The sequence below is a fragment of the Sphingopyxis macrogoltabida genome (assembly GCF_001307295.1).
Classification (GTDB): Bacteria; Pseudomonadota; Alphaproteobacteria; order Sphingomonadales; family Sphingomonadaceae; genus Sphingopyxis; species Sphingopyxis macrogoltabida_B.
Genome location: NZ_CP012701.1, coordinates 1 through 115,343, shown reverse-complemented (window position 1 = coordinate 115,343; position 115,343 = coordinate 1). Strand labels below are relative to the sequence as shown.

The window sequence follows — 115,343 nt, the reverse complement described above, 5'->3', positions numbered from 1 at the left end:
TCGTAGTCGCTATTCTCAGCTGGTAGCCGATTGGGATGATCGAGCGCTCAGACAATCAACGCTGATCTTTGTCATAGAAGCGTTGATTGAAGCGATCGTCGGCACCGCCCTCACCTTTTCGATCCTGCTGAAAATCCTGACGGCGCTGGCCGGATCGCGTGACATTGGTCTCATAACGCTGTCCGAGAGACTGACCGCCTTCCTCAATTCGATTGCCGATCGCGCTGTCTGACGACCCCTCGACAAGATTGCGCGGCGATACGGCTGAACGACGGGGACCCTGTCCGCGTAAGTCTGTCTCCGTAAATGCGCCCGGGCCCGAGACATTGCCAACAAGCGAACCGGGCTGCGGGATCAGATCATTGAATGGCGCCACGCGCTGATCATAATAGTCGGCGATGATAGCCCGCGCGACCACTTCAGCAGTCGCCTGCTCTTGGGGGCTAAGATCTGTGCGTGCCAGACTCGGTGCCGTCAGCCCCAGTTCAGCGGCCTTTTCCTGATACCGGCTTGCGATAATCTGGCTGAGGTCAAAGGAGAGATTGGACCCATAGCCATCCCTGCTCGAGGTATTGCTGCTGAGGGATTTCGAGACCTCGTCGATCGCCGCAATGCGCTTATCAATCCGCCGAACGTCCTCAAGAGCCTGTTCCCGGGAAAAGGCCGCCTCAGAGTACCCCTCGCTCCGGCTGAAGCTGCCGCTCTGCGAATAGCTGCCGCTGTCCTGCGTGGCGTTGGATCCATTCGAACGATTGTCAGATGTCGATGAGTCGAAGCCCTGGCTCTGATTGGCTTCAGTTCCTCGGGTGACCGTATCTAGCCGCGCACGAGCGCCAGTAATGCCAGCTTGAACACTACCACCAAGCGCACCATTGGCCCCACTGCCGCCTTCACCATTCGCAGCGCGCTTCCCGCCGCGCCCCGCTGAACCACCAACGCTCAGCGAGCCACCCTTGGTTGTTTCGAGCCGATCCGTATTGCTTTGCTGGGCACCCTGCGAGGAACTCACACGATCGCTCTCCGAGACGGTGTCGCGTGCATCAAGCGACTGGTTGTCAAACCGCTGCAGGTTCTCGCCCGACCGGAACCCTGCAGAACTCTCGGAACCGCTGGAATTGCGGGTGCCGGTCGTTTGCCGGCTCGACGTTCGATCAGCCAATGATAGCGCGCGGGAACGCTCTTCGCTCAGCGTATTGCGTGCAGTTTCCAGTTCGGACAGCGTCTGCTGGCGCTCAGCATTCGCGAATTGGCTGACAGAGGATGCAAACGCGAGGCGGCTCATCGCAGGTGAGGTATCGTAAACCGTCGACCCATCTGATGTTGTTCGGGTGATCGCGGCATTCGCACCTACGCTCGACATGATCGGCGCGCCCCCCGAGAAAGATGGCGCCGTGTTCCACTGGTCAGACTGCCGGTTAGAGCTCGAGAGGTTCATGTAGCTCTCGTTGCCGTAGGCATAATTCCCGGTCGTGCGCTCCACTGCGGCAGCCTCGGCCGCAGACTGGGCAGGAGCCAACATCGAAGTTGCCTGAGACGAAACCGCCATCGCGCCTTTGGCCATGCCCGCAGCCAGGAACGGGATCGACATCATCAGGAAGCCAGCAATCGTTGCCGTATCCGTGTTGACGGCATCGATGCCTGCCATCCCGGCCATCGTCACCCCGCCAGGCGAGGTCGCGTTCATCGCATCAGCCGTCCGGTCCATGATGAACATGTGCAGGACCACGTAGAGCGGTCCCCAGGCGGCCAGATAGAAGAAGCCGGTAAAGTATCCCTTCAACGCAGGCGTGCCGCTGCGCGGGATGAGGAAGAGCGGGAAGATCACCGGGAACATCGCATAAAAGACGACCGTCAGGACGATGTTGAGGAGCGGGACCCAGGTCATCGCCTGCTCCGCTATCGACGTATAGGTGTTGCGGGCCTGCTCCTCGGCACGCAGGACAGCGAAGGTGTCACCATCGGCCGCGCCGAGGTTGGCGCGCGCCTGAAGGAAGGCGTTGACGAGCGAGCGCTGTTGGAAAATCTGCTGTGCGGTCTGCGAACTGCCATGGAAATGGTTGGCGACAATCGGAAGGTCCGCAATCAGCTTCGAGCGCGCGAGCGCAGGGGTTAACCCTGGAAAATCTTGCGACCTTCTTCCTCAAGTGCCGTGTCGGAATAGGTCGTAACGCCGGTGGCGATCGCCGTATAGCCGGCCTGACATGTGATGATGGTGGGAGCACCGCTTTCGGGGATGAACTTCATCCCCCGCGCAGGCGAGCCCGGTCCCATCTCCGTCAGAATATCGTTGGAGTTCGCGATCGTATCGAAGGATTTGAAGCCGAGCAGAATGTCGTAGAACAGGCACTGCTTCATGTACTCTTCAAGATTGGCGCTGATGCGGGGATCGCGGATCCGGAAGTCCTGGGTGCGGTCCCAAAGGCGCGCGCCGTAGATCATGCCATTGCTCGACATCTGCAGCGAACCTGGCATCACAAAAACCGTCTCAGCCGTGCGCGTGAGCCAATCACCAGCAGTCGAACTGACCGAGGCTATCATTGCCAGCCCCAGAGGGACGTTTGCGACCGTAGCGGGTGCCAGGGATGGATTGAGGCGGTCGGTAACCCTCACCGTCATCGTAGGTACGATGAGGGCGCCGTACATAAGTGTCGCCCCCAGAAACCAGTTGAACCAGGCACGCCAGTTGAGGCTGAACGCCACCACCAGCAGCGTGTAGATCAAGCCCATGACCATCACGACGCGCAGCAGCGAACGAAAACCCCCACCCCCAGTCCAAGCGGATACCGCGTTGAAGACATTGACGATGTATTCGCCCCCGCCGATCGTGAAGATCTCCATCATGGCACGCGGTCCCTACTGGATGCCCTGACGCGAAAGCGACGTGCTGAATGACAGCGCGGCCGACATCTGCGGCGACAAATTGTTCCTGAGCGTGCCCTCAAGGAACACCGCGCGCTGAACCACATGCTGGGTCCGGTCGAGGCGCAGCTTCATGCCTTGCGAGTATGTGTCGAGGACCTGTCGGACCGAATTGATCTGATCGCGCCACTGCGAAAGAGCTTCCTCATTGGCGTTCTGGAAGGTCCCTACCCCGCGCGAGGCATAGCCATAATATTGCTGCGCAAGCGCATCGAGGAGATCCATCGCCACGATTTCGGCGAGGTCATTCATGTCGTTGCTGGTCATGCCGCCGAGGGTTGCGGCAGCGTTGACCGTCATGATCTTGTAGAGCGGAATCGTGGTCGCCCCGAGCAAGCCAATCTCGTCACTGGTGAGCGCGGCATTGCTGCGAACCTTCGCGTTCATGCTTTCGATCATCGCCCGGACCCTGGGTTTCAACGCCTGTGATGCCGAAATCGACATGGCCTGCGTGGTCGGGTTGAGGCACTTGTCGTTGGTATCGCAATTCAGCATCGTGACCGAGCTGGTACCGTCCAGAAGCGCAGTCAAAAGGGCGCGGTCGCCCTGCCCCACGAACTGGAACCCGCGTTTGCCGCTGGCATCCCCATCCTGGTAGAAGATCACCGTTCCGACGAAAGTCATGAGGTACTCACGAAACTCGGTCGAGAAACTGGGGTAGCTTTGCTTGAGCATCTCCCACGTGAAGTTGTAACTCTGTGCAGGAATGTCGGGATCGCTGTTGGCCGCGATCGTCGAGGCACGCTGCCCCCCTGTCCCGCATTCATGGCGGCTCTTGGCCCAATCGGAGAACAACCCCTGGCTGTTGCCGACCGACTTGCAAATCTCCGAGGACATCCGATCGGACTTGCCCCACAAGCCGCCGACGAGGTTCTGCGCCACTTCGCAGCTGTTCATGTTGAACTGGTTCATCTGCTGAACCTTCTGTGCCATCTCCTCGATGGTCGAGGCGATCTGCGGGCTGATCGACTTGATCGCGAGCTGGAAGGCAAAGCCCAGCGCGTTGTTGGCAGTCGCTTTGAGCATCGCCACGATCTCATCGGTGTTGATGAAGGAGAAGCTGCCGGAGAAGACGTCGATGCCCCCGCATCCGGCCTTGACCCCGGGCAACTGGAGATTGACCGGGGTCACGTTCTTTTGCGGAAAGCGGGTCCAGATGTTGCCGCCCGAGTAATAGCCTGCCGACTGGCCCTGATAGGCGACGGGGCCGGTGGCATTGGCAGCGGCGCCCATATCGTCGAAGAAGTTATTGAGCTCCGAGCCGACGTTGGCACTGACGGGGGCTGCAGCGAAACTCGCTGCGGCAAGTACGGCAAGTGCCGTCCCCGACGAGCGGAAGAGGCGGGCGGCAACGCCGCGTTTGGTCTGGCGGGCCATCAGTAGTCACTCCCGGGCTCAATCTGGGTGAGGTAGAAAATGCGCTGCATCACATCGTCGGCCGCCATCACGCCGTAGCCGATCGGAATCGGCTTGCGTGTCTGGGTGTCGAAAAGGACCAGGGCTGGAACAGCGCCGCCCTGAAGGCCCATGCGCTGGTATTGGCCGCTATCGACGACATAATTGGGGAACGCTTCGTTGGGCCCGCCATCCATCGAGACCGCGAGCACCTCTAGCCCGTATGTGTCGGACAGTGCCCGCATTACCGGCGAAAAGGTTCGGCAAGCCGAGCAGGACGAGGAGTAGAAATAGAAGACCCCGTAGCGCTCGGTGAGCGCCGCCATCGAGCCTTCACGCTGGGCTTTGCGATCTTCTGCCCAAGTCTGCTTTGCGAGAGTCGAAACAGGCCGTTCGAGCGTATAGTCGAGATCGGGGTTCTGCCAGATCGAGCGACCCCACACATCCGCGAATGTCGAAGCGCGGTCGAGCTGCTCGCGCTGGAACCGGATATAGCTGACGATGTTTTCTGACGTTGGCTCAAGAATGGCCCGTGCTTTGAGCTCATCGAGCTTCGCCGTAATCTGAGCCATGCGCTCGGTCGCAGGAATGGCTGGCGATGCGGGCCTTGCCTGCTCGCGTGCCTTGCGCTTTGCCTCCTCGGAGTTGCAGTAAAACCAGCTCCCAAGCTTGCGCTCGTCGCAGTAGAACGCATCGCGATTGGCATCTGCCGGTGGCTGGGCGAGCAAGGGGACAGCCACCGCCCCGAGGGCTGATGCAAGGCTCAGGAGCGCTAATCTCGTCATGGGCATTTTCCTTTTTCAAGGTCGAGCATCTGCAAGAGGAAGGCAGTCTTGAAATAACCGCGGCCCCGGTCGATCATCCGGATCATTCCCCCCGACAGGGTGGTGGTCGCCTCCACACCTGCTGGCGTGAGGCAAAAGTCGAAATCACCATCACTCATCCGACTGATGGAGCCGCGATCAAGAAGACGCTTGATCGATGCTGCGAGCTCACCGACCGTCGCAGGCCGCAAGAACCAGTCTTTGATGAGTGCGAACATCTCGGTCTCGCTGCGCGCCAGATCACGACCGATGGCGACGCTGACCGCGAGATCGAGCACCTGCGCGGGCGGAAACGGCTCGCTATGCGGGAAGGCAAGAATTTCAGCACTGCTCATGGGTCAGGTCCCACCGTTCGTGTTGTAGTAGCTTTGGATTTTCTGCTGGATCTGGATCGACATATCGATCTCGTCAGGCAGCTTTGCCGCATCAACGAACTCGGCATAAACTTCCCGAAAATCCATGCGGCTCAAGTCAAGCTGCTGGAACTGGGCGATCAAGAAACCTTCGCAGTCAGGGCGCTGCGGCGTCCCCCACCGCATCCCAAGCTGCGCCTTGCCTTGCTCATTCAGAATCCGGACGAGCTTACTGCCGTAGCAGCAGTATGACTGCTTGCGGGTCACGCAGACGCCGAGCACGCGGGATGAGCAATAGGTCCCGATAAAGCGGCACAGACCTGCATCATCCCGCTTGTCGACTTCACGGTCCTCGCGGTCGCACAGGAACGGCGTGAGAAGCGGCACGCCCTTGCCGCTGCAGCAGTTCGAAAGGCCAAAGACCTTGCGGGTGCAGCGCAAATGCTCGCCGCTGAAGATCTTCAGCCGATCAGGATCAAACCCGTCCCGCAGCTCGCCCATGACGTTCATGGCGACCATAGCGTCCTTGAACTCAGGTGATGCCTCGCGCTCGACCTGAGTGCATTCTCCATTGATGCAATAGAGATCCCCTGCACAGACATAGGCGGGCGGCGGCTGCGATCCCGCGCCGGGAATGGCGCACTGATACCAGCGATCATGGACGTTGCAGGTCACACCATCTGCGTCAAAGCTCAGGCACTCGTCATGGCTGAACCTGCAATCGCCACGCGCCTCAAGGGCACCACAGTCATTGGCAGGAGCCACCCCTTCACACTGATAGGTACGCTGCCACTCCCAGCAGCTGCGCGTCACCGAAAGACCATTGATGACCCGCGTCTCTCCAGGCGCAGTGCAGACCTCGCTTGCAAGCGTGCAGGTGGCACCATTCGTGGCGCTCTGGCAGGCGGCCTCGTCGACGGTCTCGCCAACGATCCGCGAGGTGTTGCGTTCAATCCCGCCCGGTACGCCGCTTAGCCGAGAGGGGCATTGCCAGACCTGGTGAAAGATTGGCTCGCCTGGCTCAGCACACCACCTGCGACCGAATTCCTCTTCCACCCACTGCAGGCACCTTTGCCCTACCCGAACGCTGCGCTCGAGCGTGCATGAGCTGGAGCCCTGCGCTTGGGCAAGCATCGGACACATCTCATTGCGATCAGCAAACTCTTCGGTTTCGCAAGAATACTGCCAGGTGCGTCGTCCCTCGGTCTGGATCTGCAACGACGCATTACAGCTGCGCGCCTCCGCAAAGGGCTGCGAGCCGGCATTGCAGCTTTCGAGATAAGTCGTGGTACCCGTCCCTCCCGGAGGCAAGGGATTGCAGGCTCCTGCAGTTCCTCCGGGCCCACCACCGGCGCCGAGATAGGCGTCGGGGTCAGCTTCGATCAGGCGACCGGCAGACAGGTCGACAGGGTCGGAATCGAACCGGGTCCTGTAGGGATCAACGATCACGCGGTACTCATCGCGATACCGCTGCGCTTCCCCCGCCGCCGTCAGCCCAACAGGATCGTCGACATAATCACGCGATGGAATATCAGTACCCTGGAAGCCGGGGACGTTTGCCGTCGAACCATTGCCAAGAATGCCCGATGACGTGGTGTCACGGACACCCTTTGCGATTGCTTCGCCTTCTACCCTCGCATCACTGGCCGCCATCTGGGCGTGCGCAAGATGACCGCATGCCGCAAGCGCAAGGGAGACAGCAAGGGTGCGCAGGCCATTCACCTTTTCCCCCTCAGATTGGCAAGAGCGAGACGGGCAACTGGCGCGCCCGGCCCGTTTGCCCCGGCGAAAGTCTCGAGCACATAAGCCACACTGGTATTGCCTGAGATGCGATCATGCGGCGGCGGCGTGGTTACACAATCGAGCTGATCGCAGGGCTCGAAATCGGTCGCGAGAGCCACATAGGTGGGAACCCGGTCGACCCCGAAGGATCGAAACAGCCGGGGATCGATTGCCACATTGCTTGCGCCAGACTGGTCGACAACCTTGCGGATACCGGTGATGAAGGTCTGCGGATTTCCGGTAGAGAAGCCGCGGAAAACGACAACGCCGCCTGCTCTGGTCGTGTCGGCGATCATCTGTGCAAGCGCCTCTTCGGGCATCGACAGGCTGGCGAATGCCACAAACAGCGGCGCACCCTTGGGGCGGGCCATGCCAGCCCTGGCGCCAGCCACCATTTCGTCGAAGTCGACTGGGCCATCTTTCCCGGCGATCTGCGAGACATCCAGGCCTTCAACGGCCTCATAGCCTTGCGCGACAACCGTCTGCGCCTCTTCGCCTTGGGTTTGCGCGTTCGCGGTCGCATAGTCGAAGAGCGCCTGGGCGTCGGCCTTGAGTGTATCGGCCCGCGCCTCGATCGCTTTCGGGTCGAAGTCCGTCAAATCCTGAGCAACGACGGCGGTCACACCAAGCAGCAGGCTGGCGGCGAGAGCGGGGAAGAGTCCTCTGCGGTTCATTGGCGCGACCTCACAGCATGCAACAATTGCGTTTGCGCCAGAGGAGGAAGCCGACATCCTCGCCTTTGACGGGATAGACCTGCCCAGATTTGGGCAAGATCGTGGTCGCTCCAATCGGAGAACAGGCTTCGCGGCCACTCACCATGGGCGTCGGATTTACCTGCTGCATCCGGTACTGGCTCTTCTTGAGGATCGGCATGATGTACTTGGAACACAGCGCTTTCGATCCACTGGTGCCCCAGGCGAGCCCCTGACGGTGGAGCTTGTAGACCATGCGCTCGGCCGCGAGCCGCGCTGACTGCTTGATGCCGATATTGGCACCAACATTGCCGTTCATCGGATACATCGAACCTTGGCAACCAGAGCACCAGAACAGCTCGTCCATTGGCAATCTGGTCGTTGCCGAGATGCAATCGGCCGAGCACGCGGCCTGTGCGATGACTGAGGTGAAAAGGGCGGCCTCGGGATTGAGGAGAGATGCCAGCTCGTCGTCCTGCCAAAGCGGATCGATCTCGCTCATATAGGCAACGTCGAACGAGCTCGCCTCGAGACACAGGAAATCGGTCACCACTTCGAGCCAGTACAGGAGCGGGTAGATGTAATAGTGCACGTGGTATTTGGCGGTGCGCTGGGACTGGCCCCCTAGCTGCGCGCCGTCCGAGGCATAACCGTTACCGATCGGAAAGCCGGGGTCGAGCTTGATGCCGCCAAGGTTCGGAAAGCACCAAGGCTTGGTCGAGACATCAATCAGCCGGACCGGTTCCCAGAACCCGATCGCCAGGCCGATGCGCGGCACCGGCGTGCCGCAGGCGCAGATCGGAAGATCCGGATTGTCGGTGTCAGCACGCGATGATGGCCAAATCTTGAGCGACCCCAGCGATAAGGGGAACATGCAGCCCCAGCACACATCGGTCACCGGATTGACGAAGCTGCCTGAGCACCGACCAGGCCCGCTCGGAAGACCCTGAGCCAGAACCGGAGGGGCGAGCACGGTTGCCGCCATAAACAGGGACGCAAAGCCCAAGAGGAGCGCAAGGAGCCTAGAGCGCATCGTCTCTCTCCCTCATCAGCCAGGCATCATCCGCCGCGTTCTTGGCCCGGACCCAAAGGACCCCCTGAACCAGAGCGAAGGTCGTAGCGCCTGCGAACAATGCGAGAGCAAAGATGCCGATTAGCGCCCGAAGTGCCCCGAACGAAACAACGAGGGCAGCGACCAGAAAGAGCCCTGTCATCGTGCGCAAACGTGCCGCCTTGAGCCCGCGCGTTTCGGGGGCAGCAAGGGGAGCCGGAACCAGATTGCGCCAGGAGTTCATGCCCCCCTCCCCTTGCGCGCAATGGCTTGCTCAGTGACTATAAGGACGTCGCCGCGCTGCTCGACCAGCGCCGGGGTCCGGCGTATCCCGAAATAGCTGGTAAGACGGCCGTCCTGATCAAAGTAGAACCGTCGCTGGTGAACCTTCATGAGCTCGAAGGGAGAGCCATCAACGAAGATGATCTTGGCGCGCGCATCGCCCCCGTGCTTCATCGCCCATTCGACTTCTGCCGGGTCATCACCATCAACAAAGAGAAGTTTCTTGCTAAGCGCAGCGGCGGCAAGAGGATTGACGCGCTGACCCGCCACAGCAATCAGGTTCCCCTTGTGATCACGGATGTCCTTGTCGATCCGGATCGAAGGATCGAACTCCCAACTCCGGGTCTCCTCCGCAGGCGAAATCCCGGAGACCGGGACCGGGCGCATCACCCTCGCCTTCACCTTCTCGGCGAACTGGCGATTCATCTGATCGAGTTTTCCGGTCGCAGCCGCATGGTCGAGCCGCGCCTTGATAACGCTCAGGAGATCTGGCTCAGCAATGGACCATGTCTGGCCCATCTGCCCGTGGTCGACGCTTTGCCCCGACACTGCCCCGCCGCTCGAAGCCGTCGCTGACACCGCAAGTCCGCCAGCAACGAGGAAGGAGAAAGCGACCCTCACAGGATTGGCTGCCCGGTGCCGACAAGCCGATCGCGGCACACAAAGCCGATATGCGCATAGCGGCTGTCGAACCCGTCCTTGTGCGGAGTTCCTGCAAAAATGCAGCCTTCCGGCACAACCCCGAGCGGGCCGGCGACAAGACGGTCGCCGCGCTTCGTCATAGGTTTGATGGTCGCCACGCGCTTGCCGTTGACGTGCACATCATTGCCGATGCGCGTCACCGTGTCGCCTGGCAGACCAAGAGCGATCTTGGTGAAAGCCGCCGGCTTCGCCCCAAAATACTTCACCGTAATGGGATCATGACCGGGATGGAAAACCACATAGTCCCCGCGCACCGGAAAACGCCTGGCTTCGACCATGAACGCCCAGTTCGGGAGCGAGTCCGTCACGTTGATCATCAGCGCGTGGTTCTCGCTCCACTTCGAAGCTGCGCTGAGGGCACCTGCAACGAGACAGACAGCAGCGATCGCCATAAGCCTGCCGCCGGTCGAAAGGCGTCTGGTCCTGCCTGTCGTCGCAGGAGGCTCGCCGTCCGACAAAAGCCGAGCAAACCCCTTGCGCTGAGCCGAACGAAGGAGCGGATCAGGGTTTGCCATCGCGCTGACGTCCCTGATTGGCAGCCATAAAGGCCTGCATCTCTTGTTCAACGCGGGCCGCCTGCCCCTGAGGAGCAGCGCCGAGCGCCTGGGCGGGTTGGGGGCGCGGAACCTTTGCGTAAACGGCAGTCTTCACGCTCTGCGTAACGTCGGGAACTTCGCCCCCCACAATCGCCTCATGAACGAGCACGACTTTCCCGGATCTCGACAGGCCGGAGACGGTCTCATCCAGCGCTGCCATGAAAACTGCAGTTTGCCGTGCTGCGGTCTGCTCGTCAGCGTTCGAGCGTGCCTGTGCCTGAAGATACTCCCCAATGATGCCCTGCAGCTGAAGCTGGACGAATTCCTGCTGCCCTGACCCCTGTGCAGCAACGCTCTTGGTCACCCAGGCCCCCCAGACAAAGGTCGTCGCAGCGCCAGCGAACAGGAGGATTTCGCGAGCCGACAGCGCGGCAAAGCGGCTACGATCTCTGACCTGCGAGGCCTTGGCAGAGGCGGGTGTGGCGGGCGCCGCCATATGGTCGAAAAGGTCCGTCATTGGTCATCTCCGGCTACAAGGAAGGCTGAAATCAGGCTCGCGCGGCGGAAGAAGGCGATCAGCACAAAGCCCGTGAGCATGACGCCGAAGCTGATGACCGCGAACTGGCCGCGTCTCGAAGCGTCTGCTGCAACGAAGCGCGACGCGAGATTGTCCAGTTGGAGCATCAGGCCCTCGAAAGTGAAGCCGCCAAGGACAAGGAAGAACAGCGTGGCGATGCCGAGGGTCGCAAGCGCGCTGGTGGCAAGCCAACCGCTGAACCGAAGGGCAATAACGAGAAGATCCTGAGCGGCCTGCTTGCGGCGCGCACTGGCCGAGTGACGCATCAAGGAACGGCCAAGGGGACGGGCCAAAGGACGAGAAGGCGTGCTCATTCCGCAGCCTCCCTCATCGGAAGACCTTCAGGCTCTCGATGATCTTCAGGGAAAGCCACCGCCTCGATCGCTTCGGGCATCCGGTAGCCACGATGCACATAGTCCTCGATCTGGGCGAAGACATGCGGGCTCGATGAATAGAGCGTGCCCGAGAACCGGTCGAGGACGAGCCGAGCGACGCATTCGGTCTCTGGACCCCGGATGAAGATGTCCGAATAGTCGGTGCCGTTGCGCTTCAGTGACCGCAGCAAAGCCTCGGTCATGTTGTCCATCTCAAACCGATCCGAATTGCGGAAATCCGAGATGGTCTCGCCCTTCTGCTGGAGGATGAGGAACCAGTCGGAGTTTTCGAGAGCCGCCCGCGAGCCTTCGGACTTGTAGTAATCGTGGATCGACTGCGTCGCGGTGATCAGCGCACCGCCATATTTGCGGCAGGTGCGCGAATAGGTCTCGACGAAGTCGGCCATCGCCCCGCCCTTTAGCATTTGCCAGGCCTCATCGATGATCAGCGGTTTCGGGATCGCGCGGTCCATCCGGCGCATAACCTGAGAGGCAATGAACATGATCGAGGTCAGAACAACGCCGCGAAGCTCCACCCGGGTCGCAAGGTCCGAGAGCTCAAACACGGTAAGATCGGCCGACAGATCAAGGTTGGCATCGCCAAGGAAGAACTTCCCGTAGGTTCCCTTTGCAGCGAACGGCAGCAGCGAGGTCGCCAGATCATAGGCGAAGGGATGCTCGTGGCCCTTGAGGGCCTGCATCACGTGATCGATTGTGCCGTCCCGCCCATGGGTGTCCCACACAAGATTGACTGCTTGGTCGATAAGCCCGCGTTCGGTGTCATTGAGCCGGGTCTCGTTGCGCGCCATCTGCGACACGATGGATTTGAGCATCGCAAGGCAGTCGACCAGATAGTCGCCGTCCCCTTCGGCAAGGGCCTCGTCGATCATGCGAAACGGGTTGATCGAAATGCCCGACGACAGCTTGAACTCGGTGAATGTCCCGCCAAGCGCCTTGGCCATATGCTCGAAGCTGCGGCCATCATCGATCACGATGGTCTTGGCCCCAACCCCTGCAAAGCTTGCCGTGAGGTCCTGCAGCAGCACCGACTTGCCCGAGCCGGACTTGCCGGAGATCGCGACATTGTGGTTGCCGGCACTGTTCTGGAAGGGTGACCAGAATTGTGGCTGACCCCGGCGTCCGATGAAGAGCAGGTGCGGGATGTTGCCGCCGATGTATTCGCCCTGGATCGGCGCAATCGCGGCAAGGTTCGCCGAGCGCATGGTGCGCATGCGCTTCATCCGCTTGAGGTCGCTGTCGAGCCCGTCAGCCAGCAGCAGCGGAAAGTGCGCCATGAAAGCGGGCAGCTGGATATGGGTCTCGTCAATCAGATCCCACCCGCTCGCCTTGTAGAGAGCCTTCAGGGTCCGCTCGCAGGGCTCGCCCCGGCCCTTCGGGGCGATGATCGTGACAACGTAGTAGCAGGACACGAGCTTCTCGCCCTGCTTGACCCGGTCGGCCACGAACTGCCACTCAGCCGCTTCGGTACGCAGCTTGGGCACAAGCTTCACGCCCTTGCCTTCCGCGAGCGAGCTGGTGCGCACGAACTTGTAGCCGGCCTTCGCTTCGGAAGACTCTTGGTTGGGGATCACCCCACAAGCTGTCTGCAAGACGGGACAGGGCAGGGAGAGCTTGGGGTTGAAGATGTCCCCAATCACCTTCTGGCTATCCCAGGGTGCCCAGCGATCCGGAAAATTGCGCACCGCCATGGTGCGCACATCGAAGCGCTCAGGCACGTAGTCCTTCAACTCGGGCACGCCATCGACTGATGAGCCGGTTGGCCGCAACGACTGTGCCTCAAGCACGAGGCGGTCACGCCCGACATGGGTGACAAGATCCCGCCTGATGCATTGCTCATTGATGGGATCGAACCGGTTGTATCCCGGCACTTCATCTCCAGCGCCAGTGGACGGGGCGAGGACCTCATCGAAGAAGCGGATGAGGTCGGTCGGAGCGAATTCCTTGACCGGGACATCGATGGAATCGAGGGCAGAAATGATCCCCTCGCGCATGGTCAGGAGGTCATCGGTCGAGAGGCCCGAACCGTCACTTATCCCGACTGCCAGCAACACGCGAAAGCTCCGCACAAAGAACGGGCCATCGCTGGCAAGCGTGGACCATGCTCCATTGCGCAACTTGTCGACGCGGTGGCGGGCGAGCGTCTGGAAAACCCCCGCAGCCTTGTAGCGCGGCAACGCCCAGGTCTGCAGTTTCTCGGCAACGCGCGGGCTCGAATAGTTCGTGACCGAGAACTTGGTGCCGGGCAGAAGAATGTCGGAAAACAGCGACCCGATCACATCATTGACCCGGTCGTTTGCACCGACAAGCGGGGCGAGCTCGATGATGAAACCCTTCGAGCGGACCTGATGAAAGATACGCTTGTCCTCATCGAACGAGCGATATCCGAGGAAATGCGACAGCATTGGCACACTGGCAGGCCGGGCGTTCTGCTCAGGCTTGCGAGCATCGCCGGTTACCAGATCGATGATGTTGGTGAGGGCCTGCAGCATGGCGCGTTACTCCGGCGTTGCAGGGAATGAGGCAGCCTCGCGCCTCGGCAATCGCTGCTGTGATGCAAGACGCTCGGAGACCTTCGCCTCGATCTCAGCGATCGGGTTGGCAGGCTGGGAAGCCGCTTGCTGGGCCGGGGCCTGCTGGATAGGCGCTGGGGTCTTTGAAAGATTGGACGCCATGGCAGTCTCAGCGCCCACAGAACCCGGCTGACCGTCATCCAAGATGCCAGGGGCAATCGCCATAAACTGCGGTGCGCTCTCGGCGGCCGCCAACAGCCCCTGAGCACGCGCAGGCTTTGCACCTCGTAGCGCAATTGTCTCGAGAGCATCCCCCCGGCCCGGGAGCATCGCCTTAACTGGCACCGCGATGCGGGCATGGGCTGTGCCTGCGGCATCCGTGTAGCCCGGAAACACGACCGACAGCTCGTAACTCGGCGACGAACGCGCAACGAGTGCTTCGGAACCGAGCAACGGGCCGCGCACAGGAGCGGAGATCCCGTCGTCCATCCGGAATGGACCCGCAGGGTTGAGAAGATCCGCCGAGGTCGTTTCCTCGATCCGCGCAATTGCGCTGTCATCGATCACCAGCGAAGGCGCGCAGATACCGTCTGCAGCCTCGCAGCGAAACTTGCCGCTGACGTTGGTACCGAGCGTCGTACAGGCCGACAGGGAGAACGTCACAGCCACGATTGCCATTGCGCCTTTGGTGTTCATGACACCTTCTCCTTCAGCCAGGTTTCGAGGAATTCGCGAGGGCGGAAGCCGTGAAGGACAGCGCCATCGTCGCGCACAATGACAGGGGTACCGGTGAAACCATGCTTCCTCGCAAAGGCCTCATTGGCATCAAGGCCCGAGGTGTCGCAGCGCCGACCGCTCGTGATCGCGCCTCCGTCATAGGCTTCGTTCACCGCGCGGCGCTTGTCGCTCGCACAGATGACCGCCTCTGAGATTGGACGGGTGCCGAGCACCGAAATCGGTCGCTCAACGACCTTGACGTCGAGCGTCGCGAGGGTTTCGTGGAGGCGTTTGCAGTACCCGCACCGAAAATCGCTGAAGACGGTGAGTGTCCGGCCACCCTTGCCCATCACGACGCTGCCGCTCGAGGGCAGAGCTGCCAGCGCTGCGGGATCAATACGTGGCAGTGGCCCCGCGTCGCCCGCCCCTGCCTGACGTGCCTGTGTTGGTTCGGCCGCGCCCTCCTGACTCTCGCCAGCGCCCCCCGCCCCAACCAGCATGTCCGGGTTCATCTCGAGCAACCGGGCAGCTGTGAGATCCTGCTTCGTCTCCATGTCGTAGACACGGCCAATGATGAGGTAGCGCGCCGAGCGGTCGATGTAGAAGAGGTTCTGGCGTGCCAGAACTTCACAAACGCCCTCGATCTTGTCGCAGTCGATCGTGGTGATCTCGGTCTTGGGGAGACGTTTGACCAGCGCTGCCTTGATCGTCGCAGCGTCGTCTGCCGCCGCGGCATGAGCGGCTGCTGCAATTGCAGCGAGGGAGCCAGTGAGCGCGAGGGCGGCCCCTGCCACCTTCCATGTGGTCCATTTGAATTCCATGACGGGCCTCAATTCCTGATGAAGGTGCCGTCGAGGAACACGACCTCGACCGCAGCACCGGTGGGCATCTCGACGACCGGCTGATATTGCTCGGCCCGTTCGATCAGATAATCGGAGAGAGTGTTCCCGGCGTTCGCCGCGCCGCCGCCAATCGCCTGAATGCCGACATCGGAAGCTGACGGGAGCACGGGATCTTGGGAAATCCGGGGGATCTGGTTGGCACCCTGAAAGGCGTTGCCCACCCCGCTCACCAGCCCTGCGAGAAACGCTTGCGTGGTCAGCGAACCTTCACGGCTGACAACCCGTCCGCGAACGCCGACTTTGCCGCCGAAGGCAATAAAGCCCTTGACCTCTGACACCGCAAAGCGCCCGCCGGGCTGCGCACAGGTCATGCGCTGCAGCTTCACATAGACCTTCTCGCTGGAGAGATCGCCATAGGCCGCACCATTGACCATGCAGCCCTGCACGCGGGTCGCGAGCAGCTTGCCGTCACCATAGACCGAGCGCGCCGGCCCCGTGATACGCAGAAGAACCGGCAGCGGGTCACTCTGGCTGCGGGTATTCGTCGTCGCATCAACACCGACCACCACGGTGGCATTCGCGATCGAGTTGGGCGGGAGGTAGTTCGGGGAGTCGGTGTAAACCGCAGGGGCCTTGGCCGGATCAATGCGCGAGCCCGTCCCGCCCGCTTGCGCGAAAGACACCATCTGCACGTCGTTGCCGCGGCGGGGCAATGTGGCGGAAGGTACGCCGGACGCAGCTGGCGAAGGCACGCCCATCTCACGGGCAGCCGCGACCGGCCCGGGGGCAGTCGGTCGGGGGTTGCCCCTGGTGACCTGCTGGCGCAGTTGCTGGTTCTCACGCTCATAGGCCTCGAGCACCTGCTGCCCGTCGCGCGCCATCGCGGCATTTTCACCGCGCAGAGCCTGAATCTCGCTTTGCAACTGCGCAACTTGGCCAGCCTGCGCTTCGACGCCCTTGAGACGCTGATCCTGGGAGTTAACCTGACCCTCGTAGATGGCCATCCACTCCTGATCGACGCGCTGGCGGTTCATCAGGGCATCGGTTGACACCTCGGTCTCGTGCCCAGGCTTGGTTGCCTCTTCGACCACGGTTTCGGTCCGCAAGACATACATGGTCGAAGCCACGACAGCGACACCACCGAGCCCGAAAAACAGCATTCTCTGCCGCTTCTGTGCCTTGTCATTGTCGATGATCGAGCCCGTTTCATCGACCGCATCGCGGCCATCGGCCTCGGCGCCATCCAGATCCTTGGGCTTGCGCTTGAGAAAATCCATGAGGCTTACCTTCCTGCAGGCACGACCACGTAAGCAGCAGTCGCCTGCCCGCTTGCGAGGTTGGGGTTGGAAATTGTGACGGCGATTGCACCGTCCCCGGCGATGAGTTCTTCGCGAAGCGCGATCGGTGAGGAGCTGGCATTCTCGATGCGCAGGACCTTCCCGGTCATCGTCGGGCTGCGGTACTCGGTGAGGAGCTGGACCTTCATATCGCCGACGTTGACCGGGGCACGGGCCGCATCGCGGATCTCGAAGCCGGTCACCGGGCGCTGTTCGAACATCGCCCTGACGAGCCCGACAGCGCGATCCTGCAACGAACCCGATGCTGTAAGGACCTCAGGCTTGGCGGAAGGATTTTCGATATCGGCATTCGCCACAAAAACCTGCACCGCACTGTCACCGCCAATCTGGCAGTCGAACTTGTAGACAAGGCCCTTTTGCGTTGTCCCGAAGAAGGAGATGTTCGGCTTCGAATAAGCTTCGGGGACCGAGATGTAGATATCGCCGCGGGTCGGTTCATGGACGATCGAGAAGTCTTGACCCTCGACGCCAGTTTGCACTCGGGATACCGACACGAACCGGTCATCCTTCAGCGAAATGCGCGTCAGGTCGGCCTTGGATGCCCGGCAGCGAACCTCTCCATTATCGACGGCGAGGATGTTTTCGTCAGCAAAAGCTGGCGTGGCCGCCATGACGAATCCGACAGTTAAAAGTGCAGCGCCAAGCCCGCGAAGAAGATGGCTGTCGATGCGGAAAAGCAGCGGCGCGCCCGAGGCAAGGCAAAGCGTCGAGACAGAGAAGGTCATTGGTTGGCTCCTTCCTTCTTAACGACGACACCAAACCCCTTCAGGCGCAGCGACACGCCGGTGTAGGTCCAGTGAAATTCGAAGATCTTGTGCTCGCGGCGCACGTCCTTGGATCCGACGATGGTATGAAGGACTCCGCCCACCTGGCTGGTGAGGTTTTCCGGATCGGTGCGGATCCAGTTGATCGTGACAAACTGGGTCACCTGCGACCCCTCCTGCTCAGCCACGATCCGCAGGAGCTTGGCCTTGAGAGCCCCGCGCGCCTCCGGCGCGGAAATGGCAACAATGCCATCAAGCCAGTACTGGAGTGTTTCGGGCGAGCGGTTGAGCGCGAGCTGCGCGGTATCGCGCGTCACGGCCTCAAGATATTCAGGCGTGAGCGCCGCAGAGCTCAGCGTCATCTGGCTGGGCAGGATGGGCTGCAGCACGACCTCGCGGTCCCGCGTCGATGCCGCGGTGAACATAACCACCACGAGAATGCCGAGCACGACACAGATGAGCGCAAGCAGGTTGCGCTGCTTGAGGGTCCGCTGCGACGCCTCATGAGCAAAAGAGATTTCCATATCAGCCCGCCATCACACGAAGATGAGATGGCGGAGCGACCTTCAGACCGAAGAATTCTCCCGGCAAATGCCAATAGGCAAAATGCAGGACCCAATGCATCGACCGCCCAGCTTTGACTTTGCGATAGCCGAACCACGCAGCCAGGGCCAAAAGGAGCCCGATGACAACGTGCTGAGCGAGGATGCCCCAGGTGAAGGGTATGACCATCACCAGGAATTCATCGAGGGTCCAGAACCCGATCAGTTCTGGATCGTCGAGATGTTTTGGGATCGAATACTGGTCCAAGGATCAACTCCGCCAAAGGGAGGACAAGGAGCGGCAGCCCAAAAGGTGAACTGCGGTACCCTTGCCATCATGAAGCGAGGGCGCAGCGTTCAGACCGTGCCGGTAACCGAGGCGGTGACGATCGGAATGCCGGTCCCGGCGCCGACGCCGACGCCCACAGGGATTGCGACCTGACCGAGCGAGAAGCGGCCCGACGCAAGCGCCACGATCCCGCCGGCGAGCGAGAGCACGGTGATGATCCGGCCCCCGGAGCCTTCAAGGAAGCCGGTGAACTGGGCGAGAGCGGTGTTGAAGGTCGTGTCGGCCCCCGCCATTGCGGCATCAGCGCCGAACACGCTGGCGGCCGCGAGCGCCGCAATCGCAACAGCAAGCGTGCCGCTGCGATTCTTCAGATCGAGACTTGTCATTGAGATTTCCCTTTCGGTTGGATGCTGGCGTCTGCCGCCACAGCCAAAGTCCGCCCGGGAGGAACCATTTCTCAACACCGAAGTGTCAGGATTTCTAAGGAAATGAGAGATTGGGGCAGAATTGAACCCCGCCCAGGATTCGATTCGCTCCCAGACTGGGAATGAGAATTTCCCACCGTGGTCCAATTTGCGACCCACACCGGGGATGTTTGTGCCCCACAGCGGGCGAAAATCAGCCCCAAGGTGGAGACGAATCCGCCCCACGGGTAAAAATGCGCAAAAAGGATGACCCGGAAACCGCGCAGTTGCAGGATGACAAGTTCAGACGCTGCCACATCGAGAGAAAGGAGATCGAATTGAGCAAGAACACGTATGTAGCCCACGAGATTTCCATCAGCGCACACGCCTTCGAAGATATCGTCAGGGCCATCGCAGCACTCAGCCTCGAGCAGACGCGCTTTGTGACGTTCAAAGACGTCATTCTCCATGCGCTGGAGCGGTACCCAGCTCTCAAAGATGGACATTCCGCAGCGCTGGAGACCCTGCTTCCTGTGGACGGACCCGTTCGGATCTATGTCCGTCTCAATTCCAAGGACAATGCGGCGGTCGAGCGGCTGAAAGGCGAGCTGAACGCCGCTACCAAGGCTCATTGCGGGGTGCGCGAAACACTGATTTTCTGCGCAATGTTAGTAGCAGAAGGCGAATTTTCCGCTTGCAAAATGCAAATGGACAAAGTCAAACTATGAAACTGCATGGAGTGGAATACATGGGATCGTGGAGGCACGCATGTGCGAAGGGACAGAAGATGGAGTCGCCAGCAGAGCTCACAGCGTAAACCAACTGTATGCAGCGCTCATCAAGGAACAGATGAGGTTGCAGAACACAAGCTTGCGCAAACTGACCGATGAAGGCGTGATCAAAGAGAGTCGGCGGAAGAAGTTCTTCGACAAGGTCGAAGATGGAAATCTTACAATCGACGAATTCCAACGCGTCCTGCTCCACCTCAAAATCGACCCTATCCGCGCAGGCCTCGTTCTGCTGTGCTATGAAAGCGCCAGCTCCTACGAAGACCCATGCTGCGAGACGACCGCCTTGGTTGCTGTCGCACTGGCCGCCCGGCTACCAAGCGAACTCGCAGCCTGCGAAGGGCAGTTCGAGACCATTCGTCAAAGCCTGTGTGACACGATCGCCCGTAAGACATCGTCGGCCATCGCCAAACACCACATGTCACTTGAAAGCCGGCATAACGGCGGCGGTTTTGAACATGCGTATGCTTGAGCCTTGTACGGCGAAACGAGCCCGCGCTGCATGACGAACCGCGTGACTGGTCACGGGCAGACGTCCTGTACCGCACAGCGAAGCGCAAATATGGCGCAGCACCGGAAAGCAGAGCAAAGACGCAGACGCCGCCAGGATGGTTTGCGCCCCCTCGAAATCTGGCTGCCAGCAGCCATGATCGAAATGATCGACGAGCTCAAAAGGGATGATCTGTTGTCCCGGGAGGCGATCATCGCGGCGATCGTGGCGCAAACGCTGAGCGTCAGGCCACCTGAAACATCAGAAGGACAACCGATGATGCTCTGAAATTGAAAGGGGCCCCGCGCCAACGGGACCCCCTTTAACGCATCCTGTTGCCAGAGCGCCAAGTTCACCTCGCTTTCTAGCAACAGACCGAATGGCAAACAAGCGCTTCTGCGCGCGATGAAACGCGCCCGAACGCTGCCAGGGATCGCCGCACCACCTGGTGCATATGAAAGGGAGGTCAGCGACGCAGACATGAAAAACCCGGGCAGCGCCCGGGCCTTTCGAAGGAAGCTGTAATTTGCCGCGCCAAAGCGTGGCGGGAGACACCGGCAAGCTACCTGCTCCCTGACAACTTACAAGCATTTTTCGCAAATTTTGCGGGCAATGTTCTTTGTCTGTGCCGCACCTCAGGACTGAGGGAGCGAAGGGATGACTATTGTCCAGAATCAGGCAGCCTGGGAGGTGAATAGCCGACGCCGGGGAGGGCCAGCAGCGATCGGCGCCTGTCTGCCAAAACTGGGGATGCTCGAGACTGAACAGCTGACCATGATCACTTTCATGGAAGACCCGGCAGATCGGGCAAGACATGCAGCGCGCGTCAACAAGATGATGCGAGGGTTCGAACATACCGGGACCGAAAACGCAGGCAGGCAGCGTCGGCGCAAACTGCTCGATACCATCGAGACCTTCGCGAGAATGCCGCCCGTGACGATCGATGTTCCGAGAATCGTCTGGCGCGATCTTTACGATGCCGCCGCGAGCATCGCGGCCATGAATATCGACTGGGACAGCCGCTGCGGCCCGCTCATTGCCGCCTCGAACGACCATCTCAAATGCCGGATCGGATGGACCGCCGCGCGCAAGAACATCAGGCGCCTTGCCGAATACGGCCTGATCATCCCCCATTGCCTCGCCGGCAACGGCAAGCGATTTCTTGGGTCACGAGACAGCCAGGATCGCTCCGACGCATCAGGATGGTCGCTGGCGCCGCTACTCCTCCTTGAGGATTACCTCACACAACTGGCCGCCACCGAGAAGGCTTTAGCCGAGCAGAACCTGATCCTGCCCAACCAAATTCGAAAGGCAACAAGCAGCGCCTACCGGCTGCTGCGGCCGTTCGAGCAGGGCCACCTCTGGGCTGACAAGGCCAGAAAGAAGCTCGATGCGATCGCTGCGGCGCGGCGCACATACCAGAGGCGGAAAGGATCCATGGACGCGATCGCAGTGCTCGGCCGCCTCGCCGAGGTCGCGACCCGGCTGCTTGATCGGTTGTCAGAGCGCATATCGCTCGACGACATTGCGTCGCTGACACCTTCCGGGGACACTAGGGTGCGCCGGGATGGCCACCATCAATACAGCCCTGAAGAAGCTCTTGAATCTGTATACGGCTTGGCAGAGAGCGCTTGCCGACGGGAACCTGATGACGTTCGAACCACGCCTGATGCCGACAGGGTGAAGCAAGAAACAGCCGATGCTTGTCAGAACGCGCAGGTCTCGGCCGACGCGAATGATGTCTACGGCATCCATCGATCGGGTTTCGTTTGGGCCGAAGCTCCTGCCCTATTGGCGTCACCTCAAGGTTTGTGCGCCAGACAACGATTTGGCGGACATAATGAGAACACTGGCTATGCCACGAGTTTGAGGCGGGCCATGGGATCGTTGAGGGTGCGGAACTCGCCAGGGGAGAGCCGGTTTGCCCTTTGCCACAGATAGTCGCCGGTCAAACTGATATGCACCCAGCCCATCGGCGAGAGATGGGCAAGCAGCGCATCATCGAAGGTGCCGCCGGATGATTGGAGATGCTGGGCGGCCCTGTCCATATAGACGGTGTTCCAGTAAGAAATCGCCGCGATCAGCAGATTGAGGCCCGATGCCCGATATTCCTGATTCTCGATCGAGCGATCGGTGAACCGCCCCTGTCGGTTGGTGTAGATCGCGGCGGCAAGGGTATGACGTGCTTCGCCTTTATTGAGGCCGGCCTGGCAGGCGCGACGCAAGTCGGGCTGTTCAAGCCAGTCGAGCGCAAATAGCGTCCGCTCGATGCGGCCGAGTTCGGCCAGCGCAAAATCCAGCCTGTTCTGGCGCTTGTAGGCGGCCAGCTTGCGCAGGATCGCGGAGGGCGCAACGGCTCCTTCCTTAATGGAGGCGACGATCCTGACGATGTCATCCCAATCGGCTTCGATCGCCGCCGTCTTGATCGTGCGGCCCATGAGGCTTTCGATGCCTTTGTAGGTCGAAGGCGCGGCGATCGAGCCGAGTTTCCGGTCGGCGATGTCGCGCAGACGGGGCACGAACCGGAAGCCGAGAAGATGGCAAAGGGCAAAGACATGGTCCGTCGCGCCGCCGGTATCAGTGTAATGCTCATGCAGCGGTAGCGCGCCGGCGCCGAGCATCAGGCCATCCAGCACGTAGGGGGCCTCGCCGGCGGTGGCCGACATGATCCGCGATCCGAACGAGGCAAAATGATCGGACAGGTGGGAGTAGATCTTCAGGCCCGGCTCGCTGCCATATTTCGCATTGATGTCGGCCGCCGCCGATCGGTTGCGGCCCGAGCGGAAGAACTGCCCATCGGAGGATGAACTAGTGCCGGCTCCCCAATGGCGCGTGAAAGGAAGATCATGGTGCGCGGCAACGATCATCCCCAACGCGGCCTGATAGTTTTCGGGCGACAAATACCAGTTGTGGGTCCAGGCAAGCTGGGCGTAGCTCACCCCGTCGCTGGCGTTGGCCATGCGCTCTAGACCCAGATTCGATCCATCAGCGAGAATGGCGGCGAGGATCGCGTGCGGGTTGTCATGCTCCTTGCCGGACCGAAGATCGCGAAATGCGCTCAGGAACCCGGTGCGCTCGGCCACCTCGACCAGGAGTTCGGTGATCCGCACGCGCGGAAGCAAGGCGTCGAGCCTGCGATCGAGAGCCTCCGCCTCGGGTGGAGTGATCGCCGGCATGGGTTGCAGCTTGAGCCGGTCGCGTTCGAGCGCCACGCCCGCGAGCCTGTTCGCCTTGAGTTGCTTGGCGAAACGGCGCAGCCGCCAGTCGAGCGTCCTTGCCCGCTCCTCCAGATAGGCGGCCGCATCGGTCTGGAATGGCAGGCTGTCGGCCACCTTATCGGCATCGCGTCGACTCAGCAAATAGGTGTCGAAGCGGCGATAATTGCGGGTTCCTTCGACCCATATGTCGCCGGCGCGCAACCGATCGCGCAGCGTGGCCATGATGGCCGTCTCGTATCGCCGGCGATCGACCTGGCCACCTTCGGTGATGAGGCGCTTCCACTGCCGGTTGGCGAATGGGAGCGGAACGCCCTCGGGCAGGCTGCGGGCCTTGCGGGCATTGGTATCGCGGATGACCTCGATGGCCTTGACCAGTTGCGATCCGCTCCCCGATGCCTTGAACGTGAATGTATCGAGGAAAGCCGGGCTGAACCGCCGCAGCGTCGCATAGCGACCAGTCGCCGCGACAAGCGCATCTTCGCCCGCCAGCTCGGCCAGCGCATCGACCTGCGATTTGGCTGCGACCAGTCTGTGCCAGCCTACCGCTTCGTCGATCAGTTCGAGCGGATTACCGCCATGTTCGACCGCCTCTCCCAGCGCGGCGATCGTCGCGCCGAACAGCCGCATAAGTTCGCCGACCGAGCGGATGCTGTCCTGATAGCGCCTTTCCCGCCCGCGCCGCGCCCGTGTGAACAGGCTTCCGACAAGCCTGTCGAACATCTGGATCGCACCATCGGCGAGCCTGGCATCGAGGTCGATGACCGCCGCGATCAGCGTCGCGCGGCGCCTGTTAAGGCTATAATCGGAGAGCAGGAACGCCGGCGCAACGCCACCTTCGCGCATGAACTGCGCGAACCGGAAGTCGGGGATTTTCGCGCCGATCGCCGGGTCGATGCCGATTCCGCGCACATAGCGTAGCCGTTCCAGCAGCCCGTTGATGTTCGCCGTGGTGGGCGCTTCCTCGAAATTGCGCAGCCAGGCCAGCGGCGTCATGCCGAAGTCGCTGTTGTTGACGATCAGATCATCGATCCGCGCCAGTTCGGCATGACCCAGGCTTTCGACAATGAGCGCCGCCGCGGCTTTGCGGGCGCGTGCCCTGCCGGCGAGGCCCGCACGTTCGAGCGTGTCTGCCGATGGAAGAATGAAGCGTTCCTGCTTCAGCCCCTCCATCAATGCGCGGACAATAGGTTCGCCCCGATCGGTCCGCTCCGCAGCTCTTGCGGCGAGATCGAGCGCGAGCGGTATATCCCCTCGCCGAAAAGGGTGTAGCCCCAGATGCCGTGCCGCAATGTCGGCATGATCGTTACGTGTTTGCGCGCGCTGGCCATAGTCGGCGAACGCATCAACATCGACGAAGAGCTGGGCGGCGAGATAGTGAAGGACCGCATCGGGGACGTCGACGTCGGGCTGCAAACCGAAGCCGGGATGCCGCATAAGCGCGATCTGCGTTGCCAGACCGAGGCGGTTGGCAGGGCGATAGCGGCGACCGACCAGTTCGAGATCCTCGGCGGCAAGGGTATAGTGGCCGACGATCGCGGTTTCGTCATGGGGGATATCGAACAGGCGACGCCTTTCTTCTCCGGTCAATAATCGCCGCCGCGCCATCCTGCCTCCATCCCGAGTCGAGAGCGACAGGCTAGCGTCAATCTGGAGTATAGCCTAACCGGACGTCAGGATGCAGCGGCGGTTTCTGTCAGGATAGGGTTATGGCAAGCATTTATTGACGCATGTTCCGCCGTGTCATAGAATTCAACCTGACATTTTGACCGGAGGCGGCGATGAAAGGCCAGAGGATCGGTTACGTCCGGGTGAGCACATTCGATCAGAATGTCGATCGCCAGTTGGACGGGCAGTCGCTCGACCGGATTTTCACCGACAAGGCATCGGGCAAGGACATCAACCGCCCCGAACTCGATGCCATGCTCGCCTTCGCCCGCGAGGGTGACACCGTCGTGGTCCACAGCATGGATCGATTGGCGCGTAATCTCGACGATCTGCGCAAACTGGTTCAGTCCCTCACCAAAAGAGGCGTCCGGATCGAGTTCGTGAAGGAAAGCCTGGCCTTCTCGGGCGAGGATTCCCCGATGGCCAACCTGATGCTCTCGGTCATGGGTGCGTTCGCCGAATTCGAGCGCGCCCTGATCCGGGAGCGGCAGCGCGAAGGCATTGCGGTCGCCAGACAACGCGGTGCTTATCGCGGGCGGAAACGTTCCCTCTCCGACGAAATGGTCGCCGAGCTGCACCGCCGTGTTGATGACGGCGAGCGCAAGGCCGTCATCGCCCGTGACCTGGGGATCAGTCGCGAAACCCTCTACCAGTATCTCCGCGCTGCCACCTGAGCCGGTTTCACCCAGCCTCGCTCACCCTTAGGCTTGTCTGATTGATACGACCAATGTCACGTCTCTTGAATTGCTTGAATCATATCAATGAGGATTGGAGGTATCCTTCGTCAAACGAATGGCAAGAGCGCGACCGATTGCCGCTGCGGCGACTGGCTGGACGGCGCTTGGCGGAAATGGTGCAACCGAACTAGCATTGATCTCGCAAAGCGCATAGGAGCCATCGCTGATGGCTTCACCAGGGCGAAATAGGAAGTCGGCGTCCCAAAGAAGCGGAAGATCGTGGTCGACGATCGACAGCAACCTTTGCATCTCTGGAATCCAGCGATCCTCCATCGCTTTCCGTAAGGCTGCGAAGCGCGTCACCTCCGGTCCGAACATGGCGCGGCCCATCGGCTGTGGGGTTGACGACGTTGTATCAATGGCCGTTGGCGTCATCAGCGCAGTGATCAGGTTGTGCCCAAAGCCAACCACTCGGTGCCCGCACACGTAGCAGCGGACCATGCCCTCGGACGACTGCGGCTGATAAGCCTGATCGATCAGCACGCCGCCGTCGTTTAGAAACGGCACCCACCTTTCCAAGCACTCGGCTAGGCTGATGCGCTCCGATTTGCTTCCTTGGCGGGCCTCTTGAACTTTCACCGACGTTTTCAAAGCCGGAGCGTTTCCCGCTTCGTCTAGTTGGACACGCCATACATTCCTGCCGCCGTTGCCGTAGTTCGGCTTCAGCACGCGCGGGCCTGCGGCAAGATGTTCGGGGAAACGAGCGCGAAGGCCTTCAGCGTCCACGTATCGATCGACATCGCTGCCCCATTCCATGGATCGCGTTGTGTAGAGCACTTCCTTGACGCCGATTTTGGCGATCACGTCAGGATGCGCGCTGACGACAACGCCGCACCCCGCGACTTCGCGCAGCATTGGATCGAGCTGCGAGCGGTCGCCTGAAATGTCCAACGGATTCACCCAGACCAGCACTGCGTCGCACGACAGCAGCTCGTCCCGAATCTCGCGAACCGCCTCGTCCCTGTACAGTACAGGCCTTGCGGTCGCCCCGAGCGCCCGCAAGGCCTGCATTATCGGCCACTGCCGGGCTTCATGAAAGCGATGCGTCCACTCGGCTGCTTGCCCACGCCAAAGAAGAGCGATGTTCGGGCCGGATGTCATTGTTGCATCTCCCCATCGGACCTGTCCCCTTTGTGGTCGCGAACTCAGGTGTCGCGCAGCAGTGGGTGTTAAGCCACGGCGGTCGGGTTCAGCCGCCGCCGCGCAAAGCCGCGGCATAGCGCCGGTCGACCACTTCCCAGTCGATGTTGCGGAAGAAGGCGTCGACATATTTGGCGGCGGCGGTGCCGTAATCCATGTGGAAACTGTGCTCGTACATATCGAGCGCGAGCAGCGGCACGCCGGCAATCGCACCGTGCATATGATCCCACGCCCAATGGTTGTGCAGCGAGCGCGTGTGGAGATTGTAGACGAGCACGCACCAGCCCGATCCGCCGGCAAGGCTCATCCCGGTACGGCGGAAGTCGGCTTCCCAGCGGTCGAACGAGCCGAACGCCGCGCCCAGCGCGTCGCGGATGGAACCGGCTGCCTGGCCGTTGCCGCCGAGCCCGTCGAAATAGACCTCATGGAGCACGACCGAGCCGGTGCGGTGCAGCTCCTCGCGCTTCAATCCGCCATAGACCACCGGCGGCAGGTCCGTGTCAGCGAGCGCGGCGGCAAGTCGTGTCTCGATCATATTCAGGGCCTTGACCGAGCCCGCATAATTGTTCTCGTGGTGCGATGTGATCAGCCTTTCGGAGAGGCCGTGAAGCCTGGCGGGATTGAACCTGAGCGGCTTGACCTGATGATTTCCGGCAAAGGCGGGGACAGCCGCCGGCGCTGCGGCCGGCGTCTGCGCAGAGGCTTCGTTGATAGTCATGGCGGCGGCTCCGATGCCAAGAGTTGCGATTGCACTGCGTCGGGAAAGATGGTCGATCGTCACGCGTCACTCCTTCAGATGATCATTACATATGCGGCCCCGAGGACCGAGCAGACGCCGAGCACCGGCAGCATGCCGGCCTTGAACCGGAACATGGCGAGTATCGCACCCACCGCGAGCGCCAGCGCCGGCCAGTTGACGGACGTTAGGACTGGGAGATCGATGGTGCCGGCTGCGAACGGCACTTCGCGGACTTGCTCGAACAGAGTGTGGATACCAAACCAGACCGCCAGATTGAGGATCACGCCGACCACTGCGGCGGTGATCGCCGAAAGCGCGGCCGACAATGCGCGGTTGCCGCGCAGCCGCTCGATGAATGGCGCGCCGGCGAAGATCCACAGGAAGCATGGCAGGAAGGTAACCCAGGTGGTGAGGATTGCGCCGAAGGTCGCGGCGACGAGCGGCGGCAGCCCGGTCGCTTCGCGGAAGGCCGCGAGGAAGCCGACGAACTGCGTCACCATGATCAGCGGCCCGGGCGTGGTCTCGGCCATGCCGAGCCCGTCGAGCATCTCGCCGGGCTGGAGCCAGCCATAGGTCTCGACTGCCTCCTGCGCGACATAGGCGAGCACCGCATAGGCGCCGCCGAAGGTCACCACCGCCATCTGGCTGAAGAAGGTGGCGATGCGGCTGAACACGTCGTCGGGGCCGAACGCGAACAGCAGCGCTGCGACCGGCCCGAGCCAGAGCAGCAGCAGGACGCCGGAGATGCGCAGCGACCAAGAGAGGTTCGGCCGGGCATGGTCGGGAAGGCCCTCGCCAAGAGCGGTGTCGCGGTCGTGGATTATCTCAGCGCCGGCGGGACCATGACCGCCGCCGCCCTTGAATGCGGCGTAACCAGCGCGGCCACCGAAGAAGCCGATCAGCGCGGCGGCAAGCACGATCAGCGGGAAGGGCACGTCGAGCACGAAGATCGCGACGAACGCCAGCGCGGCAAAACCGCGCATGACGTTGTTCTTCAAGGCACGCGAACCCACCCGGACCACCGCCTGTAGCACCACCGCCAGCACGGCGGCCTTCAATCCGAAGAACAATCCCTCGACCAGCGCCACTTCGCCGAGCAGCACATAGACATAGCTGAGCCCTAAAATCGCGAGGAAGCCGGGCAGCACGAATAGCGCGCCCGCGACCAGGCCGCCCTTGGTCTTATGGAGCAACCAGCCAATATAGACAGCTAGCTGTTGCGCTTCAGGGCCGGGCAGCAGCATGCAATAGTTGAGCGCGTGGAGGAACCGCTCCTCGCCGATCCAGCGCTTCTCCTCGACCAGGATGCGATGCATCACCGCTATCTGGCCCGCCGGTCCGCCGAAGCTGAGCAGCGCGACCCTGATCCAGACGCGCACCGCCTCGCCAAAGCTGATGCCGTGCTCGTGCAGCGTCTCGACTGCGATTTCAGCGCGTGCGCTGGCCTCCATCTTTAGTCCTCTTTTCGCCGGGTGAAGTGAGCATAGAATCCGTCGAGCGCGGTCGATCCGCGCGCGATCCGCTCCTCGTCGTCGTCGGTGCCGGCACAGATGCCGGCGATAAGCGCGCTCACTCCCGGAGTTTCCGGGCGCTCGAACCGAGCATCGGCAATATCAAGGTCGTGAACAATTTCGCCGAGCGCCCGCAGCGCGGGGTCGGTCTCGAGACCGGTGAGGAACACCAAGGTCTCGAAGGAGCAGCGGTCGCCTTCGTGGGTGAACTCAGCGTCCGCCATGTCGAACCTCAGTTCGTCAGGCTCCGGCACATATCCTTTGCCCTCGACGAACTTGAAGCTCGCCTCGGGGTCGATGAAGCGGCGAATGAGCCAGGCGGACGCGATGCGATCGACATGGACATGGCGGCGCGTCACCCAAACGCGGCGCTTTAGCTCCGCCGGGGTCAGCTCGGGCGCACCGGGGCCGCTCACATCGGGATGTTGGTGAGAGCGGCGGTCCGCCTCGGTGATGGCGGCCTGTGCCGCCTGCCGACCATGCGCACCGAAAAAGTCGATCGCGGCGACCTCGTTCAGGCGTTTGCGCAGGCGGCCCACATCCGCCGCCGCGACATACTCGCCCTCACACAGCGCGCGCGCCTCGCGTGCCAACTCCTCATAGTCGGCGTCACGCGCAGCGTCGAACACTCCGCGCAGCTCCGCATCGCCCATGCCGCCGACAAGGCGCGCTTCGAGGATCAGCGCCTCGCCGCCATTTTCGGTGATCTCGCGATGCAGTTCTTCGAACAGCGCGCGCGTGTCCTCGCGATTGGGGAGCGCATGGACGGCGTTCTTGAGCGGCGCGGCCCCGATCGCCTGCAAACGCCGCCAGACCTTCACCCGCAAATAGGCAGGCTTAGCCGGAAGCTGCGGGATCAGGAGCAACCAAGGGGAAGCTTGTGTGTTTGTCATAGTTGTATCGTCACTAGCCTACAAGTGTAAGGGTTGCATCACAAGCCTCATGAGCATAGGACTGCTTATCCCGAAGAAAGAAACCGGAGCGCAATGTCGCGGCTCGCCGGCGGCGCGCTCGCATGACGTGAGGCTTTCCGTGTCGAGTGCGCTGATGAAGGATCAATTATGCTGAAAAAGACCATCGCCTTGGGATTCGCCAGCCTCCTGCTGGCAAGCCCGGCATGGGCAGCGCCGGACTGGTCGGCTGTCGACCGGGCGATAGGACGAGCGGGGGCCGAACAGCCGGGGGGCGTTCACCGCTACAGCTTCCCGCGTTCGGACCTGAGCGTCACGCTGGATGGGGTGACGATCAAGCCCTCCCTCGCGCTCGGCTCTTGGGCGGCGTTTCAGCCGATGGGCGACGAGGCGATGGTGATGGGCGATCTCGTGCTGACCCACGACGAGGTGAACCCCGTTTTGAGCCGCCTGCTCGCAAGCGGTTTTACGATCACCGCGCTCCACAATCACCTGCTCCGCTCTTCGCCTGCGACCATGTACATGCACATTGCCGGCCACGGCGACCCGGTGAAGCTCGCGGCCGCGCTCCGGCAAGCGCTATCAGCCAGTCGGACCCCGCTCGCCGCGCCGCAATCGCCTTCGGCCAGCGCAGCCGCATCGCGGCTCGACCTCGATGTGGCCGCGCTCAACCGGTTGATGGGCGGTGAGGGCAAGACGGCCGGTGGCATCCTCCAATACAGCTTTCCGCGCGCCGAGCGGCTGATGGACGGCGATATGGAGACTCCGCCGACGATGGGCACGGCGACCGCGATCAACTTTCAGCCAACCGGGGACGGCCGAGCCGCCATCACCGGCGATTTCGTACTTGTCGCAAACGAGGTCGATCCGGTCCTGCGCGTGCTGCGGACGAACGGGATCGAGGTCACGGCGCTGCATAATCATATGCTAAACGACGAGCCGCGGCTGTTCTTCATGCACTTCTGGGCCAACGACGACGCAGCCAAGCTCGCCCGTGGGCTGCGCGCGGCGCTCGACAGGATGAACAATCAGAGGAGTTGAACTCGGACGACGGCTCATTGGGCCGTAACCGCCGCCCGCCCGACCCCACGGCCCTTATGCAGGAAGTGGAATGGAACATGGCTAGCAAACGAACTCTCACTGTTGTCGCAGGCGTGGGCGCGGCCGCGCTGGCGATCGCGGGCGTGGCGATCGCGCAAAACCACGAGGCGAACGAAAACCGGATAATCGGCAAGCACAGCGAACGAGACATCCCGCTTGCTCAGGTGCCCGAGGCCGCGATGAACGCGGCACGCGCGCAACTCGCGTCAATAAGCAAAGCGGAGCAAGTCACCCGAAAGGCGGACGGAAGCACGCTCTATGAAATCAAGGGCAAGAACAGCGACGGAAAGACGATCGAACTGTTCGTCACGCCCGAAGGCCAGGTGCTCGGCCGCGAATGATGGATCAGCACGGGGCGCCGGCCGTCGAGGGCCGTGCGCCCCTTCCGAAATGATACTGCGGAATAGGAGACGAAAATGCGGCCAAGGCGATGGATATTGTTATGCGCCGCTTTGGCCGCCCTGCCTGATAGTGCGATCGGCCAAACCGAACCCGCGTCGGCGACGGGCTCGGCGTTGTTCGTAAGCTGTCAAGCGAATGAGCCGCGATGCGGCGCTTACCTCCAAGGCGTGCTCGACATGATGATCGTCGCGCGAAAAGCGGAATGCCGCGCTCCACGCTATGACCGATCGGCGCTGCGCGCGGCATATTTACGCTGGGCGGAGCAGAATAGCTATTTTATGAGTGTTCATATGGTGGCCGGAGCTGAACGCTCGTTAGCGAAGGCTTGGCCATGTCAGTAGCATCGTACCCCGCGGCGTAGCCTGCCCGGCGGCTGCCTTTGAGGGCAGGCGGAGCGTCCGCCTGGCGGTGAATTCCGCCAGCTCAACGATCCCATGTCGCGCCTCAAGCTCGCTAATTAGCCGATGTTCGCATTATGTCTGCCAAATCGTTGTCTGGCGCACAAACCTTGAGGTGACGCCAGATAGCGTTCGAGGATCTCGTCCTTGGTCAGCCACGCTTCGAGCCAGAAGGCGATCAGCGCCTCGCGCGCCTTGCGGCCAAGGGTGCGTTTCGGGGTCAGGAAGGTGAATTTGGCCAGCTGCTGGGTGATCGTGCTGCCGCCCTGCGTCCGCCCGCCCGTGACATTGCTCCACACCGCGCGCGCGATGCTGCGCGGATCGACCCCCCAATGGCTGTAAAAGCGACGGTCCTCGATCGCGAGGAAGGCGCCGGTGACATGTTTCGGCAGGTCCGCGGCCTTCACCGGCGCATCGACGATCGCGCCCGACCGCGCGATCGGGGTGCCGTCCGACGCGAGCAGCGTAACCTGCGGCGGAGCAATTGGTTCGAGCGACTTTGACAGGGGCGCGGTGAGCGCCAGCCAGCCGACGAGCAGAAGCAGCAGGATACAGAAGACCGCAAAGCCGCGCGATATGCGGCGCAGCCATTTGCGGCGGCGGCTTTCCGGAACAACCGGCGGCGGCGCATCGAAACCGGGGGTGTCCGGCATCGCGAACGATGGCGCAGCGGGCGCTGGTTCGGGCGTTTTGGATTTACGAAACCACGTCATGCTCACCCGCCGTATTACAATCGCAATACAGCATAAGCAAATGGCTTATGCGGCCTGCCAGCTATCGCAACCCGCCGATTGCGCGCGAATGAACGGGAGAGTGGTGCGCTTACAGGACTCGGCGTCGCGCCAACAATGGCTGTTTTTCGACCATGTGATGAAGCGGTGTGGCGAGTGGCCCCCAAAAAAGCCCCCAGCGCGTCCCCGCATATACCTGCCCTCATTCATTTTCAGCCAAAACTTCTGCGATGCTGTTAGAGATCACGCGATCGGTAAATTCGGTTACGCGTGATCTTATGAGGCCTTTGGCCGCAAGAGCCCGTTCACTTCGATCGCGTGAAACAAAGAAGTCCCAAGAGCATCCAGCCAGTATTTCTACGGAAGGCGTCTCGCTGGCATGGTGCTCGCTGTGGGTGCCCATCAACGCCCGATCGTGAGATATCGGCAGATACATCGACTTGAGTTGGTCTAGGTCGGCCAAGATTACCGGCATCCATTCGTTTTGATGATCCTGCGCCAATCCCACACAATCGGGTAGCACCAAATCGCAACCTTCCAGCACACTCCAACGGAGGGTCTTGAGCTTTTCGAATCGAGCGGGCGGCACAAGGTGCCTCGAGAGCGCGCTGCGCTGTGCATCCGTTGCAATCTGAGCCACGCCTAAGCTTCCTTGCTTTAGTGCTTGCCCCATCAGTTTCGATGCGTCTGCGAAAAACATTTCGCCGTTCTGCTCGAAGTAGCGCTGGACAATATCCAGCATCGAGTTCTGATCGATACCGATAGCTTCGAATTTCTGGCGATTGAAGCTCCACTCCTCCGCTAACTGCTCGCGCATAAGCTTAGACAAAGATTTGCGATCGCTTGATAGTGCGAACGCCGCCGGATCGGACTGGAGCAGATTGTCGATCGCTCCAAGCATTTGAGAGCCAGCTCCAGCTGCAAATCGACGAAAATGCGCCGTTCTGATCGTGAGATGTGTTGCGATTTCGGCCGCAACCTCCGGGATAGGAATTGTGTCAGCGTCGGCCGCCCGTAACTGGTTGAGCCCGACAGCAAGAAAGTTTTCGTAGTCGGTTATCCCAGCATCAGCAAGTAAGGCGACCAAGTCCAGCACAGCACCGCCAGGGCAAGAGAAAGTTACGCTCTTGCTGTGGTCGAACCGGCAGGCACAGTCCAGAGAAATGAGTCTTATAAGTCGTGGGCTGATTAGTCTCATCGATTGATCATCAGCGCCATGGACGCGCGCACTCGAATTGGCTGGAACCTGAAGCGGTTACGCAAGGAGCGTGAGATCAGCCAAGAAGATTTTGCCACCGACAGCGGCTTTGACCGCGGCTATATTAGCGGTGTTGAACGCGGCGTGCGCAACCCATCGATCTTGGTTCTCGAGAGAATTGCGACCGCGCTTGAGGTTGATGTGGCTGAACTCGTCAATGCCGAGAAGGCAGCGGCCTTTGTGAGAGAAACGAGAGGCTAATGCGGTCGGCGGAAGCCATTGCGGATGAAGTCGAATACATGAACTTGGAGTCGATCTTCATTTCTTCGCAAACGCGTAGAAGTTCGCCGCTCCATCAGTCTCCTCCGGCAAGTGCTTATTGAACGAGGTGTTGTCAGAGTAAATCCCTCATAGTGCGCTTAGGCAAGATTAGGGCAGTTGGAGTAGAGCCTCAGGCGAGCAACGACTGCCACTCGGCCCATGCGGCAGTTCGGGCCCGTTTGTAGGTCTGGCGATCGACGAGGTGGCGTTCGAGATAAAAATGACTGTGGACGTTGCCATGGACGGAAGCAAATTTCTGCAAGGACTTCACCTGCCTAAATCTAAGCATCGCCCGCTCCCTTCGCCTGAAGGGAAGATGGCTGTTCTCCACTCTATTGTTTGCCCAGCGGCCGATCTTTTGTTTGTGGCGATTGCCGAGCTTGTCCATTGCGGCACCGTAAGAACGTAGCCCGTCAGTAGTGATGGTTTCGACCGGGCCGTGGCGTTTCAGCGCCTTTTTGATGAAGGCTAAGGCTGCCTTCTTGTCCCTGTTCTTAGTGACGAAACTCTCGAGTATTTCGCCCTCATGATCGACCGCACGCCAGAGATAGACCATCTTTCCGTTCAACCTGACGTACATTTCGTCGAGGTGCCAGTTCCAGTGGCGGAAGCCCTTCATTCGCGACACCCGTCGCCTGCGGAGTTCAGCGGCAAACATTGGTCCAAACCTGTTCCACCAGAAGCGCACCGTCTCGTGGCTGATATCGAGCCCGCGCTCGACCATCATATCCTCGACGTTCCGCAGACTCAGAGGAAACCGCATATACATCATCACCACCAAACGGATCACCTCGGGTGACGAGTTGAAATAGCGGAACGGACTGGCTGGCTTGCGCGGTTTTGGCATGCCAGACATCTAGCCGCGCTGTACAATGTTGCACAGGTGGTGCATTTGCTCTGACAGGACCGCGCCGACGCTTAGTTCGTCGAATTACCGCGCTCTGAGCGTCGCCATGTGCCGGGCGCAACCCCCTGCAGCCTCTTGAAGGAGCGGACAAAACTCGCCGACTCCGAGAAGCCGACGCGCTCGGCGATCTCGTCGATCGTCATGGACGTGGAGATTAGCATCTCGCGCGCGAACGCATGAAGAACCTCTGCGCGTATGGTTCGAAAGGTCGTGCCTTCGGCACGCAGGCGCCGGCGCAACGTGCTGCTTGGAACTCGCAGTTCTCTCGCGATCTCTTCCTCCGAACGTATGGCGCCCGGCGCACCCATAATCAAGCTGCGCACGCGATTGCGCGTCGTCGATGCGCGCCGCTGCGCCACTTGCTCGAGTTGGAGTTCGCACCAAGTACGTGTCCAGTGGTCGGCGAACCGCAACGGCTCCACGAACAGCGACGCCTCGAACTCGATCCGGTTCGCTTTCGCGCCGTACAGAATGTTCGTCCCAAAGTGCCGTTCGAACGGCGCAGCACTTGCGGGACGGTCGAACTTGAACGTGGTCGAGAGCGGCAAGATTTCGCGGCCGAGCATCGCGCTCATCCACTCCTGCAACGACGACAGACCGCGCGCGACGCAGAACGGCCGGCATGCCATGGGCAGCACGTGATCGAGCACCGTGAACACGCCGACCTTGGCGTCCAAATCGAAGTCGAGCTTGCAGAACCATAGCGAGATCGACTGAAAGCGGCTGGCCATCCAAAGCGCATCGACGATGCTTCGGCTCGACAGCATCGCGAAGCCCAACACACCCAGCGTTGTGATGTGGAGGCGCCGTCCGACCTCGAGTCCGAGCCCCACATCGTCGTTGAACAGCCTAAGATTGCGTATGGCGAGCAGCTCTTGCCAAGCCTCGATTTCGAGATCGCTCTTGTCTAGCTGGTCCGCCGTCAAATTCGTGCCCGAAAGCAGCCGTGGCGCGGACATCCCGCTCTCGTTCGCGACCTCGACCAGCACGCGCAAGGCCGCTGGATCACGCTTGGCTCTCGCTTCCAACATGATCAGAACTTGGCGTTTGTGGTCGAACTAGTCAAGAAATGAGCGACGCTATCATGTCGATTGTCAGTCCGCGAAGCGAAGATCAACCATGCCGTCGATTGCTGTGCCGCGTGCGACGTAGTGCGCGTGAGGCATAGTTGTGCCGAGTGGCATGAGAAAAATGAGGAGACACGAATGAATCGCAGCCTCAAACCCAAGCCGGTGCTGGCGCAGATTCCGCGAGTCGCTTTGGAAGATCTGCCGCACCGTATCAGCCACTTTGTGTCGAACGCGGCAGCGCGCGCGCCCGAGGCCGTCGCGCTCGTGCAGCCTGGCGGCGAAAGCTGGACCTATGCACGCTTTTGGCAGACGATACGCGCAACGTCCGGCGCATTGCACCGGTTCGGCGTTCGCCCCGGCGACCGCGTCGTGATCGTCTGCGAGAACGGCGTCGAGGCGCTGGCCCTGCTCTTCGCCGCGTCCGAGCTTGACGCGTGGGCCGTGATACTCAACGCACGCCAAAGCGCGCACGAGATCGACAAAGTCGCCGCGCATTGCGATCCGCGTGCACTGTTCTTCACTGACCGCGACTCTGCGGAGGCCGGGGCGCACGCGGCGCGCCATGGCGCAACCCGCTTGACGCTGGATGGATCTCTCACCGTCCTGGCGTCGCCGGTGAATAGCGGCGCGGCGCCGGAACCCGTCGCGACGAGCGGCGCGGATCAGGTCGCTGTGCTGCTCTACACGACCGGCACGACCGGGACTCCCAAGGGCGTGATGCTGACGCATCGCAATCTGGCCTTCACCACAGAGTCTGGCGCGCGCGACGCCTGGCTCTCGTCCGGCGACACGGCGCTCGGCGCACTCCCGATTTCACACTCTTACGGCCTCGGCGTCGTGTTGGCGATGCTGTGGTCGGGGACGCTTACGTACCTGCAGTCGCGCTTCTCGGTTGCGCAAGCAGTGGACATGATCGTCGACGGACGCCTGACGCGTCTGCATGTAGTACCCAGCATGTTGGGTCTGATCCTGCGCCACGCCAAGGACAGCGGTGTCGCGCTGTCGCCCAACCGCCTAGTCGGCGTGATGAGCGCTGCTGCCCCGCTCGATCGGGAGATGAAACTCGAGTTTGAAGCACTCACCGGCGTCGTGATGCACAACAACTACGGCCTCACCGAAACTGCGCCGGCCATCAGCCGAACGTCACATCAGTCATTCGGCGAGGGCGCGCATGTCGGCGAGCCGATCGAAGGCGTGGAAATCCAGGTGCGCACGGCGACGGGCGCGACAGCGCAGCCTGGCGAGACCGGCGAACTCCACGTGCGCGGCCCCAACATCATGAAGGGCTATTACCGCGCGCCAGGTGAGACAGCGGCGGTGATGGATGCCGACGGCTGGCTCAACACGGGTGACATCGTCCGCGTCGATGAGAAAAATCGCATATGGATCGAAAGCCGCAGCAAGGAACTGATCATCCGGTCCGGCTTTAATGTTTATCCGCCGGAAGTGGAGGCGGCCATCAACGCACATCCGGACGTTCAGCAATCGGCCGTCGTCGGTCGCGCGGTCGCCGGTAACGAGGAAGTCGTCGCCTTCGTCGAGGTGCGCCCCGGCGCGACGATTTCGGCAGCCGACATCAGCGCTTACGTTGCCGATCGCCTCGCGCCCTACAAGCGACCCCAAGACATCATCATCGTTAGCGAATTGCCGGTTGCGCCGAACGGCAAAATTCTGAAAGCCAAGCTGGCGGATATCGCCAAGCGCGGAGCTAATTGAAAGACCACACATGCCGCTGAAACAAATCTCCGGATCGCTGCGCCACGCCCTCGCGCTCTCGCGCGGCTATCTGGAGTCGCTTCTGAAGTCTCGCGCGCCGGTCACCCCAGACGCCTTCCAGCCCGCGACCTTCGCCACGAAGTGCGCCTATGGTCTGGGCCAAGCCTCTGAAGGGATGAAAACAAACGCGTTCAGCCTCTTCACGCTCTTCTACTACAATCAGATTTTGGGCCTCGATGGTGCGCTCACCGGCATGGCGCTCGGGATAGCGCTCGTCATCGATGCGATCGTCGATCCGCTGGTCGGCTGGCTGTCAGACTCATGGCGTTCTCGTTTTGGAAGGCGGCATCCCTTCATGTACGCCTCAATCCTGCCGCTCGCGCTCGGCTTCTCACTGCTCTTCAATCCGATTGTGACGAGCCAGGAGGGACTGTTCATCTGGCTGATCGTCTTCGCTTGTATCTCGCGGGTGTCGATCTCGATGTTCTTCATCCCGCATGTCGCGCTCGGAGCCGAACTTTCGGTCGACTTTCAAGAGCGCACGTCCATAGTCGGCTATCGCCAAGTCTTCTCCATTCTGGGCGGCGCGACCGTGGTCTTGCTCGGCTTCGGTGTGTTCCTCGCTGACCAAGAGATCCGTTCGGGCGCGCTGGATCACACATCCTATGGCGCGATGGGAATCACCCTCGCCGTGGTCATGGCGAGCTGCATGCTGATCTCCGCGCTCGGCACGCAAAACCGTGTACCCTACCTCTACCAGGTTCCCGATGGCGCTCCGCGCCACACCGCTTGGGGCATACTGGGGTCGATGTATCAGCAATTCCGTGGCATCCTTGGAAACCGCTCGTTCTGCGCGTTGTTCTTCGGCGTGCTTATCCTCTACGTCATGGTCGGCGTTGACGCCGCGCTTTACCTCCACGTCACGACGTTCTTCTGGCAGATCACGAGCACCGAGCAGATGTATTTCTGGGCGATCTTTTCGCTCGGTTCTATTCTCGGCGGCTTGTCCACAACCAAACTGTCGGAATGGTTCGAAAAGCGCACGTTGCTCATCTTTGGCACGGTCGGCTGGGCGTTCTTTCAGATGTTGCCGACCGTGCTGCGCTTACTTGAAGCATTGCCGGAGAACCGAGACTCCGCGCTGTTCCCTTTTCTCGCGGCAGTCTCGTTCGCCAAAGGTCTGGTCGTCGTGCAAGCGTGGATCATGTACGGCTCGATGATGGCCGATGTCGCCGACGAATATGACCTTGAAACCGGTCGGCGCAGCGAGGGTATCCTTTTCGCCGCCGTCTCCTTTTCGAATCAGGCGATGACTGGCCTCGGTACGATCATCGCGGGGTTCATTCTTTCATTCCTGGAGTGGCCGACCGGAGCACATGTCGATGTCAGCACGATCGATCCGAGCAAAGTCGCGTTGATGGGCCTTTTCTACGGTCCGGCCATCGGTGGCTTCGCGCTTTTCAGCATGTTGTTCTTTCTGGCGTACGGCATCGACAAGCGGCGCCACACGGAAATCCGCGCCATGCTGCAGTCGCGCTGAACCGCAACGATTTGACCCGGGGGCGCGTGCCAAGCACGTTGAGGCTGGCCGCGACTGTCAAGGAATGAGCGAAACGGTCATTGTCGACACCCCTCTGAACCAACCATCGTAGAGGCCGCGAAAATAGCGAAGAAAGCGGACGTACGATGGGGCAGTTAGAGGCCGTTGGCCACCGGCGAAACTCGTGGGCATGGAGCTACGAGGATCAAGGCCCGACGCCCGCCGAGACCCAGGCGATGTGCCATCGGATGGCAACCCGCCAGACATCGTCGCTCATCCGGGCAGCGAAGCCGACGTTGCGGCGCTCCTCGACTGGTGCGACGGCAATTCCTATGCTGCCATTCCATTCGGCGGCAGTTCGACCGTCACCGGCGGCGTCGAGCCGCTTCACGACCCGCGCTATTGCGGTATCGTCGCCATTGACATCTCGCGCCTCAATAAAATTGCCGAAGTCGACCGAGTCTCTCGGGCCGCGCGCATCCAAGGCGGCGCTTTTGGTCCTGAAATCGAAGATTTGACATCGAAAATCACTAAGGAGAAACGCTGTGGCGAAGGAAAAGAGTGGCTACTACGGCCCGAGAAGGAAATTCTGGTCGTGGGGATATGAAGGTGAAGAAATATCTCAAGAAGAAATCAACATCATGCGGGTCCGCGTGGAGCAGCGGCTCGGAATTAAGGACATTAAAGTTCTATCTGATCCGACTCTGGACGAGATTGACCTGTATTCGTCGCGCATACAGATCCCGCGAACGCTAGAGGACTTTTGCACCTCGGAAAAGTGGGACAGAGTTTCTCATACGTACGGTAAGAGTTTCAAGGACATGACCCTTACATACCGACGCGATTTCAAGAAGGCACCGGACGTCGTGGCCTATCCGCGCGACGAAGAAGACATCGCCGCAATCTTCGACTGGTGTGGGGAAAATGGTTACGCATGCATCCCGTATGGCGGCGGATCGAGCGTCACCGGTGGCTTCTGGGGTCCCGAGCGCGACGCCTTTCCCGGGGTCGTCGTAGTCGACCTGGGCAACATCAATAAGATCCTCGAAGTCGATCCCGTGTCACGTTGCGCGCGGATCCAGGCTGGCATTCTCGGTCCGGCACTGGAAGAGCAACTCAAGCCGTATGACCTCACCCTGCGCCACATCCCGCAATCGTGGGAATTCTCATCGCTGGGTGGTTGGATCGCAACCCGATCGTCCGGCCACTATGCCACCCATCTCACGCATATTGACGAAATGGTGGAATGCCTGCGCGTGGTCACTCCGGCGGGAACGATCCAGAACCGGCGGTTGCCAGGCTCGGGCGCCGGACCCAATCCAGATCGGCTGTTCATCGGGTCTGAAGGCTCGCTGGGCATCATCACCGAAGCATGGATGCGTCTACAAGGGCGCGTTAGATTCCGTGCGAATGCGTCGATCTCTTTCAAGACGTTCTATCAGGGTGCCAAGGCCATCCGTCAGATCACCCAAGCAGGACTGTTCCCGGCGAACTGTCGCTATTTGGATGAGCAAGACGCCATGTTCTACGGCGCTGGAGACGGCACCGAGTCAGTTTTGTTGCTCGGCTTCGAATCCGCCGACCATCCAGTAGATCCGTGGCTGGAGCGTAGTCTCGAAATCTGCAGAGACTTCGGTGGCGTCGTGACGCAAAAGGCGGGAACTGCGGACAACGCGTTGGAGACGAGCCGTAGCGGGCCGCAGGGTAACTGGCGGAACCAGTTCAGATATCTGCCTCGGTTTATGCATACGCGTGCGGCGATGGGAATCGTCAGCTTCACGTTCGAAACTGCCTACACTTGGGATCGGTTCGAAGAAGTCGATACCGAGATCGTGCGTCGCATGCGGAAGGCCCAGGAAGAAAATCTTGGTAGCGGCGGCATCGTCTGCCGCAGATTCTCCTTCCTGTATCCGGACGGCCCGGCTCCTTACTATTCGATCATGGCTCCTTCGACGCATGCCAACAGCCTTGAAGCCTATGAGATGCTCCACGACGTTGCGTCGGACGCGCTAATCGAGCTCGGCGCAACCATCACGCACCATCATGCTGTCGGCAAATCGTTCCGTCCCTGGTACGACAAGGAAGTCGATCCGCTGTTCCGCCGTGTGCTAGCAGCCGCCAAGACCGAGCTGGACCCGAACTGGATGTTGAACCCTGGGCTGTTCGTTGACAAGCCGGCAGGGCTTAAGATCGTTGGATAGGGTTCTTCAGCGATGATTGATCTATACTTCTGGCCGACCCCAAACGGATACAAAGCAGCCATAATGCTGGCAGAGTCGGGCTTGGATTATCGTGTGATTCCGGTTGATATAACGGCAGGCGAGCAGTTTCATCCGGAATTTCTGAAGATCAATCCAAACAACAAAGTGCCGGCCATCGTGGATCACGATGGCCCGCACAACAAGCCCTATGCAGTTTTTGAATCCGCAGTCGTTCTGATCTATCTCGCGGAAAAGTCCGGTAGATTCCTCCCTCAGGATCCTGAAAAGCGCTACGATACGCTGAAGTGGCTTGTCTTTCAGAATACGACGATGGGTCCAATGCTGGGGCAAGCGCACCACTTCATGGTGTATGCGACTGAGAAGATTGACTACGCGATCGAACGTTATGATCGGGAAGTTGGTCGAATATACAACATTCTCGAGAAGCGCCTTGGCGAATCTGAATACCTCGCCGGCGACTATTCTATCGCTGACATCAGCGCATTCCCCTGGGTTCGTACACGAAAGTTGCATCGGCGCAACTTGTCGGAGTACCCCAACATTGATCGGTGGTACCAAGCGATCAAAGACCGTCCGGGGGTTCGGGCGGGCATAGATACGTTATCCGGCAGCAAACAATGGGAAGCGAAGCCGGGCACCGAGGCCTGGAATAACATGTTCGGAAAGAACTGAAATACGTAACTATTGCATAGAATCGTACGCAAGCGGTGACAGCCGCCTTGCCGAGTGAGGCGTGGCATTAAGAACTGTCCTCATAGGGTGACCTTGGGGGTACCCGGCTTTAGACGCACTTGCCGATATTGCAAACTGGGGCGCAGTCAAAACGCTGACGGCTGATGACTACACGCTCCTAGTGGAAGAAGTGCTGTAGCTACGACGAAGCGCTGCAGGACGGCAGCCATCGTCGAAGCGCGCGCGCGAGCCTGCCCATACAGTCAATTGGCTAACCAGTTCGATCATCGTTTGGGCGCAGCCGCAGCATAGTCTGTGAGACCAAAGAGGGCGCAGGGTGCCGATGCCTAACGGCTCGGCACCTGCGGATCGAGCGGAGATAAGCCGCCGATGAGAGTAGGGGAAAGGCAATGCGTTTTTTGCTGTCGGCGAGTGTCGCCGCAATTGGAATCTCTTTCGCGCTCGGTTCAGCCGCGATGGCCCAGGACGCAGCGCAACAGCCCGCTCCCGACACCGCGGAGACAGACTCGCCGGCCGCCGAACAGCCGAGGGGCGAAGGCGAGAAAGAAATAATCATCGTCACTGCCCGCCGTCGTTCCGAGCAATTGCAGAGCACACCCATCGCGGTCACGCCGTTCGACCAGCGCAAGCTCGACGAGCGCCAGATCAGTACCTTCGGCGATCTGCAGTTTAACGTCCCGAATCTAACCTTCACCAAGACGAATTTTTCTGGTTCCAGCATTTCGATCCGCGCCATCGGCACCACTGTCATCACGTCGTCGGGCGATTCAGGCGTGGCCATCCATGTGAACGAAGCGCCGATCGTCTTTGCGAACATTTTCTCGACCGAGCTCTACGACGTCCAGGCGTTCGAAGTTCTGCGCGGGCCCCAGGGCACGCTCTTTGGCCGCAACGCGACCGGGGGCACAGTCAATCTCATTACTTCGCGCCCCGTGAACGACTTGACGGGTTATATCGAGGCCCGCGTCGGCGACTACAACGATGAAATGTTTCGCGGCGCGCTCAACGTACCAATCACCGACAATTTCTGGGTGCGCGGCGCATTCATCAAGCTCTCGCGGGACGGCTACACAGAGAATCTCCATAAGGGCGAGCGGATCGATGGTCGCGATCAGTGGTCGGCGCGCTTGTCGTTGCGTTACTCGCCGACTGAAAGCACGGACATCAACTTGATGTACCAGCGCTTCAAGGAGGATTCGAACCGGTCGCGCGTCTACAAGCAGATGTGCCACAAGGATCCAGACGGCGTTTACGGCTGCTTGCCCGACCGCCTGGGCTTCGACACGATCCACACCGGCGGGAGCAACAGCCATCTGCAAGCCGTGGCGCTCGGTCTGCTGCCGTGGACGAGAAACACGCCGTCCAACATCCGTGCTGCAGCGAACGGCCGTTACAGCTACACGCCTGTCGACGCTTTCGCCGGCGTCGGCGTCCCCACGGACTTGCGGCAGGTGCGCACCGATTTCACGCCGGTCTACAAGGCCGACGAGGACATCCTGACGCTGAACGTCGAGCAAGACGTCGGCGCTGTGGCGCTCTCGTTCGTCGGCAGCTACCAGAAGTCGGACCTGCTTGCACAGACGGACTTCGACTGGGATGTGCCGAGCGCGCCGTTCAGCTTCGGCCGTACCGCATATTATCCGTTCGCCAACGGGTTCCCGCTCGATCAATACTACAACGGTAACGCTTATGGCGGCAGCTTCGCTTCCGTCGCAAACTACATCGCGCGCATGCAGACGCTGTTTCCCGGCGGCAACATCCCGACTTCGGCGCTCGACACCGGCGCCTATGTCGGATCACTGCCGCTCTATACGCCCTCGCTCGGCACGCCGTCCGTCTACAACATCACCAACGTGCCGTTCGGTTATGACGAAATCAGCGGCCGCGCCTACCAGTACTCGGGCGAACTGCGCGTTGCGACCAATAGTGACGGTCCGCTGCAAGCGCAGGGCGGCGTCTTGTACATGGAGGTGACGAACAATGGTCAGTATTTTGTCGGTTTGAACACACTCGACGCGCTTTCGATTTTCGACAACGACCTGCGCAAGCAGCCTCCGGGCTTCTTCGGTCCGAACTCGTTCTACTCAACCGACTGCTTCGCCAACATCAATCCCGGCACGTGCGGCCAGCCGCCGTACTCCGTTTCCGAACTCTATGACTACAAGATGAAGTCACTTAGTTTCTTCGGCGAGGCTAATTACGCCGTCCGCGACAACCTGAACCTCACCTTCGGCTTGCGCTACACTAGCGACAAGAAGGAGTCTCGTCAGCGCGTTCTGCAGCTCAGCGGTGTTTTCCCGTTCGAGACGCTGAAAAAATCGTTCCCCGGCTGGACAGGTCGCGTGGGAATCGACTGGACACCTCAGTGGGCCTTCGCAGACGAGACTCTTCTATACGGCTTCTACTCGCGTGGCTTCAAGAGCGGCGGGTTCAACACTGCGACGTCGCAGCGTCAGCTAGTCGACCCCACGTTGTCGCGCCAGTTCGACTCGGAGAAGGTCAACGCGTTCGAGCTCGGCATGAAAAACACGTTCGCCGACAACAAATTGCGCCTGAACCTTGCGGCGTTCCTATATGACTACAATGGCCTCCAGGTCTCCACGATCCAGCGCCAATCGTCCGTCAACGTGAATGTCGACGCGAAAGTCTGGGGCTTGGAGGCTGAAGTCTACTATGCGCCTACATCCTCATGGCAGTTCGACATAAACGCCTCTTATCTCGGTACCAAGATCGGCGATCGATCGATCATCGACCCACGCGATCCGACCGACGGCCGCCAAGACGTCATGCTGATCAAGGACGTACTCTACGGCGACCTGTGCGTTGCGCCGCGCGGTGCCAACGATCCGCGCGCCGTTCACGGCAATTGTCCGCGCCCCGGCCGCGATGGTCCATATTTCGGCCCTGTCGTGGGCGGCGTGGTGACGCAGATGTATCGCGGTCTGCCGATCGGGGCGACGGCGACAACATCGGACGGCGTCGTCTACTCGGGCTTCGGCGTGCCCCGCAACCTGAAGGGAAACGAGCTGCAGAACGCGCCGAACTGGCAGATCAAGGTCGGTGCGCAACATAGGCGCAATCTCGGTTTCGCCTATTTGACCTTGCGCGCCGACTATTTCATCCAGGGCGAGTCTTGGGGCCGCATCTTCAATCGCGACCCGATCGACAAGCTCAAAGGCTGGGATCAGCTCAATCTTTCGGCGGCGCTTTCGAGCATGAAGCCGATGCCGTGGGAGCTCAAGTTTTGGATGCGCAACGTGTCCGACAAAGACAATCTGACGGGCATGTACGTCGCCGACGCCGGCAACGGCCTTTTCACCAACGTCTTCCTCAACGAGCCGCGCCTCTATGGCGTTACGTTGAGGACAGGCTTCTAACTCCCACCGACTCCGGCGATCTTCAAACGGGGATCGCCGGCTTCGTTGTTGCGCAAAATGCGTTCTCGCAGAGTTGAGTTGTCAACTCCGTGGGCAGACCTGCCCCAATCCCTAAGGTGCATGTTTTCGATGCGTGCCGCGACGATGATAAGCATGAGGCTTAGCGTTCTCTGATGGAATTGACCGCCATCCTTACCCTGCCCCGTCTGCACGAAATTGCGGCTCCGCTCTATATCATGTTTCTGCTGGGCGAGTTCTTGTTGGTACGTCGGGGCGTGCTCAAGGGGCACTTCCTGCGCGAGGACACCCAGGCGAGTTTGATCATAGGGACGGGCAGTATCGTGTCTAATATGCTGCTCGTGCTGCTCGGGGGGTCGTTGGTGTGGACCGCCTATGAGAACCGAATTTCCACAATCGGGTTTGAGTGGTGGGCTTTCTTGCTTTGCTTTGTGCTCGACGACCTCAGATTCTATGTGAGCCATCGCCTTGCGCACCGGTCGCGCTGGTTCTGGGCGGCTCATGTCGTGCACCACTCGAGCGAATATTACAATTTTTCGACTGCATTGCGGCAATCATGGACGGGCGCGATCACCGGGCTCGTTCTGTTGGCGGCGCCGATCGCCTATCTTGGGTTTCATCCCGCGTTGATCGGGTTCTGCGCGTCGTTGAACCTTTTCTATCAGTTCTTTCTGCACACGGAGTCGGTGGGCCGCCTGCATCCGTGGATCGAAGCGGTGTTCAACACACCGTCGCATCATCGCGTGCATCATGCGAACAATCCGCGTTATCTCGATGCGAACTACGCAGGAACGCTGATCATTTGGGACAAGATGTTCGAGTCATTCGTGCCGGAGCTCGATCACGACAAACCGGTGTTCGGACTCGTCGAGAACATCAAGACGTACAATCCGTTCGTGGCGGCGCTTGGCGAATATTGGGGTATCGCCAGGGATGTCGCCGGGCCTAAGCGGTCGCTATTCGATCGGCTGCGGTGCGTGTTTGCGCCGCCGGGGTGGTGTCATGACGGCAGCCGTAAGGACTCGCACATGATAAAGGAGAATTATCTGCAAACGTATCCGGCGGAAACGGGTACGCCCGGGCTGCCCGCTAGCGGCTGAAATCCGGCAGAAACTTTGCCCGAGCCGATCTAGCGTTTGGGCGGGATCTATGTGCAACCATCCTAACTCATCGGTTTGCGATTATGGCCGCGACAGCGTTCTACAAACTCGAACGCGCCGACCAAGAAAGCCATCTACTCTAGGGCTTCGCCTTCGTCATCGGCGGCGCGCCAGAGGTCCAAATTCTGGCGCGCGCGCGAGCCTGCCCATACTGTCAATTGGCTAACCGATTCGATCATTGTTTGGCTGAAGCCGCAGCATAGGCTCTGGGACCTAAAGGGCGCAGGTTGCCGATGGCCAACAGCTCGGCACCTGCGGAAGTTCTGGCGAAGAAGATTGGGCCCGCCATGGAAGTGGACTATTTGACTAGCCTGCCGCGACGCATCCACCTCATTGTGGATGAGGGGGCAAAAGCAGGGGCATCCCGGCCGGCCCTTACCGACGAGCGGGGCATTATTTGGTCCTACCGGGGACTGATCGATACGATCGAGGCCGTCGCAGGTGACTTGGAGCGCCTAGGCATCCGTCCAGGTGATCGGGTCATGGTGGTGGGCGAGAACTCAATCGGCGCCATCGTCCTGATGTATGCGGCGAGCCGGCTTGATGCATGGTCAGTGATGACGAGCGCCCGGCTCGGCTCGCACGAACTGGACGCTATTGAGAGTGATTGCAAGCCCAGACGCGTATTCTACACGCATGGAATATCGGCGGAAGCAGATGCTGAGGCCTGCCGGCGCGGCGCGGAATCCGAAATGTTCTCCGGGATTGGAGCGATCAAGGTCGGTAAGTTGGAGGCGAGCGCCGTTCCCGAGGAAGTTCATGCGGATCCCGCCCGTCAGGTTGCAGTTCTCATTTACACTACAGGCACTACCGGTCGTCCGAAGGGAGTGATGCTCAGTCACCGCAATCTCGCTTATGTGGCCGGCCGGGGCAAAGTAACTAAAACGCTTTTTCCCGAAGACGTCACGCTCTGCGTTATGCCGATCTCTCATTCATACGGGTTGGCGTTGCTGCAAACGATGTTGTTTGTCGGCGCGCACCTTCGGATCATGCCGAAGTTCTCCGTCTCGGAAGCAATCGACGCCATCGTGGATGGTTCGTTGACCTCCTTCAATGCTGTACCTGCAATGTTGTCGCGGATCATCGCTTACGTCGATCAGAATAATATCAAGCTGACGCCCAATAACCTTCGTTATGTCTATACCGGAACGGCTCCGCTCGATCTGTCACTGCGACAGAGCGTCGAGCGAGTATTCGGCGTGGTGCTTCATAACGGTTACGGGCTGACCGAGACGTCTCCGACCATCAGTCGGACGCTGTATGCCGTGGGAAGCAATGAAATCAACATCGGACCGCCAATCGCAGGGATTGAAATCAAGATCGTTGGACTTGATGGGCGCGAAGTGCCCGATGGCGAAGCGGGCGAATTGCTCGTTCGCGGGCCCAACGTGATGTTGGGGTACTATGGTCAACCGGACAAGACCGCGGAAGCGATTGATGGCGATGGATTTTTGAAAACCGGAGACATCGTCAGCCGGTCGCCGGGCGGCGAACTGGTGGTCCAGGGGCGGTCGAAGGAGTTAATAATCAGGTCCGGCTTCAACGTCTATCCGCCTGAAATCGAGGCTGTCCTCAATTCTCATCCGTCGGTTCTCAATTCGGCGGTAGTCGGGCGATCTATCGAGGGCAACGAAGAAATCATCGCCTTCGTTGAGCCGACGCCTGGAAGCACCATCGAAGTGGCCGAACTGCTGGCGCTCGTTGAGCAGCAACTAGCGCCATACAAGAAACCGCAGCAGATCATTGTCTTGCCGCAACTTCCGGTGGCTCCGAACGGAAAGATCAGAAAGCACGACCTAAAAAAGCGCGCCGGGGAGTCGCTGTCGGCGGCTGCCTCCGTCTAATGAACTATGAACCGGGACGGATCGAAATGGTGACACTGTTCGCCGAAATCACAAGCCGAACGCCGACTTTGACAACAGGGGACGGAGGATGAAGGGCTCAAAATTCGATTATGTCGTTGTCGGAGCAGGATCGGCGGGCTGCGTGCTCGCTGCTCGCTTGAGCGAAGATCCCAACTTTAAGGTGTTGCTGCTCGAAGCCGGACCTCCCTCTTCTTCAATCTTCGTTCGCATGCCAGCAGGCATTCGCGTGCTCTATACGAGTCCAAGGCATAACTGGATGTATTGGACCGAACCGCAAACCGAACTCAACAACCGCATGATCTATATTCCGCGCGGCAAGGTGGTGGGAGGATCGTCCGCCATCAACTCCATGATTGCGATCCGGGGAAATCCTCAGGATTACGATTCTTGGGAAGCGCAAGGCTGTCAAGGATGGGGATATGAAAACCTCCGTCCCTACTTTAGAAGAATCGAGAACGCCACTCAGGTCACATCCGAGCCCGATCAGGACCGAGGTTATTCGGGTCCGATCCAACTTTCTTATGGCGTTTTGCAGCATCCAATCTCGAAGGCACTTGTTGAGAGCGCCAAGTCGGCAGGCCTCCCCGAGAATAACGGCTTCAATGGTCGGTCTCAGATGGGCGCGGGCTTCTACGAGCTTACGATTTCAGACGGCAAGCGTTCGGGGGCCTACAAATTTCTCGACCAGGGAAAAGGACGAAGCAATCTGACGATCATGGCCAACACCCTTGTTCGGCGCCTCGCGATCGAGGGCACGCGCGTTCGTGGTGTTGTCATTGAGAAGAACGGGCGTGAGGTCACCATTTCGGCCGAACGAGAAGTTTTGCTGACGTCCGGGGCCATTGGCTCACCGCAGCTACTGATGCTCTCAGGAATTGGGCCCGCCGGTCACCTACGTTCGCTCGGCATCAAGCCAGTGCTCGATTCCGCCGGTGTTGGAAGCAACCTACAAGATCATTTGGACTGCCCTATCCGATTGGAGGCGTCGCAGCCGAACACACTGACGCCATACCTTGGATTGATCAGAGGTGGCTTGGCTGGCGCACAATATATGCTCCTAGGCTCGGGGGTTGGTACCTCGCAGGGCGTCGAAGCCGGAGCCTTCTGGGGACCCGACGAAACCTCATCTTGGCCTGAGTGGCAGGCTCATCTCATCGTCGCGCTCAGAAACCCACCCGGCGAGCGCATCCCGCACGGCTTTGCCATTCGTGTATGTCAGCTTCGCCCGAAGAGTCGTGGAACGCTGCGCCTGCGATCGGCCGATCCTTTTGAAGCGCCAGTGATCGACCCCCGCTTTCTATCTGATGAAAGTGATTTCGTCAGCATGCAAGAAGGCGTTCGGCAGATGTGCGAGATCATCGATCAGCCGGCCCTTCGACAACATGTTAAGCGGACACTCGATGCCGATGCGTTTACCAGCACGGAATCCCGCAAAAAATGGATACGGGCCCACGCAGAAACGATTTACCACCCGGTCGGAACATGTCGCATGGGGGAAGACAGCGGCTCCGTTGTCGACAGCCAACTGCGCGTGCGGGGCATCGATGGTCTAAGGGTCATTGACGGTTCGGTTATGCCGACCTTGATCAGCGGAAACACCAATCTACCCATCATGGCCATGGCGGAGAAAGCTGCAGAGTTGATCGCAGGGAAATGAGGCAATGTTCAACCGACATTTCCCAGATAGGCGGCCCTTGTGGTCTCTTGCGGAGCCCCGACAATGATCACGCTCACCGTCAACGGAGCGGCCCTCACGCTCGATGCGCAACCGGAGGGTGCCTGGGCGCCGTTTGAACGCTCGGGCCTGCGCCGCGCTTTCTTCCGCCGAGGGTCGTAGAGATGAGTACTTACCGACTGGTCGCGTTCAACACCGCGACCGACAACGACAACAAGATCCACGACGATGCGACCGCGCGGCGCTTCGGTTTCAGCGGCGGCCTTGTGCCAGGCGTCGAGGTCTTCGCTTATATGAGCCATGTGCCGGCCGCACTTTGGGGCTACGACTTCCTGCGCCGCGGCTTCATGAGCGCGCGCTTCCTGAAGCCTGTCTATGACGGCGACGAGGCGATCGCGGAAGGTTCGCCGCAAGGGCGGGGGCTCGTGCTGACGCTCTCAAGCCGCGATATTCTATGTGCGCAGGGTGGGGCGCATCTCGTTGATCCGCCCAATGTCACGCTCGACGACATCCCCTTTCGCACACCCTTTGCGGCGGCCGCCCGCCCGGACGCCTCGCCGGAAAGCCTCGCTGAAGGTACGGTGCTCGGGACCTGTGACACTGCCTTCGATGAACGCTACGGCGCTGCCTATCTGAGCGACACGCGCGAGACGCTGGCCGTTTACGAAGGCGGTGCGGTCACGTCGCCGGGCTGGCTACTGCATCACGCGAATTTCGTGCTGGCCAAGCACGTCAAGCTCGGCCCCTGGATCCATGTCGGCAGCGACGTTCACTTTCATGGCGTCTTGCGCGGCCCGGGCACGCTGCAGACCCGCGCGCGTGTGACGCGCCATTTCGAGACCAACGGTCACCTCTTCACTGTACTGGACGTGCGCGTCGCGCATGATGGACGCGTGCTGATGTCCGGTGCGCACACGGCGATCTACCGCCCGCGCCAGGTGCGCGCAGTCGTTGAGACAACTCTGAGACGGGGGCCTGACTGATGCTGCAGGCGGCCACCGGGCAGTGGATCACAGAAGGTCGAAAAGCCGCTATCGTCGCCTCGTGCGAGCTCGCATGCTCGGTATTGAGTAAAGCAGTGCCGCCCTTCAGCTTTGCTCGGCTCCGCCTGCGGCCAACACTGGCCAAGGGCATGACTAAACTCCAACAATCAATGCGGACCAATCAACTTGGGCCGGTCATAGAGCTCCCCGCGTGAAGGAACCCAGACGATGACTAACGACGATCTCAGCATGACTATCAACGGTCAGGCGGTCAATTCGCAAAGCTCTATCGAGGTGATCAATCCCGCCACTGGGACGGTCATTGGCTCAGTTCCGGATGCCGGTGCGGCAGAACTTGAAGCGGCTATCACCGCTGCCCGCGGCGCCTTTCCGGCGTGGCGCAACACTCCCTGGGCTGAACGCGCGGCGATCGTCAATCGAATCGGCGAGACCATCGCGGCCAATGCCGCAGAGCTGGCGGCGATGCTCACTCGTGAACAAGGCAAGCCTCGCGAGCAAGCTCAATTCGAAGTCATGGCTGCTGTGCAGTGGTGCGAGGCTACGGCGACATTGACCCTGCCGGACCGCGAGATGGAGGCTGGCCCTGGGCGCAAGCAGATCACCCGATATGTGCCGATCGGGGTGGTAGCGGGCATTTCTACGTGGAACTTTCCGGTCGTGCTTTCGATTTGGAAGATTGCTCCGGCGCTGCTGACGGGCAACACGCTTGTGCTCAAACCCTCGCCATTCACGCCAATGACGGTGCTTCGGATTGGTGAACTGGTTCGCGACCTTGTGCCCGCCGGCGTGCTTAACATCATCACGGGCGGTGATGCCCTTGGGCCAATGATGACCGCTCACCCCGGCGTGGACAAAGTCAGCTTTACGGGTTCGACTGCCACCGGGCGGCGTGTGATGCAGAGCGCCTCGCCCACACTCAAGCGCTTAACGCTCGAACTAGGTGGGAATGACGCGGCGATCGTGCTGCCCGACGTCGATATTGCAGAGACTGCTCAAAGGCTGCTCTGGTCGGCCTTCGCGAATAGCGGTCAGGTCTGCGTCGCCACGAAGCGTGCCTATGTGCACGAAACCATATACGACCAGTTCCGCGACGCCCTGGCCGAACTTGTCAAGGCGATGCCAATGGGTGACGGCAGCCAGCAGGGTATCGCCCTCGGTCCGATCCAGAACCGGCCACAATTTGATCGTGTGAACGGTCTGTTGGAGGATTGCAAAGCCAATGGTCACCGCCTGATCCAGGGTGCTGCTCCCGACGGAAAGGGGCTGTTCGTGCCCGCAACGCTGGTCGACAATCCGCCAGAAGATAGTCGCATTGTTCAAGAAGAGCAGTTTGGTCCCGTCCTGCCGCTTTTGAAGTATACGACGGTCGAGGAAGCGATTGAACGAGCCAATGCGTCTGAAATGGGCTTGGCAGGCACAGTCTGGTCGAAGAACATGGACGCGGCGCTGCACGTGGCCGAAAGAATGGAGACCGGCAACGTATGGATCAACGAAGGATTGGCGTTGTCACCTTTTGCGGCCTTCGGTGGGCGCAAGCAATCAGGCATCGGGGTTGAGAATGGGATCGATGGGCTGATGGCCTATACTGAACCCAAGACTTTCGTGATTGCTGAGTAGCATTCGCTGGCGGATGCTCGCCCACATGGCTTTTTCAGATCGATGCGAAGCTTCGTGCGTCAGGATCGGTGGTGCTCCCCAACTGGTCTAGATCGACCCGTTCCTTGGCACAATCAGTGTGGCGTCTTTTGGCTGGACCACAGTGCGGGAACAAGCGCACGCAGGGTGGCGCTGCCCATCGCGCCAAGCCCGATAACGATCACATCATAGGATGTCGCCATCATATCAGAAGGCGGCCAGTGTACCGGCGTCTTGTGTCTCGGCCGCTCGCAAAATGTGGTCGCAGGCGATCAGATCCTCTGCAACCATGCCGAGCGACTTGAACAGCGTGATATCGTCGGCGCTCTCGCGGCCCGAGCAAGTGCCTGCGATGACCGCGCCGACGCTACCGAGAATATGTTCAGGCGTGATCGCGCCAGCCTCCAACGCGCGGCGCAGATCGCCTCCCAGCGCCAGCGCGCTGTCCCGGAAATCGACGAAGACGCGGGAACGCACCAGCGTCTCGTGGTCAATCTCTGAGGTGGTTGGGATGCTCGATCCTACCACGTTGACGTGTTGGCCGGGTCGCAGCCAGCGCCCTTCAAAATAGGGCTCTTTCGCCGCTGTGGTGAGGCACAGGATGTCGGCGCTGGCAGCGTCCTCGGGCGTGGCGACGGCCCGTGCGCCTTCGCCAAGGCTCGCTGCGAAAGCTTGTGCCCGCGCCAAGTCGCGGCCCCAGACGAGCACCTCCCTGATCGAACGCACCGCGCGGATCGCGGCGACATGGGTTTGGGCCTGTTCGCCGTACCCGAACACTCCGAGGCTCGATGCGTCGGCATTGGCGAGCGCATCCGTGGCCGCCGCCGAGGCGCCGGCGGTGCGGATCGCCGTCACCTCGCGCCCGTCGATCATCGCCAGGAGGCGGCCATTGTCGGGATCGAACAGCAGGATCGGTCCCTGATGCGAGCCCAGCTCCGTGCCGAAATTGCCCGGAAAAACAGAGATGACCTTGATGCCAAGCCAGTCGGGATCGCTAACCACCCCCGGCATCATCGACAAGAGCCCTTTGCCATTTGGTATCAATATCGCCTGACGGATTGGCTGAAGCGCGCGCCCTTCCGCTTCGGCGAGGAAGGCGCGGCGCATCAGCGGGATAGCGGCGTTGCTAGACCGGGTAGCCGCCACTGACGCAATGATGCAAACGGGCGGCATCAGTGCCTGGATCGCCGACGACGAGCCACTGCCTGAACGCGTCGGTCCTTATCGAATCACTGGTTTGCTTGGACGCGGCGGCATGGGATTGGTAGCGCGTGGCGAACGCGACGATGGCGTATTCGAACAAGCAGTGGCCATCAAACTGATGCGCGGTAGTCTGACGTCGGTCGGCGCGCTGGAGCGCTTTCTGATTGAACGACGTATTCTCGGGCGGCTGGTCGATCCGGGCATAGCTCGGATCTTGGATGGCGGCAGTCTAAACGGAACACCTTGGCTGGCGATGGACTTGATTGAGGGCAGGTCTATCACCGAATATGCTAACGCCGCTGCGCTGAACCTCGATGCGCGGCTGGCGCTATTTCAACAGGCTTGCGCCGCAGTGGTCTTTGCGCACCGCAACCTCGTCATTCACGCTGACATTAAACCTTCAAACATCATGGTCGATGCCGACGGCAAGGTGAAGCTGCTCGACTTTGGCATTGCGCGGCTGATCGACAGCAGCGACAATAGCGAAGATCCGGGATCAGGCGCGCTCACCCGCCAATATGCTGCGCCTGAACGCATATCCGGGGTACCAGCCAGTGTTGCCAGCGATGTATATGGCCTTGGCATGGTGCTGCGGGAACTGGTCGGGCCGGTCGTAGAAGACGATCTTGGCGCTATCATCGCCCACGCAACGGCTGCTAACCCGCTGGAACGCTATCCAGATGTTCCGTCTTTGCTGGCTGACTTGGATGCGCGAGCGGGGCATCGACCCATTAGCGCCAGACCGACCCCATGGCACCAACGCACCGTGAAGTTCTTCAAGCGTCAGCGGATTGCAGCAGCAGTCGGCGCCTTGCTAATCGCAGCGGCGGCGATCAGCACTGTCCAATATGTCCGCGCCGAACGTGCGCGCGATGCCGCAGAGTCGCGCTTCTACGAAGTACGCGACCTCGCCCGGTTCATGCTGTTCCCGCATTATGATCGGCTGGCCGATGCGCCCGGCACAACAGCAGCGCGGGCCGAGTTAGCCGAGACAGCGGGGCGATATCTGGACCGATTGGCGCAAATGCGTGACGCGCCCGAGGATTTGCGGCTTGATACAGCTCGCGGCTTTCGTCGCCTTGCTACCGTGATGGGGGCTGCCGGCGAATCCAATCTGGGCCGTACCGAGGAAGCCAAGGCGCTGCTTGACCGCGCCGACGCGACGTTGGCGACAATCAGCGGGGAAGGAGCAGCGATCGCTGAGGAGCGCGGTTGGGTTAATGTGGTGCGCTGGAACACACTTGCTGACGATACCGAGTCGCAGCGGGTCAGCAATGCCGCCGAACAACATTTCGGTGCCGCATTGGCGACGGACCCAACACGCATGGGCGCGCGGCTAGGGCTGCTTCAGGTCGAAAAGAACCGTGGCTATATGACGTTGTGGAACGCCGACCGCCCTGCTGATGCGGCTAAGATGCTCGAAGCGACGCTGGGGCGGCTGCGCGCGCGCGCTTGGACCGGTGAATGGACCCGCCCGGCGCGTGCTCTGGAATATGTGCTCCTCGCTCAAATCGGCGATTCCTACTATTATGCGGAAGATGTCCCGGCATCGCTGACTTGGTTCCGGCGGGCCGAAGCGCTGGTCGATGCCGAACTTGCGCGCAACCCCACCCAAGTCTGGTGGGACCGTTATGGCGACGCGCAATACAACCTGAGCGGAAGCCTAATGGAGATTCCTGCCGAACGCGGAGCGGCGTTGGCGGCAGCGAGGCGAGGCCGCGAAGCGATGGATGCGCATTTCGTAAAAACGGGACAGTCGTTTCGCTAATTCGCGGACAGCGGTTTCGCTAATTCCGGGACAGCGTGAGGTGGCCCTTCGATTGCCTGGTTAATATCAGTTTTAGCTGATCTCGCTGTTTTGGTTTTCAGTCAAGTTCTGGGGCGATTTTTGTCGGCGCATGCTGTCGCCTTCGAGCGTGATGCGGTGGGCGTTGTGGATAATCCGGTCGAGAATGGCATCAGCGATAGTTGGTTCGCCGATCATGTCGTGCCAGGCGGCCACCGGGAGTTGTGCGGTAATCAGGGTGGATTTCCGCCGATAACGCTCCTCGAAGATTTCGAGCAAGTCGAGGCGCTGCTGATCGGTCAGGCCATGGGTGCCCCAGTCGTCCAGAATGAGCAGATCGACCCTGGCTAGCTTGTCGACGAGCCGCGGGAAGCGGCCATCCAGGCGGGCGAGCGCCAGATCCTCGAACAGGCGCGGCATGCGCAGGTAGAGGACCGAGTGATCGAGCCGGGCCGCCTGCTGCCCAAAGGCGCACCCCAACCAGGTTTTTCCGGTGCCGGTCTGACCGGTGATGATCACATTTTCATGCGCCTTGAGCCACGCCCCTTGGGCAAGCGAGAAAATATTGCGTCGGTCGAGCCCGCGATGGGCGGCAAAGTCAATATTTTCGATACAGGCATCAGCAAAGCGCAACCGTGCGATTTTCAGCCGATTGACGAGGCGCTTGTCGGCGCGCACCGCGATTTCGCGATCGAGCATCAACCCGAGCCATTCCTCGCGAGTAAGATCGCCCGCATGGTCCTGCGCGGTCATGTCCCGCCAGGCGGCCACCATTCCAGTCAGGCCAAGCGCCTGCATCTGATCAAGGGTGGGGTGGTTCAACATGGATTTTCCTTTCTTCATTGATAATAGGTGCCGCCACGGATGTTGCCGTGCGCCGGCGTGGGCCGCATTGGCTCGGCCGCCGGCGCTGCCCGATCGAGGCCCGATTTGAGGATGGCGCTCACCGACGAGTAGGAGACGGCGTTGATGAGGAGCGCCCGCTCGCAGGCGGCTTCCACCCGGCCCCCCTCATAGCGCCGCGCGAGCGCGATGACGCCCATGGCCGAACGATAGCCCTGCTCGGGATGGGGCCGGTTACGCATCAGCCGTTCGACCAGGATCGCGGCATTGCCGCCGATCCGGGCGGCTTTTGTGATCAGGCTGGCGGGTGTCATGTTGGCGTAACGCTGATGCGCCTTGGGCATATGCTCATTGACCGTCACATGGCCGCGGCGCTGCGAGCTTCGGACATGGCTGGCCACCCGATTATGATCGTGGAAAATCTCTACTACCCGATGGGTAAGCCGGACATCGATCCGCCGACCGATCAGCCGGTGCGGCACCGAGTAGAAGGTCTTGTCGACCTCGACATGATAATCTGGATGGACCTTGGCCCTTTTCCACTCGGCATATTCGAACGGCTGGGCCGGCAGCTGCGAGAGCGCCGGGCGTTCGATCTCCTCGAACAGTTCCCGGCGGGATTTGCCGACATGTCGCATGGGTCGGTTGTTGATATCCTCCAACAGCACGGAAATGGCACCATTGAGCTCGGGCAGGCTGAAGAAACGCCGATTACGCAGCCGCGCTAAAATCCAGCGTTCGACGATCAGTACCGCGCCTTCAACCTTGCCCTTGTCGCGCGGTCGGCGACTGCGGGTGGGAAGAACCGTCGTGTCATAATACTCCGCCATCGCGGCGAAGGTCTCATTGAGCGTCGGCTCGAACCACAAGGCCTTCGCCACTCCGGCTTTCAGATTGTCGCAGACAATCGCTTTGGGTGCCCCGCCAAAATAGGCGAGCGCCCGGCATTGCCCTTCAATCCAGTCGGGCAGCTTCTGGCTCAGACTTGCCGTCGCAAAAGTCAGCGACGATGCTCCCAATACCGCCACAAAGATCTGTGCCTGGTGGATCTCACCGGTCGACGGATCAATCAATGGCACAGTATGGCCGGCATAATCGGTCTGCATCACCGCGCCTGCTTCATGCCGGTTGCGGAAGCTGGCCTGAATGCGCTTCTGGAAGGTCCCGAACCGCTCGCAAAACCAGGTATAGCCGTAGCCATGGGGATGCGCGGTCCGATATTCCTGCCACAGCAGCGTCAACGTCACGCCCTTGCGCTTGATCTCCCGCGCAATCAGCGGCCAGTCCGGTTCGCTCAAATCCTGCGGCGGACGACCAACGCGCCTAAAAAGCAACCGCTCAAGCGCCGCGTCATCGTCATAGCCCGGCGGCAACGGCCAAGCCGTCAGGCCCGCTTCGCGCGCCCGCAGAACATAGGTCGACACCGTCGTCTTGCTCAGCTTCAGCCGTTCCGACACGGCTCGCACTGACAGTCCCTGACCGTAGGTCAGGCGCAGGATTGATCGCATATCTTTCACGTTCGTTCGTCTCGCTTGCTTCCGTCTTGGCATCACCACTCCCATCCCATCGATGAAAGGGCACAATGCCAGTCCGGCGCTCCCGAAAAACAAACCTCATTCCCGCCCCGGTCACTGTCCGGGAATTAGCGGAATCACTGTCCCGTATTTACTGAAATCACTGTCCGCGATTTACCGAAATCACTGTCCGGGAATTACCGAAACACGCAAGCGGCTTGCCGCGGCGCTTCGCCCAGGCAAGGAACTGGCCCGTGGCGATGACCTCGTCCAATGCGAACGGGATCATGATCAGCATGGCGAGCGCCGCGATCAGCGCCAGCGTGCTCCACGTGCCGATGACGATCGGCTGACTGATGATGAAATAGATGCTGATTACGCCGAGCGGGATGACGAGGATGCCGAAGAAGGTCACCATCCACGGCATCGTCCGCCAGCGGTCGCGGGTGCCCATGACCGCCATCAGGATCTCGAGCACGTAGCTAATCGTGCCGAGACCACCGTCGGGGATCGGCCACGCCTTCGACATGTCGGAAGTGATGATTTCCTCGGTCCCGTTGCGCGGATCGGCCAGCGATCCGGCGAAGAACGGCTCCCAGGCGGTGTCGATGTGGCCCAGCTGGTAGGCCGTGAGGATGCGCGAGGTGAGAAGGCCGATAAGGCCCATGGCGACGATCGGCAGCCTCTGCGCGTCGGTGGACGGCGAATAGGTCCAGCCGGGCGGGATGTTCTTGGGGTCCATCATGCCTGCCATGCTCATGCCCGGCATCATTGGCACGAGCACCGACAGGGCGATCACGGCCGAGCCGATGAGCAGATTGTTGTTGTACTGCGCGGCGCTCGGGCTCCAGAAGATCAGCGGCGCGAAGAACAGCCAGATGCCGACGAACGCGACAGCCCACTGCGCCCATGTCTTGGTGCGCGGGGCGAGCGACAGCGCGCCGAACAGCGCGATGGCGAGCCCGCTGACGACATCGCTGATAGCCAGTGCGCTGGCCCGCCATTCGATCGAAGGCAGCCCGCGATCGACGGTTACGAAACGCGCGGCTTCGCCGACGCTCTGCGTGGTCATGGAATCATAGATGAGCGGGCTGGAGGCGAGCCACAGACCGAGACCGATGTTGGCGTAAAGCGCCCAGCGTGCGCGGCGCTCATCGCGGTCCATCAAGGCCATGTGATCGCCGTGCCCGCCGTGGTCCGACATGGCCGCGACCGCGGCGCCGGACCCGTGCCCCATCGCCGCGTGGTCCATTTTGCTGTGATCCATCCCGCCGTGATCTATGCCGCCCGTTCCGGCGGCCGCTGCGGGCTGGTGGTGGCCAGACCCCGCAAGCTCGGCCTCTGGCTCTTCATCCCACGCGACCAGGTTCTCGTTGAGCTTGTTGTTCCGGTACCAGGCCCGCGGATGCCGCTTGAGCGCAGCGACGATCGCCGGGAGCGTGTCGCGAAGGCTGTGCTTCGGTTCCCACCCGAGCAGCGACCGTGCGCGCGAGATGTCGAGGATATAGTGGTCGTTGCTGCTGTCGATCATCCAGGGCTGGATAAAGTCGTCGCTGCCGAGCGCTTCGTTCTGCAGGATGATCCCGGCCTTCGCGAGCGGCTGCGGGATGCGGATCGTCTTCCAGCCCTCGCCGTGGAGCGCCTCCCCGACGATGTCCTGGATCTCGGCATAGCCGGGCGGGTCGGGTTCGCCGACGAGCAGCGGCAGTTCTGACGGCAATTCGTGCCGCCGATCGACGAGGCGCACCACGGCGTCGGCCAAGTCCTCGCGGTGCACCGATGACTGCGCCGCGCACAGCATGCCTGGATAGAAATGTGAGATCAGCCGGTGCTCGTAAATCTGCGATATCTGCTGCGCGAGAAACGCGGAGCGTCCGTCATCGTCGTAAACTCCCGCGCCGCGGAGGAAGACGACAGGGATCTGCCCCCGCCGAGCATGCAGCAGTGCTTCGGCGTCGACCTTCGACTGCGGGTACGCCCAGCTCGCGCCAATCGGCGAGTCTTCGCTGATGCGCTCCTCCGGAGTCGGGGTCGGCTTATGGACCAGCATCGTGCTGGCGAAGACAAATTGCTCGACCTCGAACGGCTGCAGCCCGTCGATCAGGCGCCGCGTGCCCTGCACCGTGACCTTGTCGTAAAGCGGGTTGGGATCGCCCGTGATGTCATAATAGGCGGCGAGGTGGATCACCGAGGCGATGCGGTTGCCGTACCGCGCGCGCACCTCGTCGAGCGCGGCACGGACGGCATCGTCCGAACCGAGATCGATGTCCACCTCAACCGCTGGCGGCGGCGGATCTGGTGGACCGGCACGATCGAGGCCGACAACCGTGTAGCGCTCCCCTAGCCTGGCGATGAGCGCGGCGGCTATGAAACCGCTCGCACCGGTGATGAGCACGACTTCGCGGGCGTCCTTGCCGCTCTCAGGCTCGCTGCGGTCAATGTCGGTCATGGTTCTCGCCACCTCGCTCGTCGGTGCTGGGAAACGCGGATGGGGCCGCTGCACTTATGATCGCGAGGCGGGCGCGTGCGGATCAACGCACAATCCTTTTACGCGCCCGCGCCGCAAAGCCCTCGCGCAAAATCGGACTTTATTGCGTGACCGAGAAACCGGCCTTCTCGATGGCCTGCTTGAGCTGCTGTACATCGGCTGTCGAATTCACCGACACTCTCTTGCTTGGCAGGTCGACGTTGACGATGGCATCGGCATCGACGCGGTGAAGCGCGTTCGTCACACCCCGAACGCAGCCGCCGCAAGTCATTCCCTCGACTTTGAAATCGATCATCTTCGTTCTCCCATAAGGTGAATGAAGCTGATGTGGGGCTTGACACTGTGTCAGGGTCAAGAGGTAAATTTAGGTGTTGACCCTGACACGATGTGAAGGACGATAAGGAAGTCGACTCAGTAAAGGAGACGACTATGAACGCCCCGGCGCGGTTGCCAGTGAAGACCTATGCAGAGAGCGACGACGGGCTATCCCTGGCCATCGAAGGCATGACCTGCGCCACGTGCGTGGGGCGGGTCGAGCGCGCCATCGCCGGGGCGCCAGGCGTTGCCCGCGTCTCGGTCAATCTCGCAACCGAGCGGGCAAATGTCGAGTTCGCCGACGGACGATACGATGTCGGTGCCGTGGCCGATGCGGTTCTATCGGCGGGCTACACGCCGGTGACGCAAACGACCGAGCTGACGATCACCGGCATGACCTGCGGGTCGTGCGTCGGCCGCGTTGAGAAGGCACTGCTGAAAGTGCCCGGAGTCCGCTCCGCGAGCGTCAACCTGGCGACCGAGACGGCCAGGATCGAAGCGGTGGGGAACGTCCCTGCTTATGTCCTGGTCGATGCTGTCGAAAGCGCCGGCTACACTGCATCTGCGCGCACCGGCTCGGCGGAGGCGGAGCGGGACGCCGAGGACGCCCGCCGCGACACGGCGGCGACACGGGAGCTCCGCCATGTGCTGATCGCCGCGGCGCTGTCGCTGCCGCTGGTCGTGCCGATGCTGCTGGCGCCGTTCGGCATTGAGGTTGCCGTGCCGGGCTGGGTCCAGCTGTTGCTGGCGACGCCGGTGCAGTTCTGGCTGGGCGCGCGCTTCTACCGCGCGGGTTGGAAGGCGGTACGTGCCCGCACCGGCAACATGGACCTTCTGGTCGCGATCGGCACATCGGCCGCCTACGGGCTCAGCCTCTACCAGCTGCTGTTCGCGCCGATGCACGCCATGGCCGCGCACTATTATTTCGAGGCTTCGGCCGTTGTTATCACGCTTATCCTGCTCGGTAAGTGGCTTGAAGGTCGCGCCAAGCGCCAGACCGGCGAGGCGATCCGCGCGCTGATGGCGCTGCGGCCCGACCAGGCACGCGTCGTCGGCGTCGACGGCACGGAACGAGAGGTTGCGCTGGCGGAGGTACGCACAGGTGACCGCGTGCGCGTCCGGCCCGGCGAGCGCATTCCCGTTGATGGGCGGCTGATCGAGGGAGCGACCCATGTCGACGAGTCGATGCTCACGGGAGAGAGCCTTCCGGTCATTAAGGGTCCGGGTGACAAGGTGACCGGCGGGTCCATCAACGCCGACGGGCTCATCCTGGTCGAGACGACCGCGGTGGGTGCCGAGACCACCCTCGCCCGAATCGTGCGTCTGGTCGAAAGCGCGCAAGGTGCCAAAGCCCCGATCCAGCGGCTCGTCGACCGGGTTAGCGCCGTGTTCGTTCCGATCGTCCTTTTCATCGCGGCGCTTACCTTTGCCAGCTGGCTGAGCGCTGGTGCCGGAGTGGCGGTCGCGATCCTGAACGCCGTCGCGGTGCTCGTCATCGCCTGCCCGTGCGCGCTCGGCTTGGCCACGCCGACCGCCATCATGGCCGGCACGGGGGTCGCGGCGCGTGCCGGCGTGCTCATCAAGGACGCGGAGGCGCTCGAGACCGCCCACCGCATCAACGTCGTCGCGTTCGACAAGACCGGCACGCTGACCGAAGGCAAGCCCTCGCTGCTGGCGGGGCTGCCCGCCGATGGAGTTGAGCGTACCGAGCTCATCGCGCTCGCCGCGGCGCTTCAGGCCGGCAGCGAGCATCCGCTCGCGCGGGCCGTCATGGCTTGGGCTACGTGCGAAGGCATCGAACCCGCCAGCGCTGAAGGCATGCGCGGTCTGCCGGGCCGAGGTGTCGCTGCGGCGGTGAATGGACGCGAGTTGCTCCTCGGCAGCACGCGCTTGATGGAGGACGAGGGCATTGCTCTGACGGCGCTGTCCGTCGAAGCGGCCCGGCTGGAAGCGGAGGGACGAACGGTCTCCTGGGTCGCCGAACGCGCACCCGAGCGCCGCCTCCTCGGCCTCCTGGCGTTCGGCGACGAGGTCAAGGCCTCGGCCCTGGCTGCGGTAACGGCGCTGCATTACCGCGGCATACGCAGCGTGATGCTGACCGGAGACAATGCGGGAAGTGCCCGCGCAGCGGCCGCCAAGCTCGCCATTGACGACTTCATTGCCAACGTCCTGCCGGAAGGAAAGTCGGATGCGGTGGCGGCCTTGAAGGGAGAGGGCCGCACGGTCGCCATGGTCGGCGACGGGGTCAACGACGCCCCTGCCCTTGCGGCGGCGGACGTGGGCATCGCCATGTCGACGGGAACGGACGTCGCCATGCACGCGGCAGGCATCACCCTGATGCGGGGCGACCCGCGCCTGGTCGCCGATGCGATCGACATCTCGAAGCGGACCTATGCCAAAATCCGCCAGGGGCTGTTCTGGGCGTTCATCTACAATCTGATCGGCATCCCGTTGGCAGCCTTGGGTTATCTGAGCCCGGTGATCGCCGGTGCGGCCATGGCGCTGTCGAGCGTCAGCGTCGTCGCCAATGCTCTGACGCTCCGCCGTTGGCGTCCCACGGCGACCTGAGGAGAGGACAAGTGAACATAGGACAGGCCGCGAAGGCTTCGGGGGTCAGCCAGCGGATGATCCGCCATTATGAGGCGATCGGCCTCATCCCGAAGGCCGTCCGGCGCGATTCCGGGGTTCTCGTGACCAAGGTGCAAAGAGTGCCGCTAAGTAAGATATTGATATTATTGGGTGAATAACAGCTTTGATTCGGTATCACATTGAATTTGCGCGATTTTCAGACATTTGATCCTCGTACCTGCTCCAACCCGAGGGCTCTATACAGCGTGGCATGATGGCATTTGAGCAGTTTGGCCGCCTCTCGCACTGATGTGCCTTCGCTGACCAACCGACTTCCCAGACCAATTTGATCAGCTGTCAGTTTTGGAGGTCTACCAAAACGAACCCCGCGTGCCTTTGCCGCCGCACGCCCAGAGCTGGTGCGCTGGTGGATGAGCGCGCGCTCGAATTCTGCAATCCCGGCAAACACTGTCAGCACCATGCGGCCAGCGGGGGAAGTGGTGTCGGCCCACGGCTCCGCCAATGATCTCAGGCCAGTTCCCCGTTCATTCAATCGCTCTGCGATTTCGAGTAGGTCACGGGTCGAGCGCGCAAGACGATCAAGCCTGGTGACAACAACCACGTCTTCGGCACGAATGTTATCGAGCAGACGAGCCAATTCTGGCCGATCCCGGCGTGCACCAGAGATCTTCTCTTCATAGATTCGTGTGCAGTCGACGCCTAGGAGCGCTACCCGCTGAAGCGAGAGATCCTGATCGTCCGTCGAGACGCGTGCATAGCCTATCAACATGTCGCACATATGTATCGAAACGTGCAACTTTAGCAACAGACTTTTGCGACACAGTCAAATGCAGAAAACTCGGCATCGGACTTATTGTCGCAAAACTTAGGAGTTACGCAACACGACAGCCTGGTTCACCGGTGAGCAATCTTACCCACCGGGTCGGACAAGCGGCCCCACAATCCCCTAACCCACTATGTCGTAAATCTCTTCGCAAGGCGCATCGACAAGCCTTGCCGACATTTCGGCCTTCAGAACCTCTAAGCGCTCGTCTTCATCTTTTGTCCTGTTGGCCTTATGCTCCAGAGTGACGAATTCCTCACGAACAAGACCTTCCCTGATCTGAAGGGCCACGCTCCGTCCACGATAAGAAAAAACGAAATAGTACCGCGCCAGAACACTGCCTCGTTCAGTGCGTTCCAAGCCGGAATCCACATGGTAACGATTACCTGACGTCGCGCGAGTAACAAGCTCGAAGGCATCGCGACCGCCGAGACCGCGAAACGCCGTATGGATTTCAATCTCGCGGCGCTCAGGTGGACGCCCATCGTGGCCCTGTCGGCTCGAAGCTGGGATTTTGGCCAAGTTGAAGAACGAACCTAGAACGCCAGTTATCGGCAGGGCAATCTGCATGCGACCATGGGGTCGCTTGGTCTTGTGTCCGCAAGAGGATCGGTCAACGGACACGCTTTCCGCTCCATCTCGAAAAGCCGAAAACCCTTGCTGCGCCTGATAAGGGGTTCTAGGGATTTTCCGTCCAAAAACGACAAAGTGCTCTGGAGGCCTCTCTGGCCGTGGCCTCCAGAGGGGTATTACTTTTCCCTGACAGGTAAATATCCCTCGATTGAGCGCATAAGCTCCTCCAGTTCTGGCAATTTTTCGCTCAATTCGAAATGGTAAGTCCCCTTGAGGTTAATGTTGTGCCAAGCCACAGGGGAGGCCTGTTTGACGATTCCTATTCTATGGGCGTCTCCATGGTATTCGAAGCTGGTCAGCAGCTGACTGAGTATCCTGGAGTTGAAATAGATGATGGCATTGGTGACTAGACGAGCGCACTCATTCCATAGCTGGATTTCTTCGTCTGAACTGCCCCGGAACTGATCCCCATTTACGCTGCTCACTGCCCTACGCAGTTGGTGATAGGCCTCTCCACGATTCAGCGCGCGCTGAACATAGTTTCTTAAACTGGCATCATCGATGTAGCACAGTAGATAATTCGCTTTCACCAGGCGGTTGTATTCAGTCAGGGCTTCCAGCAACGGGTGATTGTGCTTGTATCCCGAGAGCTTTCTCACCAAGGTGGCTTGTGTTGTTTTCCGTTGTTTAAGCGATACTGCGATCCGTTGGATGGTATCCCAGTGCTGCGCAATTCGATGCGTGTTAATGGGCTTTTTCAAGCGTAGCTGTATTCTATGGTCTTTGTCTTCCTTGACATCAAACATGTCATTGATCACTTTACCGACCTGGGCATAGCGCGGGGCAAACTGGTATCCGAACAGATCGAGCAACGCGAAATTCACATGGTTCACACCATGGGTGTCGGTTGAGAGCACATCCGGAATAATGTCTGACGTATTGCTCATCAACAAATCAAAGATGTAGTGAGATTCATGCTCGTTGGCACCAATTACCCTGGCATTAATGGCCGTATGATTGGCGATTAGGCTCATAGCAGAAACGCCTTTTTGTGTACCGAAGTATTTCGACGAGTAACGGGTTTTGAACGTCTCGCGCCGGGCTCCGAACTTTTGGCCGTCGGCACTTGCGTGTAAAACATCCTCCTGGATGTTGTAGTGCCTGAAGATGGGCAGCTTGGCGGTCGCGTTATTGATGTTGTCGTTGGCATCATTCAAGGTTTCCAAACGTAGGTAGTTTGCCTGGATGGTGCTGAGCTGATCATAGGTACGATCAGAGATCTGTGCCATACCGTAAATGCCTTGATTGGTTGCATTGCCGACCAGAATTGCCAACAGATCATATTCATGGGAACGGCTTCTGGATTGGGAACCCAGCACATGCGCGAAGCAGTCTATGAAGCCGGTGTCACGATCCACCATGCGCAGTACATCCGCGACACCCGTTGTAGGGATTTGCTGGAAGAAGGGATTGTTGACCAGATGATGTTTGCTGGCCGAAGGTAAGCGCCAGAAGTGTTTACCCTGCGGATTGCGCAAGATGATATTCCGGTTGTCTTCCTGTTCAAGATATTCACCGACCTCGAATAAACGGGTATCCAATTCAGTGGCCATCTGCTTTATCAGTTTCTCAGGCTCTTTGGCCAAATCGGTTAGCTGGCTCTGTTGCAGCAGCGTATATTTATGTTTTCGCCAATGCTCCCCGTCGATCAGATCAGCATCAAGCGCCCGGTATTTAATGATTTCAGGCAGTGTTAGTTGGCCATTCAGGCGATCAGGAATCTGCTGATAGAGGAACCACTCATAACGATCTAACAGGATGTTACCGTCACGATCCAGCAGGTATTCGTGTACTTTTTTCGGTAGAAACCGGGTATCGGCGGTTTGCAATTGGGCCAGGGTGTCGATTTCGCCTTGTGCTTTCGCCAAGGCAGTCGCTAAGTGCTGAGTGCCATCGCTGCCTTCAAAGCGCAGACATCGAAATAACTCTCGCAGTAAACCTTTACGCAGGCTTTCTTTCTCGTCGTAGTATTGCCACATGGCTTCATCGACTGATCGCCGCTGCTCGTTCAAGAAGAGACATACCGATTCCAGATCCTTTTTGGCCAGGAGGTTCAGTGCTTTTTGTCTTACTGTTGCAAACGGTAGTTGCAGATCAATTTCGTCATCAATGAATAGATGGAGCACTTCGGCCGCCTTGCTGACATTTTTGGCCGCTTTTTGCCAATCCTGATACACCGCTTCTTTTGCGTACTCCTTTGCCTTCTGTTTGGTCTGCCTGACATGATGCACAAAACCATCGGCAATACGTTCGAGTGCTTGTTGCCATCGCGTTTGCAAATAGCACAACAAATACAGCCGTTGGTTGCTTATGGTTTGCCGTTTCAGTTTGGCGCCGTAGTAGTCGACTTTCTCCGCCAGGTGTTGTTGATTTTTCTGCGACAGTGAAAGCAGGCTCAAGAGCAGGTCCACTTCTGACATCCAATGCTGGATGTTGCGATAGACAACCAGCTCTTTCTCAAGTTCGGTTCCAGTGAAGTTACGAGCCGATTGTCGCAACTGCCGGAACGGTAGTGCACCTTCGCCGTTTACGAGATCCGCCAGTGCATGCTTAAGATCTTGTGACATTGCACGCTCAAGGCGGTTGGCCATGTCTTCCTGTTCATCTCCCACCACTTGACTGATGATCTTTTGCAGCGTGCTGGTTAGCGTCCGCGCTCGTGGTGTAATTTCCGGTGTAGGCGATGGTGTATTCCGGGGTGGGGCATGCCCCACCCCGGAATGCGGCGTCGCTGGTGGCCACCGGGTTCATCGTTATGGTGGAGTTTGCACACTTCAACCGTGACGAAGAGGAGTTCCCGATGACCGAGGACAGATTACTGATCGAAGAGCTGGCTGCAAAGGGCGGCCAACCGGATTTTTTGCGCACCATCGCCGAGAACGTGCTGCAGCTGATCATGGAGGCCGACGTTGATGGCCTGATCGGCGCGGGTCGCCACGAACGCAGCAGCGAGCGCGCGACCTGGCGCAACGGCTATCGCGACCGTTCGCTGGATACCCGGGTAGGCACGCTGAACCTGAAAATCCCCAAGCTGCGTGCTGGGTCCTATTTTCCGGGCTTCCTTGAGCCCCGCAAGATGGTCGAGAAAGCGCTGGTTGCGGTGATCCAGGAAGCGTGGATCGGCGGGGTCAGCACCCGGCGGGTCGATGAACTCGTCCAGGCCATGGGCATGACCGGCATCTCCAAGTCCACCGTCTCCAAGCTTTGCAAGGACATTGACGAGCGCGTCCATGCCTTTCTGAAACGCCCGCTCACCGGCGAATGGCCGTATCTCTGGCTCGATGCCACCTATCTCAAGGTACGCGAAGGCGGGCGGATCATCAGCGTTGCCGCAATAATCGCCATGGCCGTCAACACCGAGGGCCGGCGCGAGATCGTCGGCCTGCATATCGGCCCCTCGGAAGCGGAGGTCTTCTGGTCCGACTTCCTGAAGGACCTTGTTCGGCGCGGTCTTACCGGCGTGAAGCTGGTCATCTCCGATGCTCACGAGGGCCTCAAGGGCGCGATCACCCGCGTCATGGGCGCCACCTGGCAGCGCTGCCGGGTGCACTTCATGCGCAATGCCCTGTCCTATGTGCCCAAGGGCCAGAACACTGTCGTCGCCGCCGCGATCCGCCAGGTCTTCCTGCAGCCCGATCAGAAAAGCGCAACGCAGGTCTGGCGACAGGTCGCCGACCAGTTGCGCACCCGTTGGCCCAAGCTCGGCGCCTGCATGGACGAGGCCGAAACCGACGTGCTCGCCTACACCGGCTTCCCCACCCAGCACCGCACGAAGTTACACTCAACCAATCCGCTCGAGCGGCTCAACAAGGAGGTCAAGCGCCGCGCCGACGTCGTCGGAATCTTCCCGAACGAAGACAGCATCATCCGCCTCGTCGGGGCTGTGCTGATGGAGCAGAACGACGAGTGGCAGCTCCAGCACCGATACATGCAGATCGAAGGCATGGCCGAACTCAACCAACCCATGATCGAGGAGGAAAATCAGCCCCTACACATCACCGCCAAAGCCGCCTGACGATGGCCCACGGCCACAGCCGAAATTACACCACCTTGACGGACGCGACCGCGTGCTGTAGGCAGGGATCGCTATCTTCTGTCTCGAACAATACTCAATGGCCGCATCGAAGAGGTGTCTTGGAGCCGTCCAGGCTCTGGCTTGCTGGGATAAGTAGGCGCTCAACGCAGCTCCGTGGTCTTTGGCATTCCAGCGCTGGTAGTTGCAGAGTTGGAAAATACGTTGGTAAATCCGTTCGTTCTCTTTTGGCGTGAGATTAAAGGGTCTACAGCCCGGCCCTGGTAGAATGGTTTGATAAACGTATTTGAGATCCTGCTTGATCTGGTGGAAACCGGGATGAAGCACCGCCGGCTTGGCCTTGAAATAGCCCAGCAGTACAACCAGCATGTAGCGCTGACCCCGGTGACGTAGGCTTGTAGCGATAGCCAGTTCCTTATCGTTCAGCGAGAAAAAGAAGCGTTGGTCTGCTGAGGTGAAAGCGGGAGGTCCATAAAACTGTTCTTGTTCCGCCTCGGACAAGATTTGAACACGTTCATCGAATGCCATGGATTTAGCCTAAAAAGGCCAAATCTTACCCAATCAGAGCCAAAATAGGGATATGGAAAAAGTAATACCCCTCTAGAGGCCATAGATGGCGGGGCTTCCAGAGCACTTTGTCGTTTTTGGACGGAAAATCCCTAGAACCCCGATTCCGGTTACCGCAACTATGACGACCGTGACGTGCATATGCTACGCTTCATCCGGCGCGCGCGCGATCTCGGCTTTCCCATTGCCGAGATCGCGCAGCTCGTCGCGCTCTGGCAGAACAGCGATCGTGCGCGCGGTGAGGTCAAGGCGCTCGCGCTCGCGCGGGCGAAGGAAATGGAAGTCAAGGAGCGCGAGCTCCGCGCCATGCGTAAGTCGCTCGAAGATCTCGCGCGTCGTTGCGCGGGCGGGGATCGGCCGGATTGCCCGATCCTGGACGATCTTGCGATCGGAGTGCCCTAATACCAATGCGCATTGATCATGACCCATGCGCCCACCTTCGTAGGCCGATCGACATAATTCGCCATGGCTGATCGACGAGTTTGTTCCATGCGAAGCAGCAGTGGTCGACGATGTCGTCGTATGATTGGTAGATGCGGTTCGACAACCAGTTGTCGCGCATAAACTGCCACACATTCTCCACCGGATTGAGTTCCGGGCACCTGGGCGGCAGAGGCATGAGGGTGATATTGGATGGTATGACCAGTTCGGCCGAGCCGTGCCATCCGGCCTGATCGAGCAGCAGCACCGCATGCGCGCCTGGCGCGATGTGGAAGGCGATTTCCTCGAGATGCATGCTCATCGCCTCGCTGTTGCATTTGGGCATGACGATGCCGGCTGCCTTTCCTCCAGCGGGGCATATCGCACCAAACAGCCATGCAGAGGAGCGTCGTTGATCCTTGGGCGCTGATGGGCGGGTCCCGCGTCTGGCCCAACGCCGGGTGAGCTTGGTCTGCTGGCCGATGCGTGCTTCGTCCTGCCACCAAAGCTCTATTGGCGTTCCTCTCGGGAGCTTTCGTTTGATCTGCTCCAGACGGGAGGCGAAGTTTTTTTAAAATCGACAATGTCATCGGGCTTCTGCCCGTGGTGCCGTGGTCGCGCCGAGAGTTTGCGATATCCCATCGCGCGAAGCTCGCGCCCCAGGGTATGGCGGGTCACGGAAAGCGCGAACTCATCCCAGACCCATTGCGCCAGATCAGCAAGCCGCCAGCGCACAACGCCATGGGCAGCAGGGATCGGCCCAGCCTCGACCTGCTCCGCCAGCCGGGCGCGTTGCTCATCATTCAGGATCGAAGCTCGCCCCGGTGCCTTGCGTGTTGCCAGGCCATCAGGACCGCCCTCGTTGAACCGCAACACCCAGTCGCGCACGATCTGCAGGGTGACACCGGCAAACCTGGCTGCATCGCTCCGCCTTCCGCCGTCAACGATCAACGCCAGCGCCAGTAGCCGGCGAACCTGATCCGGGTCACTGCACCGTCGGGCAAATCCCCGTAAATCCGACGATGTGTAATCGGTCCGAACCCCAATCGCTGCCGCCATTGCAAGCCTCCATACGCCTGCCGCAACGAATCATAATTTCAGCCGGTTGGGAATCCCTCGCGTGAGTCACCCTCAGTGCGCCTTGGTATAAGCGCGACCACGAGCATTCCGAGATGATGGGCAAACCGCGCGTCACGCGCCCGCAGATCGCCGCGATGGCGTTGCTGACCCTCCTGGCGCTCGGTGCCGGGATCATCGTCGTAACCCTATTCGTGCGCTGACCATGGGACCCGTTGTGCGAAAGAACAGGGTTGACCTTGAACTATGGTCCAAGCCGTAAAAGCGGCGAGGCCCCCGACGCCGGCGAGGTATGCCGCCAAGAACCGCGTATCTCCGAGAGGAGCAGGGCTCATATGAAAGGAAAGACAATGCATCAAATCGATCCTGAGATGAAGGCGTGTATGGACGCCTGTCACGAGTGCCACATCACCTGCCTCCACATGGCGATTAACCACTGCCTCGAGGCGGGCGGGCGACACTCCGAACCGCAACATATCAAGCTGATGCTGGACTGCGCGCAGATCTGCAGCGTCGCGATCGACTGCATAGCGCGCAAATCCGAGCGCCACGCCAACATCTGCCGCGAGTGCGCCGATATTTGTCGCGCGTGCGCGGCAAGCTGCGAAGGGCTAGACGGGATGGAGGATTGCGTCGCAGCCTGTAACCGTTGCGCCGAGGAATGCGAGAAGATGGCCGCCTAGCGCGACCAGGGCGGGTGATTGGAACGCCCGCCCCTCACATGGCGGACGCAGGCGGTTCGAGCGTCCCAAGCCAGGCGACCAGCGCCAGGATCGAGACGATGCGGGCGGTTTCGACGCCCCGGCTCAGCCGCAGCGCGCGCAGCGCGCCGGCATGATCGCCCGCGCTGATCGAGTACTCGAGTGCCGGAGTGAGGCGGAAGCGGTCAAACGAGGCGAGGCCCAGCATGGCGACGAACAACGCCTGCTTGCTGAGGAGGAACCGGCCGTAAGAGACGAGTGCGTTGCGGCTCCTACCAGCAGTCAGGCACAGACCGGGCCATTTGCGATGACAAAGCCCACGACGATCGTCCCAATCGCCTCGTACCCGTGCAGCGCCCGATGCTTCAGAGCAAGATGCGCCCCTCCTCATTCAGCATCGGCGTCCGACGCTCCCCCGCGGTCGCCAACGGCACCTGGGGTCTGACAGGCTAGGGCAAGAGCGGGATCCGCATGGTGAAAGTTCGACCCTTCCGCCGCACGAGCTCGAGGGAGAATCCTATCCGCTTCCAACCCGCCTTGCGAAACGCGCGAAGAGATGCGGTGTGGTTCCACCAGATGAATGCGATCGCACGGACAAAAGGATCTGGCACCAGCTCTGCGGTGGCCTCCTTAATGAGTTGGGAGGCATAACCGCGAGATCGATATTGCGGTAATGTGATTATGTTGACCAGCGCGACTTCATGATCGGCGAGAGGCCAGGTTGCTGCATGTTCGTAATGGGCGCTGTCGGTGAAATGAACGACGCATACCGGCTCTTGATCGAGGAGCAGCGCGAATCCTTTATAGCCCGCGTTTTCGAAGCTGAGGGCACTCCTGACGCGCTCGTCAGGATGATTCCGAAGCACTCGCCGCACATGATCCGACATGGCAGCGGTCCTTAGGCGTTCACCTGGCTGCGCTGTTGCGACCTTGTGGTCTTGAGTGAGGATCCAGTTGACCCGGTATTCAACCAATCGCTTCAGCATAGAGCGGTCCATTGCTTCTTCCTTTGCGCCCCTCGTCGCGGCATCTCTCGCTGTTGGCACGGATTGGACACTTGTGCAGGTGCGGCGGAGCCGCTGTCGGATGCATTTATATCCCATTCTCATTACGCGCGGGATTCGCTTATCCCTCAGCGGAAGACTTAACGGGATGGAGAAATGGTTCTGGTGTGGACTTGTAACGGTTTTGTGCCGGTCACCTAAGCGTTTAGAGCTCGCAACAGGAGACCGACGAGATGATGAAGCATTTCGAAGAGTTCGAGCAGGAGGCGGTGCGGATTGCGCTGACCAGTGGGCTTTCGCGTGAGCGTGTGGCCAAGGATTTGCGCATTGGTAAGTCGACGCTGGGCGAATGGCTTGCGCAGTATCGGCCATCTGATCTGGTATCAGCGCCGCAGGCAGATCTGGCCCGCGAGAACGAACGGCTTCGCCTTGAGAACCGCATGCTCAAGGAAGAGAGGGACATCCTAAAGTAGGCCACGCAGTTCTTCGCGAGCCAGCGGCCGTGAGGTTTGCATTCGTGGAGAGCTGGCGTCATGTCTGGCCGGTCGAGACGATCTGCCGGGTGATGCAGATCAGCACGCGTGGCTATCGTTAATGGCACACGCGACCGATGAGCGTTCCCGCACGACATGGCAGTGCTGGCCCATATCCGGGAGCAATACAGGCTGAGCCTAGGTGTCCGTCGTCAGAACATTTGGCACAGGTCGCGGCGTAAATTAGCGGAGTGCGGGCCTCGTCTGTTGTTGGGTTTTAGGCGGCGAGCTTACGGTGTTGCAAGCGCCGATGTTCAATGGTCTGTCGCTTGATCCTTTCGCGTTGTTTGATGATGGCTGGTGCCCTGCCGAAGTAGGCGTCTGCGGGCGTCACGTTGTTTAGGCTCTCGTGGTATCGGCGGTGGTTGTAGTGCTCGACGAAGGTCTCGATCTGGGCCTCAAGGTCGCCGGGCAGGAAGTAGTTCTCGAGCAGGATGCGGTTTTTAAGGGTCTGGTGCCAGCGCTCGATCTTGCCCTGGGTCTGGGGGTGCATCGGGGCGCCGCGCACGTGGCTCATCTTGTTGGCCTCGATGTATTCAGCCAGTTCGCCCGCGATGTAGCTGGGACCATTGTCGCTGAGCAGCCGGGGCTTGTGCAACACCGTGGCGCTGTCGCATCCGGATGCGACCAACGCTACATCCAGCGTGTCGGTCACATCCTCGGCCCGCATGTTGGTGCACAACTTCCAGGCGATGATGTAGCGCGAGAAGTCGTCGAGCACGGTGGAGAGATACATCCAGCCCCACCCGATGATCTTGAAGTAGGTAAAATCGGTCTGCCACATCTCGTTCGGCCGGGTCGTCTTGGTATGGAACGCATCAGCCGCTTTCACCACGACGTATGCCGGGCTGGTGATCAGATCGTGGGCCTTGAGCAGGCGGTAAACCGTAGCTTCGGACACAAAGTATTGGCGCTCATCGGTAAATCGCACCGCCAGTTCGCGCGGTGACAGCTCGGACTGCTCCAGCGCCATTTCGACGATCTGGTCCTGCACCTCGGGCGCGATCCGGTTCCACACCCGGCCTGGAGCCGATGGCCGATCCGCCAACGCCTCCGGGCCGCCTGCGAGGTAGCGGTCATACCAGCGGTAGAACGTCCGCCGGGCGATGCCGAGTTGGTCCAGCGTTCGCTTGGCAGGCAGGTGGGACTGCTCGACGATCCTGATGATCTCGAGCTTCTCGGATGCGGGATACCTCATTCTTCGTCGCCCCCATCCGCGATCATGCTTTTTTTGAGCAAACGGTTTTCCAGCGTCAGGTCGGCCACGCATTCCTTCAGGGCGCGGGCTTCGCGGCGCAGATCCTGCACCTCGCCAGTGGTCGCGGCACGGGCGGTATCACCGGCCAACCGGCGCTTACCTGCTTCCATAAACTCCTTCGACCAAGTGTAATACAGGCTCTGGGCGATGCCTTCCTTGCGGCACAGCTCTGCGATGCTGTCCTCACCACGCAGGCCGTCCAGCACGATGCGGATCTTTTCTTCGGCAGAGAAATGGCGCCGGGTTGCTCGGCGGATATCCTTGACCACCCGCTCAGCTGGGGCCTTCTTGGGAGGGGATTTTTTCACGGAGGGTTGGGTCTTCATCTTCGTTCCTTCGTCACTACGACGAAGCCCCAACCCTCCTTAAATCACAACCTCAAATCTGTGCCATTGGTGCTGACGGGGGACAGTCAATTCGGTTGGTAACGCGAGATGGTTACGCCGAGGCCATCTTACGCGGTCCAAGTGTCTCGATGATCTTGCAGTCGGCCACTGTCCCGTGTCGGCAGGATCCGATTACCCGGTCGAGTTCGCCGCGCAGCGCGCTCAGATCGGCGATCTTGCGGTCGATTTCGGTGAGGTGGACGCGAGCGATACCGTCAATCGCATCGCAGGATTGGGACTTGTCATCCGACAGCGTGAGGAGCTCGCGCACGGCTTCGAGCGTGAAGCCGAGATCGCGGGCGCGGCGGATGAACGACAGGCGCGCCAGATGATCAGTCCCATAGGCCCGGTAATTGGCGCTTGTCCGTGCGGGTGGAGGCAGCAGCCCGATCTTTTCGTAATAGCGCACGGTCTCGACCTTGGTCGCCGTGGCGCTCGCCAACTCGCCGATCCTCATGCCGGAGTTCCGCTTTCACCGGTCCAGTAAGTCCCGCTCAGCGTGGCAAGGATCGGGCAGCCTTTGAACGAATCTTGGTCGCAAGCACCAATCGCATCAGTGAGGACCGCCTCCATCCGCTTGAGGTCTTCAAGCCGCGCTTTCACAATCTGCAGGTTTGATTGCGCAATCGCCTTAGCGTCAGCGCAGGCATCAATGCCGCTTTCCGATGCTGATTTGGTTAGCGTGAGCAAATTTCGGATTTCTTCGATCGCAAATCCCAGAGCGCGGGCACGCTTGATGAAGCGCAAACGATCAGCATCTCCGGTTGTGTAGTAGCGATACCGTCCGCGTCGGTCGGCACGCGGAATGAGGCCGATCCGTTCGTAATAGCGGATCGTTTCGATGTTGCATCCGCACTGCTGCGACAATGCTCCAATCGGAAATTCTTGCTGGGTCAAAAGGGCGCCCTCAAAAATCGCTTGAGTCTGTAGTAGCTACAGACGGTAAGCTCCTGGTCATGATTCGACAAGGAGCTAGCGATGGCCGACCAACCGGACGACCAATCTTACAAAGCAAAACTCGGCGGAGCAGTTTTACTGACCGTCAGCGGCATTGGCGCAGCGTTTGGAGTGGCTGCTTGCTGTGCATTGCCGATCTTGCTGGCAACGGCGGGTATCGGAACGGCTTGGCTTGCGGGTATCGCGTCAATTGCAGCCCCCTATCGCGAGATTTGGATCGTCATCAGCGCGCTGTCCCTGCTGATCTCGGCATTTTTGCTTTGGCGGGCGCATCAAAACGCTGTCCGCTGTGGCGGTGTGGCGGCGAGTTCGCCGCGGTGGTTGCGGATTGCTCTTGCCGTTGGATTGGCAGTCGGAGTCACACTGCTTGCTGCTGGAATTTTTTATGTCTGATCGGGCCGTCGTCCTCCAGTCCACACTGACCTGCCCAGAATGTGGCACACAAAAGCTGGAAACCATGCCGACAGACGCATGCTGGTTCTTCTACGATTGTAGTGGTTGTCACACACTGCTTCGCCCACTGGCCGGGGATTGCTGCGTGTTTTGCTCATATGGAACGGAGAAATGCCCGCCAATCCAGCAAGGCGATGATTGTGGTGGCTGCGGATAGAATGCGTTTGACCCTATAGTTGCTACAGGGTGTAGATAGAGTGCCGACTCGCAGATTGTCGAGAAGGTAAGAAGATGGCTGATGATTGCTGCAAGGCCGCGTGCGGAACGACGGCAACGCTGAATGACCCGCGCTGGCGCAGGGTCTTGTGGATCGCGCTTTGTGTGAACGCTGGCATGTTCGCGGTAGAAATGGCGGCAGGGGCTGCCGCTGACAGCCGCGCATTGCAGGCTGATGCGCTCGATTTTCTGGGCGATGCCGCCAATTATGCGATCAGCCTGCTGGTCGCCGGCATGGCGCTGGCATGGCGGGCCCGGGCCGCGCTGGCCAAGGGTCTTACCCTCATCGGTCTGGGTGGCTGGGTGATGATCACGGCCGTTCTGGCAGCGCTCGGCGGAGCTGCACCCGAGCCTGAATTGATGGGGATCATCGGCGCGCTCGCGCTCGCGGCCAACACCGGTGTCGCCATCATGCTCTATCGCTTCCGCACCGGTGACGCGAACATGCGTTCGGTCTGGATCTGCTCGCGCAATGACGCGATCGGCAATATCGCCGTGATGGCGGCTGCACTTGGCGTGTTCGGCACCGGGACGGCCTGGCCCGACCTTATTGTTGCAGCGATCCTGGCGCTGCTTGGGATCAGTGGCGGCATCCAGATTGTCCGGCAGGCACGACGTGAGTTGGGGAGCGTTGCGGCATGAAGGTTTCCCGTGCGACACATATCGCGCTCAAGCCGGACACCGTCTGGGCAGAGGTCCAGACGGCGGGCTTATTGCAGAATATCGCTTGGCCGCTGGTGCGCTTCATCCCGGTCGACGACGCGGCGTTCGAGAGCTTTCAGCCCGGCGGGCGCTATCAGGTTAAGCTCCGGCTGTTCGGCATGATCCCCTTTGGGACCCAGTGGATCGTGACGTCCCTGCACGAAGCTCAGGGCACCCAGTGGCCCAAGCGACTGCGTGATGACGGCTATAGTGCCCTCATCTCGAAGTGGGATCATTGGATTACCGTCGCGCCGGATAAGGAGGGCGGGACGCGTTACAGCGACGAGGTCGAAGTTTCGGCCGGGGCTCTGACCCCGTTCATCTGGGCCTTTGCACAGATCTTCTATTGGCACCGGCAGCGGCGCTGGCGGGGGCTTGCCAAGAGCCTTGCTGCGCGGCGGGTGATCGCGGATGAAATGGCGGCATACCAGTCAGCGGTCGAAGCAGGCGACGATGATCGTGCGTGGCACCATCTGGAGCGGGTGCATATCGTTTCGCAGCTCTATCTTGGCCCACATCTCGCCAGTCATGGCGCCATGCTGGGGTTTGCGATCGAGAAGCGCGATTGGAGCGAAGTTCTGGGCCAGATGGTCCGGATGATTCTGGCACCACTTGGAACGCTGACTGGGCGGCTGCCTGTCGGCAATACCGGGCGATCTAATGTAAGCGCGTTTGCGCCAATGCCGGTGCCGGATGACCTTCAACTGGAAATTGATCAGCCTGATCAAGGAAGCAGGTGATGCCAGATCGTGCTCAGTTGCGGTGTGACAATATAACCTTATATCCCGCAAACGCCAATGGGTTCGCGTCGTATGGCTGTAGTGCCTTGAATCTTCTGAAACTCAAAACTCTCCAGAACTTTGGCCGCGGTTGAATAATGGGCAATGCCGGCCGGGACTTGCGCCCTGCTTGACCACCAAGTTGGTGCTCCCATTTCCATGCTAATTGCTTCTGAAAACTCGTCAGCTCGAGCTTTGATTCCAGCCGCAATCCGTTCCAACATGGCCCTGCGATCTTCAACGCTAGATTGGGAAAACTCCTTGAACGCCTCCCTGGCTGCTGCCACCGCACGAGCGACATCATCTTCTCCACCGCCAGCAACGGTTGCACAAACTGTTTCGGTGAGGGGATTCACAACCTCAAATATTGACGGATTCAATGGATCAACCCATTCGCCGCCGATATACAGTTTGCTGTGTATTTTCATTTGATATGCCTCTTCTATGTGCTGCTTGCTCAGTCAAAAAAGTTGCGATCAGACTTTCGCCTGATCGCTAGTCTTTGCTCACCAAATTCCCAGCATCTGGTAGAGCGGAGAGTTCTACTAAAACTTGCCGCGCAGGGTCAGTCCATAGGTCCGTGGCTCTTGGACAAATGCACCACGTGCTCGCTGGCCAGAGAATCCTCTAAGCGGAATATGGAATGTCAAAAACCTTGTCCGCACATCAAAAAAGTTGCGAGCCCAAGCCTCAATGGTGAACTTCTCATTTGCAGTTCTAAAACCAAGGCGAAGATCCAACTTCGCGTTCGATTTCTGGATATCAAATGGTGCCGCAATGGCGGCTGCCACCGCGTCCCGTACTTGAGCTTCGGTCGTCAGACCAAAGGTCGCAGGTCTTTCAGTAGGCAAAGTACTGGTGCGCCTTTTTGATTCATAACGAACCGAGAAACCTGCGAACATCGAGGCGCCGCTTGTGTTAATCTCGGTATCAACATTGGCACCACCAATCACAACCAATTTTGGCGCATTCGTGAATTGCTGACCGCACAATGCAGTGACAGAGCCGTTGAAATTCGCATCTGTCGGATCAAATGTGGTGCAATCATCGGGATATTTGGCGTCTGTATAAGTGGCAGCCAGGTTTAGGGATAATGCGTCAGACAACGCATAGGCTGATTCAAATTCCACACCCTTGGAGCGCGCTTTATCGACATTGAATGTGCTAAACCTTGTGCCATCAAATTCCAGCACCTGAAAATCCGAAAGATCAGAATAGAACAAGGCAATATTTGCCCAGGCCCGGTTGTTCAGGAATACGGATTTGAAACCCAATTCAAAGGCATCAATTTTCTCTGAGCGGAATCGCGGATCTGCACCGCCAACCGCAGCGGAAACATCAAGGTTAAATCCACCGGACTTAAATCCATGCGTAAATCCACCATAGACGAAGGTTTGATCTGCAACTTCGTAGCTTAAATTTGCAGTATAGGTGAGCTGGTCATCCTTGAAATCTCTGTCAAATGGTTGTGGGATTAGATTCAAGTATGAAGTCACAAATGTATTTGCCGCGTTCGTATTTGCAAATTGGGTGAAGAAATTATTTGGGTCGCTAGGATCATATAGACCGGAATTGAATATCCAACAGTTCGATTGAACAACTGATGCCAGTCGTGCGGGTCCCCCTGCGCCAAAGAAACCATTCGTCCCATTGTACAGACCAAAATTAGGTGAAGTTAAGCTTGTCAAATTGTTGAATGTTGCCTCGCAGGCGTTGTGCTGTCCGGGAACTTGGTGGCCGACTTGGGCATCTTTCTTTTCAGTGATGTATCGAGCACCAAGCGTCAGATTTAGCCCGTCAGTAAGCTCCAGCACATTGTGAGTGAAGACCGAAAAAGAACTGCCATCTTGCTGTGCCCTTGGCGCGGCATAGTCGCCAGCTGCATCTACGCCGTTAGAAGCAAAATTTAGCTCATTGAAATCTGCAAAACCAAACGAACCGACGCTAACGCCCGCCTGCATATCCCGCAAAAATACCAAAGCATAACGTTGATCGATCTTCTCATGCGAATAGTATGCCCCAATTAACCAATCCAAACTGTCTTCAAAGGCATTCCCTTGAAGCCTGAGCTCATGCGATGTCGACTTAATCGTGGTGCCGTTTAGCGCATCCAAGTCCACATTTGGTAAGATAGCTTCAGCTTCGGGGCAGGGACCAACAGCGTATATTTCAAGCGAAGTGTAATCGCCGCGACAAGAATCAGCATTCGATTCGCCATAATAACCTAGATAAGAGAGGTTTGCGAAAGGCAATTCCACATCATACGTGGCGCCAACATTCCAACCGTTATAAGGGTTGGTATAGTTGCTGTCGTTCGCCAACCCTTCTTTTAGGGCTCGGCGACCAACAAAGTCAGCCCCTGCTGTTCCGCCAAATGCAGAAAATGGTGCCGAGTTAGCCTGAATAAAGGGTGAGTGATTCAACCACACCGCCGAACAACATTGATCATCCCCTCGAGAATAACCAGCAAATAGACGCAAAACGCCTGCATCTTCTAAGTCAAATAGCAACTGTCCGCGAACGGAAGATCGGTCTATCGAGCTAGAATCATATCCGTCCGGGCCAATAACATATCCATCACGCACAGCATGCGAGCCAGAGACCCGAAGAGCTACTTTTCCTTCAGAAACCGGAACATTAAACCCGCCGCGAACCTTGAACAGATCGTAATTGCCGGCGGAAACATCGAAGAATGCTTCTGTATCATCAAGGTTTGGCTTGTTGGTCTTTATGACCAAAGCGCCTGCCGAAGTGTTGCGACCAAAAAGCGTACCCTGCGGGCCCCTTAGGACCTCAACTTGCTGAACATCATTCAATTCACCAAGGACCGCACCTGGGCGCGGGATGTAAAACCCATCCACAAATGCGCCGACCGAACTTTCAATACCAATATTGTTACCGGTGGTTCCAATCCCGCGCAAACGAAGCGTCAGCCCGCCAGTCGTACTCTCCGAGGAGTTCATCTGGTAGCTAGCGGCGGCCCGCTCCAAATTTGTAATGTCTGAAACGCCGGTACGCACCAACATTTCGGCATCTACGACTGTAACGGCAATCGGCGTCTCAACAATGGACTGTTCGCGCTTTGTAGCGGTGACGATTATTAGATTTCGGTCGCTCTCTGGTTCGCTCTGCGCTTGCGCAGAAGGGGCCTCCTGCTGAATATCATCATTTGCCGATGCAATCCCAGGCGCGCCCATATAGCCAAGGGCGGATGCAATCAACCGACATTCCCCAAGTGGCCTGCCGCTTGACTTCAAGATCGCCTGATTTTGCTCGCTGGGCAAGCGTTTTTCGCCCCGAGCGGTGTCTGTCGTCGCGCAAACGGCCGAAGTCGGGTGGATCAAGCCTCGAACCCGCAGCATTCTGGCCCGGCAGAGCCGCTTTTCCGCGCGGCAGACGGACCTGTCCTGCCGCTTTCGTTCAGCTTGGGCATGGATCGTGGTCATGCGCATGACGGAGGCGTTCGAAGACGGCGGATGGCGGCAAGGACGGCCCGCACCATCGGGCCGGTGACGGCGACCTCGGCCAACTGGAAGGTAATGGCGCGGGCGTGGCGGACGACGCGGGCGCCGATCTTGATCAGCTTGAGTTGCAGGCTGGTCAACGACCAGTCCGCCATGGCCTCGGGCAGTTCGATGCAGCGCAGGAAGGTTGCCAGGTTGTAGGCCAGCGCGTGCAGTTGCAGCCGCACCTCGTTGTGCCGGAACTTCCGGCATGACAGCCGCGTCCAGCGAAAGGCATATTTGCCTTCCTTGATGTGCTGCTCTGCGGTGCCGCGCTGGTTGTAGAACCTCACCACCCAGTCTGGCTCCATCGGCAGGTTGGTGACGATGAAGCCGACTTTGGGGAACAGCTCGCCCGGATGCCATTCGATCTTGGCGATGACGCGGCGCGGCTTGTCCCAGGACGCCGCCTGATACTCGAAGTCCTCGAAGAACCGTTTGACCTTGGTCAGCGAAGGCCGTCCCACGGGCCGTGTCAGCCGATGCGCGATCTTCTCGCGCAAGACGGCGTTGGCGGGCAGACGGATGGCGTAGAAGAACCTGGCTTCTTCCAGCCGCATATAGATCGCGGGGATCGCGTAGGCAGCGTCGGCCCGGAAGAAGCGTCCACCAAGGTCGCGGCCAGCATATCGGGCAATGACGGGATCAAGGACATCCCGCCAGCCATCGGCGCTGTGGACATTGCCGTTACGCAGGGCGCAGCGCTCCAGCATGCCAAACTGGTTGAACAAGAAGATGGGGTGATAGCAGGTGCAGTCGAAATGCCCGTTCCAGGCAGCACCTTCCTGATCGCCGTGGGTGGGGCTGACCGAGCTGTCCATGTCCAGCACGATGTATTTCAACCCGTTGCGGTCATGAAACCGGTCGATCCATTGGCCGTTCAGATCGGCCAGCGCCGCCCGGTTCGCGGCCAGAGCCAGCGTCTCGGTCTCGAACCGTCCCATCTGCGATGCCGAAGCAGCTTGCGCCTCGACGGCCCTGCCGCCAACGACCTGACGCATCACGGGATCGAGGGCCAAGCGGTCGGCATCGTTCACATCCTCGTATCCGGCCAGTCGTCCGAACACCGATTGCCGGAACAATCCGTCAAGCCGATGGAGCGTGTTCTTCCCGGTGCGGCTGTCTCGCAGCGCCTCCGACGCCAGATTGGACAGGCCGAGCACGTCATCAAGCTCGCGCATCACCAGCAGGCCACCGTCTGAACTGATCTGCGCACCACGGAACTCCAGACGCACACGGCGGTCGAAATCAACCCGATCTCCCCGCGCCAAGCCCGCACCCTCCAGGTGATCCATGAAACGCGCCCCTCGCAGCCGTCAACGCCATGATTTATATGCGAAATATCACGATTACGACAGCGAAATCAGCGACTTACTTGGAGAATGTGGGTATATATTACCGAGATACTTCGGCCTTGCTCCACCCATTTGCCAATGTTACTGGCGCCATCACGTCCATGACGCTTGCACTCCGCCCTGTTGCCCTGCGCCCTCTTGCCATACTTTTGGCGCTGGTGATGCTTGTCCTGGCGACGGTCGCTGATGCCGCAACCTGCGGGGCTGAAGCCGGATTTTTGGACGGGTCTGAAATTGCGACCACTTCGCTTCAGGTAGACGCACCTGGCGAGAGTGATAAGGGCGATCCCGATACTCCTGTCGAGCAGCACGGCGTGTGTGCTCACGGTCATTGCCACCACGGCTCTAACGTAGAGGGCGCGGCGTTTGGTATCGAGAGCCGTGAGCTTTTGGCCATGCATCTGTCGGCACGTTATGACCGTCTGCCTTCGGTTGATCGCGAGATAGTGAGCCCCCCTCCTCGAGTCTGATGCTTCACGCGCGCTGGAATGATTTCCGGTGCCGTTTTTTGAACGTCAGCAGAGGAAGTCATCCAAAATGTCAGCCATATTATGGCGGGGCGCCCTCATTGCAGGGTTGGCCTTCGCCGCTTTTACCGAGCCTGCTGCCGCGCAGGAGCCAGCGGTTGTTTCGCTCGATGAAGCGCTCGACCGCAGCGGGGTCACAGATGGCTCCGCGTTTGCCGAAAGTAATCCGCGCCTTATCGGGCCGCGCGCTGACACCGAGGCAGCACAGGCGCTCATCGGTCAGGCCCGCTTGCGGCCCAATCCGCAGGTCTCTCTCGAAGCTGAGGATTTTGCCGGTAGCGGCGCCTTCTCCGGCTTACGTGCGACACAAATCACCTTGTCGGTTGGCCAGCAGCTAGAACTTGGCGGGAAGCGGGATGCGCGGATCGCAGCAGCCGAGGCCCAGGCCGACCTTGCAACCCTGAGGGCCAACCTCTCGCAGGCTGAGCTCGGGTTTCTGGTGCGCGAACGCTATATCACAGCCGTTGCGGCGGCATCGCGCCTTGATCTTGCCCGCGATATCGTCGCGCGCAACGAGGAACTGGCGCGCATTGCGAACCTGCTGGTGGAGGTCGGCCGCGAGCCACCGCTGCGAGCCTTGCGGGCGCAAGCCGCGCTCGCTGAAGCGCAGGCTGAGCTGCAGGCTGCGCAAGCGGCCAGCCTTGCCGCGCGAACCGGCCTTGCCGCTTTGTGGAGCGAGCAGGCAGCGCCGCCCGTGGTTCCGAGCGAGTTTCCTGCCATCGCACCGCCGGACCAGATAATGGCAACCAGTGCACCATTGCAGCTGGAATTCGCGCGGGCCAACACAGCTGCCGCATCCGCAGAAATAGCGCGGGAACGCAGCCTGCGCGTCCCGGATCCCACCATCTCGGCCGGCGTGCGGCGGTTCGAGGAGAGCAACGCCAATGCCTTTATTGTCGGCGTCTCGATCCCGCTTCCGTTCAGCAATCGCAATCAGGGCAATATCGCTTCTGCCGAAGCCAATCTGCGCGCAGCAACTGCCCGCGAAGCTGTTGCGCTCGCGGACTACGAACAGGCCGTCACTCGCGTCCGCGCTGCCTATCTGGCTGCCGAGGCGCGCGTTGAAACGCTATCCACAACATCCCTGCCGCAAGCCGAGGAAGCTCTTCGACTGGTGCAGATCGGCTACAGCAATGGCCGCTTTCCGCTGATCGAAGTGCTGGCCGCCGCCGACGCCCGCGATGCGATCCGCGAAGCGCTGATCGCTGCGCAGCAGGACCGGGGACAGGCCGCAGCCGAACTTATCAGGCTGGCCACACAATGAGGAATATTGTCATGAACCGCAGAACGCTGGCGATTGTCGTCGGAATTGTGATCGCCGCCGCAGCGCTGCTGTATTTTCTCTGGCCCGCAAACGAGGCTGCTGTCCAGCAAGACGGTGAGGTGGCCGAAATCGCCTTGCCGGAAGGACTTGTCCTGATCGGTAATGAGCAACTGCGCGCTGCCAAGATCAAGGTTGAAACCGTGCAGTCCGGCGCCGCCGTTGAACTGGTCTTTCCCGCAACGGTTGCGGCCAGCCCGGCTGCGACTGCACGGATCGATGCCCGCGCCACCGGTGTGGTGCGCAGCATCAGCAAGACTTTGGGTGACTATGTCAGTCAGGGCGAAACGGTCGCCCGGATCGAAAGCGCCGATGCTGCTGCCCTCGCTTCGCAATTGAGTGCGGCGCGCGCGCGGGTGACGGCGTTATCCTCCGCTTATGACCGCGAGAGACGCTTGTTCGAGGGGAACGTCACGGCCAGGCAGGATCTTGAAGCTGCCAGGGCAGATCTTGATGTTGCCCGGTCCGAACTGTCCCGTGCACAGGCCGCTGTCTCGGCAGCGGGGGTAAGCGGGGATGGCCGATCACTGGCCGTTACCAGCCCGATATCTGGCCGTGTGACAACCGCGCCCATCGTGCTCGGTTCATATGTCGATGCGGGCGAGGAACTGTTTCAGGTCATCAATCCCAATGGTTTGCAGATCGAGGTCGCTCTTCCATCTGCCGATGCTGTCCGGATCAAGCCCGGCGATGAAGCCGCCCTGCTCGTCGGCGATGGACGGGAAATCGGTGCAAGCGTGCGCTCGGTGACGCCTTCGCTCGACCCTGAAAGCCGCAGTGCAACTGCCATTCTCAATCTTCCGGGAAGCGTTTCTGGCCTCCAGCCCGGATCTTTCCTGCAGGCCCGCATCCGTCCTTCCGGCGAAGTGGATCAGCGCAGCATCGCTGTTCCTGAAGATGCCGTCCAGGTCGTTGACGGCAAAGACGTCGTGTTTGTTCGAACCCGCCGCGGGTTCCAGGCGCGTGAGGTGGAGACAGGCAACCGCTCGGGCGGAATGGTGACGATCCTTTCCGGTCTGAGCGCCGGACAAGCCGTCGCGACTGAAAACGCCTTTCTGCTGAAAGCTGAACTCGAAAAGGGGGAAGCCGAACATGGGCATTGATCAAACCACGGCTCCCTCACACGAGGATAGTCCGAACCACGGCAATGATGGTGGCCACGGCGTCATCGGCATGGTTCTCGACATTGCGGTACGGTTTCGCTGGGGGATCATCGTTCTGACCATCCTTGCGGCGATCTATGGCGCATTCAATCTGGTCCGGCTGCCGATCGATGCGGTTCCCGACATCACCAACACGCAGGTCCAGATCAACACCAGCGCGCCCGCGCTTTCGCCTTCGCAGGTCGAAACGCAGGTGACGTTCCCGATCGAGACCGGCCTTGCGGGGATCGAGGGGCTGGAAATGACCCGCTCGATTTCGCGCAACGGCTTCAGCCAGGTTACAGCGATCTTCGAGGAAGGGACCGACATCTACTTTGCTCGCAGCCAGGTGAACGAGCGGCTTGCACCGATTGGTGCATCGCTGCCCGAAGGCGCGGAACCCACCATGGGGCCGATTTCGACCGGCCTTGGCGAAGTGCTTATGTATACCATCGAATATGAGCATCCCGGAGGCAAGGATGCGGCAACAGGTGGGCGAACGGGCTGGCAGTCCGACGGCAGCTTCATTACCGAGCGCGGCGACCGGCTCGACAGCGAGGTGGCCAAGGCCGCCTATCTGCGCACCGTGCAGGACTGGGTCGTGGCTCCACTCATGCGGTCCATCGATGGCGTTGCCGGGGTCGATTCCATCGGTGGCTTCGAAAAGCAGTATCTGGTGCAGCCTGATCCGGCGCGGCTTACCGGCTACGGCCTGTCATTCAATTCGCTGATTAAAGCGCTGGAAGCAGCCAATCTGGCGGCCGGAGCCAACTTCGTTGACCGAGCGGGTGAGGCATTGCTGGTGCGCGTCGATGCCCGGCTTGACGGTGTCGAGGCGATCAAGGAGGCTGTGGTGGCGACCCGCGAGGGCGTTCCCATCCGCATCGGTGATGTGGCCGATGTGGCCATTGGCGGCGATCTGCGCACCGGAGCGGCATCGCTCAATGGCGAAGAGGCAGTCGTCGGCACGGTTCTGATGCGCGCAGGCGAGAACAGCCGGACCGTGGCCGCAAACTCCGCGACACGGCTTGAGGAGGTGCGCGCATCGCTGCCCGAAGGTGTGGTGGCCGAGATCGTCTACAACCGCTCGTCACTGGTCGATGCCACGATCGCAACCGTGGAGAAAAACCTGCTCGAAGGGGCCTTGCTGGTCATCGCTGTGCTGTTTCTGCTGCTTGGCAATATTCGGGCAGCAATCATCACGGCGCTGGTCATCCCGTTCTCGATGCTGCTCGCAGCGGTGGGGATGAACCGGCTCGGTGTGTCCGGCAATCTGATGAGCCTCGGCGCATTGGACTTTGGGCTGATCGTCGATGGCGCGGTCATCATTGTCGAGAACAGCGTCGCGCGCTTGGCTGCACGGCAGCATCGTGAAGGGCGCTTGCTAACGCTCGGGGAACGCCTGACCGAAACCCGCCTTGCGGCACAGGAAATGATTAAACCTACCGTTTACGGCCAGGCGATCATCTTCCTTGTTTTTGCCCCGCTGCTCACCTTCACCGGCGTCGAGGGCAAGACGTTCTCGCCGATGGCGATCACTATGATGCTGGCGCTGGCATCGGCCTTCGTGCTGTCGCTGACCTTTGTCCCGGCGATGATCGCAGTGCTGCTCAACAAGAAGCTGACCGAGAAGGAAGTAAAGCCGATTGTCTGGGCAAAGGAGCGGTATGGTCCGGCCTTGCGCAAGGCGATTGCCCGGCCTTGGCCGGTAATCGGAGCTGGCGCTGGAGCCTTTGCACTTGCAGCAGTGGTGTTCACCTTCCTCGGCAGCGAGTTCACCCCGCAGCTCGACGAACGCGATCTGGCGGTTCAATCGTTGCGCATCCCCTCCACCTCGCTTGAGCAATCGCTTGTGATGCAACGGCAGGTGGAGGATCGCCTCGCCGAGTTCCCTCAAGTTGCGCTGGTGTTCTCACGAACAGGCACAGCCGAGGTGGCGAGCGACCCGATGCCGCCTAACGCTTCAGACGCCTATGTCATTCTGAAGCCGCGCGAGGAGTGGCCCGATCCCGGTCTGTCCAAGGATGCGCTTGTTACTGAGATGGAAAGTGCGCTCGGCGGTCTTGTCGGCAATCTCTACGAGTTCAGCCAACCGATCGAACTGCGTTTCAACGAGCTGATCGCCGGCGTTCGCGGTGATGTGGCGGTCAAGCTTTACGGCGATGACCTCACCGCGCTCACCGACGCGGCGGGCGAAGTTGCGGGAGTTCTGCGCGAAGTGGAAGGCGCCGCCGACGTAAAGGTGCAGCAGGTCACGGGCTTCCCGACGCTTGACATTGCTTTCGATCGGCCGACCATCGCCCGCTATGGGCTGACCATAGAGGAGGTGGCCCAATCGGTGGCCATCGCTTTGGGCGGTCGGCCCGCGGGCATGGTATTCGAAGGCGACCGGCGGTTCGATGTCGTCGTGCGCCTCGATGCTGCCACCCGCGACGACTTTGACCAGCTTGGGGCGCTTCCGATAATGCTTGAAAACGGTGTGTCCATACCCCTGCGGACGCTCGCCGATTTCCGGGTGGTCGATGGTCTGGCAGAAGTGCGCCGTGAACAAGGCCGGCGGCTCGTGATTGTATCGGCCAATGTCCGCGAACGCGATCTGGGCTCCTTCGTCGAGGAAGCGCAGGAAGGTGTGGCGGCGCAGGTCGAGATGCCTCCTGCTTCTTTCATCGAATGGGGCGGCCAATACCAGAACCTGCAAGCGGCGCAGGCGCGGCTCGCTATTGTCGTGCCGGTCTGCTTCGCTTTGGTGCTGCTGCTCCTGTTCATGGCGCTCGGCGGATGGGTTCCGGCTCTGGCGGTGTTCAGCGCCATTCCCATGGCTCTGGCAGGCGGGGTCTTTGCTCTGGCCTTGCGGGGGTTGCCCTTCTCGGTCTCGGCGGCGGTGGGCTTCATCGCTCTTTCCGGCGTGGCGGTGCTCAACGGATTGGTGATGATGACGGCCATCCGCCAGCGCCTCGACAAGGGCATGCCATTGGAGGAAGCGATCGTTGACGGTGCGCTGGCGCGTATCCGTCCGGTGCTGATGACTGCGCTGGTTGCATCGCTTGGCTTCGTGCCGATGGCGATCGCGACTGGGACCGGGGCCGAAGTGCAACGGCCGCTCGCGACTGTGGTCATCGGCGGCTTGATCACCGCGACGATTCTCACGCTTTTCGTTCTGCCGGCGATCGCCAGACTTGTGCTGGGCGATTCCGACGACAGGCGCAGCTGGAGGCAAAAGTGGCGTGATGGCCTGCGCAGCAATGCCACGCAAGAGGAACAGGGCGAACTCGGTGAGGTTACCTAGGTGAGGTCCGGCACCAGCGCGATGTGGAATGGTAGATTGCACCTCCATCGCGCTGGCGGCCATCCCGTCTGGTCTGTCAGGAAAGTTGGGGGACAAAGGAGAGATTGAGATGAGCGGCGAAGGTGAACTGAAGCTAGACACAGCCGAAAAGCGGCGCACCTTGTGGATCGTGCTGTGGCTTAACGTCGCCATCGCTGTCGGCTTCTTCATCACCGGCATTGCGGGCGATTCCAACGCTCTGCTCGCTAACGGACTGGATAATTCATCGGACGCGGTGGTCTATGCGCTGAGCCTGCTGGCCCTGTCCCGTTCGCGAACCTGGAAGCGCGGCGCGGCACGCTTTTCCGGTGTTATGCTGCTCGTTTTTGCAGGCGGCGTCATCGCCGATGCCATCCGGCGCTTTGTTGAAGGATCAGAGCCAGCTGGCATGATGATGATGGCGATGGCAGCGGTGGCGGCTGTCGTGAACCTGATTTGCCTCAGAATGCTTCAGAAAATGAGCGACAAGGACGTCAACCTGCGCGCGGCGACGACCTTCAGCTTCAACGATTTTATTTCCAACGGCGGCATCATCATCGCCGCTATCATTGTGATGATCACCGGGGCGAATTGGCCCGATCTTGTGGTCGGCATCGCTGTCGCCGGAATAGCGCTGTATGGCGGTATCGATATCCTGCGGGACGCCCACATGGACGTGCATGATCAGGACGGCACCGAGCATGAAAAGAAGGATAAGTTCAAATTGTGAGCGACGATCACGAGAATGGCGGCTTGGAAGACAATGGCGCAATGCATTCGCGCCATGAGCACGCGGCCCATCACGGCCACAGCCATGGCGAGGAGAAGCTAAGCGACCGGCAGCTAGTGGTAGCGGTCATGATCAACGTCCTCCTGACGCTTGCGCAGATCATTGGCGGAATTGTGTCGGGCTCGCTGGCGCTCATAGCCGATGCACTGCATAATTTCAGCGATGCCGCTGCGCTTTTTCTCGCTTGGTTTGCCCGCAGGATCGGCAGGCGCCCGGCCGATAAACTCATGACCTTTGGTTATGCGCAAGGCGAGGTCGTTGCTGCGCTCATCAACCTCACTACGTTGCTCATCATCGGATTCTACCTGATCATGGAGGCTATCAACCGCTTCGCTGACCCGCAGCCTGTGGAAGGCTGGACGGTCATTGCCATCGCCGGCATCGCTCTTGTAATTGATTTGATAACGGCGCTGATTGTCTATCGCGGTGCAAGTGACAGCATCAATATGAAAGCCGCATTTCTGCACAATGTTTCCGATGCGCTCGCATCAGTCGGGGTGATCCTTGCCGGGATCCTGATCATCTTGTACAAACTTTACATCGCGGACCTTATCATTACGCTGGTCATCGCTGCCTATGTGATTTGGCAAGGCGTAACCCTGCTGCCGCGAACGGTACGCCTTTTGATGGGCGCGGTGCCAGACGAGGTTGAGTTTGACGAGATTGTTGAGGCGCTGCAGTCGCACGAGGGTATCGACGGACTGCATCATCTTCATATCTGGAATTTAGGCGAGCATCGCCGCGCGCTTGAGGCCCACGTTGTCCCGAACGATGGCTCGCTGCACTGTCCGCCGTCAGCACCAATGGCACATATTTGAGGTTGAGATGTAAGGAGGATTTGGGCTTCGTCGTAGAGACGAAGGAACGAAGATGAAGCCCAAATCCTCCTTGAAGAAATCGGGGCCGAAGGCCCCTGCTGAGCGGGTGGTGAAGGACATACGGCGTGCGACGCGCCGGCACTTCTCTGCAGAGGACAAAATCAGGATCGTGCTGGAAGGCCTGCGCGGCGAGGACAGCATTGCCGAGCTGTGCCGCAAGGAAGGCATCGCCCAGAGCCTTTACTACACCTGGTCGAAAGAGTTTATGGAAGCGGGCAAGCGCCGCCTGGCGGGCGACACCGCGCGTGCCGCGACCACCGGCGAGGTGCACGACCTGCGCCGCGAAGCCCGGGCGCTCAAGGAATGCGTGGCCGACCTGACACTCGAAAACCGCCTGCTCAAAAAAAGCATGGTCGGGGATGGGGGCGACGACGAATGAGGTATCCGGCATCCGAGAAGCTGGAGATCATCCGGATCGTCGAGCAATCGCACCTGCCTGCCAAACGCACGCTGGACCAGCTCGGCATTGCCCGCCGGACCTTCTATCGCTGGTACGACCGCTACCTCGAAGGCGGGCCGGAGGCGCTGGAGGATCGGCCATCGGCGCCGAGCCGGGTGTGGAATCGCATCGGTGACGACATCCGGGACCAGATCGTCGAGATGGCGCTGGAGACGACCGAGCTATCCCCTCGCGAACTGGCGGTGCGGTTCACCGACGAGAAGCGCTACTTCGTGTCGGAAGCCACGGTTTACCGCCTGCTCAAGGCCCATGGTCTGATAACCAGCCCGGCCTTCGTCGTGATCAAGGCGGCCGACCAGTTCCACACCAAAACCACGCGGCCGAACGAGATGTGGCAGACCGACTTCACCTACTTCAAGATCATCGGGTGGGGCTGGCTGTACCTGTCGACCGTGCTCGACGACTTCTCGCGCTACATCATTGCCTGGAAGCTGTGCACCAACATGCGGGCCGAGGACGTGACCGACACGCTGGACCTCGCCCTGGCGGCTTCCGGCTGCGACAGCGCCACGGTGCTGCACAAGCCCCGGCTGCTCAGCGACAACGGCCCGAGCTACATCGCCGGCGAACTGGCCGAATATATCGAGGCCAACAAGATGACCCATGTCCGCGGTGCCCCGATGCACCCGCAAACCCAGGGCAAGATCGAGCGCTGGCACCAGACCCTGAAGAACCGCATCCTGCTCGAAAATTACTTCCTGCCTGGCGATCTTGAAACCCAGATCGAGGCCTTCATCGACCATTATAATCACCGCCGATACCACGAAAGCCTCGGTAACGTGACGCCCGCTGACGCCTACTTCGGCAGGGCACCGGCCATCATCAAACAGCGCGAAAGGATCAAACGACAGACCATCGAATATCGGCGCTTGCAGCACCGAAAGTTCGCCGCCTAATATCAAACCACAGACGAGGCCCGCTCTCCGCTAATTTACGCCACGAGTTGCGCCAAATGTTCTGACGACGGACAACCGGGACCGAAAACGCAGGCAGGCAGCGTCGGCGCAAACTACTCGATATCATCGAGACCTTCGCGAGAATGCCGCCCGTGACGATCGATGTTCCGAGAATCGTCTGGCGCGATCTTTACGATGCCGCCGCGAGCATCGCGGCCATGAATATCGACTGGGACAGCCGCTGCGGCCCGCTCATTGCCGCCTCGAACGACCATCTCAAATGCCGGATCGGATGGACCGCCGCGCGCAAGAACATCAGGCGCCTTGCCGAATACGGCCTGATCATCCCCCATTGCCTCGCCGGCAACGGCAAGCGATTTCTTGGGTCACGAGACAGCGAGGATCGCTCCGACGCATCAGGATGGTCGCTGGCGCCGCTACTCCTCCTTGAGGATTACCTCACACAACTGGCCGCCACCGAGAAGGCCCTGGCCGCGCAGAACCTGATCCTGCCCAACCAAATTCGAAGGGCAACAAGCAGCGCGTACCGGCTGCTGCGGCCGTTCGAGCAGGGCCGCCCCTGGGCTGACAAGGCCAGAAAGAAGCTCGATGCGATCGCTGCGGCGCGGCGCACATACCAGAGGCGGAAAGGATCCTTGGACGCGATCGCAGTGCTCGGCCGCCTCGCCGAGGTCGCGACGCGGCTGCTTGATCGGTTGTCAGAGCGCATATCGCTCGACGACATTGCGTCGCTGACACCTTCCGGGGACACTAGGGTGCGCCGGGATGGCCACCATCAATACAGCCCTGAAGAAGCTCTTGAATCTGTATACGGCTTGGCAGAGGGCGCTTGCCGACGGGAACCTGATGACGTTCGAACCACGCCTGATGCCGACAGGGTGAAGCAGGAAACAGCCGATGCTTGTCAGAACGCGCAGGTCTCGGCCGACGCGAATGATGTCTACGGCATCCATCGATCGGGTTTCGTTTGGGCCGAAGCCCCTGCCCTATTCCCCTTTATCGACGGCATGGTCGAAATTGGAGCCCGACCGGGCCTGAACGAGCTCCACGACGTCGCTCGCGTCTGCCAGATAGGCCAGGCTACGGCCGCGCGGGCAAGTGCGACACTGGGCACAGGGATCGCACTCCTGTGCGCGCTGATCACCGGGCATCACCTGGCCAACGGACAAATCCGCAAGACGCCCGATGCTTACATGCAGGCGCTGGTGCGGCGCGCCCGCAGCGGTGAGCTCAATCTCGGCCACACGCTACTCGGCCGCAGAAAGGCAGTATTCGGCCAGGGGGATACAAGGGCTTCGAATATGAGTATCTCTGTTCGATCATCGATGCACTAGGTCCGACTCATGAAGCAGGAAGCCCTTATCGCTTGGACATCGCTCTACATCGGCGTGGGAATGATGGCGCTGATCTGCGCAGTGCTCTCAGTTGTCGTCACGGCTGACGACTGGCGGAGTGGCAGGTGGCGACCCACGCACCAAACGGGGCTCCAGAAAGCTCTGGTCATCCCGAAGCTCTGGCTGCGCTGGCAGCTCAACTACCTCAAGGGCGCGCCCGTCATCCTGGCAATCAGCGTGTACTATGCTTGGCACGTCGGTTTCTCAGTGTTCTGGGACGTCTGATCGTCCATCGAATGAGGCAAGCAGTACCCTGCGAAACGGATTGGGCGCGGGAAGTGCTGCCGAAGTCAGCGACACGCCGCCGGTCGAATTCGGAATGCCAATTGAGCCCATGATCGTACGCACATAGTTGCGGGTCTCACGAAACGGCGGGATACCACCAAACTGGTCCACGCGTCCCGGGCCTGCATTATAAGCAGCCAGTGCAAGCTCCCATGTCCCGAAGCGATCCAGCTGCTCGCGCAGATACCGCGCACCGCCGACAAGGTTTTGCCGAACATCCCAAGGGTCGGTGACACGCAGATATTGCGCCGTGCCGGGCATCAGCTGAGCCATGCCCATCGCACCGGCGTTGCTTCGGGCGAAGGGACGATATCTGCTTTCCTGCGCCAGTAAGGCGTCAAACAGAACAACGGGCACGCCGGCATCGCAAGCAACGTCGACGATCAGGTTGAAATAGGCTGTCCGGCGAGCCTGGGCATCCCTGCTGATACCATATCGCGGGAAGAAGCTGCGGGACTGGCAGAGTGGGTCATCCTGCGCAGGGCGGAAGGGTGAAGAAGCAGGGCCCAAGAATGATGCACCTGCCCGCATCCACGAAGGAACAGCGGGACGCGCGGCATAGGGATTGATCGTGAAGCTGTGAGGGATCAACTCAAAGTCGCCGTTCAAATCTGGTGAAAACGCATCCACTGAAGTCGGAGGCGGTTCCACTGATTGCTCGAGATCGACCGTCCCGCGCAACTGTGGGGCGAGCACAGCGAAATCCGGTTTTGCCTCTGGCGAAAACACGTCGAGAATTGCTTCGCGCGCCGATGATGGCGTCGGCGTCAAAGCGACCAACAAGAATAGAAGATTTTTCATGACCACACCTTTCGGCGTGGTTCGGATATCGCCCCTCGTTTCTAAATGAACAGGCGGTGCATGGCAATCGCCCACAATCTGGCATCGCACAGACGAAAGGGGCGTTGGCCAGCGCGAGCCGTGCCGGAGAAGGTCGGGTCGATCCAAAAGGGAAAGATGGTGAGGCTTAGCTGAGAGGAGCGAATTTATGCTGATTGCGCTCAGACCCACCCAGGAGACCATCGACATCGTTGCTGCACTGAAGGGCCGTTGGCACGGTTCCTATGCGATGTGCGTCTGCCCCGCGCACGCAGACCGAACGCCGTCGCTTTCAGTCCGGCAGGGCGAGCGAGGTATTCTGGTCCACTGTTTTGCGGGATGCCGCAGCGAGGATGTCCTGCGCGCAATCGGTCGGACCAAACCGATCCTGAATTCCCCTTCGCCGAGCTACCGTCCAGAAGGAACTGCGCCCAACGTCAGAAGGATCTGGGATCAGGGTACAGAGATCCGCGGGACGCTCGGCGAAGTCTACCTTCGATCGCGTCGACTGCCCGTCAACCTCCCCGACTTACGCTTTCATCCACGTTGCCCTTTTGGCCGCAAGCCCAAAACCATCTTCCGGGCGGCGGTGCTGGTCGCCGTCAGAACTGGGCACAAACTGACGGCTATCCAGCGGATCAGGCTGACGGACGATGGAACATGGCATGATGGCAAATTCATGCTCGGCAAACCCGGACAGGGTGCTTGGGCTCCACAGTTCGAAGGCAATGTGCTCGCCATTGCTGAGGGCATGGAGGATGCGGCAAGCTATGCTCAGATCAGAGGAATCCCGTGCTGGGCAGCACTCGGGAATGAGCGTCTCGCGCTAATCAACGTTCCAGGCCATGTTGGCACCCTTTACATCGCCGCGGACAACGATGGTCCAGGCCGATGCGCTGCAATGGCGGCAGTTGGATCACACAACATACCGGAAAGGCAGATCATTCGTGATCCACCGCCAAGGCGTTTCCACGACTGGGCGCAGGCAGCGGCAAAAACAGCAAGGCCCAGGGACGAGAAAAATTCGAGCAAAAACGCTTACAAATCGGACTTTACAGACGCAGACATTAGTTCATCGATCTAAGCCTTTTTCATCCTGTCGGTTGCTTGATCTACCAGATCGGAACGTCCGGCTAGTGAGCCTATCTGTCCGAAGGCGATCAAGGCCATTGTGCGACAGAAACTCACTACCTCCAGAAGAGAGTCGTCATCAAAGGCAGGCTCGATATAGTCACCTTGTAACCTTCGGGACACCTGATGGACACCGCCGTGGGTGTAGCCGTTCATCGCGCTCCATGCGCTTTGCTTCACCGTCGAAAGAAATTTGACCGAGAATTCTGGGCGCTCCTCGATCGCCTTGATCAGATCACCGAATTTCGGCGCGATCGTATCCTTTTCGACGAACGCTTCTATCTCCTGTTCCGAAGCGCAGTAATGAATCCAGGCCCCGCGCACGAAGCACTCGAAGGCAGATCGGACGAGAGCGAATGCACTTGCATAAGTGGCCATCGATATCAGTGTGATAATGCCAGCATGGTGCTCGATCGACAGATCGAAGAGTTGGCCAGGAATGCGATGCCTGTGATCGCCTTTGATCTCCAAGCCTTCGAGGCTGGCGCGAATCCATGCCAAATCATCCTGCGCCATTGAGATGGCCGTCCGAACGTTTTCCGAGCTTGTACTCGTTTCCATGTTTGTTTCTTTCCCACCGCCTGTGGCTGGGGTCATTGAAAGGTTAATGTCACCGCATTCCTTCGCGTGGGAGTGTGGGATCACCAGCATCAGACCTGCGCCAGTACTCTTCACCAGCAGCTATGCCAGATGCTGTGAGAACATAGCGGTCGGCATAATCGGAGCTTGCCGCGAGCAGCCCGAGGCGAACCAATGGCGCGACACTGCCGTCGGCAACCGATCTTTCGCTGCGCGTTTCACCGTTTACGATTGTCCATCGCTTGCGACCATTCTCGATGAATAACTCAATTTCGCTCGGAATTCTGGTCGGAGCAGACGCTTCGCCCCGTACAGTCGACCAGCGGTGAGAAAAACAGATTGTCAGGAAGCTCAGCGTCTCCCTTGCCCGAGGGGGAATTTCCAGCCAGTCGACCAAAGCATTGGCCGAAGGGAGCAACCCCTCGCGCTTGTTCAACAGGGCTTCTTGTCCGCAGACATAGGCCTTCACCATTGCGCGCTCGATCTCGCCAATCGTATTTTGCGTGCGCCCCCCTTTACGCGCCTCGCGATCCCGGGCGACAATGTCGCGCGCGGCCTCGCGGAACAACGCGCGCATTTTCGATGTTGGTCGCTCGGCTTTGGCAGGCTTCCTTTTGACGTTCATGGTTGCAACATCCCGAAGAAAAGCGAGCCTCAGACCGGCTGACGCGGCGCGATGCCGAGGCGCTGTGCGACCTGCGTGTAGAGACCGACGATGCCGGGCATGGCGACCGTGACCGCGAGACCGAATGGTACAGCTTCATCTATCGGAGTGCCCGGATCTGGATCGCGCTGCACAACGAGGTCAATCGTCATATCCGGGCCGACGACCGGCGCTTTGTCACCTTCCCAGCAACGCATGAATATGGTGCCGCGATTAGTCTGATTGCCGTCAGGTTGAAGGCTACGCGGAGAAACGCCCAAAGTGCCGGCTTCTGCTGGATCGAGCAGCTTGAGGCGAACGGATCGGTAGCTCTTGCGTCCCGGTTGCACGGGTGTGAACCATGCTAGCGTCGCCGACAGGCTGTGGGGCCGGGCCTGACCGCTCATGACCGCCGGTATCGGGACACGGACAGTGGTGACACGGTCGCGTGAAAGTTCTCCAACCGCCCAGAACGTCGCGCGGTCCTCCGCGCACGCTACCGCGTCTTCGGCGTCGACATAGCCAAATCCCAGGAAGCGCCTGATATTGTCCTTGATGTGGCTGTGATGCCCGCCGACCGGACCGATGATCGCTTTGATCCGTGCAGCAATGTCATCGGGCCAGCGGGCGGGATGGACAAGCAGCGCCTTGAGCAGGGCCGCCCGCTGAATGTGGGGCAGGCCCGCAAAATCCGGATACGCTGCCTCCAGTGCGTCGTGGATTCGATGACATGTGCGTGATGCCAGCGCGGTCGCGCCGCTGGTCCCGCCCGAATAGCCTTCGGCTACCCCGAAGGCGCCGGTACGAGGCGCCGCCACTTTGAGGCCAGCGGGGCGCGTCGAGGGCGCCGGTCTGACGAAGACATGACCGTCGGTCCGCATCTGGCGGAGGTGCTCGCGACCTCCCGGCATCAAAATGTCAGGTTTGACTGATCGGGCAAATCCAGGGCCGAGAGCGCTCGACGGGTTGGCGGCACGAATGCCCGGAAAGGGGTCGATGATGGTGCGGGCGGCGCGGCGGTCCGCAGCCGACACCCAATCGTCATTGGACGCGCCGACCGTCACCGCGTTGATTGCCTCGGACGGCGAAAACATACGCCGGTCAGCCATCAGATTGCCGATCGCGGTCAGCGTGCCGTCACAGCGAGCGGCGGCGTCAGCGTCTTCGAAAGCCGTGCCGGTCGCGAAGGCTGGGAGGCCGAAGGTCTCCCTCACATTACCAGCACTCACCAGAAACAGAATGCCGTATCGGTACGCCAGTCGATCCAGCAGCCGTGCCCATGCCGACAGCGACGACTGAAAGGGACGCCGCTCGTTGCCAAGCGAGAGATTGACGATCAGCACGCCCGGCGCCGTTGCATCCGGGCCTTCTCGCATCGCTCTAATGGCGAGAAAGATGATGTCGACGACAAGCCGTCGTGCCGGGAAGCGATCCCCAGCACCCATCACCGGAACAACATGAATGCGCCGCGGCAATGCCGGTGCGGGATTGTTCCTGTCGCCATGCACGAGGAGCGACGCCATCGCAGTGCCATGGACGCGTTGGTCCACGGGGGCATGGGGTTCGAGATCGAATTGATCATCCACGACCAGATGAGCGGCGAGCAGCGGATGTGCGGCGACCGGAACTCCGTCGAGCAGGGCTAGGATCGGTTCGCGCAGGTTGCCGACCGCAGCAGCGGTGCCGCCGTCTGTGACGTCCTCGATCTCGATCGTCGTCGCTAGGCTTTGCGGGCGGATGTGCATGACAGGCTCGAGGCTGGCGATGCCGCCTTCCGCCTGATCGATGATCTCCCGGATCGCGCGTACCGGCAAATCCACGAGCAGGGCATGATAGGCGATCTCGGGCAGCCGGGCACGCGAGATGATCTGCCCGCCGCGTGCGGTCACTGCCGCGCGCACTTCATCTTCCCGTGCCTGGGCCTGAACCTCAGAGGCTCGGTAGATCAATTCGATCTCCAGCGGGACAAGCTCGTCCTCGCCGCGCTCCTCGATCTCCTCGGCGAGAAAACTGGCGTCGATTCGTTGGACCCTGTCCTGAGGCCCCCATGGTCGCAGATCGCGAAGCAGTTCGAACACGCCACGCCACGGCGTCTCCCCGAATTGCAGTTGATCGGCGTTCCAGCGCCTCCAAAGAGAGAGCAGTTCTGCGAGCGCGCGTGCGTCCGGAACAAGGAGATAGGCAACGGGCTCCTTGTCGTCGTCGCTGCCTAACTCCTCCTCGTCGATCAGTTCGAGGCCGGGCACGCGCTGAACGGCTGCGGCAAAATTGTTCACCGAGCCACGGACTTCGAAGACGAGCAATCTCTCCGGTGCCAGGGCAGCCGGATCGGCACGCAGTTCGAGACCGCCCGGATCTCGCGCCAAAGCCTGGGCCAGGCGGTCGAATTTTGGGGCAAATGTGGCTTGCTGGCGATCCCGAGGGAAAGATTCAGGTGGTCGGGGAAATTTTTGCTGACCGGCGGGGCGTTGTCTTGATTGGTCTGGCGTCAGCCTCAGCAGGGGCTTGGTTGGATCGCTCGCCATCTACATTCCCGGGCCGTACGCGCGATTTCCATAGTTCAAGCTCTGTCTCGAGCGCATCATCGATCCCAATCTCCCCCAAACCCAATATCTGCCTGCGCCTCACATTTTGGCACAGGTCGAGCGCTTCGGCATAACTTACTTCGCCAAGGCGGGTCGCAAGCTTCTGTACAGTCATGCGCGGAGTTTCAGGCCAGCCAGAGATGACCCTGTCCAAAAACACCTCAAGCAGTTTACGATCGGGCTGTGGAAAAGCTAACCGCATCTGAAAGCGACGCCATACCGCGCGATCAAGCAACTCTGCATGATTGGTAGCCGCAACAACTATAACATACGGTGGCAATTGATCGAGTTGCATGAGCAAGAACGAGACCACGCGCTTGATTTCGCCGGTTTCATGGGTGTCGCCACGCTCTTTACCGATAGCATCAAACTCGTCGAAAAATAGGACGCTCGGCTGTGTGCGCACATAATCGAACAGTTTGCGAAGCCGGGCGTTGGTCTCACCAAGGTAACTGCCGATCAAAGCATCATAACGCACGACGAAGAATGGTAAGCCCAGCGCCTCCGCGATTGCCTCAGCAAAGGACGTCTTCCCGTTTCCAGGAGGCCCGGAAAGCAGAATCCGATGCCGTGGCTCATAGGCATGTGCGCGCAAAACATCAGCACGCATGTGCTCTTCGATCAGCTGACGACCATTCTCGCGCGCTGGCAACGAAAGGAGCAGATCATCAAATCTAACCCGCGCTTCGATTTCGATGATCGTGTCTCGACCTGGCCCGACCTGAGGCTGGGAGGTCGTGAGAGGCGGCGGCGTTACCGGCACGGTGCTTAGTGCGCGTTCGATGCGATCTGCAACGATGTGGTGATTTTTGGCTCGTTCGTCCGCCGCAATGGCCTCGGCCGCTGCGCGCAGCGTCTCACGGTCGCCAGCAACGCTGGCGCGAACGAGCGAGACGAGATGATCAGCGCGGGCCATTTTCTATGTTTCAGTCACTCAATCGGCAGGATCAAAATCGCCTACCTGGGGAATCTAATGAAATTTTCCTGCGGTGTAATCAATTATTCGCGATCCAGCTCTAGCAGACCTAGCACGATAATGCCTCTGTCATATGTGACGCTCCGTAAGGGTACCTGAAACCAGGGACCATCGTGGCGCAAGCCAGCATTCCATAGCCTAGATTCTCTATAGAAAGCCCTCACCGGCGTGGTTCTCGAACAACGCGGCATCGCGAACATAACCGAGGAGCACCTCCACCTTCTTCTGACGCGATACCTCCTGCATCTTGGGCAGCGAGGCTCCGGCCTTGGCCGCCTCGGTCAGAAACCCTGAGCGCAGTGAGTGCGCACCGACTGCGGCAGGATCGAGCCCAACCTTTTCGGCGTAGCGCTGGATCAGGCGGGCAACCGAGCGATCCGACATGGGCTCCTTGGTCATCATCCCTTGTGCGTCGGTGCGGTAGAACAATGGACCAGCCTCCCCTCCCCTTACGCTGAGCCATTCGTTGAGGCGGGGACCGGGCTTGAGCACCTTGCCCGAGGGAACCGCGATGACCTGCCCTGCCCCCTCCTGGTCGGTCTTGGAATGCCGGATCGTCAGCTTGAGCCCCTCGCGCACCAGTTCGAGGTCAGCCAGCTGTAACGCGACCAGTTCGGAACGCCGCAACGCCGCCGCCAGCCCAAGTGCCATGACCGCCCGGTCGCGGATAGCCCGCGGACTCTGGCCTTCGGCCGCTGCAATCATCCGCGCGAGATCAGCTGCCAGAATAGCGCTCTTCTTGCGCGTTGGCCGCGCACGCTGCTCCCGGCGGATCCCAGCAAGTGTGTCAGCAATCACATCGCGCGGATCGCGATGCTGGGGTGCGACCTGACCTGCCTGCCTGTGGTGCCAGGCGATTGCGGCAAGGTGCCGCCCGATGGTGCTGTCCGCCCTCCCCGCCTGCGCCAGCGAGGCAAGGTATGTGGCCACTGCCTCCGGCATAGCCGGCATAGGCGCAAGATCGCGCACCCAGCACCATTCTTCGAACTGCCGCCAGTCGCTGTCATAGGCTCGGACAGTGTTGGCCGCCTTGGAGCGCGCCCGGTATGAGCGGGCCGCTTCGATCTCTGCCGCGAGCTGCGGCGGGATCGCATTCCCCAGCGGCGAAAGCGCGACTTCATCTGAAAGCCCCAAAGCCCTGCTGCTGTCATCGTCCACGGCGACACTCCTCAAGCTTCATTGCCGCTGCTGTGCCTTATCCCTGCCTTAGGGCGCGGGCGACATCGCGGCGAATTTCGGCTGCTATATATAGAATAGCGTGTCGTCCGTGAAGGGCTCTTATCGGACAGCAAAGGCACCGTACAAGCTGGGTATACTTTTTAGGCCATTTATATACTATCTGGCCGATGGCATCCGGCCCAGCACCCTGGCAACTGACGCTTGCCCGCATCGAAGGCGCCCTCCCCTTCATCTCACCCGAGCTGTCCGAATGCCTTGCGCTGGCCTCACTCCGGCGCCTCTGGCGCATGCATGTGCGCGATTATCCGTTTGATAATCTTGGAATTGAACACAATCCGGGGCTTGAGGCCGACGTGCTTGTGCGCTCGTGGTATTCCGAAGAACGCCGTCAGTTCTTGTCGTGGATCAGCCGGCGAGGTCACCCTCCCCTCGCCCATGCCGCCAAGCTGGTCATGGCCGCCAAATGTCACTCTGAAGGGTTCAGCGAGGTGTGAACGGACAGAATAGGCTGCAGTCTGCTGCACGTGCGAGACTCTGCTGAAAGACAGAAATCCCTGCAGCGCTGCTGCCAGATATGGCTCACCATCGGTTCAATCCGCCGCTATTTTCGCAAATCGGCCATGCCGAGCTCCTGCCACATCCAGGTAAAATCGAAGGTCGCCATGGGATCGCCCGTCTCGCGCGACTTGGCCGAACCGTTCTCTAGATATTTGAGCCACTCCGCCACTTTGGACCTCCCGGCCTTGGTGCGGGCCAGCGCGCGCGGTGTCCGGTCACGCAGCATCGGAACCGGATGATCGAGCGCCTTGGCATATTCGCGGGCCAGCATCTCGTGAACCACACGCTCAATTTCCTCGGGCGGCAGGTCCGGCCCTTCGTCCCGTCCACCATTCCCCGCATCGTCAGCAAGCATTTGCGCCAGTGTTCGGATTTCGGTCAGCGGCGGGCCGATCCGCTCGCCCAGCCATTCAGCCATCGTTGCCCTCGCCACCTCGGCGCGCTCGGCGCTGTTGACCTCAACCACCAGTTGCCGCCCCTTCAGTTCGACATTGGCGAAGACCGGCGTGCCGTCGTCCATGGTGGTGGCAATGGCCTGTTTGCCCCTGCCCGGCTTGCGCGCGGCGGCCTTCGGCGCCAGCCAGTTCCAGAAGCTGTCGCTGGCCGGCTCCAGCCATGCGGCGGCATCGAGCATGCGGGTCACGGTCTGCCGGTTCGCACCCTTGGCCAGCGGGAAGACGATCCGATGAAACACCACGTCCTCGCCATCGGCGTTGACCAATTCGGGCAAGCCAGTCGCTGCCTGCATGCCCAGCGCATCAAGCAACCAGACGCCGGTGAACAGCGGCGCGCTGGAGCCGAGCAAGGCGCCCTGATCCGGCGCGCCAGCTTCGGCTTCCAGGCGGGCAAAGCTGGCGATCAGCTCGGTGCTGGCGTCCGGCCCGAACGGCAGCAGGGCGCCAGAAATCCCCCATCGCCCGTTCACCTGGACAACTCGCGTTGCAATTCTGTCCCAATTGACGAGCGTCCGGGTCGCGCTGCGCTCGATGACCGTGACCGGTTCGCCTTCCCGCAGCAGATCGGTGAGCCGCATCGACTGGCCCGGCACGACCTCGCTGACCTCGTAGAGAGACATCGCTGCGCCGCGCAGCGCCCGCATATAGGCCTTGTCCGGAGCCTTTTCGCTCCAGCCCCGCCGCTTGAGATAGGTGTCGACGAGGTTGCAGCCGTCCTCCCAATCATCGCGGCCCATCAGGTCCTCGAAAGCGCAGCCCCACAGAGGCCCTTCCCAATGGTGGCCCACCGCGTCGAAAATCGCCTCGGGTTCCAGGCCTGTTGCCGCGCAAACCGGATCGAGATGCAGCGCCAGGATGGCGTCAAGCCGTTCGTCCCACGGCGCGCGCTCGGCAAACCGGATGAGCCCGCCAAGATCGTGACCGGCATTGCTCTTCGACATTCGATCCCACCCTTTCCCTATACTGCCTGCGAGGCAGACCCCAGGCTACCTGCCGTCAAACCCTGCGACCCGCCAGCAGCCGCGCGGCCGCATTGGAGGCGGGCGCAAGCCGGCGGCCATAGCGCAGCGCGGTCCCGACCGAGGACCAGCGCAAGGCCTGGGCAATCGGGCCGGCATCCTCGCCGCTGGCGAACAGGTCCTGGGTCAGCCCCACGCGCAGCGAATGCGTGCTCAGGCCGCCCAGCGCAATCTCGAGATCCTCGCCCATCAGATCGACCAGCCCCATGTCCGCCGCCGCCAGCGCCCGCTTGCGGATGATCGACCGCACCGCCGCCACGGTCAGCGCGGTGTCGCCGACGACGTAGGTGACGCTGGCTTGCCGCGCGGGAATGGCCGCCATGCGCTCACGGTCAACGCCGGCGTTGTAGGCGAGATCGGCGATGGCGAGCGCCCGGCGGCCGGGGTGGCCCTTGGTGCGGATCACCCCGACGCGGCGGTACAACGGTCCGGTGCGGATCGCGGCAGCCTCGCGCCAGAGAGCGATCCGCCGGACGGTTTCAGGAGACACCCAGACAGAGGCCCCCTGCCCTTCCTGATCGGTCTTCGAGCGATCGATGTCGAGCAGGCCGCTGCCATCGTCCTGGACTTCGAGCGCCTCGACCCTCGCCTCCAGAATTTCCGACACGCGCAATCCCGCATCGTAGCCGAGCGACAGCAGCGCCGCATCGCGCAGGCCCGGAAGGTCGGTTCCGCAGGCTTCCATCAGCGCCGCCAGCGTGAATCCCTTGACCGGAGCGTTGCCGATCGCTTCCCCGAGCCGCAATCCGGCGGCCTGCCGCTGGGCCTTGCCCTGGCGGCGGCGCAGACCCTTCATCGCGTCGCGGACCAGCGAACTCGATACGGCGCTGGGGATTCCAAGCAGTCCATGCACCGTCGCCAGCGTCGCCAGCTTGCGGGCGATAGTCGCGGGCTTCTGGTTACTGGCCTCAAGATGGTCGATCCACTCGGCAATGCGCTCGGCCGAAGCGGGGAGACCAGCTCCGGCCTGTTCGCTCGCGAACAGGGTATAGCCTTCAAGATCGCAGGTCATCGCGCGCAGTGTCGCCGGGCTGCGCGCCTCGAGCGCCTTGGTGAAATTGACCTTGGCCACGGCGGTATCGCCATCGACCAAGCTGGAGAGGACGGCGACGAACCGTTCGACCGTCGTCAAGCCCGGCCTCGCCCGGCGCTTGGGCAGACGCGCTTCGCTGGGGCCAAGCACCGTGACGACCTCGCCTTCGGGCACTGGCGTCCTATCGGAAAGGCTGGTTGGCGATGCCAAGACCAATTTGCGCTTCATCGGGGCCGAATACCATGGCGAAACGGCCATGTCACTATATGTAATCTCCCATTATCATTAGTGCACTTCAAAGCCCTAACAGCTATGGTACAGTTAACTCCAGTTTGCTAGGCCTGTGTCGATGGCGAATTTCGAAGCCCATTTTGCCGGATTCCATCCGCTCCAGGCGGACGAAGACGCATCGCCCGAAGCGCTCATGCTGGCCCGCTCGCGCGCCGCGCTTGCCTGGGGCCGATTGCAGGGTCTGGTAGCACATCTCGAGCCCGGCGTCGCCGATCTGCTCGCCGCCAGCGTCATTCATGCACAGCTGCGTGATGCCCTATCCCAAGCGGGCCACGCCGGCGCCGCAGCAGAGATCGACCTCTGGCTTTGCGGCCTTGCCGCGCCTCCGGCCGAAGGCCCGCACGTCTTCGCGGATCCCTGGGGAATCACGCATGCGATCCTCACCGAGCTGTCGCTCGCCCGCTGGGAGCCGATCGCGCGGGCTGCGCAGCGCCTGCGCGCGGCGGCCGGCCCGGATCGCGGGTGCGCCGGCCCCGCCGACCCGCTCTCGCCGCGCGAGGCGATTGCGCTCGCTGGCCAGCTGGCCAGTGACGCGGTCCCGCACAGCGACAGCACCTGGCCGCTCGTGGCCATCGACCACCTCCACGCTGCTGCTGCGGCATCGACCGAATTCGCCCCGAGCGAGCCCGACCAGTGGCTGCTCGACCTTCCAGGTGGGCCGATGGCCCTCGCGCAGCCGCGCGCCAGAACGCCGCTCTGGGCGATCGATCTCGTGGCCGGTGCAGCCCTGTCGGGGTCCGCGCCCGGCACAGTCCCCCTCCCCTGCCCCGGCGCGCTGCGCGCCGAGGCGCTGGCACCCTGGCTATGGCCGCGCGAACGCGGCATTCTGGTCGCCGAGGCGCTCGAATCTAGCGCGGAGCGGCTCGCAAGGCTGGTTGAACAGGCCCGGACGCGCCATCACCACATGACCTCCACCCTTGCAGACCTGCGCTCGAATTCGCGCGCGCCCCTGCTCTACACCCTGCTCGCAGGGTTCGGACCCTTGCGCCCGGGCCAGATCGAGCGTGCCCTCCACCTGTCCAAGAACGGCGCGCGCGAACTGGTCAAATCGCTGAAAACTGCGGGCCTTGCCGAGATCGAGCGGCATCGCGGTCAGGTCCTGATCCGTGCGAGCCTGGCGGGCGGCACGGGACGCGAGACAGATCCAGGAGTGGACCTGTCTCCCGTGCTCTCGGCTGAAAGCCTCGCCGAATTCGACGACGCCATGGCCGCCATCGACCGGCTGCTCGCCCGCTCGAATGGGTCGGCGTCGAAAGAATGACCTGGCAGGTCGAGCACAATGCGAAACGCGGGATGGGCAAAGCGCCGGGTCAACCGCTTGTGGAGCAGTCCCGGATTTCCAAGGCAATCCTCCCACGGATCGGGGCGCCCGGTCGCTGCGGGGACGAAATCGTCGGCCAATCCGCACTGCTTCAGGAAGAACAGGGCATCCTGGAACCCGCGCAAGCAGCTGAGCGGAGATTTCGCGGCACTGGCAAGCTCGGCTGCGTAGCGGCGGCGTACCTCGCTCGCCAGGACCTCGCGCTGTCGGCGCACCACTTGCGCCGCATGCACCGCAGGGTAGCCCAGCCAGGCCTGCTCGAGCTTCTGTCCGGCGACCTCCAGCACGCGGCGTTTGCGGTCAAGCTCGCGCTTCCCCACCGCTGCGATCGCGGCCGCGAGATCGGCCAGGCCGGGCACCGCGCCGCGAGCGGCTCGCCTTACCGGACCACGCGCCGGCTGCGCATCGAAGCGGAACGTGCGGTCCATCCGTTCGGCTTCTTCCACATTGCTGCTGTGCAGCGCCGCCAGCAACAGGTGGCGCGAAGGCGCAATATGGAACCGGTTGCCGATCAATGCCGCGATGTATCGCTTTGAAAACGCGTAAGAGCTGGGTTCACTGCCACGCAGATGGGCACGGGAAATAACGAGATTCCAGGCGAGGCGAGTGCTGACCAAAGTAAACCGCGCCATCTGCTCGCGTGTCCGCTCCACCGTCTCCTCCAGCAGCCGCTGCGCCGCCATCGAGCGCCCCAGCGCCATGATGCCCCGAAGATCGATTAGCAGCAGATCATGGCGCTCGCAGCGCAGGGTAACGCGCAGGATCCAGCTCCGCTCAATCCGCCACTGCGCGCCGCTTTCCAGCCAGTCGAGCCAGCATTGCGCGCACCCGATCGAGCGCAGCGCCGGGGGCAGCAGGTCGCCGCGGGGACACCCCACGAAAGTCCGCAGAATGGCCTTCTCCGGCAGCGCCGTGGCCCAGGCCAACCGCTCGACTATGACCCTGCGCCGCTCTGCGGTGCCATCGGCTAATGAGGCCAGGTCACAGGTAGCGAGGGCTGTCTCGATGCCGAGATGGCTGAACAGCGCCTTGCGCGTGGTTTCATGCCGCGCGGCCAGACGATGCAGCCAGGATTCAAAGCATTCCCCCGCCAGGGGCCTGACCCGGAAGGCCAGCGGCTCGATCTCGGCTCTGCCCTGAGCGGCGCCCATCCCGGCGCTCAATCCGGGCTATAGGGGGTAAAGAGCTGCAAGGCCTCGCTGATATCGTCGTGCGCTACCAGCACGCGATCGTGCCGCTTGGCGACCTTTGCCGACCAGTGCAGGATCCGTTTGAAATTGCCGGTTACCCCGCCGCTTTCGCGCCAGATCCGCTCGGCGAACGCGGGCTCGGCGAGATGTTCGGGCTCGGCCATGTCCATGCCCATCGCCAGCGCCCGGATCAGGCGCTGCGACGGCTCTCCCGGCTCCCACAGCGGCAATCTGAGCATGATCGAACGAAAGGCGAGTTCGACATCGTCGGCGAAGATCTGGCGGGCGACATCAAGCCCGGCCACGACCAGCGGCACGTTGCCAGCGCTCATCAGAAAGCGGAAGGCATCGAGCGTATCGCGCCGCGCGACCCCGCTGGCGGTCAGGATCACATGGACATTGTCGATCGCGACCAGCCTCGTCCCCTGCGCGGCCAACAGATCGACCACCTTGAAATCGGCGGTTTTGTGCGTGTTTGTCCGGATCGGCCAGCCCTGCTTCCAGAGCAGCGCCAAGTTGATCTTGAGCGAGGTCGGGCTTGAGGGAATGACCGTGCGCAGCACGGGTTGGTACCGGGCCTCGCCCCAATCGGCGGGCTCGGGCAAGGCCTCGGTCAGACGCCGCTGCGCCTCGCGCAGGATCGAGGTCTTGCCCATGCCGGACTGGCCGGTGAGGACGATGCAGGTCGGTCGTTCTTCCGGATCGTCATGCGCAACCTCGACGATGGTCTCGACGGCGTTGCGGGCTTCGTCGAAGTCGATCCAGAATGTGGATAGGTGCCCCGAGGGCTGCGCGGTGGTGACCGCGCTCACGGGCGCACCTTCAGCCAGGTATCCTCGCCCAGTTCCCCCACCGATTTCCACTGAACCGGCTGTTTTAAAAGCTTTTCAGGCGTCCGCAGGTCCGCGAGCGTAAGCCCCTCCCCTTCGCGCCGCTTTGCCCGCCGTCGCGCCTCCTTGGTGCGAACCCGCGCCTGATGGATTTCCTGGTTTGCCGCTGCGATGGCGCGGGCCGTCGCCGCACGGCCGCCATCGGCCTGGTAGCCGCGGCCCAGGGCCCTCACCTTGGCCCTGGCGGCTTCCCAGTCCGCCTCCCAGACATCGGGATACTGGCCGATAACCGCCATTTGCACGAAAGAGCCCTCGAGCTCGGCATAGACATGCTGGATCGTCCGTTCGTCCCAGCTGACCTCGATCTTCTGGCCTATCCGCTTGCCGAGCGCCGGGTGCCAGTAATGGCGATGCTTGATCTGGATGCCCCGGGAATGGACCGTCAGCGACTTCGACGGCAGAAATTGGCGAAAAAGCTCGTCCGCATTACACGAGACCGGGAGCAAGGGACCATGGCGCGCTGCCTCGCGTTCCCACATCTGCGCCGGGCACAACCCGCCGAGCGCGGAATGCGGCGTGTGATGATAAACCGCGATCTGGCACAGCAGCCAGCGCTCGAATTCCGCAAGGGTCATCGCCGCTTCAGCCTCGGCGTCGTAGTCATCGCGCGCAGACACGTTCGATCCCGTAGCACCCGGCAAAAGTCTCAGTTTTCCGACCATTGTGCCGATCAGCCGCTCGATATGGCCACCCAGATGGGCCGGGCCGGGTTTGCGGACATCCGGGTCGATGCCATTGCGCACGCAGGCCCGCCGAAACGACTCCGAGCGATGCGGCTTGGCCTGATCGGCATGCAGGCGCCGGAACAGGCCGAACATCGGGTAGCTGACATCCACACCCAGGTGTTCAAGCACCGGTTCCTTGGGCAGCAGCGCGCTCGCGACCGCCCTGCCGCACCGGAAAATCGAAGGATCGCCGAAGCTGACATAATAGCCGAGTATCGCACGGGTCCAGATTTCAATCAGGAACGTGATCCACGGCCGTCCGAGCTCTTCCCGCCGCAGGCTGTCGACCAGGATAACGTCCCCCCTGGTATGGTCCATCTGGACAAGATCGAGGAAACCATCGCTGCGGTATTCCCCAGGGTGCGCTTCATGCGCGCTGCGGGTCTTGGAGCCCATGCTGGCCTTGGCCCACACACTGCTCGGAATCTCGGCCAGCAGCCGCTCGATTGTCTTCTCGCTCGGGATCAAATCGGCGGAAAACCGGTGCTCTCCGTTATCTGCATGGAGCAAGCCCCATATTTGCCTAGCCGCTTCAGCGCGGTTCGGCGGCACCATCTTAAGCGCGATCTTGTTGGTCAGCGCATCAATGGCGCTTCTCACCACCGGGTCGATCCGATGTGAGCCGGGAGGCGGTCCTCGGGGCTTAGGTGCAAGCGATTCGGCAACCGGATGCGCCCGATACCGCGCGGCCAATGTTCGGATCTGGCGCTCCTTCAAACCGGTGGCTTCGCAAATAGCGGCAATCTGCGCCGCCGTCACCGGCCCGGACACCGAAATATGCCTTCGGAAATGCGGGAACAGTGCCAATCCCGCCTCGAGGGACTTGAGGCTGCGCTTGGGTGCAGGAGACGGCATTCGCTCAATCATACGATTGGCTCCGCTGTAGATTCCCCTGTATCGTCAAATGTAGCATAATCTGTCCGGCCATGCGGCGTGGAAACGTGCTGCGACAGAGTTATGCGTATTTGAGTCATCCTATCCTATTGATTAAACGTCCTTTTTAGAATTGCAGTCTTTTCTGTCGGCTGACACGAGGCCTACTTGCCCGCCGATCGTGCGCTCGAACGGCTCGATGCGGTGCTGCCGACCCGTGATCCGATGGGGACCCTGCTTGAATGGTTGGCGGAGCTGCGAACTGAAGAAATCGACTTTCTCGAAGGCGGCAGCGAGATGCTTCAGGTCGGTGGGTTCGCGGTCACACGTTCAGCGCCGCGGGGGGCGGCCTGGGCTGCGTCGCTTGCGGCGGCCATGCGGCCACACTTGTTTGGGCTAGGGTCGGCGCCAATGGCGCTTGCTGGGATCATGCCGCGGGCTGTGTTTCGTGAACTCCATGAAGAGCCGTTGCCCGTTGTGCTTCGCGCGGCGCTCGAGGTAGCCAGCGAAAAGGCTGAGGTCGATTTGCGCTTCCTGCGAAGGGCTGTCGTTCGGGCCGACGATGTACTTTCTGGGCTGTATGCCTCTTCGACTGCTCCGCAAACCTGGCGAATGATCGTCAGCTTGGGCCCACTTACCCGAGCTGAGCTCGCTCGGGGACTGGGTGTAACAAAGCGCACCGCTTCTCAATCGGTAGCTTCACTTCAGGAGGCAAGTATGGTGCTCCTTCGGCAGACCGACGGCGCTATATTGCCGGCCAGTGCTGATCTAGAACGGCGCGAATAGCCTCTTCCGCTTCCTGCCGTGTCGCGCCGCCCTTATTCAGCAACGTGACACGGACGCCCTTACGGTCAGCCCCATCGATCCGAAGCACTGGCTTCCCACTAGCACTGGCCACGGTTTCAGGCTTTCCTGACTTCTTGGGGGATCCTGACTTCTTGGGGGGGTCTGCCGCGAGAGCGAGCGCCTTGATCACCTCAATCACAGACATCGACTTGCCAGTCTGCTCGCGCTCTGCAGCAAGACGTTCCGCCTCACGGAAGGCGCGCTCCCGTCGATCCTCAGGCTTGAGGAGCGCTTTGAGCGCAATCGCATTGCGAATGCCAAGCTCCTGCGGATTGGCAAATGCCCTGGTCAGCCCATCTGGCAGCCGTGCCAGATCGAGATACCGCGTTAGCCAGCTTTCGGAGACTTTAAGCCTTTCCGCCATCGTCTTCTGCCGACCATCGTAATAGGCCGTCAGGGCGCGCAGATAGTCTTTTGCGCGTTCGAGATCGGTAAGATCGTCCCTAGCCCGGTTTTCAATGTCCGCGAGCCTGAAGGCCTCTTCATCGCCCATCTCGCGTACGTCGACGAGAAACTTGAAGTCTGGATAGTTGTGCGAGCGCAGCCAGCTGATCGACCAGTGTCGGCGCGCTCCGCAAATGACCTCAAACTCAAACCCGTCATCTCCGGATAGGCGACGGACGATCGCGGGTATCTCCTGCCGCCCTTGAGCCTTGATACTCTCAATAAGGTCCGCGCAGCGTTCCTCATTAAGCAGAGCATAGTCGCGGTTATGGCCTGCCCACATCCGACACTTTGCTGGGTCAACAAGCTCATGTGTGCGAGAAACAATCGCTCCCGACGCCAGGTCAGCAAGACGGTTTGAACGCCCCGTAAGCACGTTTGAGGCAATGCTCGATCTACGAGGGGCAGCAGTATCCTCGGTCAGGTCAATACCTGCCGCCAGATCGGCCGCGAAACCACTGTTCTTCCTACTCATGCAAGCCTCCCATTAGCAGAATTGCACGCGTGCAATTTTCCAGCGGCTCATACCAAAGCCTCCTGACGGAGGCGCTTCTGATGGCTGGGCCACATCGATCGAATATCAACTTCGATTTCCGAATTCACGCCATCAAGATAGTTCAGGCAACGGTTGCGAACCGCCGAACTCGTGGCAGGGCCATCAAGCTCATACACTGTCATCAGCCGCGCTGTAGCATTGTCGATCTCGGCCGAGTCCTTGAGAGGCGTGCGAACCATCGCATGCCCGAATAGCGTCCGCATCAGCTGCAACAGCTCTTTCTGCATCGATTTATTCTCATCGACCTTGGACGCGACAAAGCGGAGGAACTTCAATTCTGGAGCGAGACCACGGTCTGCCAGCTGCTCAATCGTTTCATCTAGCATCGAGAGGAATGCAGCCGTCGAGGAGAAATCCATAACAGTCGGCGGTATCGGCACGACCAATGCGTTAGCGGCCCGCAACACGGACAGCGAGATCGCCCCGAGGGCGGGCGGCGGATCCATCACCACGACATCGAACCGATCCGATATACTCTCGATTCCCTCCTTCAGGCGGTCAAGGAGCGCGCCGTTCCCCTGCGCCATCCGTGCGGCTAGTTCGTATTCGGAATTGAACAAACGAAGGTTGGCGGGAATGAGCTCCAGACCGTCGAAGTGAGTCTTGCGGAGCGCGTAGTCCAGAGATGATCGCTCCCCCTCACGAAGGAACGGATAAAGGGTATCATCTTCGGTGAGATCGAGATCGGGCACATACCCAAAAAGGGTCGTCGCCGAGGCTTGGCTGTCGCAATCGACGAGCGCAACACGGTAGCCTCTAATGGCCAGATACTGAGCGAGGTGAACGGCCAAAGTCGACTTACCAACACCTCCCTTGAAGTTCTGGACAGCCACGACACAGCAGGGATCGTTTGGAGCCCGATAGGGTCTTGTCCCGAACACGCCGCGCATGTCGTTCAGCTGGGCAAGCGTATATCTCTCTCGCCTGTTGTTGTCGGTCCTCGCAGGCTCTGGCAGGCGGCCGTCTTTTTCCGCATCACGGATAGCAGCCGGCGTGCGGCCCACAAGTTCGGCCGCTTTCCCGATTGTAAAGGTTGGCTCGCGCCGGTCATCTGCCCTAGCGCTTCGCGCGGAATCCCGGAGCTTTTCGAGTACCGAGGAGGTTCGACTGGCCAGCGTCGCGACCGAGACCAAACGCTCGGCTTCTTCAATCTGAAGTCCGTTTGACACATGCCTTCCTTTCGCAATTCCGCATGTGCTACACCGACTTGCGCTTTTCGGTCAAGAAAATCGGGAATTTCGAAAGTTGGAGCGCGTCATCGGTGTGAAATCTGTGTCGCCGCGCCCTATCCTGACTCGGTGGGGGCTTAGAAAATTGCACGCGTGCAATTTCTGCCGTTCAGGGTCGGCCCCGGCGATTGAACCACCCCTCACAGAACCCTTTCCAGGCGGCGATCAACTTCGCACCGCGAAGCTTCTCCAAACGCTCGCCCATATGCTCGCGAAAACCGTTGGCGATCAGATCTACATCCCAACCACCGCCATGCTTACGGCCTATCTCAAGGAGGTCGTCATGACCGAAGCGCAGCGTTCCCACTGGAAATGTCGCCTCGGATAGCTTCTTGGCTGAGACTGCTCCTCGCGATGCCGGAATAGCCCCCTGCCCCACTGTAACGCTCTCTACAGCCCCATCACGCCTCGCCTGGCGTCCAGCTGAATGACGATCAAGCTCGTCGACGGTCTCAAGCACCTCCGGCGCGCCTTTGGGCTCGAACCGGAACTCGATCTCCGTGACTGTTCGACCCTGCCTGATCTCCCGCCACTCAACACGGAAGTGAGCAAGCTGGTCAATTTCGGATTTCGCCTTCTCCAGAACCTTGCGCCGAAGTTGAGCGAAGTCCGTGTAAACATCTGGTGGAATACCCAATGCTGCGCGCAGCGCCTGCATGTCTCCCCGCCAAGTTGCTTGTCGACGATGAAGCCGAAGTGCCCCCAGCTCATACAGCTTCAAGGCGTAGTTCGAACGAAAGCCAAGCACCGCTTGCCGATTGAGCACAGCATAGGTTTCGGATGCCTGGATGAGCTTGCGAGCATCTGGGGTGAATTCCCACTCAATCCATCCAGTCTCGCCGCCCTCCTCATCTGTCTCCTCCTTCGACCGCGAGATCAGGGAGAACAGGAGCGTCGCCTTCTTTCCCCGCCAGGATTTGTCATCGACGGCAAACAGCGTTCGGTGCAGTTCCTGAAGCATGTCGGTAATCCGCTCATTGCCCTTGTGGCCTCGCCGAATGTCCGCCTTACGTATGCGGTGAGGGCGATCCTCCCAGGCGTCACCCCCAGCTGTGAGGATCATGAGAGCGAGTAGACGCGAAGCTGTCAGACTGAGAGATTCGCCTTTGACAAACTTGATTTCGATGATGCTGCCTGGCTTGGCGAACTCGTCGCCGCCCTTTGCCTTCAACGCGGCAGCAACCCGCATCGCACGGCCAGGGGATCCTTCCTCGGGCTTCTCTTCAGGAGCCTCGGCTATTGGGCTAACATCCGTTTCCATGCCATATTGCGATCAAAGCTTGATTCTTGATGTGCTGATTGCTGCCTGACCTGACCTCATCAGTCAAGTCAGGTCAGGATCAAGAGATGGCCGCAGCCCCCAAGAAGTCAGGATTGAGCCGGTCGGATTTCGGGTCTGAATCACCCAAGAAACCGCGAGTCGCTAGGTTCTCCAGCAGGGCTTAAAATCGCGCTTGATTTTGATGCCTGCGAGACCCAAAAATCCGGCCAAGCGGGCGACGGATCAACATCTAGACGGCTGCCCCCAAAAGGTCAGGAAGGCCCCAGAAGGTCAGGTGAGTCCCCCCGGCAAGTCAGGGTTAAGCCCCCGGCAAGTCAGGTAAAATCCCCCAACTGGTCAGGCAAACCAGCGTAGGCGACTGATTTCACTGCCAATTTACACTCCGAATCTGAATCTT

101 protein-coding genes and 5 pseudogenes (1 of these 106 running past the window's edge) are annotated in these 115,343 nt (G+C 60.5%); 44 read left to right on the top strand and 62 right to left on the bottom strand.

Features of this window, described 5'->3' with window-relative positions; genetic code table 11:
• Positions 1-26, top strand: the final stretch of a protein-coding gene (locus AN936_RS22745) for a hypothetical protein (protein ID WP_054590567.1). Its footprint begins 199 nt before the window's first position; only the last 26 of its 225 coding nucleotides appear in the window; its start codon lies beyond the left edge, outside the window; its stop codon occupies positions 24-26.
• 29 nt (positions 27-55) lie between these two features.
• Here the strand turns inward: AN936_RS22745 and AN936_RS22740 are convergent, their stop codons facing one another.
• The 21 genes from AN936_RS22740 to AN936_RS22640 all read right to left on the bottom strand — a co-directional run bounded on the left by AN936_RS22740 (position 56) and on the right by AN936_RS22640 (position 18,916).
• The gene (locus AN936_RS22740) at positions 56-2,068 is read right to left on the bottom strand and encodes a conjugal transfer protein TraG N-terminal domain-containing protein (protein ID WP_250635740.1); all 2,013 of its coding nucleotides are present in this window, start codon (positions 2,066-2,068) and stop codon (positions 56-58) included.
• Between the two features lie 41 nt (positions 2,069-2,109).
• A complete protein-coding gene (locus AN936_RS25725) occupies positions 2,110-2,841 on the bottom strand; it encodes a conjugal transfer protein TraG N-terminal domain-containing protein (protein ID WP_054590565.1) in 732 nt (243 codons plus the stop codon).
• A 12-nt stretch (positions 2,842-2,853) separates the two neighbouring features.
• Positions 2,854-4,296, bottom strand: a complete 1,443-nt coding sequence (locus AN936_RS22730; protein ID WP_054590564.1) for a conjugal transfer protein TraH — start codon at positions 4,294-4,296, stop codon at positions 2,854-2,856.
• Entirely contained in the window at positions 4,296-5,099 is an 804-nt protein-coding gene (locus AN936_RS22725) for a conjugal transfer protein TraF (RefSeq protein WP_054590646.1), read from the bottom strand. Before AN936_RS22725 ends, AN936_RS22730 begins: the two co-directional genes overlap by 1 nt.
• Complete coding sequence (locus AN936_RS22720) at positions 5,096-5,473, bottom strand: hypothetical protein (RefSeq protein ID WP_054590563.1); 378 nt, start codon at positions 5,471-5,473, stop codon at positions 5,096-5,098. The genes AN936_RS22725 and AN936_RS22720 overlap by 4 nt, the downstream gene beginning before the upstream one ends.
• Positions 5,474-5,476: 3 nt before the next feature.
• The gene (locus tag AN936_RS22715; RefSeq protein WP_054590562.1) at positions 5,477-7,213 is read right to left on the bottom strand and encodes a conjugal transfer protein TraN; all 1,737 of its coding nucleotides are present in this window, start codon (positions 7,211-7,213) and stop codon (positions 5,477-5,479) included.
• Positions 7,210-7,947, bottom strand: coding sequence for a type-F conjugative transfer system pilin assembly protein TrbC (gene trbC, locus AN936_RS22710; protein ID WP_054590561.1), 738 nt, complete (start codon positions 7,945-7,947; stop codon positions 7,210-7,212). The genes AN936_RS22715 and trbC overlap by 4 nt, the downstream gene beginning before the upstream one ends.
• 10 nt (positions 7,948-7,957) lie before the next feature.
• Positions 7,958-8,950, bottom strand: coding sequence for a conjugal transfer pilus assembly protein TraU (gene traU / locus AN936_RS22705; protein WP_084758707.1), 993 nt, complete (start codon positions 8,948-8,950; stop codon positions 7,958-7,960).
• 37 nt (positions 8,951-8,987) lie between these two features.
• The gene (locus AN936_RS22700) at positions 8,988-9,260 is read right to left on the bottom strand and encodes a hypothetical protein (protein WP_054590559.1); all 273 of its coding nucleotides are present in this window, start codon (positions 9,258-9,260) and stop codon (positions 8,988-8,990) included.
• Positions 9,257-9,847: a type-F conjugative transfer system protein TraW gene (gene traW / locus AN936_RS22695; RefSeq protein ID WP_234715861.1), complete on the bottom strand. Its 591-nt coding sequence runs from the start codon at positions 9,845-9,847 to the stop codon at positions 9,257-9,259. The genes AN936_RS22700 and traW overlap by 4 nt, the downstream gene beginning before the upstream one ends.
• Before the next feature lie 68 nt (positions 9,848-9,915).
• Positions 9,916-10,392 (bottom strand): S26 family signal peptidase, encoded by a 477-nt coding sequence (locus tag AN936_RS22690; RefSeq protein WP_054590557.1) that lies wholly within the window; start codon positions 10,390-10,392, stop codon positions 9,916-9,918.
• 109 nt (positions 10,393-10,501) lie between these two features.
• Positions 10,502-11,053, bottom strand: coding sequence for a TrbI F-type domain-containing protein (locus tag AN936_RS22685; protein ID WP_054590556.1), 552 nt, complete (start codon positions 11,051-11,053; stop codon positions 10,502-10,504).
• Positions 11,050-11,427 (bottom strand): hypothetical protein, encoded by a 378-nt coding sequence (locus AN936_RS22680; RefSeq protein ID WP_149037828.1) that lies wholly within the window; start codon positions 11,425-11,427, stop codon positions 11,050-11,052. Before AN936_RS22680 ends, AN936_RS22685 begins: the two co-directional genes overlap by 4 nt.
• Positions 11,424-13,997 (bottom strand): type IV secretion system protein TraC, encoded by a 2,574-nt coding sequence (gene traC, locus AN936_RS22675; RefSeq protein ID WP_054590554.1) that lies wholly within the window; start codon positions 13,995-13,997, stop codon positions 11,424-11,426. The genes AN936_RS22680 and traC overlap by 4 nt, the downstream gene beginning before the upstream one ends.
• Positions 13,998-14,003: 6 nt before the next feature.
• Positions 14,004-14,714, bottom strand: coding sequence for a hypothetical protein (locus tag AN936_RS22670; protein WP_054590553.1), 711 nt, complete (start codon positions 14,712-14,714; stop codon positions 14,004-14,006).
• The gene (locus AN936_RS22665) at positions 14,711-15,556 is read right to left on the bottom strand and encodes a DsbC family protein (protein ID WP_149037827.1); all 846 of its coding nucleotides are present in this window, start codon (positions 15,554-15,556) and stop codon (positions 14,711-14,713) included. The genes AN936_RS22670 and AN936_RS22665 overlap by 4 nt, the downstream gene beginning before the upstream one ends.
• Positions 15,557-15,564: 8 nt before the next feature.
• Positions 15,565-16,854, bottom strand: a complete 1,290-nt coding sequence (locus AN936_RS22660; RefSeq protein WP_054590552.1) for a TraB/VirB10 family protein — start codon at positions 16,852-16,854, stop codon at positions 15,565-15,567.
• 5 nt (positions 16,855-16,859) lie between these two features.
• On the bottom strand, positions 16,860-17,660 hold the full coding sequence (locus AN936_RS22655) for a type-F conjugative transfer system secretin TraK (protein ID WP_054590551.1): 801 nt from the start codon (positions 17,658-17,660) through the stop codon (positions 16,860-16,862).
• Positions 17,657-18,223, bottom strand: coding sequence for a type IV conjugative transfer system protein TraE (locus tag AN936_RS22650; RefSeq protein WP_054136667.1), 567 nt, complete (start codon positions 18,221-18,223; stop codon positions 17,657-17,659). The genes AN936_RS22655 and AN936_RS22650 overlap by 4 nt, the downstream gene beginning before the upstream one ends.
• Position 18,224: 1 nt before the next feature.
• Complete coding sequence (gene traL / locus AN936_RS22645; protein ID WP_054136666.1) at positions 18,225-18,509, bottom strand: type IV conjugative transfer system protein TraL; 285 nt, start codon at positions 18,507-18,509, stop codon at positions 18,225-18,227.
• An 89-nt stretch (positions 18,510-18,598) separates the two neighbouring features.
• Positions 18,599-18,916, bottom strand: a complete 318-nt coding sequence (locus tag AN936_RS22640) for a hypothetical protein (protein WP_054590550.1) — start codon at positions 18,914-18,916, stop codon at positions 18,599-18,601.
• A 272-nt stretch (positions 18,917-19,188) separates the two neighbouring features.
• Here AN936_RS22640 and AN936_RS22635 point away from each other — a divergent pair, with 272 nt between their 5' ends.
• The 4 genes from AN936_RS22635 to AN936_RS24460 all read left to right on the top strand — a co-directional run bounded on the left by AN936_RS22635 (position 19,189) and on the right by AN936_RS24460 (position 22,153).
• On the top strand, positions 19,189-19,662 hold the full coding sequence (locus AN936_RS22635; protein WP_054590549.1) for a hypothetical protein: 474 nt from the start codon (positions 19,189-19,191) through the stop codon (positions 19,660-19,662).
• 142 nt (positions 19,663-19,804) lie between these two features.
• Positions 19,805-20,194 (top strand): hypothetical protein, encoded by a 390-nt coding sequence (locus tag AN936_RS22630; RefSeq protein WP_054590548.1) that lies wholly within the window; start codon positions 19,805-19,807, stop codon positions 20,192-20,194.
• A 174-nt stretch (positions 20,195-20,368) separates the two neighbouring features.
• Positions 20,369-20,500: a hypothetical protein gene (locus tag AN936_RS25820; protein WP_257719816.1), complete on the top strand. Its 132-nt coding sequence runs from the start codon at positions 20,369-20,371 to the stop codon at positions 20,498-20,500.
• Between the two features lie 369 nt (positions 20,501-20,869).
• Positions 20,870-22,153 (top strand): helix-turn-helix domain-containing protein, encoded by a 1,284-nt coding sequence (locus AN936_RS24460; RefSeq protein ID WP_084758690.1) that lies wholly within the window; start codon positions 20,870-20,872, stop codon positions 22,151-22,153.
• On the opposite strand, the gene AN936_RS22620 is transcribed toward AN936_RS24460, so the two are convergent.
• The gene (locus AN936_RS22620; protein ID WP_008603805.1) at positions 22,066-25,035 is read right to left on the bottom strand and encodes a Tn3 family transposase; all 2,970 of its coding nucleotides are present in this window, start codon (positions 25,033-25,035) and stop codon (positions 22,066-22,068) included. The genes AN936_RS24460 and AN936_RS22620 overlap by 88 nt on opposite strands.
• Positions 25,036-25,208: 173 nt before the next feature.
• Here AN936_RS22620 and AN936_RS22610 point away from each other — a divergent pair, with 173 nt between their 5' ends.
• Positions 25,209-25,769 carry a recombinase family protein gene (locus tag AN936_RS22610; protein WP_017184234.1) on the top strand — a complete coding sequence of 187 codons (561 nt, stop codon included), beginning with the start codon at positions 25,209-25,211 and terminating at the stop codon, positions 25,767-25,769.
• An 84-nt stretch (positions 25,770-25,853) separates the two neighbouring features.
• Here the strand turns inward: AN936_RS22610 and AN936_RS22605 are convergent, their stop codons facing one another.
• The 4 genes from AN936_RS22605 to AN936_RS22590 form a co-directional block, all read right to left on the bottom strand.
• Positions 25,854-26,933 (bottom strand): Cj0069 family protein, encoded by a 1,080-nt coding sequence (locus tag AN936_RS22605; RefSeq protein WP_158500135.1) that lies wholly within the window; start codon positions 26,931-26,933, stop codon positions 25,854-25,856.
• Between the two features lie 88 nt (positions 26,934-27,021).
• Complete coding sequence (locus AN936_RS22600; RefSeq protein ID WP_017184236.1) at positions 27,022-27,690, bottom strand: superoxide dismutase; 669 nt, start codon at positions 27,688-27,690, stop codon at positions 27,022-27,024.
• Positions 27,691-27,764: 74 nt separating this feature from the next.
• Entirely contained in the window at positions 27,765-29,162 is a 1,398-nt protein-coding gene (gene chrA / locus AN936_RS22595) for a chromate efflux transporter (RefSeq protein WP_008603799.1), read from the bottom strand.
• Positions 29,163-29,164: 2 nt separating this feature from the next.
• Positions 29,165-30,115, bottom strand: a complete 951-nt coding sequence (locus tag AN936_RS22590; protein ID WP_025160483.1) for a chromate resistance protein ChrB domain-containing protein — start codon at positions 30,113-30,115, stop codon at positions 29,165-29,167.
• Between the two features lie 168 nt (positions 30,116-30,283).
• Between AN936_RS22590 and AN936_RS22585 the strand changes: the two genes are divergently transcribed.
• From AN936_RS22585 to AN936_RS25945, 3 genes are all read left to right on the top strand, one after another.
• On the top strand, positions 30,284-31,174 hold the full coding sequence (locus AN936_RS22585; RefSeq protein WP_008603797.1) for a DUF1259 domain-containing protein: 891 nt from the start codon (positions 30,284-30,286) through the stop codon (positions 31,172-31,174).
• Positions 31,171-31,575 (top strand): PepSY domain-containing protein, encoded by a 405-nt coding sequence (locus AN936_RS22580; RefSeq protein ID WP_228165648.1) that lies wholly within the window; start codon positions 31,171-31,173, stop codon positions 31,573-31,575. Before AN936_RS22585 ends, AN936_RS22580 begins: the two co-directional genes overlap by 4 nt.
• Positions 31,576-31,650: 75 nt before the next feature.
• A complete protein-coding gene (locus AN936_RS25945; RefSeq protein WP_223178489.1) occupies positions 31,651-31,977 on the top strand; it encodes a Rap1a/Tai family immunity protein in 327 nt (108 codons plus the stop codon).
• Between the two features lie 173 nt (positions 31,978-32,150).
• Here the strand turns inward: AN936_RS25945 and AN936_RS22575 are convergent.
• A pseudogene (locus AN936_RS22575) lies at positions 32,151-32,687 on the bottom strand (transglycosylase domain-containing protein); the annotation flags it as partial.
• A gap of 280 nt (positions 32,688-32,967) precedes the next feature.
• Complete coding sequence (locus AN936_RS22570; RefSeq protein ID WP_054590545.1) at positions 32,968-33,861, bottom strand: hypothetical protein; 894 nt, start codon at positions 33,859-33,861, stop codon at positions 32,968-32,970.
• Between the two features lie 120 nt (positions 33,862-33,981).
• Here AN936_RS22570 and AN936_RS22565 point away from each other — a divergent pair, with 120 nt between their 5' ends.
• A complete protein-coding gene (locus AN936_RS22565) occupies positions 33,982-34,224 on the top strand; it encodes a helix-turn-helix domain-containing protein (protein ID WP_054590643.1) in 243 nt (80 codons plus the stop codon).
• Between the two features lie 190 nt (positions 34,225-34,414).
• Here the strand turns inward: AN936_RS22565 and AN936_RS22560 are convergent, their stop codons facing one another.
• Both AN936_RS22560 and AN936_RS22555 read right to left on the bottom strand, forming a co-directional pair.
• Entirely contained in the window at positions 34,415-35,131 is a 717-nt protein-coding gene (locus tag AN936_RS22560) for an IS6 family transposase (protein WP_054590642.1), read from the bottom strand.
• A 71-nt stretch (positions 35,132-35,202) separates the two neighbouring features.
• Positions 35,203-36,222 (bottom strand): AraC family transcriptional regulator, encoded by a 1,020-nt coding sequence (locus tag AN936_RS22555; protein ID WP_084758689.1) that lies wholly within the window; start codon positions 36,220-36,222, stop codon positions 35,203-35,205.
• A gap of 174 nt (positions 36,223-36,396) precedes the next feature.
• Between AN936_RS22555 and AN936_RS22550 the strand changes: the two genes are divergently transcribed.
• The 11 genes from AN936_RS22550 to AN936_RS22500 all read left to right on the top strand — a co-directional run bounded on the left by AN936_RS22550 (position 36,397) and on the right by AN936_RS22500 (position 53,148).
• Positions 36,397-37,977 (top strand): class I adenylate-forming enzyme family protein, encoded by a 1,581-nt coding sequence (locus AN936_RS22550; RefSeq protein WP_054590543.1) that lies wholly within the window; start codon positions 36,397-36,399, stop codon positions 37,975-37,977.
• A gap of 10 nt (positions 37,978-37,987) precedes the next feature.
• A complete protein-coding gene (locus tag AN936_RS22545; protein WP_054590542.1) occupies positions 37,988-39,517 on the top strand; it encodes an MFS transporter in 1,530 nt (509 codons plus the stop codon).
• 238 nt (positions 39,518-39,755) lie between these two features.
• Entirely contained in the window at positions 39,756-40,124 is a 369-nt protein-coding gene (locus tag AN936_RS24455; RefSeq protein WP_234715872.1) for an FAD-binding oxidoreductase, read from the top strand.
• A complete protein-coding gene (locus tag AN936_RS22535; protein WP_054590540.1) occupies positions 40,063-41,718 on the top strand; it encodes an FAD-binding oxidoreductase in 1,656 nt (551 codons plus the stop codon). Before AN936_RS24455 ends, AN936_RS22535 begins: the two co-directional genes overlap by 62 nt.
• Positions 41,719-41,730: 12 nt before the next feature.
• On the top strand, positions 41,731-42,411 hold the full coding sequence (locus AN936_RS22530; protein ID WP_054590539.1) for a glutathione S-transferase N-terminal domain-containing protein: 681 nt from the start codon (positions 41,731-41,733) through the stop codon (positions 42,409-42,411).
• 410 nt (positions 42,412-42,821) lie between these two features.
• On the top strand, positions 42,822-45,809 hold the full coding sequence (locus tag AN936_RS22525) for a TonB-dependent receptor (RefSeq protein ID WP_054590538.1): 2,988 nt from the start codon (positions 42,822-42,824) through the stop codon (positions 45,807-45,809).
• Positions 45,810-45,982: 173 nt separating this feature from the next.
• The gene (locus AN936_RS22520) at positions 45,983-46,927 is read left to right on the top strand and encodes a sterol desaturase family protein (protein ID WP_149037824.1); all 945 of its coding nucleotides are present in this window, start codon (positions 45,983-45,985) and stop codon (positions 46,925-46,927) included.
• Between the two features lie 293 nt (positions 46,928-47,220).
• Entirely contained in the window at positions 47,221-48,831 is a 1,611-nt protein-coding gene (locus tag AN936_RS22515) for a class I adenylate-forming enzyme family protein (RefSeq protein ID WP_234715871.1), read from the top strand.
• 88 nt (positions 48,832-48,919) lie between these two features.
• Positions 48,920-50,509 (top strand): GMC family oxidoreductase, encoded by a 1,590-nt coding sequence (locus AN936_RS22510; RefSeq protein ID WP_054590537.1) that lies wholly within the window; start codon positions 48,920-48,922, stop codon positions 50,507-50,509.
• A 182-nt stretch (positions 50,510-50,691) separates the two neighbouring features.
• Positions 50,692-51,510, top strand: coding sequence for a MaoC family dehydratase (locus AN936_RS22505; RefSeq protein ID WP_054590536.1), 819 nt, complete (start codon positions 50,692-50,694; stop codon positions 51,508-51,510).
• Positions 51,511-51,738: 228 nt separating this feature from the next.
• Positions 51,739-53,148: an aldehyde dehydrogenase family protein gene (locus AN936_RS22500; RefSeq protein WP_054590535.1), complete on the top strand. Its 1,410-nt coding sequence runs from the start codon at positions 51,739-51,741 to the stop codon at positions 53,146-53,148.
• A gap of 225 nt (positions 53,149-53,373) precedes the next feature.
• On the opposite strand, the gene AN936_RS22495 is transcribed toward AN936_RS22500, so the two are convergent.
• Positions 53,374-54,339: an ornithine cyclodeaminase family protein gene (locus AN936_RS22495; protein WP_084758687.1), complete on the bottom strand. Its 966-nt coding sequence runs from the start codon at positions 54,337-54,339 to the stop codon at positions 53,374-53,376.
• On the opposite strand from AN936_RS22495, the gene AN936_RS22490 reads away from it, so the two are divergent.
• On the top strand, positions 54,323-56,137 hold the full coding sequence (locus AN936_RS22490; protein WP_054590533.1) for a serine/threonine-protein kinase: 1,815 nt from the start codon (positions 54,323-54,325) through the stop codon (positions 56,135-56,137). The genes AN936_RS22495 and AN936_RS22490 overlap by 17 nt on opposite strands.
• Before the next feature lie 72 nt (positions 56,138-56,209).
• On the opposite strand, the gene istB is transcribed toward AN936_RS22490, so the two are convergent.
• The 4 genes from istB to AN936_RS22470 all read right to left on the bottom strand — a co-directional run bounded on the left by istB (position 56,210) and on the right by AN936_RS22470 (position 61,295).
• Positions 56,210-56,980: an IS21-like element helper ATPase IstB gene (gene istB, locus AN936_RS22485; protein WP_054590532.1), complete on the bottom strand. Its 771-nt coding sequence runs from the start codon at positions 56,978-56,980 to the stop codon at positions 56,210-56,212.
• A 14-nt stretch (positions 56,981-56,994) separates the two neighbouring features.
• Positions 56,995-58,548 (bottom strand): IS21 family transposase, encoded by a 1,554-nt coding sequence (gene istA, locus AN936_RS22480; RefSeq protein WP_054590639.1) that lies wholly within the window; start codon positions 58,546-58,548, stop codon positions 56,995-56,997.
• Positions 58,549-58,672: 124 nt separating this feature from the next.
• Entirely contained in the window at positions 58,673-60,961 is a 2,289-nt protein-coding gene (locus AN936_RS22475; RefSeq protein ID WP_234715870.1) for a vitamin K epoxide reductase family protein, read from the bottom strand.
• Between the two features lie 139 nt (positions 60,962-61,100).
• The gene (locus AN936_RS22470; protein WP_054590531.1) at positions 61,101-61,295 is read right to left on the bottom strand and encodes a heavy-metal-associated domain-containing protein; all 195 of its coding nucleotides are present in this window, start codon (positions 61,293-61,295) and stop codon (positions 61,101-61,103) included.
• A gap of 134 nt (positions 61,296-61,429) precedes the next feature.
• On the opposite strand from AN936_RS22470, the gene AN936_RS22465 reads away from it, so the two are divergent.
• On the top strand, positions 61,430-63,883 hold the full coding sequence (locus AN936_RS22465) for a heavy metal translocating P-type ATPase (protein ID WP_054590530.1): 2,454 nt from the start codon (positions 61,430-61,432) through the stop codon (positions 63,881-63,883).
• Between the two features lie 11 nt (positions 63,884-63,894).
• Positions 63,895-63,999, top strand: a pseudogene (locus AN936_RS24450) (MerR family DNA-binding transcriptional regulator); the annotation flags it as partial.
• A 101-nt stretch (positions 64,000-64,100) separates the two neighbouring features.
• Here AN936_RS24450 and AN936_RS24445 read toward each other — a convergent pair.
• The 3 genes and pseudogenes from AN936_RS24445 to AN936_RS22455 all read right to left on the bottom strand — a co-directional run.
• Positions 64,101-64,673, bottom strand: a complete 573-nt coding sequence (locus AN936_RS24445; RefSeq protein WP_084758704.1) for a recombinase family protein — start codon at positions 64,671-64,673, stop codon at positions 64,101-64,103.
• 177 nt (positions 64,674-64,850) lie between these two features.
• The gene (locus tag AN936_RS22460; RefSeq protein WP_234715869.1) at positions 64,851-65,297 is read right to left on the bottom strand and encodes a hypothetical protein; all 447 of its coding nucleotides are present in this window, start codon (positions 65,295-65,297) and stop codon (positions 64,851-64,853) included.
• Positions 65,298-65,476: 179 nt separating this feature from the next.
• Positions 65,477-68,002, bottom strand: a pseudogene (locus tag AN936_RS22455) (Tn3 family transposase); the annotation flags it as partial.
• A 158-nt stretch (positions 68,003-68,160) separates the two neighbouring features.
• Between AN936_RS22455 and AN936_RS22450 the strand changes: the two are divergent.
• Positions 68,161-69,375: an IS256-like element ISSpma2 family transposase gene (locus tag AN936_RS22450; RefSeq protein ID WP_006954973.1), complete on the top strand. Its 1,215-nt coding sequence runs from the start codon at positions 68,161-68,163 to the stop codon at positions 69,373-69,375.
• Positions 69,376-69,426: 51 nt separating this feature from the next.
• Here AN936_RS22450 and AN936_RS24440 read toward each other — a convergent pair.
• A pseudogene (locus tag AN936_RS24440) lies at positions 69,427-69,921 on the bottom strand (DUF4158 domain-containing protein); the annotation flags it as partial.
• A gap of 153 nt (positions 69,922-70,074) precedes the next feature.
• On the opposite strand from AN936_RS24440, the pseudogene AN936_RS22445 reads away from it, so the two are divergent.
• Positions 70,075-70,362, top strand: a pseudogene (locus tag AN936_RS22445) (MerR family DNA-binding protein); the annotation flags it as partial.
• Between the two features lie 16 nt (positions 70,363-70,378).
• Here AN936_RS22445 and AN936_RS24435 read toward each other — a convergent pair.
• A protein-coding gene (locus AN936_RS24435; protein ID WP_149037823.1) for an IS630 family transposase occupies positions 70,379-71,439 on the bottom strand; the annotation gives its coding sequence in 2 pieces (ribosomal slippage) (positions 70,379-70,926 and positions 70,926-71,439; 1,062 coding nt in all).
• A 368-nt stretch (positions 71,440-71,807) separates the two neighbouring features.
• Between AN936_RS24435 and AN936_RS22430 the strand changes: the two genes are divergently transcribed.
• A complete protein-coding gene (locus tag AN936_RS22430; protein WP_054590528.1) occupies positions 71,808-72,140 on the top strand; it encodes a four-helix bundle copper-binding protein in 333 nt (110 codons plus the stop codon).
• A 34-nt stretch (positions 72,141-72,174) separates the two neighbouring features.
• On the opposite strand, the gene AN936_RS25680 is transcribed toward AN936_RS22430, so the two are convergent.
• Both AN936_RS25680 and AN936_RS22420 read right to left on the bottom strand, forming a co-directional pair.
• On the bottom strand, positions 72,175-72,378 hold the full coding sequence (locus AN936_RS25680; protein ID WP_054590527.1) for a hypothetical protein: 204 nt from the start codon (positions 72,376-72,378) through the stop codon (positions 72,175-72,177).
• 229 nt (positions 72,379-72,607) lie between these two features.
• Complete coding sequence (locus AN936_RS22420; protein WP_054590526.1) at positions 72,608-73,156, bottom strand: GNAT family N-acetyltransferase; 549 nt, start codon at positions 73,154-73,156, stop codon at positions 72,608-72,610.
• 239 nt (positions 73,157-73,395) lie between these two features.
• Between AN936_RS22420 and AN936_RS22415 the strand changes: the two genes are divergently transcribed.
• Positions 73,396-73,635, top strand: a complete 240-nt coding sequence (locus AN936_RS22415) for a transposase (protein WP_149037822.1) — start codon at positions 73,396-73,398, stop codon at positions 73,633-73,635.
• A gap of 277 nt (positions 73,636-73,912) precedes the next feature.
• Here AN936_RS22415 and AN936_RS22410 read toward each other — a convergent pair.
• The 3 genes from AN936_RS22410 to AN936_RS22395 all read right to left on the bottom strand — a co-directional run bounded on the left by AN936_RS22410 (position 73,913) and on the right by AN936_RS22395 (position 76,236).
• Positions 73,913-75,279, bottom strand: a protein-coding gene (locus AN936_RS22410; protein WP_120222458.1) for an IS3 family transposase whose coding sequence is annotated in 2 segments (ribosomal slippage) — positions 73,913-74,928 and positions 74,928-75,279 — 1,368 coding nt in all. Because the reading frame shifts where the segments join, the coding sequence is not laid out codon by codon here.
• A gap of 112 nt (positions 75,280-75,391) precedes the next feature.
• The gene (locus tag AN936_RS22400) at positions 75,392-75,796 is read right to left on the bottom strand and encodes a MerR family transcriptional regulator (RefSeq protein ID WP_054590523.1); all 405 of its coding nucleotides are present in this window, start codon (positions 75,794-75,796) and stop codon (positions 75,392-75,394) included.
• The gene (locus tag AN936_RS22395) at positions 75,793-76,236 is read right to left on the bottom strand and encodes a MerR family transcriptional regulator (RefSeq protein ID WP_054590522.1); all 444 of its coding nucleotides are present in this window, start codon (positions 76,234-76,236) and stop codon (positions 75,793-75,795) included. Before AN936_RS22395 ends, AN936_RS22400 begins: the two co-directional genes overlap by 4 nt.
• Positions 76,237-76,317: 81 nt before the next feature.
• On the opposite strand from AN936_RS22395, the gene AN936_RS24425 reads away from it, so the two are divergent.
• From AN936_RS24425 to AN936_RS24415, 4 genes are all read left to right on the top strand, one after another.
• Positions 76,318-76,689 (top strand): hypothetical protein, encoded by a 372-nt coding sequence (locus AN936_RS24425; RefSeq protein WP_082745492.1) that lies wholly within the window; start codon positions 76,318-76,320, stop codon positions 76,687-76,689.
• Positions 76,682-76,906, top strand: a complete 225-nt coding sequence (locus AN936_RS25675) for a GDCCVxC domain-containing (seleno)protein (RefSeq protein ID WP_082744320.1) — start codon at positions 76,682-76,684, stop codon at positions 76,904-76,906. The genes AN936_RS24425 and AN936_RS25675 overlap by 8 nt, the downstream gene beginning before the upstream one ends.
• A 74-nt stretch (positions 76,907-76,980) precedes the next feature.
• Positions 76,981-77,607, top strand: a complete 627-nt coding sequence (locus AN936_RS22390; protein ID WP_054590521.1) for a cation transporter — start codon at positions 76,981-76,983, stop codon at positions 77,605-77,607.
• On the top strand, positions 77,604-78,407 hold the full coding sequence (locus AN936_RS24415) for a DUF3703 domain-containing protein (RefSeq protein WP_084758684.1): 804 nt from the start codon (positions 77,604-77,606) through the stop codon (positions 78,405-78,407). Before AN936_RS22390 ends, AN936_RS24415 begins: the two co-directional genes overlap by 4 nt.
• 38 nt (positions 78,408-78,445) lie before the next feature.
• On the opposite strand, the gene AN936_RS24410 is transcribed toward AN936_RS24415, so the two are convergent.
• The 3 genes from AN936_RS24410 to AN936_RS22380 all read right to left on the bottom strand — a co-directional run bounded on the left by AN936_RS24410 (position 78,446) and on the right by AN936_RS22380 (position 83,244).
• On the bottom strand, positions 78,446-78,874 hold the full coding sequence (locus AN936_RS24410) for an aldehyde dehydrogenase family protein (RefSeq protein WP_084758683.1): 429 nt from the start codon (positions 78,872-78,874) through the stop codon (positions 78,446-78,448).
• Between the two features lie 117 nt (positions 78,875-78,991).
• Entirely contained in the window at positions 78,992-81,898 is a 2,907-nt protein-coding gene (locus AN936_RS24405; protein ID WP_084758339.1) for a TonB-dependent receptor, read from the bottom strand.
• Positions 81,889-83,244 (bottom strand): IS1380-like element ISPme1 family transposase, encoded by a 1,356-nt coding sequence (locus AN936_RS22380; RefSeq protein WP_012112698.1) that lies wholly within the window; start codon positions 83,242-83,244, stop codon positions 81,889-81,891. Before AN936_RS22380 ends, AN936_RS24405 begins: the two co-directional genes overlap by 10 nt.
• A gap of 161 nt (positions 83,245-83,405) precedes the next feature.
• Here AN936_RS22380 and AN936_RS24890 point away from each other — a divergent pair, with 161 nt between their 5' ends.
• The 9 genes from AN936_RS24890 to AN936_RS22330 all read left to right on the top strand — a co-directional run bounded on the left by AN936_RS24890 (position 83,406) and on the right by AN936_RS22330 (position 94,262).
• A complete protein-coding gene (locus AN936_RS24890; RefSeq protein WP_149037821.1) occupies positions 83,406-83,774 on the top strand; it encodes a hypothetical protein in 369 nt (122 codons plus the stop codon).
• 106 nt (positions 83,775-83,880) lie between these two features.
• Complete coding sequence (locus tag AN936_RS22370; RefSeq protein WP_234715868.1) at positions 83,881-85,095, top strand: TolC family protein; 1,215 nt, start codon at positions 83,881-83,883, stop codon at positions 85,093-85,095.
• Between the two features lie 11 nt (positions 85,096-85,106).
• Positions 85,107-86,255, top strand: a complete 1,149-nt coding sequence (locus tag AN936_RS22365) for an efflux RND transporter periplasmic adaptor subunit (RefSeq protein ID WP_054590518.1) — start codon at positions 85,107-85,109, stop codon at positions 86,253-86,255.
• A gap of 70 nt (positions 86,256-86,325) precedes the next feature.
• Positions 86,326-89,580, top strand: a complete 3,255-nt coding sequence (locus AN936_RS22360; protein ID WP_054590517.1) for an efflux RND transporter permease subunit — start codon at positions 86,326-86,328, stop codon at positions 89,578-89,580.
• 109 nt (positions 89,581-89,689) lie between these two features.
• Entirely contained in the window at positions 89,690-90,328 is a 639-nt protein-coding gene (locus AN936_RS22355) for a cation diffusion facilitator family transporter (protein WP_054590516.1), read from the top strand.
• Complete coding sequence (locus tag AN936_RS22350) at positions 90,325-91,206, top strand: cation diffusion facilitator family transporter (protein WP_234715867.1); 882 nt, start codon at positions 90,325-90,327, stop codon at positions 91,204-91,206. Before AN936_RS22355 ends, AN936_RS22350 begins: the two co-directional genes overlap by 4 nt.
• A 52-nt stretch (positions 91,207-91,258) precedes the next feature.
• Positions 91,259-92,622, top strand: a protein-coding gene (locus tag AN936_RS22340) for an IS3 family transposase (protein WP_149037735.1) whose coding sequence is annotated in 2 segments (ribosomal slippage) — positions 91,259-91,606 and positions 91,609-92,622 — 1,362 coding nt in all. Because the reading frame shifts where the segments join, the coding sequence is not laid out codon by codon here.
• 152 nt (positions 92,623-92,774) lie between these two features.
• A complete protein-coding gene (locus AN936_RS22335; RefSeq protein ID WP_158500132.1) occupies positions 92,775-93,977 on the top strand; it encodes a helix-turn-helix domain-containing protein in 1,203 nt (400 codons plus the stop codon).
• A gap of 9 nt (positions 93,978-93,986) precedes the next feature.
• Complete coding sequence (locus tag AN936_RS22330) at positions 93,987-94,262, top strand: hypothetical protein (protein WP_039330618.1); 276 nt, start codon at positions 93,987-93,989, stop codon at positions 94,260-94,262.
• Here the strand turns inward: AN936_RS22330 and AN936_RS24400 are convergent.
• Complete coding sequence (locus tag AN936_RS24400) at positions 94,242-95,123, bottom strand: lytic transglycosylase domain-containing protein (RefSeq protein WP_234715866.1); 882 nt, start codon at positions 95,121-95,123, stop codon at positions 94,242-94,244. The genes AN936_RS22330 and AN936_RS24400 overlap by 21 nt on opposite strands.
• A 187-nt stretch (positions 95,124-95,310) precedes the next feature.
• Here AN936_RS24400 and AN936_RS24395 point away from each other — a divergent pair, with 187 nt between their 5' ends.
• Positions 95,311-96,225, top strand: a complete 915-nt coding sequence (locus tag AN936_RS24395; protein ID WP_084758682.1) for a DUF7146 domain-containing protein — start codon at positions 95,311-95,313, stop codon at positions 96,223-96,225.
• On the opposite strand, the gene AN936_RS22325 is transcribed toward AN936_RS24395, so the two are convergent.
• From AN936_RS22325 to AN936_RS22310, 5 genes are all read right to left on the bottom strand, one after another.
• Positions 96,222-96,833, bottom strand: a complete 612-nt coding sequence (locus tag AN936_RS22325) for a DUF6988 family protein (protein WP_149037820.1) — start codon at positions 96,831-96,833, stop codon at positions 96,222-96,224. The two genes, AN936_RS24395 and AN936_RS22325, sit on opposite strands and share 4 nt — an antisense overlap.
• 49 nt (positions 96,834-96,882) lie before the next feature.
• On the bottom strand, positions 96,883-97,476 hold the full coding sequence (locus AN936_RS24885; RefSeq protein WP_149037819.1) for a hypothetical protein: 594 nt from the start codon (positions 97,474-97,476) through the stop codon (positions 96,883-96,885).
• A gap of 29 nt (positions 97,477-97,505) precedes the next feature.
• Complete coding sequence (locus AN936_RS22320; protein WP_173585695.1) at positions 97,506-100,019, bottom strand: S8 family peptidase; 2,514 nt, start codon at positions 100,017-100,019, stop codon at positions 97,506-97,508.
• Positions 99,925-100,995: an AAA family ATPase gene (locus tag AN936_RS22315; protein ID WP_054590513.1), complete on the bottom strand. Its 1,071-nt coding sequence runs from the start codon at positions 100,993-100,995 to the stop codon at positions 99,925-99,927. The genes AN936_RS22320 and AN936_RS22315 overlap by 95 nt, the downstream gene beginning before the upstream one ends.
• 207 nt (positions 100,996-101,202) lie before the next feature.
• Positions 101,203-102,213 (bottom strand): site-specific integrase, encoded by a 1,011-nt coding sequence (locus AN936_RS22310; RefSeq protein WP_054590632.1) that lies wholly within the window; start codon positions 102,211-102,213, stop codon positions 101,203-101,205.
• A gap of 188 nt (positions 102,214-102,401) precedes the next feature.
• Here AN936_RS22310 and AN936_RS24880 point away from each other — a divergent pair, with 188 nt between their 5' ends.
• Entirely contained in the window at positions 102,402-102,728 is a 327-nt protein-coding gene (locus tag AN936_RS24880) for a hypothetical protein (RefSeq protein WP_149037817.1), read from the top strand.
• 107 nt (positions 102,729-102,835) lie between these two features.
• On the opposite strand, the gene AN936_RS22305 is transcribed toward AN936_RS24880, so the two are convergent.
• The 5 genes from AN936_RS22305 to AN936_RS22280 all read right to left on the bottom strand — a co-directional run bounded on the left by AN936_RS22305 (position 102,836) and on the right by AN936_RS22280 (position 110,583).
• On the bottom strand, positions 102,836-104,188 hold the full coding sequence (locus AN936_RS22305) for a hypothetical protein (RefSeq protein WP_054590512.1): 1,353 nt from the start codon (positions 104,186-104,188) through the stop codon (positions 102,836-102,838).
• 55 nt (positions 104,189-104,243) lie between these two features.
• A complete protein-coding gene (locus AN936_RS22300) occupies positions 104,244-105,473 on the bottom strand; it encodes a site-specific integrase (protein WP_234715865.1) in 1,230 nt (409 codons plus the stop codon).
• 1,209 nt (positions 105,474-106,682) lie between these two features.
• Positions 106,683-108,062, bottom strand: coding sequence for a TniQ family protein (locus tag AN936_RS25865; RefSeq protein WP_084758678.1), 1,380 nt, complete (start codon positions 108,060-108,062; stop codon positions 106,683-106,685).
• A gap of 8 nt (positions 108,063-108,070) precedes the next feature.
• Positions 108,071-108,913 carry a TniB family NTP-binding protein gene (locus AN936_RS22285; RefSeq protein WP_054590509.1) on the bottom strand — a complete coding sequence of 281 codons (843 nt, stop codon included), beginning with the start codon at positions 108,911-108,913 and terminating at the stop codon, positions 108,071-108,073.
• Complete coding sequence (locus tag AN936_RS22280; protein ID WP_054590508.1) at positions 108,910-110,583, bottom strand: Mu transposase C-terminal domain-containing protein; 1,674 nt, start codon at positions 110,581-110,583, stop codon at positions 108,910-108,912. Before AN936_RS22280 ends, AN936_RS22285 begins: the two co-directional genes overlap by 4 nt.
• Positions 110,584-110,757: 174 nt before the next feature.
• Here AN936_RS22280 and AN936_RS25185 point away from each other — a divergent pair, with 174 nt between their 5' ends.
• On the top strand, positions 110,758-111,375 hold the full coding sequence (locus AN936_RS25185) for a MarR family transcriptional regulator (protein ID WP_158500130.1): 618 nt from the start codon (positions 110,758-110,760) through the stop codon (positions 111,373-111,375).
• Here the strand turns inward: AN936_RS25185 and AN936_RS22275 are convergent.
• The 3 genes from AN936_RS22275 to AN936_RS22265 form a co-directional block, all read right to left on the bottom strand.
• On the bottom strand, positions 111,335-112,354 hold the full coding sequence (locus tag AN936_RS22275) for a ParB/RepB/Spo0J family partition protein (RefSeq protein WP_054590507.1): 1,020 nt from the start codon (positions 112,352-112,354) through the stop codon (positions 111,335-111,337). The genes AN936_RS25185 and AN936_RS22275 overlap by 41 nt on opposite strands.
• Before the next feature lie 47 nt (positions 112,355-112,401).
• The gene (locus tag AN936_RS22270) at positions 112,402-113,604 is read right to left on the bottom strand and encodes an AAA family ATPase (protein WP_054590506.1); all 1,203 of its coding nucleotides are present in this window, start codon (positions 113,602-113,604) and stop codon (positions 112,402-112,404) included.
• Positions 113,605-113,773: 169 nt separating this feature from the next.
• A complete protein-coding gene (locus tag AN936_RS22265; protein ID WP_054590505.1) occupies positions 113,774-114,853 on the bottom strand; it encodes a replication initiation protein in 1,080 nt (359 codons plus the stop codon).
• Positions 114,854-115,343: the final 490 nt, after the last annotated feature.

Excerpts from the sequence above, each read along its gene's own strand:
- istB (WP_054590532.1), bottom strand. The coding sequence starts at position 56,980 with ATGTTGAACCACCCCACCCTTGATCAGATGCAGGCGCTTGGCCTGACT.
- AN936_RS22650 (WP_054136667.1), bottom strand. The coding sequence starts at position 18,223 with ATGGAAATCTCTTTTGCTCATGAGGCGTCGCAGCGGACCCTCAAGCAG.
- AN936_RS22520 (WP_149037824.1), top strand. The coding sequence starts at position 45,983 with ATGGAATTGACCGCCATCCTTACCCTGCCCCGTCTGCACGAAATTGCG.
- AN936_RS24460 (WP_084758690.1), top strand. The coding sequence starts at position 20,870 with ATGACTATTGTCCAGAATCAGGCAGCCTGGGAGGTGAATAGCCGACGC.
- AN936_RS22320 (WP_173585695.1), bottom strand. The coding sequence starts at position 100,019 with ATGGCGAGCGATCCAACCAAGCCCCTGCTGAGGCTGACGCCAGACCAA.
- AN936_RS22640 (WP_054590550.1), bottom strand. The coding sequence starts at position 18,916 with ATGACAAGTCTCGATCTGAAGAATCGCAGCGGCACGCTTGCTGTTGCG.
- AN936_RS22430 (WP_054590528.1), top strand. The coding sequence starts at position 71,808 with ATGCATCAAATCGATCCTGAGATGAAGGCGTGTATGGACGCCTGTCAC.
- AN936_RS22495 (WP_084758687.1), bottom strand. The coding sequence starts at position 54,339 with ATGCCGCCCGTTTGCATCATTGCGTCAGTGGCGGCTACCCGGTCTAGC.
- AN936_RS22475 (WP_234715870.1), bottom strand. The coding sequence starts at position 60,961 with ATGACCGACATTGACCGCAGCGAGCCTGAGAGCGGCAAGGACGCCCGC.
- AN936_RS22355 (WP_054590516.1), top strand. The coding sequence starts at position 89,690 with ATGAGCGGCGAAGGTGAACTGAAGCTAGACACAGCCGAAAAGCGGCGC.
- AN936_RS22390 (WP_054590521.1), top strand. The coding sequence starts at position 76,981 with ATGGCTGATGATTGCTGCAAGGCCGCGTGCGGAACGACGGCAACGCTG.
- AN936_RS22470 (WP_054590531.1), bottom strand. The coding sequence starts at position 61,295 with ATGATCGATTTCAAAGTCGAGGGAATGACTTGCGGCGGCTGCGTTCGG.
- AN936_RS22670 (WP_054590553.1), bottom strand. The coding sequence starts at position 14,714 with ATGAACACCAAAGGCGCAATGGCAATCGTGGCTGTGACGTTCTCCCTG.
- AN936_RS22555 (WP_084758689.1), bottom strand. The coding sequence starts at position 36,222 with ATGTTGGAAGCGAGAGCCAAGCGTGATCCAGCGGCCTTGCGCGTGCTG.
- AN936_RS22280 (WP_054590508.1), bottom strand. The coding sequence starts at position 110,583 with ATGATTGAGCGAATGCCGTCTCCTGCACCCAAGCGCAGCCTCAAGTCC.
- AN936_RS24410 (WP_084758683.1), bottom strand. The coding sequence starts at position 78,874 with ATGAAAATACACAGCAAACTGTATATCGGCGGCGAATGGGTTGATCCA.
- AN936_RS22465 (WP_054590530.1), top strand. The coding sequence starts at position 61,430 with ATGAACGCCCCGGCGCGGTTGCCAGTGAAGACCTATGCAGAGAGCGAC.
- AN936_RS25675 (WP_082744320.1), top strand. The coding sequence starts at position 76,682 with ATGTCTGATCGGGCCGTCGTCCTCCAGTCCACACTGACCTGCCCAGAA.
- AN936_RS22655 (WP_054590551.1), bottom strand. The coding sequence starts at position 17,660 with ATGACCTTCTCTGTCTCGACGCTTTGCCTTGCCTCGGGCGCGCCGCTG.
- AN936_RS24885 (WP_149037819.1), bottom strand. The coding sequence starts at position 97,476 with ATGAACGTCAAAAGGAAGCCTGCCAAAGCCGAGCGACCAACATCGAAA.
- AN936_RS22360 (WP_054590517.1), top strand. The coding sequence starts at position 86,326 with ATGGTTCTCGACATTGCGGTACGGTTTCGCTGGGGGATCATCGTTCTG.
- AN936_RS22420 (WP_054590526.1), bottom strand. The coding sequence starts at position 73,156 with ATGGACCGCTCTATGCTGAAGCGATTGGTTGAATACCGGGTCAACTGG.
- AN936_RS22610 (WP_017184234.1), top strand. The coding sequence starts at position 25,209 with ATGAAAGGCCAGAGGATCGGTTACGTCCGGGTGAGCACATTCGATCAG.
- AN936_RS22545 (WP_054590542.1), top strand. The coding sequence starts at position 37,988 with ATGCCGCTGAAACAAATCTCCGGATCGCTGCGCCACGCCCTCGCGCTC.
- AN936_RS22500 (WP_054590535.1), top strand. The coding sequence starts at position 51,739 with ATGACTAACGACGATCTCAGCATGACTATCAACGGTCAGGCGGTCAAT.
- AN936_RS22510 (WP_054590537.1), top strand. The coding sequence starts at position 48,920 with ATGAAGGGCTCAAAATTCGATTATGTCGTTGTCGGAGCAGGATCGGCG.
- AN936_RS22585 (WP_008603797.1), top strand. The coding sequence starts at position 30,284 with ATGCTGAAAAAGACCATCGCCTTGGGATTCGCCAGCCTCCTGCTGGCA.
- AN936_RS22490 (WP_054590533.1), top strand. The coding sequence starts at position 54,323 with ATGCAAACGGGCGGCATCAGTGCCTGGATCGCCGACGACGAGCCACTG.
- chrA (WP_008603799.1), bottom strand. The coding sequence starts at position 29,162 with ATGGAGGCCAGCGCACGCGCTGAAATCGCAGTCGAGACGCTGCACGAG.
- AN936_RS22560 (WP_054590642.1), bottom strand. The coding sequence starts at position 35,131 with ATGCCAAAACCGCGCAAGCCAGCCAGTCCGTTCCGCTATTTCAACTCG.
- AN936_RS24425 (WP_082745492.1), top strand. The coding sequence starts at position 76,318 with ATGGCCGACCAACCGGACGACCAATCTTACAAAGCAAAACTCGGCGGA.
- AN936_RS22660 (WP_054590552.1), bottom strand. The coding sequence starts at position 16,854 with ATGGATTTTCTCAAGCGCAAGCCCAAGGATCTGGATGGCGCCGAGGCC.
- AN936_RS22450 (WP_006954973.1), top strand. The coding sequence starts at position 68,161 with ATGACCGAGGACAGATTACTGATCGAAGAGCTGGCTGCAAAGGGCGGC.
- AN936_RS22330 (WP_039330618.1), top strand. The coding sequence starts at position 93,987 with ATGAAGCAGGAAGCCCTTATCGCTTGGACATCGCTCTACATCGGCGTG.
- AN936_RS25865 (WP_084758678.1), bottom strand. The coding sequence starts at position 108,062 with ATGGGCGCCGCTCAGGGCAGAGCCGAGATCGAGCCGCTGGCCTTCCGG.
- AN936_RS22460 (WP_234715869.1), bottom strand. The coding sequence starts at position 65,297 with ATGCAGATTGCCCTGCCGATAACTGGCGTTCTAGGTTCGTTCTTCAAC.
- AN936_RS22365 (WP_054590518.1), top strand. The coding sequence starts at position 85,107 with ATGAACCGCAGAACGCTGGCGATTGTCGTCGGAATTGTGATCGCCGCC.
- AN936_RS22505 (WP_054590536.1), top strand. The coding sequence starts at position 50,692 with ATGAGTACTTACCGACTGGTCGCGTTCAACACCGCGACCGACAACGAC.
- AN936_RS22265 (WP_054590505.1), bottom strand. The coding sequence starts at position 114,853 with ATGCGGGTTGCTGCCGCGTTGAAGGCAAAGGGCGGCGACGAGTTCGCC.
- AN936_RS22315 (WP_054590513.1), bottom strand. The coding sequence starts at position 100,995 with ATGGCCCGCGCTGATCATCTCGTCTCGCTCGTTCGCGCCAGCGTTGCT.
- trbC (WP_054590561.1), bottom strand. The coding sequence starts at position 7,947 with ATGAACCGCAGAGGACTCTTCCCCGCTCTCGCCGCCAGCCTGCTGCTT.
- AN936_RS22685 (WP_054590556.1), bottom strand. The coding sequence starts at position 11,053 with ATGACGGACCTTTTCGACCATATGGCGGCGCCCGCCACACCCGCCTCT.
- AN936_RS22720 (WP_054590563.1), bottom strand. The coding sequence starts at position 5,473 with ATGAGCAGTGCTGAAATTCTTGCCTTCCCGCATAGCGAGCCGTTTCCG.
- traC (WP_054590554.1), bottom strand. The coding sequence starts at position 13,997 with ATGCTGCAGGCCCTCACCAACATCATCGATCTGGTAACCGGCGATGCT.
- AN936_RS22400 (WP_054590523.1), bottom strand. The coding sequence starts at position 75,796 with ATGAGGATCGGCGAGTTGGCGAGCGCCACGGCGACCAAGGTCGAGACC.
- AN936_RS22515 (WP_234715871.1), top strand. The coding sequence starts at position 47,221 with ATGGCCAACAGCTCGGCACCTGCGGAAGTTCTGGCGAAGAAGATTGGG.
- AN936_RS22550 (WP_054590543.1), top strand. The coding sequence starts at position 36,397 with ATGAATCGCAGCCTCAAACCCAAGCCGGTGCTGGCGCAGATTCCGCGA.
- AN936_RS24880 (WP_149037817.1), top strand. The coding sequence starts at position 102,402 with ATGGCATCCGGCCCAGCACCCTGGCAACTGACGCTTGCCCGCATCGAA.
- AN936_RS22305 (WP_054590512.1), bottom strand. The coding sequence starts at position 104,188 with ATGTCGAAGAGCAATGCCGGTCACGATCTTGGCGGGCTCATCCGGTTT.
- AN936_RS25820 (WP_257719816.1), top strand. The coding sequence starts at position 20,369 with ATGATCGAAATGATCGACGAGCTCAAAAGGGATGATCTGTTGTCCCGG.
- AN936_RS25725 (WP_054590565.1), bottom strand. The coding sequence starts at position 2,841 with ATGATGGAGATCTTCACGATCGGCGGGGGCGAATACATCGTCAATGTC.
- AN936_RS22680 (WP_149037828.1), bottom strand. The coding sequence starts at position 11,427 with ATGAGCACGCCTTCTCGTCCTTTGGCCCGTCCCCTTGGCCGTTCCTTG.
- AN936_RS22690 (WP_054590557.1), bottom strand. The coding sequence starts at position 10,392 with ATGGCGATCGCTGCTGTCTGTCTCGTTGCAGGTGCCCTCAGCGCAGCT.
- AN936_RS24890 (WP_149037821.1), top strand. The coding sequence starts at position 83,406 with ATGACGCTTGCACTCCGCCCTGTTGCCCTGCGCCCTCTTGCCATACTT.
- AN936_RS22600 (WP_017184236.1), bottom strand. The coding sequence starts at position 27,690 with ATGACTATCAACGAAGCCTCTGCGCAGACGCCGGCCGCAGCGCCGGCG.
- AN936_RS22665 (WP_149037827.1), bottom strand. The coding sequence starts at position 15,556 with ATGGAATTCAAATGGACCACATGGAAGGTGGCAGGGGCCGCCCTCGCG.
- AN936_RS22635 (WP_054590549.1), top strand. The coding sequence starts at position 19,189 with ATGCGCAAAAAGGATGACCCGGAAACCGCGCAGTTGCAGGATGACAAG.
- AN936_RS22605 (WP_158500135.1), bottom strand. The coding sequence starts at position 26,933 with ATGACATCCGGCCCGAACATCGCTCTTCTTTGGCGTGGGCAAGCAGCC.
- AN936_RS22325 (WP_149037820.1), bottom strand. The coding sequence starts at position 96,833 with ATGGAAACGAGTACAAGCTCGGAAAACGTTCGGACGGCCATCTCAATG.
- AN936_RS22525 (WP_054590538.1), top strand. The coding sequence starts at position 42,822 with ATGCGTTTTTTGCTGTCGGCGAGTGTCGCCGCAATTGGAATCTCTTTC.
- AN936_RS22415 (WP_149037822.1), top strand. The coding sequence starts at position 73,396 with ATGATGAAGCATTTCGAAGAGTTCGAGCAGGAGGCGGTGCGGATTGCG.
- AN936_RS22590 (WP_025160483.1), bottom strand. The coding sequence starts at position 30,115 with ATGACAAACACACAAGCTTCCCCTTGGTTGCTCCTGATCCCGCAGCTT.
- AN936_RS22730 (WP_054590564.1), bottom strand. The coding sequence starts at position 4,296 with ATGGCCCGCCAGACCAAACGCGGCGTTGCCGCCCGCCTCTTCCGCTCG.
- istA (WP_054590639.1), bottom strand. The coding sequence starts at position 58,548 with ATGCCAAGACGGAAGCAAGCGAGACGAACGAACGTGAAAGATATGCGA.
- AN936_RS22725 (WP_054590646.1), bottom strand. The coding sequence starts at position 5,099 with ATGACGAGATTAGCGCTCCTGAGCCTTGCATCAGCCCTCGGGGCGGTG.
- AN936_RS22275 (WP_054590507.1), bottom strand. The coding sequence starts at position 112,354 with ATGAGTAGGAAGAACAGTGGTTTCGCGGCCGATCTGGCGGCAGGTATT.
- AN936_RS22700 (WP_054590559.1), bottom strand. The coding sequence starts at position 9,260 with ATGAACTCCTGGCGCAATCTGGTTCCGGCTCCCCTTGCTGCCCCCGAA.
- AN936_RS24405 (WP_084758339.1), bottom strand. The coding sequence starts at position 81,898 with ATGCGCATGACCACGATCCATGCCCAAGCTGAACGAAAGCGGCAGGAC.
- AN936_RS22530 (WP_054590539.1), top strand. The coding sequence starts at position 41,731 with ATGATTGATCTATACTTCTGGCCGACCCCAAACGGATACAAAGCAGCC.
- AN936_RS24415 (WP_084758684.1), top strand. The coding sequence starts at position 77,604 with ATGAAGGTTTCCCGTGCGACACATATCGCGCTCAAGCCGGACACCGTC.
- AN936_RS22565 (WP_054590643.1), top strand. The coding sequence starts at position 33,982 with ATGGACGCGCGCACTCGAATTGGCTGGAACCTGAAGCGGTTACGCAAG.
- AN936_RS22380 (WP_012112698.1), bottom strand. The coding sequence starts at position 83,244 with ATGGATCACCTGGAGGGTGCGGGCTTGGCGCGGGGAGATCGGGTTGAT.
- AN936_RS24395 (WP_084758682.1), top strand. The coding sequence starts at position 95,311 with ATGCTGATTGCGCTCAGACCCACCCAGGAGACCATCGACATCGTTGCT.
- AN936_RS24445 (WP_084758704.1), bottom strand. The coding sequence starts at position 64,673 with ATGTTGATAGGCTATGCACGCGTCTCGACGGACGATCAGGATCTCTCG.
- AN936_RS24400 (WP_234715866.1), bottom strand. The coding sequence starts at position 95,123 with ATGAAAAATCTTCTATTCTTGTTGGTCGCTTTGACGCCGACGCCATCA.
- AN936_RS25945 (WP_223178489.1), top strand. The coding sequence starts at position 31,651 with ATGCGGCCAAGGCGATGGATATTGTTATGCGCCGCTTTGGCCGCCCTG.
- traU (WP_084758707.1), bottom strand. The coding sequence starts at position 8,950 with ATGGCGGCAACCGTGCTCGCCCCTCCGGTTCTGGCTCAGGGTCTTCCG.
- AN936_RS22620 (WP_008603805.1), bottom strand. The coding sequence starts at position 25,035 with ATGGCGCGGCGGCGATTATTGACCGGAGAAGAAAGGCGTCGCCTGTTC.